We start from the raw sequence: 115,343 nt of genomic DNA on the forward strand, positions 1-115,343 counted from the left end.
GATCATAAGGTCAATCGGGTCGCCGGGCATAAGCCCGATCAGCACATAGGCCCCGAAGGAAACCAGCAGCATCACAAGGGCGGTTTGCCAAAGCCGGGTAAAGATAAAACGCCGCATGATGGTTTACTGATCCGTCCGATACCATTGTTCTGCCCAAAGCGAGCTTGGATACATATGCCCCGTGGGGCGAATACCCTTGAGCCATTTGGGGAAAATGAAACCCTGTTCCCCATGATATAGCGGCAGGGCGGGCAGGTCGGTCGCATAGATTTTTTGCAATTCATGCCATAGTGGCACGCGTTTGTTAAAATCCAGTTCCAGTTCGATCTGGTCGATCAGGGCATCAACCTTCGGGTTGCTATATCCGGTATAATTCTGCCCCTCGAAATGGTTTTCGGCGGTCGGGATCTGGTCGGATTTCAGAATGGTCAGCGGCAGATGTTCGGGGGCTGACAGCCAGCCAAATATCGCCAGCCCGTCAAATTTGCGTTGCGGCAGGGTTTCGCCAAACAAAACCCGGGCAGGCTGGTTCAGAATATCCACATCAATGCCCGCCTGTTTCCAGCGGTTCTGCAACACCTGCTGGATCAACTGCCCGGTGCTGCTTTCGGTTGCGCCATACAGGGTGAAATGCAAAGTGTCGCCCTTGTCATTTTTGCGCATGGCTGTGCCGGTGCGCATCCATCCGGCTTCATTTAACAGGGCATCGGCCTTTGCCGGGTCAAACGGATAATGCGCGACATCATCGGTAAAGACCGGATCATCGGGGTGAATGAAATCCAGCGCCGGGGTGTTTTTACCGGCAAACAGTTTTTGGCTGATTTCATCGCGGTCGATGGCATATAGCAGGGCCTGGCGCACCCTGCGGTCGCCCAGCGGGGCAAAGGCGCTGTTTACGTCCAGATGATAATAGGACAGGCCCTTTTTATAGATGATGTCGTATTTGTCGCCAAACCGCTTTTGAAAGGCGATGACCTTGTCAATCGAAAGGCCGATTTCGCCGGGCGTGTAGTCAATTTCACGGGCACGCAGCGAGGCCTCCAGCGCGGCGGTATTTTCAAAATTGCGCAACTGGATGGATGTGATTTGCGGTTTGTCGCCCCACCAATAGGGGTTGGCCTCCAGCATCACCGCGCTGGCAGTAATCACCTTTTTGACCAGATAGGGGCCAAACCACAGGCCCGGTGTATCGGGCGCGGTGACATAAAGGCTGCGTTTCTGATAGGTCGCCGGGTCCTGGTCATAGACCGGTTTTTCAAGGTGGGCAGGCAGAATTTCAACACCCAGAAAGGCATTATAGCTGTAATCAATGCGGTCCATCGTGACGGTAAAGTGATGGTCATCAATCATGTTGAAATCAACGATGCGGTTGTAAACTTCCTTGTTGGCAACCGCGACCTTTTCGTTTTTACCCACCTCGATGCTAAAGGCGACATCCTTTGTCGTCAACGGTGCGCCATCGCCCCATTTGGCATTTTCCGGCAGCGACAGGCTAAGTTGTACGCCTTCTTTGCCGTCCTTCAAGGGCACACGTTTTGCCAAGCCATTTTCAAAGGATGGCACGGTGTCGCACATCATGCAGGCAATTTTCCATTCATGGTTATAAACCATGATCGGACGGCGCACGAAACCCAGGATATAGGATTGCACGGCCGAGGATGAAAAGGCGGGATGCAGTGTTTCGGGATAGCCACTAATACCTATTTTAAGGGTTTCTTCGGCCTTGGTGAGGCTGGTAGAGGTGATGATCGTTACCCATGCCAGCAGCAATATCCCGAAAAATTTGCGCATTCATGCCTCCGTCTGGCGGGCGGACCCGCTGAATTTTCATTGGCTTTCAATGTGATTGAATTTGAAGTGCGGTGCAATGCCTGGATGTTGCCATGAAAAAAGGCCGCCGGAATGCGGCGACCTTGAAACATGTTTTATGCAATTCGCTGCTTAGTCGTGCTTGCCGCCATGTGCCTTGGACCATCCGATTGGATCGGCCAGGAAATCGCGCACGCCCTCAATGGCGTCCTTGCTGAAATATTCGCCTTCTTCTGCAACGGCGAGCACATCGTGCCAGGTGCATAGATAATGCAGGTCGATATCGTCCTTTTTCAGTTCTTCCAGTGCATTGGGGAAGACACCATAGAAGAACACGACAAAGGCATGTTTGCATTCGGCACCGGCTTCGCGGATGGCATTGACAAAGTTGACCTTCGATGCGCCATCGGTTGCCAAATCTTCGACCAGCAGAACACGCTGGTTTTCATGAATGTCGCCTTCAATACGCGCCTTGCGGCCAAAGCCTTTGGGCTTTTTGCGGACATACTGCATCGGCAGGTCGAGCGCCTCTGCCAGCCACGCAGAATAGGGAATACCTGCGGTTTCGCCACCCGCAACCGCGTCAAAGCGTTCATAACCGGCGTGATCCGAAATCTGGCGGGCGGCTAGGTCGATGACTTTGCGACGTGCACGCGGAAACGAAATCAGCTTGCGGCAGTCAATATAGGTGGGGCTGGCCCAGCCGGATGTCAGGATATAGGGTTCTTCCGGGCGAAAATTGACCGCATTAATATCCAGCAGGATACGGGCGACAGTTTTGGCGGCATATGAACAGTGCGACGCTGTTTTTGACTGATCTGACATGGCTGTAGTTCCTCTGGGCTCGGATGACGGCCCGTCTTAGCCGTTTCTGCGCAAAAGCGCAAAGAAAAGCCGCTGTCTAATTGGTCAGGATTGCCGATTTGTTGTTTCCGGGGGGCCGTCATGTCCTGTGTGGCGGGATGATACAAATACAGGTTATAATTGTAATGCGCCGACGACGCAGATGACTCGCCGATTGGCAAGTCAGGCAATTCGCGCTATCGGTTGATGATCCTGATCCCATTGAGAAAGAGGGCGAACCCATGACGAATGATGCCGGACTGGCCACGGATATTGCGGAGGGGATTGCCACTGTCACCATTTGTCAGCCAGAGCGTAAAAACGCACTGACCAAACCGATGTGGGCGGAACTTTCCCGCCTGATTGCCGATTTGGGCGTGCGGGATGATTTGCGCTGTGTGGTTATTCGCGGCGGGGCCGGGGCCGGGTTTGGCGCCGGGGCGGATATTCATGAATTTGTGCGCGAACGGCGCGGTTTTAACAAGGCGCGTGATTATGGCCTGTTGCATGCCGAGGCCCTGCAAAATATCCAGTCCTGCCAGCATCCGGTGATTGCCGCGATTGACGGGGTTTGTGTCGGGGCCTCAATGGTGCTGGCGGCGGCGTGCGATTTTCGCATTGCCGCCGATGATGCCCGTTTCATGATGCCACCGATGAAGCTGGGCGCAACCCTGGGATACCCGGAATTGCAAATTCTGCTTGATGTGCTGGGGCGGGCGACCCTGATGGAAGTTCTGTTTGAAGGGCAGATGTTTGATGCGGCCCGTGCCCTTAAGATCGGTTTTGTCAGCCAGGTCGTGGCGATAGAAGATTTTGAAAACGAAATTGAAAACGTTGCTGGCCGGATTGCCCGGGGTGCGCCGATCAGCCAGCGGATGCACAAAAAAATGATCAACCGCCTGGTCGAGGGCGGTACCATTTCACCGCGTGAATTTGATGATGGCTACCTTGCCTTTGACAGCGACGATTTCGAGGAAGGTTATTCCGCGTTCCTGGAAAAACGCAAACCGGTCTTCCAGGGACGCTAGGAATATCGCCGTTTAATCAGGTCAAAATGGCATGCCCGGCGTTAACGGAACGTCGGTAATGCCGTAATCCACACCCATTTTGTGCAGTTCGCTGGTAATTTGCGACCTATGATGGGTCTGGTGATTGAAAATCTGCAGATACAGCACCTGCAAGGGGACATCACGCACGATGCCGTCCACATCGGCGAGGGTGCGGATATTGTCCTGCCAGCCGATATTTTCAGGATCGGTCAGGGTTTCCAGATAGGCATCCATGTCTTCGCGCTGGCGGCGTAATTCGGCAAAATCATCGGCGATAATGATGGTCGGTGTGAAGGCACCCGGGTTGCCGCCCTTCAGCAGTGTGGTAATGCGCTGATCAATATACAGAATGTGATTAAGTGTGGCGTGGATGGAGCCAAAAAACATGCCGCGATCCGCCCGGCGGGCGTCATCGCCGATTTGGTCACATAAATCAAACAGGACGCGGTTTTGCCAGCGATTGTAGCGGGCCATTTCGCGCCCGCAGGCGTTAAAATCCATAAGTGGCATATGAGTGTTCCTGTTTTTAGGATTTGAAAGGGGTGTTTCAGGCGTCATCCCTGATCTTGTGGCATAGATCAAACAGAATTTGATTTTGTCAGCAATTATACGGTGCCATGACACGCCTGCTGCCATCAAAATCCAGTAATGCCATCTGCTATATCTTTCCCTGCTGTTCAGGCGGTCATTGCCGTATTTTCTGTTGCCTGTTTGGGCTTGGCAACCAGATGCGTCATCAGGTTGGCAAAAATGCCAAAGCCCAGCATACAGGTTGTCACCGGCCATAACCCGCTTTCAAAGTTATGTAACCAGCCCAGAAAAACCCCTGCCAGCGCCCCACAGGAAAACTGCATGGTGCCCATAAGGGCGGTGGCGGTGCCGCCAATATGCGGGAAATACTGCATGAAGGATGCGGTGGCGTTGGGCGCGGTCAGGCCAATGGCACCCACCGACACCATCACCAGCGGCACTACGACATAAAGCGATGGGGTAAAGAAATTGCAGGCGACAAACAGGGCCACTACCGCCACCAGTTGGACCACCACGCCAATGGCCAGAATTTGATGGCATTCCATGCGTTTAAGCAACGGGTTGTTGATGCGGTTGCAAAACACGATGGTCAGCACATTTGCCCCGAACAGATAGGGGAAATGGGCGGCATCAACGCCGAAATAATCGATATACATAAAGGGCGAGTCGGTGAGGAAGCTGAACATCACCGCACTGGCCCCGGTATGGGCCATCATGAAACCCACCGCATTGCGGGTGCGCAAAACTTCCAGATAGGTCCACCAGACACGCCGGGCCGGGCCCGCATAACGCGGACGCAGTCGGGTGGTTTCGGGCAGTTTCATCCAGATCACAACCAGCATGATGCTGCCATAAATCACCAGCAGGACAAAAATCGACCGCCAGCTTGAAAAGGTTAGCAGGGCCGCGCCCACTGTGGGGGCGACCAGTGGCGCAATCATCATGATCACCGCGATCAGGGCGAACATGCGGGCGGCCTCCTTGCCATCAAACAAATCGCGCACCGATGCCCCAACAATCACCAGGGCAAAACCCCCGCCAATGGCCTGGATAAAGCGCATGATGTTCAGGGCAAGCGGGCTTTGCACCGTGAGGATAATGGCGCTGGCAAATACGTAAATGGCAAGTCCGGTGAGCGCGACAGGGCGGCGCCCCACCCGGTCCGACATTGGCCCGCCGGTAAGCTGCCCCAGGGCAAAGCCGATCAGAAAGCAGCTGATGGAGACTTCGACATCATGTATAGGCGCGCCAAAATCCTTTGCCATCGCCGGAATGGCGGGCAGGTAAGTATCAATCGCAAAGGGAGCGATGGCGGTTAGCGCGGCCAGCAAAATGGCAAGCCGTTTGGTATTGAGCGCGGCAGCAGGGGTGGTCATGGGGCAGTCCGATCCCGGTTTGTCTTCACGGTGAATAGTGTTTTGCGGTTAAAGGTCGTGCTCGGGCGGACGGATTTTTTGCGCATGGTTTCCCTGCGCAAAATGATTTACGCCCGTCGGGTTTTCCCGATACGAACGCTTTGCCTGCCTGATATTGGATGAAACGATTCAATGATGTTTATTATCCATAAAAACCGGCGCGTTTCAAACAGGCATAATGATACAGCCCTGAATGGCTGCCATGCAATTTTACAAATAAAAAGGGGCATTCCGGTTTTGGAATGCCCCTTGAAGGTCAGCTCATATGGTGATGTTATACCTGTTCTCTATGAGTAAAACTTATTGAGAACTGCACTGATCGGTTTCGATCAGTGCAGGTTGGTATTAGTAATTCATCACCTTTTCCGGGCCCATGAGCAGGGTCGGAAGCCATGTGGAAATGGCGGGGATATAGGTGATGATGATCAGGAAGACCAGCAGGATCATCAGCCACGGGAAGGCGGCCTTGACCACCTTGAGCAGCGGCATCCCCGTTATGCCCGATGTGACAAACAGGTTAAGCCCCACTGGCGGCGTGATCATGCCGATTTCCATATTGACCACCATGATGATGCCAAGATGGATCGGGTCAATGCCCAGCTTCATGGCGATCGGGAACAGGATCGGTGCCATGATCATCAGGATGGCAGATGGTTCCATGAAGTTACCGGCAATCAGCAGGACGATATTGACGACAATCAGGAAGCCCCAGGCCGGAAGGCCCCAGCCGATAATGGTTTCGGCAATGGTGTGCGGGATGCGTTCGGTTGTCAGCACATGGGCAAACAGCATGGCATTGGCAATGATGAACATCAGCATGATGGTCACTTTGCCCGCCTCGAGCAGGACGTGACGGATGTCCTTGTCAAAGGGCAGCAGGACAATCGCTTTGCCCATCAGGCCGATATTGCGCGTGGCAATGGCACCAAAGCCGGTATTGCCGCCTTCAGGGATCCAGGGCTGCTCCTTGATCGGGCCCATGTCGCGATAAAACAGCACGGCAACAAGCATGGCATAGAAGGACGCTACGGCGGCAGCTTCGGTCGGGGTGAAGACCCCGCCATAAATGCCGCCCATGATTAGAACAACCAGGAGCAGGCCGCCAGAAGCCGAAAGCAGGCTGCCCCCCCATTTACCAAGGCTGGGGCGGTCCTGTTTGGGCAGTTTTTTGATTTTTGCGACAATGTAAATTGCCAGCATCAGCATGATGCCCACCATCAGGCCCGGAATAACGCCGCCCAGGAACATACGGCCGACCGAAACCTGTGTTGCGGCGGCATACACCACCATCACGATGGAGGGCGGGATCAGAATGCCAAGTGTCCCGGCATTACAGATCACACCGGCAGCAAAGCTTTGCGGATAGCCCGATTTGACCATGCCGGCAATGACGATGGAACCAATGGCGACAACCGTCGCCGGAGAGGAGCCGGAAACAGCCGCAAACAACATGCAGGCCAGAACCGATGCCATTGCCAGGCCACCGGGAAACCAGCCCACGGAATTGACGGCAAAATTGATCAGGCGGCGGGCGACGCCCCCGGTTGAGAGAAAGGTGGAGGCAAGAATGAAATAAGGAATGGCGAGAAGAGTGTAATGCTCCATCCCGCTGAAAAGTTTTTCTGCCAGTGTGGCGAGGCTGTCACTGCCAAAAAGCAGGATGGTTGCCAGCGATGACACACCCAGCGACAGCGCGATGGGGGCGCCAAACGCCATCATCGCAAAAAGCAGAACAAACAGGAATGCAATGGTCATGGGAAGCGATTCCTCTTTGCGGCTTAGGATGCAGAACGGTGTGAACCGCCCTGTGCATCGTCGTTGACATCGGCCTTGCCGCCAAGCTGGTCAATGGCTTCGCGGGCTTCATCGGCAAGGGTAAAGCCGACCTGTTTGCCGGTAATGATCCGCCATCCTACCTGGGCCAGACGAAACGCCAGCAGTGCGCCGCCAACCGGCATGATCAGATAAACCACCCACAGCATCACGGGGGAATCTTCGGCTTCCATTTCCAGCATGTGGTTAAAGGCCACCAGTTCCCAGCCGCCTTTGGTGATCCAGAAGCAGTAAAGTAGGCCGGATGCGACAATGATCAGGCCGATAACGCGCTGAAAGGTTGCCGGAAACAGTTTCACCAGCGCATCAACACCAATATGACTGCCAATCTTGACCCCGTAGGACATGCCAAACAGGATCAGCCAGGCAAACAGAAACTGGGTTGTTTCCAATGCCCATGTGATGCCGGAATTAAACACATACCGGGCAATGACATTGGCGAAGGTAAGTGTAGTCATAGCGGCGAGCAGGAGGGCAATGAAGCCCTCCTCCAGCCGGTTAACGACCGTCGAGATCATCGTAAACGGTCCCTTATCCAGAAAGATTTACAGGGAATTACTTGTTGCAGGCCGCAGCGGCATCAATCAGGTCCTGACCAATTTCGCCCGAGAACTGGTTCCAGACCGGCTTCATCGCTGTCTGCCAGTCCTTGAACTGTGCATCGGTCAGTTCGATCAGGTTGGTTTCACCGGAATCGATGACTTCCTGGCGCTGCTGTGCGGTCAGTTCCGCAGCCAGATCGTTGCCATATTTGGTAGCTTCCTGCATTGCCTGGGTCAGACCATCACGGATTTCCGGGTCCAGACCATCCCACCATTTGGTCGAGGTCACGACCATATAATCCAGCAGGCCGTGGTTGGATTCGGTGATGTAATCCTGCACTTCGTAGAATTTCTGCGAATAGATGTTCGACCAGGTGTTTTCCTGACCATCAACAACGCCGGTCTGAAGGGCCGAATAGGTTTCGGAGAAAGCCATTTTCTGCGGAACCGCATCGACAGCTTCAAACTGGGCCGCCAGAACGTCCGAGCTTTGAATACGGAACTTCAGGCCCTTGGCATCGGCCGGTTCGCGCAGCGGCTTGTTGGCCGAAAGCTGCTTGAGACCATTGTGCCAGTAGCCAACGCCGGTCAGGCCCTTGTCGGACATGGCGTTAAACAGGCTTTTGCCATTTTCGCTGTCCTGGAAGCAGGTCACGGCGTTCATGTCTTTAAACAGGAACGGAAGGTCGTAAATGCCGAGCTTTTTGGTCCATTTGCCAAATTTGGCCAGCGACGGTGCACCAAACTGTACGTCACCGCGCAGAATGGCCGGCAGAACCTTGTCGTCGTTAAAAAGCTGCGAGTTCGGATAAATTTCGACTTTAACCTTGTCGCCCAGGATTTCTTCTGCACGTTTTTTGAAATAATCGGCAGCTTTACCCTTTGGGGTGTTGGGGGCAACAACGTGCGAAAATTTGATAATTTCCTGCGCCGATGCGCTGTAAGCCATGCCGAGGCCAGCCAGCAGAGCGGTGCTTGCGATCAAGATTTTTTTGGTAACCGGACGCATACATATTCTCCCTAAAAGTCAAATGCGTTTTCCCAATTGTGCGCCCTTGATAAGGCGTCATTCTGTCCCGCCGTGGCAGGCGCTGCCCAAGTTAAGCAAATCCCGGGCCAGTTTGTTGTGCACGCTATAACCTTAAAGCATATCAGCTATTTGGCTTGCTTTCGGGTAATGGTGCAATGCAGTGTAAGTTGTTATTTTTGTTATGATTCCCGCACACAGAAAATAATATCTGTGTGGTTTTTCGCACATAATATCTGAATGTCAGAAGTCATCCTGAGACAGCATGTGGGAATTTTACGCGAAATACCATGAAAAAACGCGCTTGTTATTCGCGTCTAAGTTTTATTTACCGTGCTGGCCGGCGGTGTTTGGCAGGACAAATCGCCGGGGTGACATCGCACCAGCCGGAAACACTTTGGACCTTGTGAGGGAGAAGTCCGGTTATTCGGTATCGGTGCGATTGCGGAAATCGGCCGGGGAAATTTCGTATTTCGCCAGTTTGTCGTAAAAGGTTTTGCGCGGTACCGCCAGCGTTGCCACGGTGGCGGTTACATTGCCACCATGTTTGCGCAGGGCCTCGCAGATCAGGTTTTTCTCAAACGCTTCAACCTGGCGGGGCAGGGGCAATGTGGGGTCGGCGTTGCCGGTATTGTCCCCTGCCAGGCTTTCAAGGCCCAGAACACGCCTTTCGGCGGCATTGCGCAATTCGCGCACATTGCCGGGCCAGTCATAGCTGGTGAATTTTGCCAGTTCGTCGGGGCTCAGGGGCTCGAAACTGCGGCCAAAGCGGTCTTCCGCCTGTTTGAGGAAATGCTGAAACAAAAGCGGGATGTCGTCCTTGCGTTCGCGAAGGGGCGGGATGTGCAGTTGTACGACATTGAGGCGATAATACAGGTCTTCGCGAAATTCACCGCGTGAGGCAGCCTCGCGCAGATCCACCTTGGTGGCGGCAACAACGCGCAAATCAATCGGCTGCACCGTGTTGGAGCCAAGACGTTCCAGAGCGCGTTCCTGCAACACGCGCAAAAGCCTGATTTGCAGCGAAAGCGGCATGCTTTCGATTTCATCAAGAAAAACTGTGCCTTTATGGGCAAATTCAAATTTGCCAATCCGTTTGCGGTCCGCCCCGGTAAAGGCTCCGGCTTCATGGCCGAAAAGCTCCGATTCAATCAGGTTTTCGGGCACTGCTCCGCAATTAATGGCAACAAATGGTCCGGTCCGGCCCGACATATCATGCAGGGTGCGGGCGACAACTTCTTTGCCAGCGCCGGTTTCGCCATTGATCAGCACATGGGCATTGGTCGGCGCGATATTGCCAATCAGGCTGCGGAGCCGTTCCATCGCCGGGGTGCGGCCAATCAGGCCATTGCTGGCGGGCAGGTGGCGGGCCAGTTCGGCCTTTAGGGCGCGGTTTTCGCTTTGCAGGCGGCGATGCGCACAGGCGCGGCGCACAACATCGACGAAATAATCCGGCGCAAAGGGTTTTTCGATAAAGTCAAAGGCCCCACTGCGCATGGCCTTGACGGCAGTTGCCACATCGCCATGCCCCGTCACCAGAATAACCGGCATTTCCGCATCCAGTTCGATGGTGCGTTTCAAAAGCTCCATACCGGTCATTTTCGGCATGCGAATGTCGGTGACCAGAATACCCGGCCAGCCATTGGCAATGCGGTCGAGTGCCTTTTCCGGCTTTTCAAAGCATTCAACCGGGATATCCGCCAGTTCCAGCGTTTGCTGTGCGGCTTCCCGCACATCGGCATCATCATCGACAAACAGCACATGTTCGCAGGGGTGGGTCACTGCTTATCCTTTGGTCGCGGCACGGAAGGGGATCGGATGATCGTATTTCGTTGTTCATCGGGCTGGCCGTTGCTCATCACGGGGCGTTGGCGGGCATCAGCCTTTTGAAAAACGTCTTTATCGTCGGGTGTTTTAGCACCGGCTGCCTGCTGCGTCGAGCCATTGCGCCCCGAAGGGCCGGTGTTGGTTTTATCGGCGTTACGCAATTCGACAATAAAACACGCCCCGCCATCCGGGCCGGGTTGATTTTCGGCGCGAATGGTGCCGCCAAAACTGCGTAAAATGCCATAACAGATCGAAAGGCCCAGGCCCAAACCGTCGCCAAAGGGTTTGGTGGTGAAAAACGGGTCAAAAAGCTGGTGCATGGTCTGTTCGGAAATGCCGGACCCGTTATCGCGCACGGCCACTAGAACGCGGTCACTGTGGCAGGTGATGTCAAGGTCAATGCGGGCATCATCCTGATCGCGGCTGGCATCGGCAGCATTGGTCAGCAGATTGACAAAAACCTGTTCCAGCTGGGTTTCTTCGGCGATGACGAAATGTGTTGCTTCGGGCCGGGCAAAATGAATGACGGCAGTGCCGATGCGCCCGGTTTCGCGCACCAGGTCAACGGCCTTTTGAATGGCGTGGGCGAGGTTCACCGGGCCGCTGTCATATTCGGGGCGGCGGGCAAATGTTTTAAGATGGTTGGTGATGCGGCCCATGCGTTCGGTCAGCTCGGCAATTCGGCTTAGGTTGCGTTCTACCGGTTCGGTCTGGCCGCGGGCAAAAAACTGGCGCGCATTGTCGGCATAGCTGCGAATGGCGGTCAGGGGCTGGTTAATCTCGTGGGCAATCCCGGCGGACATTTGGCCCAATGCGGCCAGTTTACCGGCCTGGACCAGTTCGGCCTGGGCGGTGCGCAGGGCGTCTTCGGTGCGCTGGCGTTCGGCAATTTCGTCGGCCAGCCGCGCGTTGGTATCCATCAAGTCGGCGGTGCGCAGCTTCACCTGGTGTTCAAGTTCACGTTGCGACCAGTCACGGATTTCAAGCTGTTCCAGCATGGCACGGCGACGCTGCAACATGGTGAAGATGGACCCCATGATGATGATGTGAATGGCCCCGGCAATAAAGGCAACGGCCATAATCGACTGATCAAGCACGGTTTTGTCCGTGAGCAGGAAAATGCGCCATCCCTGACGGGGCAATGTGCTGCCGATGGTTAAATATCGCGTGATGGAGGGGGAAACCGGGTCGTTTTTCTGTTGTGTTTCGGTGGATGGTTCGGGGAAACCGGCAACGGAAGGGCGGATATTTTCTGTGTTGTGTTTTGCTGATGGAGCTGTTGCGCCGTCATCTTCTGGCCGGTCATCTTCGGGGATGGTATCGACGTTGATCGGGTTCTCGGGGGCGATGGCGGCAAGTTCGAGGGTGGACATGACACCGTCTTGCGGCCAGTCGCCTTTTGTTACCGGCATCGGTGTCAGGGGATAGTCGCCATATTTAAGCGACTTCATTACATCGCTGCGTTGATTGTCGGGCAGGCCGCGCAAATCGCGAAACCGCCATTCGGGGTGCGATGAAATAATGACAATGCCGTTTTCATCCTCGACCAGCACACTTTCGCCGCCGCGTGCCCAGCGTTTCACCAGGGTTTCAAGGTGGGTTTTGACCACCATCACCCCGGCAATCTCCCGGCCGTTAATCAGGACCGGGTGGGAAATATAATAACCCGGCACGTTTGAGGTGATGCCAAAGGCAAAATAATGCCCGGTATTGCCTGCCATTGCCTGCTTGAAATAGGGACGAAAACCAAAATTGCGCCCAATAAAGGAGGCGTCGCTGTTCCAGTTGCTTGCTGCAATTGTTGCGCCGGTTTTATCCATGAAATAGATATCCGACGCGCCGCTGTCCGCCGCCAGCTTTTCAAGATAGCGATTGACCTCGTTGGTATCGGCTGCAGTCGGGTGGGGCTTTTCTGCCAGCGCAATGATGCGGCGGTCTGATGCCAGGGTGATGGGCAGATATTCATGTTCCTTGATCGCCCCTTGCAGGTTGGAGCGATAAAGTTCCAGTTTATTGCGGCCTTCCTCTTCGAGCGTGACAAGACGGCTTTCGCGCCAGCCCTGCATGCTGATGAAAACTGTAACCGGCAGCAGTAACAGCATGCCCACCAGCACAAAACGTGCAGTACGGCGAACGGATCGTGACGTTTTTAGCATGCTGTCAGACGTTTCCCGGTTTGCAAGGCGGCTTTATGATCGATGGGGCGTTTTTCTTTGCGGTTCTTTATACGCCGCTATGGCCGTGATTTCATCCCTGTTTGATGACAGGCAGGGGGATTTCAGGGAAAGATTTTTTCCGGGGGCTGGTAATTGTTTTTGTCTGTTTTATAACAGGGGAACCGGCCCTGTTCTGGCGGCCTGGCAAGCATGCGGGTGATAATGACGGACAACACAATGACTGACACCGGCAAAAACCGGATCTGGGTGCTGGCCGATGACCGGGCGGGAAATGTCAATCAGGCCATCGGAGTTGCCGAGGCGATGGCCTGTCCGTTTGAACGGATTGATATTGCCTATGGCATTTCAGCCCGCCTGCCAAATTTTGTGCGCCGGGCCTCGCTGATGGGGGTTGCGCCGCGATCGCGTGACCGGCTGCATGCCCCCTGGCCGGACCTGGTGATTGCGGCGGGGCGACGTACCGCACCCGTGGCGCGATGGATCAAAAAGCAAAGCGGGGGTAAAAGCCGCCTGTGCCAGATCATGCGGCCCGATGGCGGCGAAGGCGATTTTGACCTGATCGCTGTTCCGGCCCATGATGGTGTTGCCCCGGCCAAAAATGTGCTGACCATTCCTGGCGCGCCGCATCGCATTAGCGAGGCGCGCCTGGTGCTGGAGGGGAATGCCTGGCGGCAGCGGTTTAAGGATATGCCCCAGCCGCGCATTGCCCTGATTATTGGCGGCAGCACGAAAAAGACGCAATTTACCGCCGAGATGGCCCGCGAGGTCACGCAAATGGCCCTTCATGCCGCCGGACAAAGTGGCGGATCCCTGTTGGTCACAACCAGCCGCCGGACCGGACAGGCGAATGAAAGCCTGATTGCCGATTATCTGGAACAGGCGGATATTCCGTTTCATTTGCACGGCTGGAACAGTACCGGGGAAAATCCCTATTTCGGGTATTTGGCGCTGGCCGATATTTTGATTGTCACGGGCGATTCCGTTTCCATGTGTTGCGAGGCCTGTGCCGCGCCGGGCGGAGTTTATATTTATGCACCCGATGGCATTGCCGCCCCGCGCCATTGCCGGTTGCATCAAACCCTGCTGGACCGGGGATATGCCCGTTTACTTGCCTATGGTGAAGTGGCGGGGAAGGCACAAATGCCCGACCAGATCGAGGCTTTTGCCCATCCCTCCCTGCAACCGGCACGTCTGGTAGCACAGCGGTGCCTGGCGCTGATTGGGGAGTAACCGGGTCTTAAATGACCAACAGTTTGGAATTAAATTCGCGGGCTTTGACGTTGCATCATTTCCGAACCGGCATAGGTTTACGGGTTGAAAGAGGCGGGCTTGAACCCGCATATCAACCAGCAAGGAGATGATGAATGTACAATGTAAAGGCGAATGGCGCGGAGATTCCGGCCCTGGGTTTTGGCACCTTCCGGATGCCTGGCGAGGATGTGTTGCGCATTGTACCACATGCCCTTGATATCGGTTTTCGACATATCGATACCGCACAGGTTTATGGCAATGAAGCCGAGGTCGGCACGGCGATTGACCAGTCATCGGTGGCGCGCGACGATATTTTCCTGACCACCAAGGTCTGGGTGGATAAATTTCGCCATGATGATTTTATTGCCTCGGTCGATGAAAGCCTGAAAAAGCTGAAAACCGATTATGTGGACCTGTTGCTGTTGCATTGGCCGAAACTGGAAGTGCCGCTGGCCGAGCAGATTGGCGCCCTGAACGAAGTGCACAAGGCTGGTAAGGTGCGCCATATCGGGGTCAGCAATTATAGCACCGCCTTGATGGCCGAGGCCGTTGAATTGAGTGACGCACCGATTGTCACCAACCAGATTGAAGTGCATCCCTATATTGACCAGACAAAGGTGCTTGAGGCTGCGCGCAAAACCGGCATGTCCATTACCGCCTATTATGCAATGGCGGATGGCAAAGTGTTTAAAGATGCCGTTTTACAGGACCTTGCCAGCAAATACGGCAAGTCGGTTGCGCAGATTGTGCTGCGTTGGGTGATCCAGCATGACGGTGTGATCGCGCTTTCCAAAACCGTTGGTGAAAAGCGGGCGCTGGAGAATTTCGACATTTTTGATTTCGAGATTTCAGCTGGCGACATGCAGGCGATTTCCGCCCTGGCCCAAAAAGACGGCCGTATCGTCAGCCCGGATGGGCTTGCCCCGGAATGGGATGACTAACAAGATGTGATGCCGGATGGCTCTCGCAAGCGTGTTATTGTCCGCGCTTGCGGGGGCCATCCGGCTGTTTTTACGATATCGGGATATTGCCTGATTTGAGCAGAATATCGCGAAATTCGCGAAAGGCCGGGGTGTTATATCCTGGTCGGCTGGCAAGGTGGGTATCGACCGACATCAGCGGATGAATTTTGACATCATCCGTGCTCCCCATAAGGTCAAGCACACTGCGCGGCATGATGCTGATCGCGGCCCCTGCCGCACTGCAGGCATACATGGCGTGATAAGACCCGACTTCCTGAATGGCGAGTTGCGCCTTGCGGCTGCCAAAGCCTGTCAACCATTCCTCGGCCAGCATGCGATAGGTGCAGCCCGGCGCAAAGGCGGCCAGCGCGTTGATGTCAATATCTTCGGCGTGGTCGATGTTGCGGTGGGTTTTGGGCAGCAGCACAACCAGTTCTTCGCGATAAACCGGAATTTTATCGATTTCGCGTTCACCCAGCCACCATTCCCCGGAGGGCACGGCGATCAGGGCGGTATCAAGTCGGTGTTCTTCCAGGGCGGAAACAAGTTGCCGGGTGGGGGAGGTTGTCAGTTCCAGTTTTACCTGGGGCCAGGCCTTGCTATAGGCGGCAAGCGGGCCGGGCAGGCGACTGGCAACCGTGCTTTCCATTGCGCCGATGCGCAGTGTGCCGACAGGTGTCGTGGGGTTAACGCTTTGTTGTGCTTCCTCGGCAAGGTTAAGGATGCGTTCAGCATAGTCCAGAAAGGTTCGCCCTTCCGGCGTCAGGACCATCCGTTTCTTTTCGCGCAAAAACAGGGATGCCCCAATTTCCGCTTCAAGGTGCTGAATGCGGGTGGTGACATTTGATGGCACGCGCCCCAGCAATTCCGCCGCACGAGTGATGCCCTGTTCCTGTGCCACTGTGCGAAACACCGAAAGTGTCGCGATATCCATTCTGACTTCTCCATTGCAGCTTTATTGCACTTGATATATTCCCATATCAGGAATGTAAATGTATTTTAATTCTTTATATGGGAATTAAATGTGCGAGGCGGATACGCCAGAGCATGCAAAAAGGCAGGAGAAGCTGTGATGTTGACCCAATTGGGCATGGATGTACCCCTGATTCAGGCCCCGATGGCGGGTGTTTCGACCCCCGCCCTGGCGGCGGCAGTGTGTAATGCGGGCGCGCTGGGCTCGATCGGTGTGGGGGCCACCGATGCAAACGGAGCGGCAAAAATGATGGCAGATTTAAAGGGGCAGACTGACAGGGCCTTTAATGTGAATGTTTTCGCCCATGCCGCCCCGGTGCCAGACCCGGCGCGCGAGAACGCGTGGCTTGATTTTTTAGCCCCCCATTTTGCGAAATTTGGTGCAACGCCACCAAAGTCGCTGCGTGTTGTTTATAAAAGCATCCTGGAGGATGACGATATGGTGCGCCTGCTGTTGGCAGAGCGCCCGGCGGTGGTGAGTTTTCATTTTGGCCTGCCGTCGCAGGATGTGATTTTGGTGTTAAAGCAGGCGGGAATCACGTTATTTGCCACTGCAACCAGCCCTGCCGAGGCACAGCAGATCGAACGTGCCGGAATTGACGCCATTATTGCCCAGGGGATTGAGGCGGGCGGTCATCGCGGCATGTTTGATCCCACCCTGCCCGATGATGGGCTTGGTACTTTTGCCCTGGTGCGGTTGCTGGTGCGCCAGTGTAAAACACCGGTGATTGCCGCCGGGGGCATTATGGATGGTGCGGGCATTGCGGCGGCCCTGAAACTGGGGGCAATGGCCGCACAATTGGGCACGGCCTTTATTTCCTGCCCCGAAAGTGCGGCCGATGATGCTTACCGTGCCGCGCTGATGGGGGACGGAGCCTATCATACCCGGTTAACATCGTTAATATCGGGCCGGCCGGCGCGGGCCTTGTCGAACCGTTTTACCGCGCTCGAAGATGAGGCCGAAGGGCAATCACTGCCTGATTATCCCATTGCCTATGACGCTGGCAAAGCCTTGCATGCTGCCGCCAAAGCAAAGGGCGAATTTGGCTTTGGCGCGCAATGGGCCGGGCAGGGGGCGCCGTTATCGCGCGCCATGCCAGCGGCGGAATTGGTAAAAACCCTAATGGCGGAAATGAAGCAGGCAGGGGTGTCGCCTTTGTAGGGCAGGGGCTATCGTGGCGCGTATCGTTGTCGCAACAGATCAAACGAAAGGGGCTGGTGAAATTGCCAGCCCCTTTCGCACATCAAACATTTATGTATCGGTTAAACGGCCTGTGAATGCCGTTTTTGCGAATGATCCAGGAAGGTATCAAACACCGCACAAACGGCCCGCACCAGCGGGCGGCCGATATCGGTGACGGTGATGGTGTTGCAGCAGACATTGACAATGCCATCAGCAGACATTTTGCGAATGGTATCAAGCTGGCTGGCAAAGCGGCTGACGGGGACGTTATGGTCACGGCAGACTTCATCCAGATCGACGGACAAATGGCACATCAATTCATTGATGATGTCGCGCCGGATACGGTCCTCGTCGGTGACGGCAATGCCCTTTTCAATTGCCATCAGGCCGTCTTCAACGTTGCGCTTCCAGCGACCCAGTGCCGGGTCATTTTGTGCATAGCCCTGCGGCAATGATGAAATGGCCGAAGGTCCCATGCCAATCAGGGCTTCGGCGCGATCCGTGGTGTAACCCTGGAAATTGCGGTGCAAATCCCCGGCCTGCATGGAAAGCGCCATTTCATCATCGGCACGGGCAAAATGGTCCAGCCCGATAGCAACATAGCCATGTTTGGCCAACCGGTTCTGAATCGCCTCATATTGGGCCCAGCGTTGGGCGGTGTCGGGCAGGGCCTCGGTCGGGATCAGGTTCTGGTGTTTTTTCATCCAGGGCACGTGGGCATAACCAAAAACCGATAAACGGTCGGGGTTTAGGGTAACGGTTTTATCAACCGTATCCATAACACCTTGCAGGGTCTGAAACGGCAGGCCATACATCAAATCGACATTGATGCCATTCATGCCGCGTTCGCGCAGGTTGGCAACAACATCCGCCACCAGGTCAAACGACTGCACCCGGTTGACCGCACGTTGCACGGTGTCGTTAAAATCCTGCACACCAATGCTGGAGCGCGTAAAGCCGCAATCGCGCATCGCATCCATAAAATCGGGTTTTGCGGTGCGCGGGTCCATTTCAATGGCAATTTCGGCATCGGGCAGGATGTTAAACCCCTGCCGGATGTCGTTCATGATATCGCGCAGGTCATCGGCCTTGAGGATGGTGGGGCTGCCACCGCCAAAATGGATATGCGCGACGGGATATTTTCCGGGCAGGGCGGATAGCACATTTTTGATTTCGGCACGCAGCACATCGACATAGCTGCCGACCGGGCTGTAATGCTTGGTGATTTTGGTGTTACACCCGCAAAACCAGCACATTTCCTCGCAATAGGGGACATGGAAATACAGCGACAATGGCTGTTTGGGGTCCAGTTCCGAAAGCCAGCGGCGATAAACAACGCCATTCACCGCCGGGCTGAAATGCGGCGCGGTCGGATAACTGGTATAGCGCGGTAGGCGCAAATCGTATTTCTGATGCAGGGCGGTGGAAATCATGGCAAATCTGGCCTCATCAATGTGATGACGCCTTTTTTGCATTATTCAAAATCCACCGCCTTGATATGCGTCAAGGTGGCGCTTATGCGTGACGAAAGGCCGAAATCAGGGCTGCGCGCAAGGCCGCCAGGCGTTCATTTGCTTCATCCTCGCTATAGGAAACGGCCTGTCCCACACCCCAAATCGGGCCGGGCCAGGCGGCATCGTCGGGGAAGCGCGCCACCACATGGCAATGCAGTTGTGGCACCATATTACCCAGCATCGCGACATTGGTTTTGCTGGCATTAAACAGGCGTTTGAGGATTTTGGAGGTTTCGGCACATTCAAACCCCAGTGTTTCGCGTTCCTGCGGGGTCAGATCATCATAATCGACCAGATCATTGCGGCGCGGCACCAAAATTAGCCACGGGTAACGGGCATCATTCATCAACAAAATGCGCGACAGCGGCCCTTCGGTGACAAGGTCGGTATCGGCAGCCAGTTTGGGATGCAGGCGAAAGGTGTCATTCATGGCAGGGCCCTTGTGTTGCGGAAACAAGTTTACGCTGCTTATAGCAATAAAGACGAACAATGTCGTGTTTGCGGCGCAGGGGCGCGATGATGTTACCGGTTTCACTCTTGCTTTTTCTGACTGGAACAGGGCGGTGCGATATAACGTTTGCACGATAACAGATTGTGATGCCTGTGCGCATTCCGAAGCATCATGGGGTCGGGTCCGTGATGGAGGATTTGGAGAATGGCTGAAAAGACAATTGCCCTAAATGGCGACAAACCCCGCGTAATTGTTGTGGGCGCGGGGTTTGGCGGGCTTGCCGTAACCCGTGAACTGGCGGGCAAGGATGTGGAAGTTATCCTGATCGACCGCAGCAATCATCACCTGTTCCAGCCCCTGTTATATCAGGTGGCAACGGCGGACCTGTCACCGGCTGAAATTGCCTGGCCGATCCGGGGTATTTTTAGCAATGTGGCCAATGTTTCGGTTTTTCTGGGCGAGGTCACGGGCATTGATCTGGCGGAAAAAAGCGTGATCGCCCGCGATTACCGGGTGGAATATGATTACCTTGTTTTGGCAACCGGGGCGGCGACATCCTATTTCGGGCATGATGACTGGGCCAAGGTGGCCCCGGGGCTTAAGAATATTGGCGAGGCCACGGAAATTCGCAAAAGGCTATTGCTGGCCTTTGAGCTGGCCGAGAATGCCGAAGATGATGAAACACGGCGCAAATTCATGAATTTTGTCGTGGTGGGCGGCGGGCCGACCGGGGTGGAGATGGCCGGTGCGATTGCCGAATTGGCAAAACAGGCACTCTCAAATGATTTTCGCCGCATTGACCCGCGTGATGCCCGCATTCTCCTGGTTGAGGCCGGACCAAGACTGTTAGGGGCCTTTCCCGCGGATTTGTCCGATTATACCCGTCAGTCATTGGAACGGCTGGGGGTGGAGGTGGTTTTAAACCAGCCGGTCAGTGACATTACCCCGGAGGGGGTGCAGATTGGCGATGATTTTATTGAAAGTGCCAATGTCATATGGGCCGCCGGTGTGAAGGTGGATCATATGGCAGATTGGACCGGCAGCAAAACCGACCGGGGCGGCCGGGTGGAAGTGGCAAAGGATCTTAGCCTGCCGGAACATTCCGAAGCATTTGTGATTGGTGATGCCGCCCATGTGCCCTGGCAGGATGGCCTTACCGTGCCGGGCATTGCCCCGGCGGCCAAGCAAATGGGCAAATATGCCGGACGGCGCATTCTGGATCATCTCAAGGGTAAAGATACCAAGCCGTTTTCTTATAAACATGCCGGAAACCTGGCTACAATTGGCCGCCATCGCGCGGTAATCGATTTCAATGGTTTCAAGTTAAAAGGTTTTATCGCCTGGTGGGTTTGGGGGCTGGCGCATATTTACTTTCTGATCGGTATTCGCGCCCCGGCACTGGTTTTGGTGCAATGGGCCTGGAGCTATATTTTCCGTAAAAAAGGCGCACGTTTGATCACCGGCCCGGTTGAGCCGGACCCGGAAAGGAATGCGCCCTAGGGCTCGCGCCTGCGCCATTCGCGGGTAAACAGCCAATGGATGCCAGCGTCTGGCGTACGGCTTCGTGCAGCGGCGTGTGAGGTTCAGCCCCCAGGAAGGCGACAAGCCGGTCGTTTTTCAGGCGTACGGGTTGCCGCCAAAGATATTTCATTTCGTCGATCTCGCGCAGGAATGGGACAAAGGGTGTTAACGGTTTGATCAGCAACCAGGGAAAGGAATGGACCGGGATTTGCTGCCTGCCGCATGCCGTGCGGATGGCGTTGACCATATCGGTACCGGTGGCATCCCAGTGGCCATTCATGTGAAAACGGGCAAAAGCAGGCAGGTTCTTTTCGTGGGCAAGAAGCTGGATCATTGTGGTGGCAACATCGGGCAGATATGCCCATTGATGGCCCACATGGCGTTTGCCGGGATAAAGGATGGAAGATACCGGCTTGCCCGGTTTAACAAGAGCTTGTGCAAACCAGTTGTTTTTGGCCCCTGGCCCAAAAAAATCACCGGCACGGACAATAAGGGCACGGGCGCCGCGGGTGCAGGCACGTTCCAAACGCTGTTCCAGTTCAACCCGGATGGCACCCTTGCGGGAAATGGGGTGTTGCGGGCTTTCTTCATCGATGTCGGGGAAAACGTCGGACCCGTAATTATAAACCGTGCCGGGTAAAACGATGCGTGCGCCATTGGCAATGGCCGCTGCAATGCTGTTATCGATCATGGGCAGGACGAGCTTGCCCCAGTTGCGATAGCCCGGCGGGTTAACGGTGTGAACAATCACATCGACGCCCCTGGCAGCATTTAAAATATCGCTGCTTTTCATGGCATCCCCGGCGATCCAGCTGATTGTGCCGGGTTCTTGTGTGGCGGGTTCGGGAATGGTGCGGGCAAAGGCGCGAACCCGCCAGCCTTGTGTGGCTAGTGCGTGGGTTACTGCATGGCCAATGCCGCCATTGCCACCGATGACGAGTGCCGTTCTAGGTCGGTTGTGCATGATCTTCCCTGTGTTGGTTATCTGTTTTTTGGTCAAGACCAACACAGGTTATTGCCAAATTATGATAAACAGTATTCTATAATTTCAGATATCATCTATACAAAAATGTATGGATTGTGAATGTGTTTGAGGGGCAAATGGTGGATCCGGACTGGGGGCTTTATCGAAGTTTTCTTGCCGTGATGGCGCAAGGTTCTTTATCGGCAGCAGCCCGCGAATTGGGCCTGACGCAGCCGACGGTCGGGCGGCATATTGATGAATTGCAGCATCATTTGAATGTTGTTTTGTTTACGCGCTCGTCTGGCGGATTGCAGCCAACCGATGCGGCGTTAAACCTGCGGCCCCATGCCGAAACCCTGAAGGCGGCGGCTGATATGCTGTTGCGGGCGGCAAGCGGGTTGGGAAATGACGTTCGCGGTACGGTGCGCATTACGGCAAGTGATGTGATCGGGGTGGAAGTTTTGCCCGGTATTTTAACATCCCTGCGAAATGATCATCCCGATATTGAAATTGAATTGGCCCTTAGCAACCGGGTGGAAGATTTGTTGCGCCGGGATGCCGATATTGCCATTCGCATGGTGCCACCCCGCCAGGACGCCCTGGTGGCAAAGCATATTGGCGCCATCGATTTGGGGATGTATGCCCATTGCGATTATTTGGCCCAAAAAGGTGTGCCTGAGGATTTTGAAGCACTGGCAGACCATGCCCTGATCGGTGTTGATCGCGATGCCCGTGATTTGCGTTTGTTGCATTCGCTGCCCTGGCCTTTGGCGAAACACCGGTTTTCATTTCGGTCCGACCAGCATTTATCGCATCTTGCCATGATCCGTGCGGGGTATGGCATTGGTATGTGCCAGGTGGGTGTGGCACTGCGTGAACCCGCGTTGCAAAGGGTATTGCCGGCATTTTCGCTTGAGCTTGATAGCTGGGTCACCATGCACGAGGATTTGCGCAATAATTTGCGCTGTCGAACGGTGTTTGATGCCCTGGTGTTGGGGATGAAAACATACTGGCGATCACAAAAGCCAGAGCATCTCGCCGTTTGAAAACCTGTTCACGGACTTAAAAGAAACCTTGCCGGACAGCCGGAATATACCCGGCTGTCCTTTGAAATTGTCTGGATTTACGCGGAAAAGCGTGGCAGCAGGAATTGAACCAGGCGATCCACTTCCGCCTCGGCGGTGGCAATGGAATGTTGGGTGCGATCATCGCCAAATTCGTCATATTCGATGGCGGCGCTGTGATGGTCGGTGATGCCGATATATTCCAGCGGGGTGAAAACGCCGCCTTCTACATGGTTAAGATGGCCCACCCGTTCGCCGGGATTATAGCCATAATCGCCGCGCGAGGATAAGACGATGGCGGTTTTATTGCCCGTGACCATCGGCCAGTAAGGAACACCATCACGCGCCCGATCAAACCCGAAGGTGCGGCCCACACGCACGATATTTTCAATCCAGGCCTTCATTTGGGCGGGCATGCCGAAATTATACATCGGCACCCCGGTAACGATGATATCGGCCTTTAACAGTTCGTCGATCAGTATGTCGCTTTCGCGCAAAACGTCGTGCATCCAGTCCTCGCGCGCCTCGGGTTTGGTAAAGGCGGCATGGATCCAGTCACCGGTGACCGGTTTTGGCGGGGTGGTGCCGACATCGCGATAGATGATGGTGTCATCTGGGCGGTGTTGCTGCCAGCGGGCAATAAAGCGGGCCGTTAACCTGCGGCTATGGGAGCCGTGTGCTGTGGTGTCGGATCGGCCTGGTCGCGCACTGCTGTCGATATGCAGAATGGTTGCCATTTGATGCTCCTGTGATGAAAAATTATCATCTGTTGTGTTGTTGGATATGTTAGTTTTGGAGGGATTTTTGGCATCTGGCAAAATCGAATATCTCAGTTAACAGATGAGTATGGTTCACCTATATGTCCCTGCCGCCCCTTGCGACATTGCGTGCCTTCGAGGCCGCCGCCCGGCATTTGAGTTTCAAGAAGGCGGCACATGAATTGCGGGTGACACCCACCGCGATCAGCCATCAGATCCGTTTGTTGGAGGAAACACTGGGTTTACGCCTGTTTGTGCGCAAACCCCGGCAGGTTGTGCTAACCCCGGCAGGACAGGAGCTTTTTCCCGTGTTGCGCGATGGTTTTACCGAATTTGGCCGCGTGATTGACCGGATCAAACAGCATAAAACCCAGCGACGCTTAACGGTTTCGGTCCTGCCATCCTTTGCAGCAAAGTGGCTGCTGCCGCGTCTTTCGCGGTTTCAGGCAGCACATCCCGATATTCATCTAAGCCTGCATACATCGGTCGAGGCGGTTGATTTGGGCGGCAATATTGCCGATGCCGCCATTCGCTACGGGCCGGGGCCCTATGCCGGGCTGGAAGTTCAGCGGCTGTTTCGCGAACATTTTGCCCCGATGGCAAGCCCGGCGTTGGGATTGCACACCGTGCGGGACCTGCACAACCTGCCTTTGCTGCATTTGAACTGGGCCCATCCCGACGATGTTACACCGACCTGGTCGCACTGGTTTAAACAGGCGGGCATGGATGATATTACCCTTAAGCCGGGCCTCGCCTTTAGTGATGACAGCCACGCGATTCAGGCGGCGATTGCCGGGCAGGGCGTTGTGTTGTGCAGTTTGGAAATGACCGCGCAGGAACGCCAAAGCGGCCTGTTATGCCAGCCTTTTGGGCCGCTGATTGAAGGGCATCATTATCATTTGGTGCATCGGGCTACGGGCACCAATAATAAGGTCGAGATTGAGGCCTTTGGGCGCTGGCTGGCGGATGAAGTGAGAATGGCCGGGCTTGAGGCATCGCAGAATTTGGAAAGCGACCCGGTAGGGTAAATTCGATATTGACGGCGCCGGGGCGAGGGGAAATCATTCAGGGGTTGTTCATCATCCCGGAAAGGGGACCGTGCCATGCCCCGGTTTTGTGCCAATCTGTCATTTCTGTTTGCCGATCTGCCTTTTGAAAAACGTTTTGCTGCTGCGGCGGCAGCGGGATTTTCGGGGGTGGAATATGTTGGCGCCTATGACATGCCAATGGCTGATATTAAACGCCATCTTGATGAAAACGAGTTGAAACAGGTTTTGTTCAATCTGCCGCCGGGGGATTGGGACGCCGGGGATCGTGGTCTGGCCTGCCGACCGGGCCGGGAGGAGGAATTTCGCGATTCCGTTTTCAAGGCGCTGGATTACGCCACCACGCTTGATTGCGATATGATCCATTGCATGGCGGGCAACATGGCAAAGGGCGAAGACCCTGGCGAACTGGCCCGGCTTTATTGTGATAATCTGCTTTATGCCGCAGACGAGGCAGCCAAGGCAGGCGTAACGGTTTTGATCGAGCCGATCAACGGCGTTGATATGCCGGGCTATCTTCTAAACTCTGTCGAGCAGGCGGCGGTTATCCTTGACCAATTGGATCATTCGTCCTTGGCTTTGCAGTTCGATATTTACCATGCCCAGCTTGTGGGGGGTGATATTGCATCCCGCCTTGCCAAGCATTTTGATAAAATTCGCCATGTGCAAATTGCCGGTGTGCCGGGCCGCCACGAACCGGACCGGGGTGAACTTAACTGTTCGTTCCTGTTTTATTTGCTGGACCGGCTGGGATATGACGGCTGGATTGGGTGCGAATATAAACCCCAAGGCACAACCGAAGAAGGATTGGGCTGGTTGTCACCCTGGCAGGGAACGGCATCCTGAAAATTTTGCCGTGTTCGTAAGTTAATGGCCCGGCCAGGGAGGGATTAACTCCCTGACCGGGCGTTTGTCAGGCGGCGCGCACACAGGTCAGGAAGGTATCGACTTGTGCTTTCAAATCGTCCGCCTTGGTCGTCAGGTCCCGTGCGACATCGCTCACCTGTCCGGCAGCTTGTTCGGTATTTCCGACCGAATTTCGGACTTCTATGATATTGGCGCTGACATCGTTGGTTCCGGTCGATGCCTGCTGGATATTGCGGGTGATTTCCTTGGTTGCGGCATCCTGTTCTTCCATTGCCGATGAAATGGCCACGGTGATTGCATTCATTTCGTCAATGGTTTTGGTGATCGACTGGATGGTGCTTACCGCCGTTCTGGTTTCGGTCTGGATACTTTCAATTTGCTGGCTGATCTCGCCGGTTGCCCGGGCTGTTTCATTGGCAAGTGCCTTTACCTCATTGGCCACAACCGCAAATCCCTTTCCTGCTTCACCCGCGCGCGCGGCCTCGATCGTGGCATTGAGCGCCAGCAGATTGGTTTGCTGGGCAATATTTGAAATCAGGCTGACCACTTCTCCCACCTTTTGGGCGGCGATCACCAGGTTTTGCATCTGATTGTTGGTTGTTTCGGCCTCTTCGACAGCACGTTGTGCGGTGGCGGAAGAATGCGAAATTTGTCGGCTGATTTCGTTAATCGAGGAAGAAAGTTCTTCGGTGGCGGTGGCAACGCTTTGCACATTGGCCGAAGCCTGTTCGGAAGCGGCAGCAACGGTAGCTGCGCGGTGGTTGGTATTGTTTGCCGTATCAAGCATCGATGTGGCTGTATTGCCCATTTGGGATGCCGAAGACACAACAGCGGTTAATACCTGGGCAATCACCGTGTCGAAATCCTGTGTGGCCTGTTCAATTTTTTTGGCTCGTTCCTCGCGTTCTTTGCTTTGCTCTATTTCACGGGCGGCGAGTTGATCTGCCTTGATCATGCTGTCCTTGAAGATTTCCAGGGCCGTTGCCATTTCGCCAATTTCGTCGCCCCGGTCCGTGTCGGGGATCTCAATGGTTTTGTCACCCGATGAAAGGACCCGCATGGTTTTTGTCATCCGGATAATCGGGGACGCGATGGCACCGCCAATGATGAAGGCCATGCTTGTGCCAACGGTAAGCGCAATCACAACGCAGCCGGCAATCATGGCATAGGCAAAGAAGACCGTGCTTTGATTTTGCGCCTGTCGGATATCAAGCAGCTTTGCCTCGGCCTGATGGATTTCGTTCATGGTCGCCCGGAATTTATCCAAATAGGCCTTGCCCTGAGCTTTGCCAACCAGATCGGATAGTCCGTCCATTGTTATAATGCCACTATCATTGCTGGTTTGATTGGTTGCAATATCGCGCCGGATATTGATCATCGGCTCGGTGACATTGGCTTGCCAATCTTTGAGGATTTTTTCTGCTTCTGTCAGGCGGGCGACTTGTGCCGGATTATCGGACACAATCTTTTTCAGGCTGTTTATTTGAGAATAAACGTTTTTCTCCCCTTCTTCATAGGGGGCCAGAAAATCGTCCTTTCCGGAGAGAAGATATCCGCGCATCCCGGTTTCCATATTGATTGCGGATGCCGTGACGCTCTCCACATCAATCAGGACCTTGTTGGTATGTTCGACCCAGTTGCTTGTCGAGAGCATCGAGCGAATGGCGAAGATGGAAACGCCTGCCAGTAACAGCAGAAATATCAAAGGACTTAGTATACCGACCAGTACTTTGAGTTTTAGCCTGACATTGTGTAATGACATGAGGGCCTCCTCTATAATTGCAGCCGAAATGTTGCAGAGCGAACATGGGAAATCGTTCTCGCGTGGTGCGAGGTTTTTGGCATACGCATGTAGAAAGCAGGGGTTATTCTACTATGGATTGAAATTAAATTTCAGATCCTATTTTTTCATGTATGATGAAATGATGGGTTCTTTGGTTCTGCTTTTGGCCTCGGGGCGGAAATTTTCAACCTGATATAACTTTGGTAAAAATGATTTCTAGTCAGCTAAGACTTTCAAAAAGACCTTCGCCTGATGAATGTGTTCTTGCTGGCAGAATTGATTGCAAATTATGAAACCAACCCTCCCGTATAGGTTTAGATCATAACGCTGATGGATATTGTGTGATAAATTCGTGAAGGATCTTCCCGGCAGGCGTGTGCCGGGGGCTATATGATCCGTTAAGGCAGGGGTGTTAAAAAATCAGAATGGCCCGAAAATCGTTCACGTTCGTCAGTGTCGGGCCGGTGACGATCAGGTCATCAAGCTTTTCAAAGGCGCTATAGGCATCGTTGCGATCCAGATGGTCGGCAAGGTCGATTTTTCTATCCCGGGCTTTTTGCCAGCTATGTTCATCCATAATCGCGCCTGCATTATCCTCGCTGCCATCAATGCCGTCGGTATCAATGGCAAGGGCGGCAAAGCCGGTTTCGTCGCGCAATTGCAGCAACAGCGACAGCATGAATTCGGCATTGCGACCGCCCCGGCCGCCATCGCCGCGCACGGTTACGGTTGTTTCCCCACCCGATAGCAGGATGCAGGGTTTTTGTGCCGGTTGGTCGTGCGTTGCCACCTGCCGGGCAATCCCGGCGTGCATAATGGCAATTTCGCGCGATTCCCCCTCGATGGCATCGCCGAGAATAACCGTATTCAGGCCCATATCCTGTGCTGTGCTGGCAGCGGCCATCAGGGAATCCTGCGGGCGCGACAGCATGACGACATCATTGTCGTTAAAACAATCGTGACCCGGCTTGACGGTTTCATGCTCAGGGTCCGCCAGCAGCTTATTCGCTGCCTCGGGCAGGGCAATGTCATAGCGTTTCAGGATGGCAAGGGCATCTTGTTGCGTTGTCGGGTCGGGAATAGTTGGGCCGGATGCAATAATGGCCGGGTCATCACCGGGCACGTCAGAAACCAGGTAAGTGATCATTTTGGCCCGGGACCCGGCCAGGGCCAGCCGCCCGCCCTTGATCGCGGAAAGATGTTTGCGCACGCAATTCATTTCGGAAATGGTGGCACCGCTTTTCAGCAGGGCCTTGCTGATCGCCTGTTTGTCCTCCAGGGTAATGCCCGGAGCGGGCAGGGCCAAAAGGGCCGACCCGCCCCCGGAAATCATGCAGACAATCAGGTCATCCGGCCCGGCATTTTGCGCCATTTCCAAAATGCGCCCGGCGGCCTTTTGCCCGGCTTCGTCCGGTACGGGGTGGGATGCCTCGACAATTTCGATATGCTCACATGGGGCGGCGTGACCATAACGCGTGACAACAAGGCCGCATAACCGGTTCGCAATATCCTTGCTGCCATTTTCCTTTATCCAGCATTCCTCGAAGCTGCGCGCCATATGTGCCGATGCCTTGCCCGCGCCAATGACGATGGTTTTCCCCTTGGGTTGTTCGGGCATATGACGCGGGATTTGCACAGCCGGGTCAGCGGCCACGAGCGCGGCAGTCATCAGCTTCTGCAAAATCTCGCGCGGTGATGCGGACAGGCTGTTGTGCTGCAAGGTCATGGGCGGGGCTCCGGTCTGTTTGTCTGTCCTGATCAGGTTGCTTGGGGCAAGGGGATTTGCAGATGTCGGCCATTGGCTTATCCGCTTGCTCAGTCTTTGGCTGCCTTCGGGTTACGTTCGGTAACATGATTGATGACGGCCCCCAGATGTTCATACATCGCCTGTTCGGCGCGGTCCGGGTCCCGGGCGGCGATGGCATCGATAATGGCGCGGTGATGGTTCTGGACCATGTTGTCAAATTGCGGTCCGGCAAAGATATGAAACCGGATTTCATCAAGGGCTGTGTGCAGCACATCGTGCAGCATTTTCATCAGGTGATAATAAATGATGCTGCCGCTGGCGCGTGCAATCATCATATGCAGGCGGTGGTCATCTTCGGTGCGGTATTTGGCAGCCCGGCGCGGGTCGTGCACCTGTTGAAAGGTGGCGCGCAATTCGGCCAGTTGTTCATCGGTGGCATTTTCCGCCGCCCGGCGGGCCGCCCAGGTTTCAAGGGTGCGGCGCAGTTCCATCAGGTCAGCCAGATTGGTAATCGACCCACGGACAAGGTCGGTCATCGCGACATCCATTTCAATGCCGGTGGAGGATAAAAGCTCCGTCCCGCCGCCTTGCACGGCCCGCAAATAACCGCGTGTTTTAAGTTTTTGCAAAGCCGCGCGCACCGACACCCGGCTGACATTCATGTCCTCGGCCAGCTGCCTTTCACCGGGCAGGCGTTCGCCAGGTAAATAATCCCCGGCGGCAAATCGGGCCAGCAGGGTATCGGCAACCCGGTCGGCAACGCGCTTTGGGCGCTCGTTTTCGCCTGAATGGGCGTTTGGGGCGGCAGGCTGGTCCGGCGTTGGCTGCATGGGAAACGGGTTCTCCGTCATCTGTCCACGGGGCATTCATGATTCATTGGTCATACCACTTTACGTCAAGTGGCGGCGAAAATGAATTGATTGCTGGCGTCATATCCAGTGACTTGCCAGAATTCCGACAAATTGCTAGGCATTTGATAAGAATTCCAGACGCTCTGGCGCGTTCATCTGCCAGGCGATTCATTTTCAAAAAAATTCAGGAGACACCGCGTGAGCCACCATCCCGCGCAACTGCTGTGCAGTGAAGATCCCGCCCCGTTTGAAATCATCAATGATGAGGGGGCGGGGCATGCGCTGTTTGTGTGTGATCATGCCTCGCGCGCCATTCCCAAATCGTTGGGCACGCTGGGCCTGCCCGAGGCAGAACGCAAACGCCATATCGGCTGGGATATTGGCGCGCGCAAGGTGACGGAAATTCTGGTCAAGCGGTTTGACTGCCCTGCAGTATTGTGCGGTTTTTCGCGTTTGGTGATTGATTGCAATCGCCAGCTTTGGGACCCGACAGGCATGCCCGAAATTGCCGATAAAACCGTTGTGCCGGGCAACCAGAATGTGTCGCCAACCGAACATATGAAGCGCATTCGTGAAATCTTTCTGCCCTATCACTGGGCGATTGAAGAACGTATTGCCCGGTTTCATGCCCATAAAATCGCGCCGGCCATCTTGGCAATTCACAGCTTTACCCCGGTTTTCCAGGGTTTTGAACGCCCGTGGGAAATTGGCATCCTGTGGGATCAGGATGGCCGTATTCCACTGCCACTTTTGGAAAATTTGCGTCGCCGGAACCCGGATCTGACCATTGGCGATAACGAACCCTATTCGGGCCGCCACATGGCCGACTACACCATTGATCACCATGCCGAAGCGGCCAATCTGCCGTGCGTCTCGGTTGAAATTCGTCAGGACCTGATTGATACTGATGATGGTTGTGAAAAATGGGCGGGTATTTTAGGGGATGCGCTGGAAAGCATCCTGGCGGACCCGAACCTCTATAAACTTCGGAGGGACTGAATTGCCCGCAATATCGCGCAAGGAACCGGCATTTTCGATTGGTATTGAAGAGGAATTCTGGCTGGTTGATCGCGAAACGCGCGATGTTGCCACCGACCCGGCAGCAGACTTTTTAAAGGATTGTAAGGCGGAACTGGGTGACCATGTTTCAAGCGAGTTCATGCGCTGCCAGGTCGAGATTGGCACCAAAGTTTGCCAAAATGCGGCCGATGCCCGCGATGAACTTACACATATGCGGTCGGTTTTGTGTGAGGTTGCCGGGCGCTATGATATGGCGCTTTTGGCGGCATCGACACATCCCTTTGCCCATTGGGACAGCCAGAAACACACCGAAGGCGAACGCTACAGCACCATTGCGCGCGATTTGCGCACAGTAGTGGAACGTTTGCTGATTTGCGGCATGCACGTTCATGTCGGGATCGAGGATGATGACCTGCGCATCGAACTGATGGCGCAGGCGGCTTATTTTTTACCACATCTATTGGCCTTAACCACATCATCGCCGTTTTGGCGCGGGCGTGATACCGGTTTGCAAACCTTTCGCCTGTCGGTGTTTGATAATTTGCCACGCACCGGCCTGCCGGAGGTTTTTGGCTCCTGGGCGGAATATCGCCGCCATGTTGATATGTTGATCAATGCCGGTGTGATCGAGGATGGCACCAAATTATGGTGGGATTTGCGCCCCAGCGACCGCTGGCCGACCCTTGAAATGCGCATTGCCGATGTCTGCACCAATCTGGAAGACGCGATTTGTGTGGCCTCTATCACGCGCTGTATTTTGCGCATGCTGTATCGTTTGCGCCACAATAATCAACGCTGGCGCATTTATGCCAATATGCTGATCCGGGAAAATCGCTGGCGGGCCTGCCGCTATGGCAGCACTGATAGCGATAATGGAGGGCTGATTGATTTTGGCCGGGGCGAAATTGTGCCCTATGCCGATTTGCTTGAAGAAATTCTGGAGCTTGTCCGCCCTGATGCCGAATATTTTGGCTGTGTTGCCGAAATTGAACATGCCCGCCGGATTTTGCAACGTGGCACCAGTTCCGAACGTCAGCGCAATATCTATAACGCGGCCATTGAACGCGGGGTAAGCCCGCGCGATGCTCTGATCGAGGTGACGGATTATCTGATTGCGGAAACCAGCCCTGTCAGGACAACGGCGATTTAGGCGTTTATTGGCGCTCTGAAGGCTTGTCATCATTTGGTGCTTTGGGTATCGTCGCGCCGCATTGAAATTTCGCGTTTCGGACATCCGCAACGCACCCGCATATCATCGGAGATCAGAGAATGACCGAAGTCGGAGGAATTGCAGCCGACCAGCTCGCATCCTATGTCGAGCGTATAGAGCGCCTTGAAGAAGAAAAGGCCAACCTGATGGCCGATATCAAGGAAGTTTACGGCGAAGCCAAAGCCCTTGGCTATGACGTGAAAATCCTGCGCCAGATTATCCGCCTGCGCAAAATGGAAGACCACGAACGCACCGAACAGGAAGAAATCCTGGAAGTGTATAAACGCGCGCTGGGAATGAGCTAACTCTCTGCTGCCATATCCTGACAGCGGGAACTGATAAAAGGGCGTGCTGATAACAGCAGGCCCTTTTTTTATGAATTGCCGGAGTATTGGACTATGACCCGATCCCGCCCTGAAATTACCGCCGAAGTGACCGAAGGCGTTTGCAGGCTTTTGCATCATCATAACATGGCCTGCATCACGGAATTGCGGTTGGGAAACGGGCGGCGGCTGGATGTTTTGGCCTTGGGGCCGAAGGGAGAACTGTGGGCGGTGGAGGTCAAATCATCGGTCGAGGATTTTCGTGTTGATGCCAAATGGCAAACATATCGCGATTATTGCGACCGGTTTTTCTTTGCCGTGCCAATGGAATTTCCCCGTGATTTGATCCCGGAGGAAGAAGGGCTGATTGTGGCCGACAGGTTTGAAGCCGCGATTGTCAGACCGGCCGAAGATTTCAAGCTGAATGCGGCACGCCGCAAAAAGCTTCTGATTGATTTTGGCCGGTTATCCGCCGGGCGGTTACGCGGTGACGACAAGACGGATATGCTGATTTCCTGATACTGGATATTTCCGCAAGACAGAAGAAAACGCCGCAGCAAAAGGGATGCTGCGGCGTTCTCGTGATCAGGGCGGGTGTTATTCCGCCGCCTGCAGATGCTCTGGTGGATTATGGAACTGGTTGCGCAGTTCCTCTTCACGCTGTTTGACCTTGGCAAGATTGGCATCTTTGATGTGGCCATAGCCGCGAATTTGCTCCGGCAGGGCCAGAAGCGCCCCGGCAATGCGGATATTGTCGTGGTTTAACCCTGCCAGCACTTCATCGACCAGGTCTTCATAGTGCGTGATCAGGGCGCGTTCGGTTTTGCGTTCATGGGTTTTGCCAAACGGGTCCAGAGCGGTGCCGCGCAGGAACTTGAATTTTGCCAAAACGCCAAAGGCCGACATCATCCACGGGCCGTACACCTGTTTTTTCAGGGTGCCGCTTTCGGCATCCCGGCTGGCAAGGGCGGGCGGGGCGAGGTGGAATTTGATTTTGTAATTCCCGGTGAAGTTCTTGCGCAGTTTTGCCTTAAACGCCGGATCGGTATATAGCCGGGCGACTTCGTATTCGTCCTTATAGGCCAGCAATTTGAAGTAATATTTTGCCACAGCCCTGGCGAGGTGATCCTGCCCGTCACCCAGTTTCTTTTCAGCCTGGGCAACCTTTTGTACCAGTGCCTCAAAGCGGTTGGCATAGGCTGCGTTCTGATACCCGGTCAGGAATTTTTTGCGTTTTTCCACCATGTCATCAAGGGTTGTGGCAATCGGATGGGCCTGCTTTTCCTCTGGCCCGACCACATCAATGACTTTTTGCGGATCATGGGCAAACAGGCGGCCCCAATAGAAGGACTGCTTGTTCATATCAATCGCGACACCGTTAAGCTCGATGGCCTGCATCAGGGCTTCTTCGGTAATCGGGATCAGGCCGCGCTGCCATGCCACACCCAGCATGAACAGGTTAGTGGCAATTGAATCGCCCATCAGGCGGGTGGCAACATCGCTGCCTTCTACAAAGTTTACGGCATCGTGGCCACAGGCATCCAGAATGGCCTTTTTATGCTCGTTGCTTTTCAGCTCGAAATCCGGGTTGCGGGTAAAGGCACCGGTGATGGTTTCGTGGGTATTGATCACCGCCTGGGTGAAGTTGCGGCGCATTTTTGCCAGCCCCTCGAAGCTGGCCGCGACCAGCAGGTCACAGCCCAGCACCACATTGGCTTCACCCGCCGGAATGCGCGCAGCGTGCAGTTTTTCCTGACGGTCGGCAAAACGGATATGGCTGACAACGGCCCCGCCTTTTTGCGCCAGGCCTGCCATATCCAGCCCGACAATCCCTTTGCCCTCAATATGGGCGGCCATGCCCAAAAGGGCACCAATGGTAACAACGCCGGTACCGCCCACGCCGGTAACAAGAACCGACCACGGTTCGGTGAGCGCGGGCAGGGTTGGTTTGGGGAGAGAAGCAAAAACGGCATCGCCGTGATTATCCCCCTTGGCGGCGGCTTCGGGCTTGCGCAGGGCGCCGCCTTCGATGGTGATAAAGCTGGGGCAGAAACCATTTAGGCAGGAAAAGTCCTTGTTACAGGCCGATTGGTCAATGGCGCGTTTGCGGCCAAATTCGGTTTCGACCGGCACAACGGCAAGGCAGTTGGATTTTTCGCCACAATCGCCACAGCCTTCGCAGACCAGATCATTGATGAAAACCCGTTTGGGCGGGTCCACCATTAGTTTGCGTTTCCGACGGCGGCGTTTTTCCGCGGCACAGGTCTGGTCAAAAATCAGGATCGACGTGCCGGGAACTTCGCGCAGTTCCTTTTGGGTTTCATCCAGCGTATCGCGGTGGCGAATATCGACATTGGGGGCAAAATGGGCATCAATCGGGTATTTGTCCGGCTCGTCGGACAGGACGATAATCCGGGTCACACCTTCATCGGCCATCTGGCGGGTAATTTGCGGCACGCTTAACGGGCCATCCACAGGCTGGCCGCCCGTCATGGCAACGGCATCGTTAAACAGGATTTTATAGGTGATATTCACCCCCGATGCGACCGCAGCGCGGATTGCAAGCGAACCGGAATGGTAATAGGTACCATCACCCAAATTCTGGAAAACGTGCTTTGTGGTGGTAAAGGGGGCCTGACCAATCCAGGTGACACCTTCGCCGCCCATATGGGTGAAGGTTTCGGTGGAACGGTCCATCCAGTTGACCATGTAATGGCAGCCAATGCCGGCCATGGCGCGGCTGCCTTCGGGAACCTTGGTGGAGCTGTTATGCGGGCAGCCGGGGCAGAACCAGGGAATGCGCGCCACATCCGGGCGCGGTTCGGCGATTTCCTTTTCCTTTTGTGCCAGCCATTCAATGCGTTCGTGGATGTCATTGCTGTCAAAGAAACGGTTGATGCGTGCCGCCAGGACCTGGGCGATGCGGGCCGGTGTCAGTTCATCCATCGAGGGCAAAATCCATTCGCCCTTTTCATCGAATTTGCCAATCACCGTCGGGCGCACATCTTCACGCCAGTTATAAAGCTGTTCCTTGACCTGGTTTTCCATCACCGCGCGTTTTTCTTCAACAACGATGATTTCTTCCAGTCCCTTGGCAAATTCGCGCACGTCATCACGGTTTAGCGGCCAGCTCATGCCGACCTTGAGCACGCGAATTCCAATATCGGCGGCATCCTGTTCGGAAATGCCAAGGTCATCAAAGGCCTGCATGACATCAAGATACGCCTTACCCGTGGTGATAATGCCCAGGCGCGGGGTCGGGCTGTCAATCACAATACGGTTCAGCTTGTTGGCACGCGCATAGGCCAGGGCGGCGTAAAGCTTGTATTTCATCAGGCGGTGTTCCTGTTCCTTTGGCGTGTCGGGCCAACGGATGTGAACACCCCCTTCGGGCATGGAAAAATCGGGCATAACCGGGCTGACCCGGTCTGGTGCCACGTCAACTGCGGCAGAACTTTCGACCGTTTCGGCAATGGTTTTCATCGCCACCCAGCAGCCGGAATAGCGGCTCATGGCCCAGCCATGCAGGCCGAAATCGATAATATCCTGCACGCCTGACGGGTTTAAAACCGGGATTTGCGCATCGATAAAGGCATATTCGGTTTGGTGGGGTAGGGTGGATGATTTGCACGAATGGTCGTCCCCGGCCAGAACAAGCACACCGCCATTGCGCGATGTGCCCGCATAATTGGCATGTTTGAAAACATCACCAGAGCGGTCCACCCCCGGTCCTTTGCCATACCACATGCCAAAAACGCCGTCATATTTGGCATCAGGATACATATTAACCTGCTGGCTTCCCCACACCACGGTGGCGGCAAGGTCTTCATTCACCCCGGCCTGAAATTCGATCTGTTGTTTGGTCAGGAATTTTTTGGCGCGCCATAATTGCTGGTCAAGGCCACCCAGCGGGGAGCCACGATAGCCCGATATGCAGCCCGCCGTGTTCAGGCCCGCGCGCGCATCCATTTGGCGCTGCATCAGGGGCAGGCGTACAAGGGCCTGAATGCCTGTCAGGTAAATGCGGCCTTCTTCCAGGGTATATTTGTCGTCCAGGGTAACTGCTGCCAACTTAGCCATGCTGATGACCTCTCTGGTCTTTGTCTCTTGCGGGGAAGCCTCTTGGGTTTTCGCATTTTTATTATTTAATATGGGTCGTAAGGCGGTGCTGCGAAATGCCCGTTATTTTGACTATAATGGTAATGAATGCTGACCTTTTTTCAATCACTGTCGCAGTGCATTCATCAAAACGCCCGATTGCACGGGTTGACGTAACGTCAACTTGTTATTTGCTTATTCCGGTACCGATTTACGCGCAATTATATTGCGCTTCTTGTGCGTTGCGAAGTTGTTGAGCAGTGCGAGTCCGCCTTTGTATTTGACCATTGCGACCGTATCATCCGGCTATATCCGTTTATTTTTCTCAAAGGAGCTTTGAAATGGACCAACGCCTTAGTCTGGTAACACTCGGTGTGCGCGATCTTGCGGTTGCCCGGACGTTTTACGAACATGGGCTTGGCTGGAAAGCAACCAGCGCCGTGGAAGGCAAGGTCGTCTTTTATCAAATGAATGGCATGATTATCAGCTTGTTTGGCCGGGATGATTTGGCGAAAGATGGAAATTTTGCCGATGAGGGCGCCTGTTTTTCGGGCATTACACTAGCATATAATGCCCGCAACGAGGCCGAGGTTGATGCGGTGATGGCTCAGGCGGAAAGGGCAGGTGCGGTTATTCAAAAACCGGCAGAGAAGGTTTTCTGGGGCGGGTATTCTGGCTATTTTCGGGACCTGGATGGTCATCCCTGGGAAGTTGCCCATAACCCGTTCTGGAACATCACCGAAGACGGACAGATGGTGATACCGCAAGAGTGACTGCCCCAAAACGGGCCAGTGGGACGATGATCGAAGATGGCCTGCCACATTCCGACGGGGGAGGTTATTTTTTAGTTCGTAAATGGGTTAGATAATAAAGCAACCCACCTGCAAGCAAGCCCCAGAACGCACCGGAAATGCCATAGAATGACAACCCGGCTGCCGTGACAAGAAAGGTAACGGCAGCGGCCTCGCGGCTGTTTTCATCGCGAAAGGCTGCCAGGGCTGAATTGGAAAAAGCACCGATCAGTGCAAGGCCTGCAACCGCTTCGATCAGGATGGACGGGGCGAGGCTGACAAGGGCCGTGATGATCCCGGCCAACAGGCCAAACAAAACATAAAACATGCCGGCAAAAATGGCGGCCCAATATCGTTTTTTCGGGTCGGGATGGGCATCTTCGCCGGCGCACATTGCCGCGGTAATGGCAGCAAGGTTCATCGCATGACCGCCAAAGGGCGCGGAAAGAAGTGAAAATATGCCGGTTGCGGCAAAAAGTGGGCCGGGGGCGGTATGATAATCATGTGCGCGCAAGACGGCCGTGCCGGGAATGTTTTGTGAGGCCATTGTGACAATGAAAAGAGGCAGAGCAATGCCGACCAGCCCGGCCAGGGTGAATTCCGGCATGACAAATTCGACCGGTGGCACAAACGAAAGATCAAGGTTGTTAACCGCGCCATCCGGAAATGTGACACCAAAGATTAGAACCAGGATGAACGCCCCAAGTGCTGCCGGAACGGCAAGAATGCGGTTCAACCGCCCGACCACCAGCCACGTAATAAAAATGGGCAGGCCCAATAGCGGATTGAAGGCAATCGCTTTGATGGGGGCAAGGCAAAGACCCAGCAACACACCTGCCAGCATGGCATTGGCGAGCGGACCCGGAATGGCGGCAACCACCTTGCCCAGCGGTTTCCAGATGCCACAAATGAAAATCAGTATGGCGCAAATAATAAAGGCTCCAACCGCCACCGGAAAGCCGCCCTCGATGGTCCCGGATGTTGCCAGCAAGGCCGCCCCCGGTGTGGACCAGGCAATGCTGATGGGCATGCGCGTTTTAAGCGACAGGACAATGGCACACAGGCCCATTGAAACCGATACCGCCATCAGGCCCGATGCCGCCTCGAACGGGGTGGCCCCTACGGCAGCAAGGCCCTGGAGAACGACGGCAAAGGCACTGGCCGTGCCGACAAAGGCGGCAAGGAACCCCATAAAAAAGGTTTGGGCGGACATGTCTCGCAGCATCGCTCTGCTCCGGCAGATGGGAATAACCGCGAGACGTTAGCCAATATTCTGTTTTCAATCCAGAAAACTGTTTCCAGGCCGTCTTGTATTTTAAAATTGTGGCGGGTTCTTTTCAGGACGACGCCAAGCGTATGTTGGCAGGGTCATAGGAAAAAATGTCGGCGTTATTCTGTTGTGACAGAATTTCGCGGGCTTTTTCCTCGGTCGTGTCAGTGTCGCAGCGCACCACCAGCAACAGACCACCGGTTTCCAGTTTTTGCTGGATTTTGTCTGAATTTTGCGTGCCAAACAGCTTTGTCATCACACCGCCAAGGGCGGCACCGGCACCACTTGCGCCCACGATGGCGGCGATTGTGGCGGCCATTGGTCCGCCAGCGGCAATCATGACGCCCGCAGCGGTAAAAGCGGCCACATACATCGGGGTGCCAATCAGCGCGCCTTGTGCATCGCCGGTGGGGTCGGGCGATGTATAGGCGATTTTGGGTGTCGAGGGGTCTTTTTCAAGGTCGTCGGTTTTTTGGTAAAACTGCCCGAGTTTTTCGTTGATCGTATGCTCATTGGCGATCAGGCTCATGTCATCCTGACGGAAGCCGGCTTCTTGCAGGGCCAAAACGGTGTTGTGCATATGATCGGCATTGTCAAAAACACCGATGATCTGGCGGCTGTTTTTTTCCTGTTCGTCAGACATCGACCGCTCCTGCTTTGGTTTCGCTGTTATTTTGCCCCTTTGGGTTGAATAACATCTAACGAAACAGGTGCCTTAAAGTTCCAATATTTCGCAAAAACAGCGCACAACCCCGAAGGTTATGCGCTGTTGAATGATCGTGCTGGTTTAGTAACCCAAATAGGGATCGGGCAGCATCATCGTGATTTGATAGGCAAAATAGATGTTTGCGGCAAAGGCAATAACGGCAACCGGCAAGATGACTTTGATCTCGCCGAAAACCGCCGGGATGACCGACCAGATTTTTTCGCCAAGTTTTTCCTTGCGGTAATAATCGTAGTTTGCCAGCAGGAATGTGAAAATTGCCGGCGGCAGCCAATAAGCAATAGACGGTATAAACAGGCGTCCGGCTGCTGCCTCAATCGTCATCAAAAGCATGCTGTAAATGCTTGATATCGCGATGATGAAAAGGCCTTTGGCCCACATCCCCTTGCAAAAATAGTAAATACTGCCAAAAAAGAGCGCCAGAAAGTTCCGCGATACACGGAATTTTTCACCAAAGCTCAGGGCCTTGTATTTGTCGGTTTTCCGCATGGCATCATAGGAAAGCTTGTCGGCCTCCAGATAGTCCAGCATTTCAAACCGTCGCTGCCAGGACGGGCTGTAATCTTTCCCCGTATTTACGGTTGTCGCGTTTTCAGTCATTGGGAAAATCCCCTTCTGCTCGTTTGCTTGCTTTTGCTCGTTCGTGTGAAGCTGCCTTTTTCGGCTTATGCTTCAATGATTTGGCCCATAGTTGTTTTATTTTTGGACTGTTTTTCAATTACCGATCAAAGGTGGCAGGAATTTGACAAGCTACATTTTGAGTTATGCTTTTTGTAGTCTCTTATGGATAGGTGGTGTCTGTTTGAGGTCTAAAGGAGAAAAATTCTTAGAATGTAGTCTCTTTAATGGCGTGTTGTCTTTGGGTATAAAATTTTGGTAAGTGGTGTGCTAGTTTAGTGTAAGTGTAAAGAAATATTTTCCTCTTATGTATGGGGCTTTACGTTAAGTATTATGATTTTTGTTGATTTTAATAATTAATCTTAAATTGTACCTTTTCTTCTTTTTTGTCTAAGCCGGTAGCAATAAATTCTAATGATTTTCTTGATGTGATCCACGTGCCGGTTGCGCCGTCACCATTTGAACATGTTATTTCCCAGTTGCCGGAAGATAATATTTGGAAGGAAATGATGTTTCCTGTGCAGGTTGATCCATTTTTTGTTCTTTGAAATGAAAAGGTAACTTGTGTGACAGATTGGCGAATTCCTGTTGTCTTGAAATGCGAGCCTATATCACTCCAGCTTCCGGATATTTCTGGTTTTCCGTACGGAAAACCAGAGGTTTGGTTTACCGTTCCTGTGGGAATATACATATTTTTCAACAATAGGGAGTTGTCGGTAGTTAAGTATTTAAATTTAGATACGATGCTTTTCGCGTTATCTGTGAGCCTCGAGCAAGCGCTAATGCGGACTGCCACATTAGTATATGTTTTTGAATCATCTGAAATTGACTTTAATCTTTTGGAGAAGAATCCAGCTATACAATTTCCGTTCTGTCCGATCCAACCTTCAGCCGTCGGAGTAAAATATTTTACATTAGTGAAATTTTTGAAGGGGATTCTATTGATCTTTGCTAAAGAATAAAATTCATTTCCATCTTTGATGCTTTTAGAAATTTCTGGCGGTAGAGGGCTGCTTTTTCTATAAATTATCTCAACATTAGAAGTGCCCCATTGGATTTTTTCCCATCCAAGTCCCTCGGGATAAGAACTGCGGCGCGTTATGTAATCGTTTTCAGGGCGAAGAAATAGAAAGAAGTTAAATCTGCTTTGGTCTGGCTCAAACCTTTTCCCTTCGTTCATGTTGAGCAAGGTTGTATGATTATGAATATCTATGTCATTATGACTGCATCCGATGACTGCCAATGAAAATATAATTGTACAAAAGAGAAGGCGCGGTTTCACGATATAGATCCTGTTTAAGGTTTAGTGCTAGAAAAAAAATATACTAAAGCATAAAAAAATAAAAAGTCCCGCAATTTCTGCGGGACAATTTTTACTAAGCGATTTATTATCGTTCGGTGATTTTGAACTCGATGCGCCGGTTTCGGCGATAGGCGATCTCATCATCCCGGTTGTCAAGCGGTTGATATTCGCCAAATCCGGCGGCGACCAGCCGGTTGGGCGGAACACCCTGTTCGATCAGGAACTTGACCACCGAAATGGCACGCGCGGCAGACAATTCCCAGTTCGATTTGAACTCGTTATTGCGAATGGGCACCTTGTCGGTATGGCCATCAACCCGCATCACCCAGTCAATATCACTGGGAATTTCGGCAGCGATTTGCTTAAGGGTATCAGCCAGCTTGGTAAGCTGCACCTTGCCTTCGTCACCAATATCTGCCGAGCCGGAGGCAAACAGAACCTCGGACTGGAAGACAAAACGGTCGCCCACGACACGGATATTCTGCCGGTCGCCCAGGACCTGGCGCAAACGACCAAAGAATTCCGAGCGATAGCGTTGCAACTCCGCCACCTTGGAGGCGAGAGCCGCATTTAGGCGCTGGCCGAGATTGACGATTTGCGCGGCCTGATCCTTGTTTTTGGACTCGGAGATTTCCAGGGCATCTTGCAGTTTTGCCAGCTGTTGGCGAATGGCAATAAGTTGCTGGTTCAAGGCTTCGACTTGCGCACGGGCCGATTCACTGATGTCTTTCTGGTCATCAAGCTCGCTTGCCCGCTGGGCCAGCAGTTTTGAAAGCTGTTCGATGCGCTCTTCCTGGCTTTGTTCTTTGGCATCCGCGGTTTCCTGCACCTTTGCCAGTTCGGATTTTTTGTCTTCCAGGGCGGCGAGGGCGGCGAGAAGTTTTTTCTCCTGTTCCTCGGCGGAAGCCTGAGCCGAGGAGAGCTTTTCTGCCAGCGATGAGACACGGTTTTTCAACGCATCGCGATCATCGCTGGTGGTTGAAAGCTCGGTCGTGAGCTGGGTCAGTTCAAGCTGCATTTCCTGGTTATTATTGCGTTCCAGGGCCAAAAGGTTGGTCAGTTCATTGACCTGGGATGTCAAATCGCTCAGCGCCTTGTCACGGCCCGACAGGGCCGCGCCAAGATAAACCTGGGCAACAACAAAGATCATCAGCAAAAAGATGATCACCATCAGCAGCGTGGCGAGCGCATCGACAAAACCCGGCCACGTATTGACATCGCGATTACGACGGCGAGACAAGCCTGACATGAGGTTAACCCTCCTCGGCAATCGCGGCGATGGTCCGGGCCAGAAGTTTTATTTCACTGCGAATTTCCTGGGTCTGTTGCTGGCGACCCATCGAAAGCTCGTCGGCAACCCGGCCTAACTGATTGTCAAGCGAGCGGATATGCGCACGGGTATTGTCATCAATGCCAAAGCTGCCGCCCCGCATGGAATCGGAAAGCTGATCGAGCACGGGTTTAAGGTGCATCTGACTTTCCGCCAGTTTGACCATCAATTGCTGTTCGGCTTTCATCTGGTCGGTCAGGGTAGAAAGCTTGTCGGCAAGATCGATCAGGGTATTGTGCGACTTGATCTGAGAGGATTCAGATCGCTGGATCGAGTTTTGCAGGCCTTCCATATTGTCGGCCATCTGTTCGATCAGGGCGGAAAGGTAGGCCGGAACCGACTGTTCGCCGTCCGAAAGCGGACCACCCGATGAAACGCGGGTGAAGCTTGACATCCATTCTTCAAGTTCATTGAAAAAACGGTTTTGTGCCTGGCCTGCCTGCATATCAAGAAGACCCAGGGCGAGGGACCCGGCCAGACCAAACAGCGAGGATGAAAAGGCCGTGCCCATGCCATTGAGCGGCTTTGCCAGACCTTCCTTAAGCTGGCCGAACCAGAGTTCCATGTTGCTGCCGCCACCGACATTGACATTGCCAATCACATCGGCAACCGAGTTCACGGTTTGCAGCAGGCCCCAAAAAGTCCCCAGCAGGCCCAAAAACACCAGCAGACTGACCAGATAGCGCGAAAGTTCGCGGCTTTCATCCAGGCGGGAGCGAATGGAATCGAGGATGGTGCTGGTCGCAAGGGTGGAAAGCTGCGGCCGGTCGCGGCGCTGTTCCTGCATCATCCGCGCCATCGGTGCCAGAAGCTTTGGCGTATCCTGCGAGCTTAGCCCCGGGCGGTTGCGGCGGAAATCCTCGATCCAGGAAACTTCGGGGTTCAGGCTAAATGCCATGCGGAAGGTATAAACCACCCCAATGATGAAGACGCCAATGATCAGACCGTTCAACACGGCACTTGCCAGAAAGGCTTCTGACAGCGTTGGATATAACAGGGCTGCGATGGCGACGATAACGGCGGTGAAAATACCCATCCGGGTCAGATAGGCGCCCGGTTTGGTGATTGCCGGAGTATTTGCCGCGCCGTTGGACGCATTGTTGCTCATGACAGATAAATCCTAGCGTTGAACGGTTTTAATATCGACGCGATCGGCCGGGCCAGAGGGGACATTGGCACCCAGCGCACGGACATCGATCCGGGTGGAGCGAACGCCGCCATCGATCAGATAGGAGCGAACCTGCAAGGCACGCGAAAGCGACAGGCGGCGCGCCTTGCTGGCATTTTGCGATTCACCGGCGGCATAAGCCTGCAACTGAACCCGCAAATCGCCATTTTTGGCAAGGTTGCCTATCACCTTATCAAGGCTTTTTTTTGCACTTGCGTCCAGCTCGAAACTGTCGCCGGCAAAGGGCAGGCTATAGTCGTCGCCTGTCGGTGCAGGGCCGGATTTTTTTGCCGGGGCGGATGCGGGATCCGACGCCGGAGCCGATGCGGTTTCGCGCGCCGGAATTTGCGGTTTCACCCGGGGTTCGGGCGCGGGGTCGTTTTTCTGAACGGTTTTTTTCGAGACAGGCGGTTTTGGCATGGTGCCAGATTGTTGATCCGGCATTTTTTGCGGCGGTGTGGTGGTGTCCGGTGCCGGGGAAGGGGCCGGCTTCACCGAATTATCCTGTGTCAGCGGCTGGGGCGTTGTGGCCGTGCCGGTGGCAGGCTTTGTGGGTGCCGGTGACGTTGAAGGTTTTTCAGCTTTGGGCAGTGGTGCCTTGTCTACCGCGGGGGCGGGCATTTTGTTTTTTGGTGCTTCGCGCGGTGTCTCCGTATCGGGTTTCGCGATCTCGGGCGCGGCGGGCACGGCAGGTTTTGCATTATTTTGGGCAAGTAAGGGGCCTTGCGCCGGTAGCGTTGTTGCAGGATTCTGCGCTACGGCTTCTTGCGGGCTTTTGGCAGATGATGTGCTGCTATCTGCTGTCGCAGGCGTCGTTGCCGGGCGATTTCGCGGCAGACCATCAACATTATGGGATTGGGGGGGAACCAGATGAATGATCTGCTTTGCGCCGTCATCGTCAAGGTCCTGCTTGTTCAGGCTGCCCCCGAGATTGCCGCGACTGAAAAATGGTTGTGACGCCGGGGGTGTATCCAGGCGTTCTACCGCAGGCCGGGCCGGATAGGAAACCGGCGGGCGCAGTTGAATGCGTTCACGTTCCTGTGGTGGGTTCAGAGTGATGGCGGAGCGTTGCGGCGTTGCATTTTCAGTTGGCACAATGCCGGCACCATCAATAACCACGGTGCCAAACCCGTCAGACTGACGATCGCCGTTGCCGTTTGACGTATCGAATCGCGACGTAGCGGATGGCGGATTTAGCAGAAGTTGTGGTGCCATAAAACGCGATTTTGGGGCCGCCTGGGGATAGATCACAAGCTGACGGTCAATTTCGATGCGCGGGGCATTATTATCTGGTGACGAGAACCCTTTGCCCGGGGCGGTTCGATCATCAAGCTGGTCAAGAACGCCAAGGTCCACCTGAACATTATTGCCCGGCATGACCGGGGAAAACGACCCGGCTGTTGCGCCCTGACTGGTCGCCAACAATGTTCCGAGCGCCGCCGCAAAGGCAATCGCCGAAATCCTAGTATTCCCCTTCATCTATTCGCAGGCCCCTTGTTATCCTGTTTCGCGACCGAACACATTGAATATGCTTTTTGTGACGATCTTACGGCACGGCCCGTGCCACCCCTGTTCCGCCGCAGTTTTTCTTCCCCGACGGTCCCTTCGCACCATAACTTACCACAGTGTTGCCGACAACCGGTTTGACCTGAACACAAAAAAGGCATCCACAATAATTTGTGAATGCCTTTAATGATTTCTTCCAAAGGGTTTACGGCTTAGGCCGAGGTCGCCTTTTTCAGAGTTTTTGCCAAAACAGGTTGGATATAGTCGTTCGCGGCAACAACGCTGCCGGTACCCAGCATATTGGTTCCGCCATTGATATCGCGAACATAGCCACCGGCCTCGGAAATGAGGATCAGACCCGCGGCAATATCCCACTGGTTAAGGTGGGTTTCCCAGTAACCGTCGTAACGGCCAGCCGCGACATAGGCGAGGTCAAGCGATGCGGCACCAAAACGGCGCACGCCCGAGCAACGGTCCATGACGGTATGCAGCTGTTTTTCAAAGGCGGCATGGTCGCCACGGCCCATATGCGGGACGCCACAGGCCAAGACACATTCGTTCAAACGGCGACGGCCCGAAACACGCAGGCGGCGGTTATCCAGATACGCCCCGACACCTTTTTCGGCCCAGAAGAATTCATCCTTGGCAACGTCATAGATAATGCCAGCGATGATTTCGTCACCCTTTTGCAGGGCGACCGAAATGGCGAAATGCGGGATGCCATGCAGGAAGTTGGTGGTGCCATCAAGCGGGTCGATGATCCAGCGGTGTTCCGGATCGCTCCCCTTGATCTCGCCACCTTCCTCGAGAAGGAAACCATAACCGGGGCGGGCCCGTTCAAGTTCTTCGCGCAGGCGTTTTTCGGCACGATGATCGGCGGCAGAAACGAAATCCCCCGGACCTTTCATGGATACCTGAAGGTTTTCGACTTCACCGAAGTCGCGCTTAAGTCCATAGGCCGCCTTTTCGACGGCCTTGAACATGACATTGATATTGGCTGAACGACGGGCGGCGCCACGCACGGCTCATCTCCCGGTATTTGAGAAGTAAAAAAGGAATGCGGCGTTAGTCTTTGGCGCGCTCGACATAGGTGCTTTCGCTGGTATTCACGACAATGCGCGTACCAGATTCGATGTGCGGCGGCACCAGAACACGAACGCCGTTTTCAAGAACGGCCGGCTTGTAGGAGGAAGACTGGGTCTGCCCCTTTACCACCGCGTCGGCTTCGACGATCTGGAAAACGGCATGTTCCGGCAAGCTAACGCTAAGGGCTTCGCCTTCGAAGGATTCAACGGTCACAACCATGCCATCCTGCAAGAAGACAGCGGGTTCACCGATCAGTTCTTTGTTGACTGTGATCTGCTCGAAGGTTTCGCTGTCCATCAGCGTCACCATGTCGTCTTCGGCGAACAGATAGGTATATTCATGCTGGTCGAGGCGTACACGCTCGACAGTTTCCGAGGCACGGAAACGTTCGTTCAGCTTGGTGCCGTTGCGGATGTCTTTAAGTTCAACCTGGTTGAACGCACCGCCTTTACCCGGCTTCACTGCGTTACATTTTACTGCGCGCCACAGGCTGCCATTATGTTCAATAATGTTACCCGGACGGATTTCGTTGCCGTTGATTTTCATGGCACCAACCGTTCTTTCAGATCACAGATTCACAATGTGGAAAAAAGTGGCGTCTACCTATCAGTTCGCGCGGTTTCCCGCAAGCCTCTTCGTGGAATACAAACGCATGCCGCCCTTTGTTTGCGTGCATGGCTGGCCGGAAGAACCTTTAAAACAGGCAGCCTACGGCAAGTCCCAACGACAGGATGCCGGTGGGAAAGCGAGTTGCAATATCGCGGAAAAGGAGAAGGGCGTTATTCTTCGCTGGCGGCGGCTATTGCAGCACGAATGGCCTTTGCCCCGGCAACAGGCCCGTCAGGATGGTTCCAGACCGCGCCGCTAATGGCGACAAAATCGGCACCGGCCTGAACCAGCGGCGCCAGGTTATCGGCATTGATGCCGCCAATGGCAACACAGGGAACCGTGGTAAAGGTTGTCCAGATCTCAATGATTTCCGGTTCAACCCAGGTGCGCGGGTCTTTGGTGGTTGTCGGGAAGAACGCGCCAAAGGCCACGTAATCGGCACCTTTTTCGCCCAGTTCCATTGCCCGGTGGCGGGAATCATAGCAGGAAACGCCAACAATATGCTCTTCGCCCATGATTTTGCGGGCTTGGTCATAGCTGCCGTCATCTTCGCCAATATGCACGCCGTCACAGCCGGTTTTATGTGCAAGGTCCGGGCGGTCATTCAGGATCAGGGGAATATCGCGCTCGCTGCAAATCGGCAGCAGCTTTTTAACCGCCGCAACAATGCCGTTATCATCAATGTCTTTCAGGCGAAGCTGCACACAGTCCACCGCTCCGGTATCGAGAACATCCGCCAGCAGGGCCGGGAATGTCTCGAGATCGATTTTGGCGGGGGTTAGCAGGTAAAGGCCGGTTTGCGCGTCGCTATTCACAGTGATCTGTCCTGATGGAAATGCTGTGCCCTGTTTACCCTGCAAGGCGCCGATTGGCAATCATTGCTGTTCCAGATGGGCCAATAGGCGCTTTTCGCACTCGGCAGCAGGCAGGTAGTGGTCGTTCATATCAAACAGGGAAGCGGCGGGAAGCATATCAGCCGATGATTCCGTGTCGGACGAGGGGGCAATGTTACACCAGATGTGGCAACCGTTTTGCGAAGCAATGCTTTGCAGGGCGTTAAATGAAGCTGAGGGAATAGCACCAACCAGCACATGGGCGATGCCACATTCCAGCGCCATTAAGGCCTGCCCGGTATGGTTACGGCAATCCAGAACACCAAAGATGCGGGCACCGGGATAATCGGTCCGTAGTTCTGTCAGCATATCGGCAAACCATTGCGCGCCCATGATCTGCCCTGCATTAACAGGACCATGCAGGAAAAAGGTATTTTCCGCCAGGGCCTCGCAGGCGATGGCGGCACCTTTAAAGCTGTGAATACGGATATGGGGCGGGTTTTGTTGCATGTCGTGTGATGCCGGGAGCCTTGGAAAACGGGATTTTCCCGTAATATAGCAGGCGAGGCCAAATAAAAAGGGCGACCCGAAGGCCGCCCTTGAAAATCAGGCGGAAAATCAGGCATCAAACCGGATTAAAGGAACTTCGCCATCGCAACGGCGGTGTCCGACATACGGTTCGAGAAGCCCCATTCGTTGTCATACCAGGACAGGATACGAACGAAGTTGCCGTCCATAACCTGGGTCTGGGTGGCATCGAAGGTCGAGCTGTTCTGGTTGTGGTTGAAGTCAATCGAAACCAGCGGCGCGTCGTTAACGCCCAGAACACCCTTCAGGCGGCCATCGGCGGCTTCTTTGATTGCGGCGTTGATTTCGTCAACGCTGGTGTCGCGGCCAGCAACGAAGGTCAGGTCAACCATCGAGACATTCGGGGTCGGAACGCGAATGGCGGTACCGTCAAGCTTGCCCTTGAGTTCCGGCAGAACCAGGCCAACAGCCTTGGCCGCCCCAGTCGAGGTCGGGATCATGGAAAGCGAGGCCGCACGGGCGCGACGCAGATCCTTGTGCAGGCTGTCCACGGTGTTCTGGTCACCGGTGAAGGCGTGAACTGTGGTCATGAAGCCTTTGGTGATGCCAACGGTTTTGTTCAGAACATCGGCCACCGGAGCCAGGCAGTTGGTGGTGCAGGATGCGTTGGAAACAATCACGTCATCGGCGGTCAGGCTGTCGCTGTTTACACCATAGACAACGGTTTTGATGTCGCCCTTTGCCGGGGCCGAGATCAGAACACGTTTGGCACCTGCGGTCAGGTGTTTGCCTGCGCCTGCTTCGTCAAGGAAGATGCCGGTGCATTCAAATGCGATATCAACATTAAGCTCGCCCCACGGCAGGTTCGCCGGATCACGTTCGGAGCAAACCTTGATGGTTTTGCCATCGACAACCAGATCATTGCCTTCGGCTTTGACGTCATTGGCAAGGGTGCCATGAACGGAATCGTATTTCAGCAGGTGGGCATTGGTTTTGACGTCGCCCAGGTCGTTGATGGCAACAACTTCAACGTCGGTGCGGCCACTTTCGATAATGGAGCGCAGAACCAGACGGCCAATACGGCCAAAACCATTAATCGCAACACGAATAGCCATTAATTCCTCCAGATACATACTGATTGTGACCGGATGGTCCGAGCCCAACGAAGGGGACAATCAAAAAGGCCGGACCGGCATATTACCGATCCGGCCCGGAAATTAAACCAGTTCCTTGGCCGTTTTGACCAGAGCCTCGGCAGTGATGCCAAAATGTTCGTAAAGTTCCGGTGCCGGAGCCGACGCGCCAAAGCCGTGCAGGCCAATGACCTTGCCATTGTCGCCAACATATTTTTCCCAGCCAAAGACCGAGAGGGCTTCAATTGCGATGCGCGGTGCAGTGCCCAGAACGCTTTTGCGATATTCCGGCGACTGTGCGTCAAACAGTTCCCAGCAGGGCAGGGAAACAACCGCCGCTGAAATGCCTTCGGCCTTCAGTTTTGCCTGGGCATCGACAGCAATTTCAACTTCCGAGCCGGTTGCGATCAGCGTCACCTGGGTTTCGCCTTCGGCTTCGGAAATGATGTAACCGCCGCGTGCGACAAGGTTGTCATCGCGATATTCGGTGCGCAGAACCGGCAAATTCTGACGGCTGAGCGCCAGAACGGTCGGGCCGCTTTCATTGGTAATCGCCATGGCCCAGGCTTCGGCGGTTTCAACCGCATCGGCCGGACGGATCATGGTGACATTCGGCATGGCACGCAGGGATGCCACATGTTCGACCGGCTGGTGGGTCGGGCCATCTTCGCCAAGACCGATAGAATCGTGGGTCATGACATAAACGACACGCTGTCCCATCAGCGCAGACAGGCGAATGGCCGGGCGGCAATAGTCGGTAAAGACCAGGAAGGTACCGCCATAAGGCAGAACGCCACCATGCAGGGCCAGACCATTCATGGCAGCCGCCATGCCGTGTTCGCGGATACCGTAATAGATGTAACGGCCATCATAGCCGCTCTGGACCGAAATCGGTTCCTGAACAGCAGTTTTGGTGTTGTTCGAGCCGGTGAGGTCGGCCGAACCGCCAATCATTTCCGGGATCGCCTGGGTCAGAACTTCCAGCACGTTCTGCGACGATTTACGGGTTGCGACCTTGGGCAGTTCTTCGGTGATCTGCTTTTTGTAGGCATTGAAGGCATCAACCCAGTTTTCCGGCAGCTTGCCTTCGATGCGGCGTTCAAATTCGGCGCGAACATCGGCATCCTGTGCCTCGAAACGCTGGCCCCAAGCCGAAAATTCATCCGCACCACGGGCGCCGTTGGCGCGCCATGCGTCCAGCACATCCTGCGGGACTTCAAACGGACCATAGGACCAGTCGAGCTTTTCGCGTGCTGCGGCCAGTTCATCCGCCCCCAGCGGGGCACCATGCGTGGCCGAGGTGCCGCCTTTGGTCGGCGCGCCAAAACCGATCACGGTTTTGCAGGCGATCATGGACGGGGTGCCGGTGGTTTTGGCCTTGGCAATGGCCGCTTCGATGGCTTCCGGGTCATGGCCGTCAATTTGCTGAACGTCCCAGCCTGCGGCTTCAAAGCGTTTTTTGTGATCTTCCGAGGTCGAAAGGGTGGTCGGACCATCGATCGAAATGCCGTTATCGTCAAACAGCACGATCAGCTTGGAAAGCTGCATGTGACCCGCCATCGAAATGGCTTCCTGGGAAATACCTTCCATCAGGCAGCCGTCACCGGCAACGACATAGGTGTAATGGTCCACCAGGTCGTTATTGAAAGCGGCATTCATGATGCGCTCGCCAAGGGCAAAACCGACCGAGGTGGCAATGCCCTGGCCCAGCGGGCCGGTGGTGGTTTCAATACCGGCGCCATGACCAAATTCCGGGTGGCCGGCGGTGCGTGCGCCGAGCTGGCGGAAATTTTTGATCTGGTCGAGATCGAAATCTTCGTAACCGTTCAGATAGAGCAGCGAATAAAGCAGCATGGATCCGTGACCGGCAGACAGAATGAAACGGTCGCGGTCGGGCCAGTTCGGATGTTTCGGATCGAATTTCAGAAACTTGGTAAACAGAACAGTCGCGACATCGGCCATGCCCATCGGCATGCCCGGATGGCCGGATTTGGCTTTTTCCACGGCGTCGGCGGAAAGAAAGCGGATGGCATTTGCCATGCGGCTATGTTCTACGGGTTTCGTCATTGAATGCGCTTCCTGGGGGTTCGCTATCTGGCGTTGATTACTATGGCTTAAAAAGCAAAGAAGTCGGGCGGAACATGCCCCCGCTGTCGGGATACGTCAACCGATTCTGTCTAAAAACTGCCCTGATTGCTTAGATTATGGTTAATCCTTAGATGCTAGAATTAGGTCAGGATCGGGTTTGGTCAAGCGGTAGAGCGGAACAGTTGACGCCCTGCTTTGTCACAACCTATCTTGTGAACCGATGATGAAGGATCAGGAAGGACGATATGTCACGTCTGCAAAATGCCGGTGAACGTCTTGAAAATGCCCTTGCTGCGTTAGAAGCGGCGGTGGAGTCGCGCTTGGCCCGTTCGGAAGCAGCACTTCAGTCCGGTGCCAGCGAAAATGCGGCAGCCCAGGCCCGGTCCGAAGAAATGCGTGCCCAGCTTGATGCCCTGAAACGCGATTATGACACCTTGGCGGAAACGACCGAAACTGTTTCCCGGCGTCTTGATGGGGCGGTGGGCCAGTTGCGGCTGGTCCTGAATGACGAAACAGAACAGAAGCAGGCATAATTTCATGGCACAGGTATCAGTCCGTATTAATGGTCGCAGTTACGATGTTGCCTGCGAGGATGGCCAGGAAGAACGCCTGGGCCAGCTTGCGGCCTATGTTAATGAGCGGGTCGGCGAAATCGCCAATATGGTTGGGCAGATCGGCGAACAGCGCCTTTTGGTGATGACCAGCCTTTTGATTGCCGACGAATTAAGCGATATGCACGACAAGCTGGCATCGGCATCCAAGGTGGCTTTGCCTGCCGGTGCGGTTGGCCCGGATGAGGCCGATCGTATGGCGCAAAGCATGGAAAATCTGGCCGGACGTATCGAGGCTATTGCACAAAGGCTCTCGGCTGACTAAGTTCGCATTGGATGCCGCCCGCGATGCGCCCTGCGGGGCGATCAAGGGTGGATCCAAAAGGGGGCTGCCCTGTGCGTCAGGCTCGCTAATTCCCGGGGCCGATGCTCATTTCTCTAGGGAGCTGTCCCTGGCGGGACCGTGGTCTCGTTATACGGCGCCCACCTGCACCTGCAGGTCACGAGGAATTACCATATAGCCAACGGCAGTGGTGGCTCCCGCTTTCCTTTATGGAAAGCGGGACCTTGTTTTATGGGGCTGCATTCTGGCAGGAAATGACATGTTGTTGCATGGGGAGAGGCCTGCCCCGTGGACGGTTAAGTATCGCCGCGTTTTGGTCATGCGGTAAATTGACAATAACGGAATTTGTAATGCGGCTTTTACATTTGGGCGATGTGTTGGGACAATCCGGGCGCAAGGCTGCGCTGGAGGCATTGCCCATGTTGCGCGATCGCCTGATGGTCGATGTGGCGGTAGTGAATGTTGAAAATTCCGCACATGGATTTGGTGTTACTGCAAAAATCTGCCGCGAATTTTACGCTGCCGGTGCCGATGTGTTGACAACGGGCAACCATGTTTGGGATCAGCGCGAAATCATTACCTATATCGACGAAGATAAAAACCTGCTGCGCCCGTGGAATTTCCCCGATGGCACACCCGGGCAGGGCGATTGTGTTTTTACCGCAAAATCGGGCAAAAAAGTTGCCGTGATCAATATGATGGGCCGCCTGTATATGGACCCGTTATCCTGCCCGTTTCAGGGGGCAAACAAATTGTTTGGCAAATACCGGCTGGGCAAAAATGTTGATGCGGTCCTGATTGATTTTCATGCCGAAACCACGTCGGAAAAAATGGCATTCGGGCACCATTGTGATGGTCGGGCATCGCTGGTTTTGGGCACGCACACTCATGTGCCAACGGCTGATGCCCAGATTTTGCCCAAGGGCACGGCCTATCAGACCGATGTTGGCATGTGCGGCGACTTCAATTCGGTGATCGGCATGAAGCAGGAAAATTCGGTGGCAAAGTTTCTGACCAAAATGCCAGCGGGCCGTTTTGAACCCGCCGAAGGCCCCGCCACGGTGTGTGGGGTTTATGTGGAAACCGATGATGCCACCGGCCTTGCCAAACGGATCGAACCGGTACGGATTGGCGGGCGTTTGCGCGGAAGCTGGCCGAACGCCTGATTTTCAGGTTGTTTATTATTCCCTGTATTATTTGATGTCGGGGCAGGAAAACGGGCTGGTGCGCAAGGATACACCAGCCCGTTTTTGCCGTGGTTCAACCAGGCCAGCATCGCGGGGTCGGGGGAAGAACTTTGATGCTGTTATGGCTGTTTTACGGTCTGAAAAGAACATAAGGCAGACTGTATTGTGGGTGATAGCCCAGTCCTCCAAAAAGATTGCACAATCCTGTAAATCGGCGAAATTTCCCTGTTGTTTTGTACAATCACATCCTAAGTCTCGTTTTCAGGATAATGACCAATTGGCGGCGATTTTGGGCATTTTGACGAATAAGGGATAGGCGATGACGGCAAATGGTCTGGATAAATTTGCAAATCTGATTAAACAAAACTGCACCAGCGAGAGGCGCTGCGAGACCGCGATACCCGGCGTTGTGCTGTTGCGGGCTGACAAACCGATGGAGCCGGTAAATGTGATTTATCAGCCGTCGGTTTGTATTCTCGCCAGTGGTGAAAAAAGGGTCATGATGGGGGACGCGGTATATGTCTATCGTCCCGGCCAGTATCTGACCGTGTCGCTGGATGTGCCGGTCATGGGGCAGATCACCGTTGCCAGCCCCGAAATCCCGTATTTGTGTCTGCGGCTGGAACTGAATACCAAAATCATGGCCGAAATCCTGATGGCGGCACACGAGAACAGCATTTTATCCACCTCACGGCAGATGGGGGCGGCGATCCAGGTTAGTGATGGCGATGATGCCATGATCAATGCCGCGACGCGGATGCTGGAATTGCTGGAAACGCCGAACGATATTCCCATGATTGCGCCGCTTATCGAACGCGAGATTTTGTATCGCTTGCTCAGCGGACCGCAAGGGCTTCGCCTGCAGCAACTGGCAATGGCCGATAGCAAATTAAACCAGGTTTCCCGTGCGATTGAATGGATCAAGAAAAACTTTCGCGAACCATTCAGCGTGGATGTTTTGGCCCGCGAAGCCAATATGAGTGCATCTGCCCTGCATCAGCATTTTAAGGCCGTTACGTCCATGAGCCCGCTGCAATATCAGAAACAGATGCGTTTGCAGGAGGCGCGATCCCTGATCCTTACGCATGCGATGGATGCGGCAAGTGCCGGGTATCATGTGGGATATGACAGTCCGTCGCAATTTTCGCGGGAATATCGTCGCATGTATGGCGCACCGCCACGGCGTGATGTCGAACAACTGCGACTCTCGGCAGGGGCCGGGATGATTGAAGTTGCGTGATTTCTATTAAAGAGTGAATATTTTTCACATTATCCCTCATAGGGATTGTTTTTCAGGTGTGGGAAACAGGATTTTTGCCCGAAAATGACGGTTTTGAGTGCTGCAGCAGCGTCTTGATCCTGGCGTTACAAGAAACAATGGCTTTCTGAAAAGTTTAGCCTTGACTAACTTTTAAAGTCCGCACAACAATTAGGGATAAATTTTGGCCGGGTTTCGCCCTGTATACGGGGAAACGGCGATTTTTAAAATTGGAATTAGTATAAATATTAGGTGGGTTGCCACCTTCGGAGATGGCATATGGCCGATACGGGTGAAGTGAAACGTAAACCGGGGGACTGGCGATATGAGGCTGAGCAACCCTCGCTGGTCGAGGTGTTTCGCTCGATTGCAGTGTCGCCCGATGCGGGTTTTTTTCGTAAATTTCTGACATTTGCCGGGCCGGGCTATCTGGTGGCGGTGGGATACATGGACCCGGGCAACTGGGCGACGTCGCTGGCGGGCGGGTCGCAGTTTGGTTATGCGCTTTTGTGTGTGGCACTTCTGTCCAATATCATGGCGGTGGTTTTGCAGTCCTTGTGCGCGCGCCTTGCCATTGCCACCGGGCGTGACCTTGCCCAGGCCTGCCGCGATGCCTTTCCTGCCTGGATGTCCTGGCCGTTATGGCTGTTTGCCGAACTGGCAATTTGCGCCACTGACCTTGCCGAAGTCATTGGCACCGCGATTGCACTGAATCTGTTGTTCAATATTCCGCTTGAATTGGGGGTGCTGATTACGGCAGCCGACGTGCTGGTGATTTTGTGGTTGCAAAGCCGTGGTTTTCGTTGGGTCGAAGGCTTTATCATTGCGCTGCTGGGTGTGATTTCAATTTGCTTTGCCGTGCAAATTGCGATGGCCGACCCGGACTGGTATGGCGTGATTACCGGTTTCGCCCCGACAACCGATGTCTTGACCAATCAGCATATGCTGTATCTTGCGCTGGGCATTATCGGCGCAACCGTGATGCCCCATAACCTGTATTTGCATTCAGGGATTGTCCAGACCCGCGATTACGAACGCACGGTTAAAGGCAAACGCGAAGCCCTGCGATTTGCAACACTGGATTCGACCGTTGCCCTGACATTTGCGCTGGTGATTAATGCCTCGATTCTGATCTTGGCAGCGGCCACCTTTCATGTTTCCGGGCAGACAAATGTGGATGATATTGGCGTTGCCCACGAACTTTTGGCACCGTTGTTAGGCGCCTCGATTGCGCCCATTCTGTTTGGTATCGCGCTTCTGTGTTGCGGGCTGAGTTCGACTGTGACGGCCACAATGGCCGGCCAGATCGTGATGGAAGGTTTCATCAAAATGACGATACCTTCCTGGTTGCGACGCCTGGTAACGCGCGTTGTGGCCATCATTCCCGCCATTACCGTCACGATCATTTACGGGCAGGCCGAAACGGCAAAATTGCTGATCCTGTCACAGGTGGTGCTGAGTTTTCAGCTGCCCTTTGCCGTGGTGCCGCTGGTGATGTTTACCGCATCGCGCGAAAAGATGAAGGAACTGTGTGCCCCGCGCTGGTTGACATTTGTGTCCACGATCATCGCGCTGATCATTATCGCGCTGAATGTGAAGCTGCTTTACGATATTTCGATGGGCGCGGTTTAACACGGGTCCTGGTGGCCGAACACCAGGCGTAATTAGTTAACGGGGCCGGAAAGAACTTCACATCAATGTGAGGGCGCTTTCCGGCCTTTTTATATGTCCGGTCTTGAATGCAGGGCAGGGGCGCGGTACCAATTTTCGCCTTGGCCGCGATTTTCTTTTGATGATTAATAATTCGCAATTACGTCGTGCGCCGGGATGGTTATAGTACCATCAGCATTATAAAGTTTGTTGTTGCCATGCGTGGACAACCGGTGCGGTTGGCCGGGCAGGGCGTTCTAAATGTGCCGATCGTCACCACAGCAGAAGATGTTGCCATGACTGACCGCCCCGAAGACCGCAGTGCCAAAGGCAAACGCCGAACCCTGATTGCAATGGGCTGTGCCGTTGCCGTGATGGTGGGTTTGGTGATTTATTCCCCGACCCTGTATCGCATGTTTTGCGCCGTCACCGGCGTGGGCGGCACGGTTCGGCAAATATCGGTACCCAATAAAACGGCCGATAATGCGGCTTCGCCGGAGCAGGGTGCTGATGCGACAAATGCAGTCGCAAATGCCGGTGATATGGTCGAGGTGTATTTTGATGCCAATGTCGCCAAGGGCCTGCCGTGGGAATTTTACCCCGAAGAACGCAAGGTTTCGGCCAAGCTGGGTGAACCGGTGAAGGTGTATTACTACGCCAAAAATACGTCGGACGAGACCATTGTTGCCCGCGCCGTTTTTAACGTTACGCCCTATAAATCCGCCCAGTATTTTTTCAAGATCGAATGTTTCTGCTTTACCAACGAAAAGCTGGCACCCGGTGAAAGTGCCCGGATGCCGCTGGTTTTGTATGTCGATGATCAGATCCACAAAGATCCGAACACTTCAGAGGTCAAAGACATTACCCTGTCTTATACCTTCTATCGGCAATCGGACCTGTCTGAGCAGGAAATTGCCAATACCCGCGAGTTAAAGGCGGGATCTGACCAGATCGATGAAGAACTGTCCAAATCGGAAAAGATTGATCTCGAAAACGATGTGCGCCGTCACTAAGGCCGCCGTCAGGGAATAAAGAATAGGGGAGCCTTATGAAACCTCGGAATATCCGTTTACGTCGATATCTGGTAGCGGCGGCCTTTGCGGTTGGTGTTGGTGGCATCGTTAGTGGCGGTGGCACGGGCTTTTTGCCGCCACAGGCGGCGGCGCATAGCTATACGTTGGGCACAATCATGATTGGTCATTTTTGGGCTCCGCCGGTGGCGCAGGGTGCCAAGGGGGCGGCGGTTTATGGCCCGTTCCTGAATGCCGGAACCCAAGCTGTGACCCTGGAGGGAGCCAGCACCGCCATTGCCGACAAGGTGCGCTTCCGGATTGAAAAGGATGGCGTGGAAAGCTGGGTGGATCACATCACGCTGCCGCCCAATAAGCCGGTTGGCCTTGCCGCGTGGCGCGAACATATCTGGTTGTCGGGGTTAAAAAAACCGCTGGAAGAGGGTGGATCATTTGACCTGACGCTGGATTTTGGTGACGCTGGCCACAAAACGATCAAGATTGTCATTGAATCGGAAAGCGGCCATTAAAGGTAAAAGGCTCTAGGGCTTTTAATGCCCTATTTGGGGGACATAACAAAAAGGCCCGCAACCGGGATGGTTGCGGGCCTTTTGCGTTAAACAAAGCGTGTATTACGATGCTGCGCGGTCGTGAGCCTTGTTGCGCAGGTCGTCGAGGATGGCATTGATGCGGTTGTTCAAAACGTGAATTTTCTGAGCGGCATCCTGCGAGGTTTGCAGAACTTCGCCAGAGAGTTCACCGGTTTTGCCGGTTTCATCCGCCACATCACTGATCGATGTCGAAACCATCCGGGTCCGTTCGGCAGCATTGCGAACGTTGCGGGTGATTTCGTTGGTGGCTGCACCCTGTTCCTCGACGGCAGCCGAAATGGTGGTGGCAATTTCATTGATGCTTTCAATGATGCTGCCAATGGTCTCGATGGCGGAAACAGATTCACCGGTCGATTTCTGAATGCCGGAAATTTGGCCGGCAATCTCGTCGGTGGCTTTTTCCGTCTGGTTGGCGAGGTTTTTGACCTCGGCGGCAACCACGGCAAAGCCTTTACCGGCGTCACCGGCACGGGCGGCCTCGATGGTGGCATTCAGGGCCAGAAGGTTGGTTTGCTCTGCAATATCGGTAATCAGGGCAATAACCTCGCCAATGCGATTGGCCGACTGCGACAGGCTGTTGACCAGATCGTTGGTTTCACGCGCCTTGTTGGCCGCTTCGTTGGAAATGCGGGTCGATTCTGCCATCTGGCGGTTGATTTCCGCATTCGATGCCGCCAGCTGTTCGGTTGCAGCGGCCACGGTTTCCACATTGTTGGTGGCTTCGCGTGCCGATGTTGCAACATCTTCGCTTTGGTTCGAGACCTTTTCGGCGCTATGCGTCATCTGGCCTGAAACGCCCTGAAGCTGTTCAGCCAGGGCCGCGATTTCGCCAACGGCACTTTCGACTTCACCCTGCAGGGTGTCTGCCAGGCCCAGCAGTTCGTCGCGCAGGGCTTCGTTGCGTTCACGATTAAGGCGCTCTGCCTCTGCCTGCATTTCACGAACCTTAAGGGCATTGTCCTTAAAGACCTCGACCGCACGGCCCATCGCGGAAATTTCGTCGTTCCCCTTGGCCGGTACGGTAACGTCAAGATTGCCATCGGCAAGCTGGATCATGGTTTGTTGCAGTCCGCCAAGGCGGCGCAGCAGGTTGCCACGGACATAAATCACGTAAATTGCCAATGACAGCAAAACAGCGATTGCCGCTACGATATATAGAATAAGCGAGCTTTGTTTTTGCAGTTCGCGTGCTTCTGACGCCGCAGTATCAACATCCTGTTGCAGCGACTCGACGACCTGGTCCACGCTCGCACCCATTGCCCCTGCAAATTCGCCAGCCTGTGTGACAAGTTTTTGGGATTCAATTGCCGCCTTCAATTCGCGGCTTTGCAGGTCAGGAAGGCTATCGGGTCCGACAGAAAGCTTTTCCATTTTGCCAATCAGGTCTTCATAAAACTTGATCAGCTTGGGGTTGCCCAAATCCTTGAGCATGTTTTTGGCATCGCTGTAGCTGCCGCGTGCCCGGACACCGACAATCGACAGGCGGGTTAAATCCCGCTCTGAGGCGGCGCCAATAATAATATTGGAAACCTGGTTGCCAATATTGGTCAGCGCGACCAGCGGTGCGCGCTTGGAAACGCTGTCATGATATTTGAACAGGGATGCGATCAGGTCTTCACGCGGTTGACGGGTCTGGGCCAGAGGGCTTTGGCGCAGTTCCTGAACCATTTCCGAAATTTGACCCAACTGGTTTGATGTCACCGTCATCAGGGGTTTCAGCGTGCTGACAAAGCGCTCTGACATGTTTTGAAAATCTTTAAGCTTCTCGGATTTTTCATCGCCGATCTTAAAGCGTTTCTGTGTCAGGTCGTGCAGCGTGGCCAGAGTGTCCTGAAGTTTGGCACTGTTGGTTTCAATCTCGTCAAGAGTTGCGGACTGTATGCCTGACCCACGCAGTTCTTCGATTTGTTTTTTCAAAGAGATGATGCGTGTGTCGAGTTCAGCTTTGACGCTTTCTTCTTCTTTTGGGGTGGATGCTGCCGCTATGCGCGGTGCAATTGCCACGATTTCAGCACTTTCCGTGGCGAGTTGCTGGGCGCTGAACATGGGTGGCAGTTTTTGTTCAGTGATGCTGTCTAGCTGCGAGCCAAACCGCCCGAATGCGAGCGCCCCGACCGTTGCAGCAATCACAGCCATCAATCCAACCAGTGCAAAGGAAACGAGCAGTTTGCCTCGAACTCCCATGCCACTGTTTTGCACGGATTTTCGCTGGTTCCGGCTTCCCGTATTCTGTTGCATAAAGTCTTAACCCTGTGTTCTGCGGCTGGCTTATAAAAACCCTGTCCCTTGTACGGGAAATTCAGTAAGGACTATGCCGTTTTCACAACACCACGCCGTGCAGACGCAGATATGCGGCTGCTAGAATGTCAAAAATGTTTCAGGTATTTTCAGGCCAGAATGTTGGCTCCCCAGCTGGCCCACCCCCGAATTGGTTTATTTATTTATAACATACTACCAAAGTTCAAGTAATTGGTTTGTTTTATATACAGGCGTATGGATCAGTTATTCTGATACCGGTTTTTCTTATGCCTCTGGAATTGTATGGATGACCTAAAGTTGCGAATTTGAGTTGCCGGGCTCGCGCCGAAAAAATGCCCCCGCCTTTTTGGGGCGGGGGCATCGGTATTGACATGGTGAGCCTGTTTTAGGTCAGGCGTGGATTTGGGCTGTTTTCTGTCCCGTCAGGCCTTCGCACGATCATGGGCCTGTTTGCGCAGGTCTTCCAGAATTGTCCCAATACGCTCGCGCAGGTTTTCAACTTTTTGCGACGCGGTTTGTGCCGTTTGCAGAACCTGATCGGAGAGTTCGCCGGTTTTGGTCGTTTCACTGGCAACTTCGTTGATGGAGCTTGAAACGGCACGGGTTCGATCAGCCGCACCGCGCACATTGCGGGTGATTTCGTTGGTGGCCGATCCCTGCTGCTCGATCGCGGCCGAAATCGTGGTGGCAATTTCATTGATGTTTTCAATGATGCTGCCAATGGTTTCGATTGCCGAAACGGATTCACCGGTCGATTTTTGAATGCCGGTAATCTGTCCGGCAATTTCATCGGTGGCTTTTTCCGTTTGATTGGCAAGGTTTTTAACCTCGGCGGCAACGACGGCAAAGCCTTTGCCGGCATCACCCGCGCGGGCCGCCTCGATGGTGGCATTCAGGGCCAAAAGGTTGGTTTGTTCGGCAATGTCGGTAATCAGGGCGATGACTTCGCCAATGCGATTGGCCGACAGCGACAGGCTGTTGACCAGTTCGTTGGTTTCACGCGCCTTTTGGGCCGCATCATTTGAAATCCGGGTTGATTCTGCCATTTGCCGATTAATCTCGGCATTCGACGCCGAAAGTTCCTCTGTGGCGGCGGCAACAGTTTCGACATTGCTGGTGGCTTCCTGGGCAGAGGAAGCGACATCCTCGCTTTGTGTGGAAACAAGGTCCGCACTCTGGCTCATTTGCCCGGAAACGCCCTGAAGCTGTTCGGCAAGGGCGGCAATTTCGCCGACCGCGCTTTCCACTTCACCTTGCAGGGTATCAGCAAGGGTTAGCAATTCGTCGCGCAGGCTTTCGTTGCGCTCCCGGTTGAGGCGTTCTTCCTCGGCCTGCATTTCGCGTACTTTAACCGCGTTATCCTTGAAGACCTCGACCGCCCGGCCCATTGCGGTAATTTCGTCATTGCCGCGCACGGGGACAGGCACATCAAGGTTGCCACTGGCCAGCGTGACCATTGTTTTTTGCAATCCATCAAGGCGACGCAGCAGGCTGCCGCGCACATAGATCACATAAATGGCAAGTGACAGCAGAATGGCGACGATGCCGACAATATAAAGTACAGTCGAGCTTTGTTTCTGCAAGGTTTCCGCACTGGATGCGGATGCGTCCACTTTATCTTGCAGCGTGCTGACCAGCGTTGCGACATTGTCCCGCAGCGCATTGGCCGCAGTTGCGCTTTCGGCAACAAATTTTTGTGCGGTTTGCGTGGCCTCCAGCTCTTTGCTTCGAAGGGTCGGAATGCTTCCGTCCCCGATCGACAGGCTTTCCATATTGTCGATAAGCTTATTATAGAAAGTCTGGAGTTTTTTGTTGTCCATGCCGGCAATCAGATTGCGGGCATCGGCATAATTGCCACGGACACGGACTGCCGCGATTGAAAGACGGACGGGCTGGGTTTCGGTGCTGGATGATACAATCAGGTTGGTCGCAGCGGCACCCTGGCGTTCGATATTGAGGATCGGCGCGCGTGTTTGCACGGCATCGTGCAGTTTGTAGTATTCCTTGAGCAAGTCTTCCTTGCTCATTTCCATCACATTGACCGGATCGGCGCGCAGTCTTTTAACCGTTGCATCGGCTTGGGAAATGTCGTTTTGCGTGTAAGACAGTAACGGCTTGAGCGTGTCGTTATAGCGTTTGCTGAGTTCAAGAAATTTTTCGGTTTTGTCCGTTTTTTCCGAAGAAACCGAAAAACGGGCCTGGGTTGCCTCGTGAAGCGATGTCAGCATCTGTTCGAGCTGTTCACGATTGGCGTCAATCTGCTCCAGAATCTCGGGTTCGAGACCTGCCTCGCGTAACTGATTGATCTTGTCTTTCATCCCGATCAGGCGCTGATCAAGTTCGTCTTTGACGCCCTGTTCTTCTTCCGGGCTGGTTGCCGCGACAATACGCGGGGCAATTGCAACAATTTCGGCACTTTCCGTTGCAAGCTGCTGTGCGGCAAACATGGGCGGTAATTTTTCTTCGGTGATGTCGGCAAGTGTTATGCCAAACCGCCCGAAGGCAAATACGCCGACAATAACGGCTGCAACAGCCATAAGCCCCACAAGGGCAAAGGAAATCAGTAGTTTACCTTTTACACCCAGTCCCGAAGCGGGCTTCTTGGTTGTGCTGACTGGCCGTTTCGGGTTCCCTGTTTTTTTTCCCATTCTGTCCTACCTTTTTGTTGTACCGATGTTCGTTCTCACCGGTTTTAAGAGGCACGGACCTTTGTAAAGGTTTCCGCTTAGTCGCCCTTCCCCTTGTTTGATAACCCTTTTTGGTGGCTCAAACCCGATAGCATTGTTTTATTATGTTTATCGCTTTCGCAATATTGTTGCATTCTGTCGTGCTCTGCAATAGGCAAGCCGGTTTTGGCAAATAAAAAGCAAGTTGTCTCCTGATGCTTCAATAACGGGCCGGATCTGATTGATTATAAATTTGATCGTTCGTCCGTGATTTCCAGGGGGATGGCGCAAATTGGCGGTTTGCGATGTGAATATGTGCGCGACCGCTGGACCTTGGCGCACAAACACGTTATAGGAGCGTGCGTTGCGTTCGCCTGCAGGGTGCCATTGGTCGTCTGGCGGCTGCGAATGCAAGACAGTTTCTCACAAAGTCGGGCCGGTACGGATACGATATGTATCTGGTTTCGGTCTGATCGGGGCCCGGGCGGCACCAGATCGATAACGTCATTCAAGAATACAGGTTTCAGGTTATGGCCGGTCATTCCCAGTTTAAAAACATCATGCACCGCAAGGGCGCGCAGGATAAAAAGCGCGCCAAGATCTTTACCAAGCTTGCCCGTGAAATCACGGTTTCGGCAAAGATCAGTGACGATATCAACAGTAACCCGCGTTTGCGTGCCGCTATTGCCGCAGCGCGCGGGCAGAACATGCCCAAGGACAATATCGACCGCGCCATTAAAAAGGCACTGGGTGCTGGCGAGGGCGAAAACTTTGAAGAAGTCCGTTATGAAGGTTATGGCACCGCGGGTGTTGCCGTCATCGTTGAAGCCCTGACCGATAACCGTAACCGTACGGCTTCCGAAGTGCGCGCTGCCTTTACCAAACATGGTGGCAACCTCGGTGAAACCGGTTCGGTTGGTTTTATGTTCAACCGTATCGGTGAAATCGTGTATCCGGCGGACAAAGGCGACGCGGATACCATTTTTGAAGCCGCCCTTGAAGCCGGTGCCGCCAATGTGGAATCCGACGAGGAAAACCACGTTATTGAAACCGAGATCGAGGATCTGAACGCGGTTCGTGAAGCCCTGACCGAAACCTTTGGCGACCCGGAAAGTGCCAAACTGGTGTTCCGTCCGGCGACCACGGCTGAGATTTCGGTTGATCAGGCACAAAGCATCATGAAACTTGTTGATGTGCTTGAAGACAATGATGACGTCCAGAATGTCTGGACCAATGTCGAGTGGACGGACGAAATCGTCGCAGCTCTCGATAACTGATCTTGCTTACGCCCGTCATTTTGCTTTGAATGACGGGCGTATTTTATCTGGGCTATTGGCCCATTTGCTGAAAAATAACAACAGGTGATTGTTACGTGGTCAGGGTTCTTGGCATCGATCCCGGTCTTCAGCGCACCGGATGGGGCGTGATCGACCTTCATGACAATCATATGCGCCATGTTGCCAATGGTGTGGTCAGTTCTACGCAATCACTTTCGCTGGCCGAACGGCTGGTGCAGCTTTTTTCCGGCTTGACCGACATTATCAATGAATGGTCGCCTGATGAGGCTGCGGTTGAAGAAACATTCGTCAATAAAAACCCGGTTTCAACGCTTAAACTGGGGCAGGCCCGTGGGGCGGCCCTGCTGGCACCGGCGCGGCTGGGCATTCCGGTTACGGAATATACACCGAATGCTGTTAAAAAGACGGTGGTCGGGGCAGGGCATGCCGCCAAACAGCAGGTTGAAATGATGGTTTCAACCCTGTTGCCGGGCTGTAAAATTGCCGGTCCCGATGCGGCGGATGCGCTGGCGGTGGCAATTTGCCATGCCCAGCATGCAGGAACCCGTGCCATGATGAACCGCTATCATAATCAGAATGGGGGCGCGACGCGATGATTGCCAAATTGCGCGGCATTGTCGATTTTATCGGCGAAGATCACGTTATCATTGATGTTAACGGTGTTGGCTATCTTGTTTTTGCCTCGCGCCGCACACTCTCCATGATGCCTCCTGTGGGGGGGGATGCCGGTTTGATCATCGAAACCCATGTCCGTGAAGATCACATTCATCTTTATGGTTTTGCCGATCACGCGGAAAAACAGTGGTTTGCCCTTTTGACAACCGTTCAGGGGGTTGGGGCCAAGGTGGGCCTTGCCATTTTATCGGTTCTGTCCCCGACCGACCTTTTGCGCGCGCTGGCTTCCCAGGACACAACCGCCCTGTGCCGGGCGCCCGGCGTAGGGGCAAAGGTGGCAACACGTATTGTTGGCGAGTTAAAAGACAAGGCTGCCAAGCTAAACCTTGGCCCGGTCGCCGCACCGGTGGTGGCACCTGCACCTGTTGCGGAAAAGGCCGAGGGGAAAGCAAAACCGTCGCGTAAAAAAGCAGCGCCTGCCGAAGCTGCGGCCCCCGAAGCCCCGGTGATTGATGATGGTGCGATCATGGCCGATGCCGTTTCCGCGCTGGTGAATTTGGGCTATGGCCGCTCCGAGGCGTTTGGTGCTGTGGGCAAGGCCGCGCAGAATGCGGGCGAGAACCGAAATCTTGATACGCTGATCCGTTTGGGCCTAAAGGAGCTTAGCGCGTGAACGAGGAAAACGACCGCCTGCTCAGTGGCGAACGCAATGCCGAAGACCGCCAGGAAGGGTCTTTGCGTCCGCGCAGGCTGGATGATTTTACCGGCCAGAAAGAAGTACGTGAAAATCTGGATGTTTTTATTCAGGCGGCCCGTGGTCGTGAAGAGGCAATGGACCATGTGCTGTTTTTCGGGCCCCCAGGGCTGGGCAAAACCACATTGTCGCAAATCGTTGCCAGCGAACTGGGTGTGGGTTTTCGTGCCACATCCGGCCCGGTGATTGCCAAGGCGGGGGATCTTGCTGCCCTTTTGACCAATTTGCAGCCACGTGATGTGCTGTTTATTGACGAAATCCATCGTCTGAACCCGGCAGTTGAAGAAATCCTGTATCCGGCGATGGAGGATTTTCAGCTTGACCTGATCATTGGCGAGGGGCCAGCGGCACGTTCCGTGCGGATTGATTTGCCGCCTTTTACCTTGGTCGGCGCAACAACCCGGTCCGGGCTTTTGACAACCCCCTTGCGGGATCGTTTTGGCATCCCGTTGCGTTTGCGGTTTTACGAGCCGGAAGAACTGGTGGATATTGTTGCGCGCGGGGCAAAATTGCTTAATTTTGACATGACCCGCGATGGCGCAATGGAAATTGCCCGCCGGTCAAGGGGAACGCCGCGCATTGCCGGGCGTTTGTTGCGGCGGGTAAGAGACTTTGCCGTGGTTGCAGGGAAGTCGCCAGTGAATGCCTTTATCGCCGATGCCGCCCTGACCCGGCTGGAGGTGGACAATCTGGGCCTTGATAGCCAGGACCGGCGCTATCTGACCTGTATTGCCAGCAATTATGGCGGCGGGCCGGTGGGCGTTGATACGCTGGCGGCAGCCCTGTCGGAAGAACGCGATACGATCGAAGATGTGATTGAACCCTATTTGTTGCAGCAGGGTCTTATTCAGCGAACGCCACGCGGTCGGATGCTTGGCGTTAAGGGGTTTAATCATCTTGGATTAACGCCGCCCCGCAGTCAGGCGGGGGTTCCCATGTCGGACCTGTTTGAAAGCGAAGCCCTGAAAAATGCAAATGACGAAGGTGACGCATGAGCGACGCGCTTTTGGGAACCCTTGACGGAAAACGCCACATCTACCCGTTTTGCGTGTTTTACGAGGATACCGATGCCGGTGGAATTGTATATCATGCGCAATACCTTGCCTTTGCCGAGCGTGGCCGGACGTCAATGGTGAATTTATTGGGTTTTTCCAATAGAAACATTGCCGAACGCCACAAAGTTGCCATAGCGGTTCGACATTGTACCGTCGATTTCCGTCGGGCTGCGCGGCTTGAGGACCGGTTGACTGTGGAAAGTCGATTGATCCGAATGGGCGGTGCGTCACTGGGGTTCGAGCAAAAAATCATGCGTGATGGCGAGGAACTGGTCGTAATCGATATCGTTCTGGCCTGCATGTCGCTTGAAACCTTCAAGGCGCAACGCCTGCCGGATGAATTAAGAAATGTGTTCAGTGACTATCTGGATGTGAACGAGGGCTAAAGAAACGATGGAAAATCAGGTTGTCGATGCCGTGTCGCTTGGCCAGTCGGTGATGGCGCATGACATGTCGATGTGGGGGCTGTTTGTCCAGGCCGGTCTGGTCGTCAAAGTGATCATGATCGGTCTTTTGCTGTCATCCGTCTGGGTGTGGGCAATTGTCTTTGAAAAAACCTTCCGTCTGCGCAAATTGCGTGCCCAAGCCAATCAGTTTGAAGAGGCCTTTTGGTCGGGTGGGTCGCTTGAGGACCTGTATGACCGCATTGCTGATCGGCCCAAAGACCCGATGGCCGCGATATTTGTCTCCGCCATGCGCGAATGGCGTCGCTCCAATGCGCGCGGTGTGCATGGCGAAACCATGCGGGCACGCCTGCAACAGCGCCTAGAACGGGCAATGGAAGTCACCCTGGGCCGGGAAATGGACCGTGTTGAAAAATACATGACCTTTTTGGCATCGGTTGGGTCAACGGCGCCATTTGTGGGGCTGTTTGGCACGGTTTGGGGCATTATGGCGTCGTTCCAGTCTATCGCGGCGTCCAAAAATACGTCGCTGGCGGTGGTGGCCCCAGGGATTGCCGAGGCCCTGTTTGCAACGGCTATTGGCCTTGTGGCTGCTATTCCTGCTGTTGTGGCCTATAATAAAATTTCAAGCGACCTGAATCGCTATGGCAACCGGCTGGAAGCCTTTGTCGATGAATTCAGTTCGATCCTTTCCCGCCAGCTTGATGAAAAACGGGATTAATTTATGGGCGCACAACTAGCTTCTGGAAATTCCGGCGGCGGACGTCGCCGTGGGCGCAGGGGGCGCGGTGGTCGTCGCGCCATGAGCGATATCAACGTTACCCCGATGGTTGACGTGATGCTGGTGCTCCTCGTGATTTTTATGGTCACGGCACCGCTGATCACGGCCGGGGTTGATGTTGATCTGCCCAAAGCCAGCGCCACCCAGATGACCGGGCAGGACGAACCCCTGGTGGTGTCCCTGACCAAGGATGGCGATGTTTATTTAATGGACAGTGAAGTAAACCGGGACGACCTGGTTGCCAAATTGCGCGCCATTACCGAGAACAAGCAGGATACCCGGATCTTTGTGAAGGGTGACAAGGCGGTTGATTACGGCCAGGTCATGGATTTGATGGGGCGCATCAACGAAGCAGGTTTTAGCAAGGTCGCTCTGATTGCAGACCTGCCGGAAAAGGGCAAATAAGCGGTCATGCTGCGGAATGTGCTGATTTCATTGGCGGTGCATGTGGCGATCATTTTGATTGCTTATTTCGGCTTGCCTGATTTGTTTAAACCGGACCCGATAGAGATGCAGTCGGTATCGGTGGACGTTGTTACGGTGGATGAATTTGCGGCCGCCCAGAAAAAGGCGCCGCCATTGCCCAAGCCTGATACCAAACCGGCGGCCAAGCCGGAACAAAAGGAAAAGCCGACACCCGCGCCCGAGCCAAAACCCCAGCCGAAGCCGGAACCCAAACCCGAGCCAAAACCGGAGCCAAAGCCCGTTCCCAAACCGGAACCCAAGCCTGAGCCAAAACCGGAACCGAAGCCTGAACCAAAGCCGAAACCTGAGGCCAAAAAGGCCCCGGAGGCAGCGCCCGTGCCTGAAAGTGATGCGGGTGAGTTAAAGCCCAAGCCGGAAGAAAAGAAACCGGAGCCGAAGCCCGAACCAAAGCCGGAAAAGAAACCGGAACCGGCAAAAAAGCCTGAGCCCAAGCCGGAACCGAAACCGGAGCCAAAGCCTGTTCCGAAACCGGAAAAGAAACCCGAGCCGAAGCCTGAACCCAAGGCCAAGGAAGAGCCGAAGCGAACCCTTGCCGATATTTTAAAAGACGTTCGCAAGACAGAGGCAAAATCTGAGCCGGTACCGGAGCAGCCAGATCAGAAACCGGCAAAGGAAGCTTCAAGTGAGCAGACGGCAACGCGCCTGTCGGATCGGCTGACCATGAGCGAGCTTGATGCGCTCAGGCGTCAGATTGCGCAGTGCTGGAACCCGCCCGTGGGCTCCAAGGATGCCGATTTTGTGGTTTATCTGAATATTCAGGTTAATCCGGATCGCACGGTGCGCAGCGCGCAAATTGCCAATCGCAATGAAATTGGTAATGATCCGTCAAAGCGGACAGTTGCCGAAAGTGCATTGCGTGCTGTTTTGAACCCGGCCTGCAGCCCGCTGAAGCTGCCAGCGAATAAATATGACCTGTGGAACACAGTTGTCATGACCTTTAACATGCGGGAGATGTTGGGTTTATAGGGTATGTTCGGGAAATATTTGGGAAATTGTGACGATTTTACCGCATTTTTGCCGGAATGATTGCCGATTTTTGTCTTTTAACGTCGGCTCTGCTTTCAAAACGCGGTCGCGATACAGGCAAGCCGTTGAAGACAGACAGGAATCGGACGATAACGGGTGGCACTTTTGGAAAATGCTGCATAGCGAAATCTGTATGAAATGATGTGCTAAAATCGCATTGCTGACCTCCGAAAGTGCCGCTGGATAAAAAACAATTGTAGCGCAAATTCACGTTCAGTTTTGACACGCGTGAATTGACGGGTTAACGAGCTATCCTTTTGAAAACGCGTGGAGAAAAGCGAGGCAGGATGACAAGCAAGACCAAGGCTTTTAAACGACACTGGCGTGTACGCGGGCTAGCTGGCCTGTGTGCCCTTGCCGTTGCTGTTGGCTTGAGCATTGTTGCAGCCGCCCCGGCGCGTGCTGAACTGCGTGTTGATATTACACGCGGTGAAGTAAAGCCGATGCCCATTGCCGTGACACGTTTTGCAGGCGAGGGTGTTTCGGAAACCGATGTCGGGCAGAATATTACAAATGTGATCAACAGTGATCTGGCGCGCTCGGGTCTTTTCAAAACGATTGATGAAAAGGCCTTTATCCAGAGCGTCAGTTCGCTGGCGGTCAATCCCAACTTTGCCGAGTGGCGTACAATTGGCGCCCAGGCCCTGGTTAATGGCCGGGTCCTGACCGAGGCAAACGGGTTACTGCGAGTGGAATTTCGTTTGTGGGACGTTTTGGCCGAAAACCAGATGGCCGGTGTTGCGTATCGCACGCAGCCGGGTAACTGGCGGCGGATCGCCCACAAAATTGCCGACGAGATCTATAAACGCATCACCGGTGAGTCCGGGTATTTCGATACCCGCATCGTTTATGTATCCGAATCGGGACCGGCGACACGCCGGATCAAGCGACTGGCGATCATGGATCAGGATGGTGCAAACCACCGTTTCCTGACCGATGGCAAGTTTCTTGTTCTCAGCCCACGGTTTTCGCCGACCGCCCAGGAAGTGGTTTACATGTCGTATTTCAACGACAAACCACGGGTTTATGTTCTTGATATCGACACCGGAGAGCTGGAATTGCTTGGTGATTTCCCGGGGATGACATTTGCCCCGAGATTTTCACCGGATGGCAATTCGGTGATCATGAGCCAGGCGCTGGACGGCAATAGCGAGATTTATTCGCTGGATTTGCGCACCCGCGAAAAGCGCCAGTTGACGCGGCACCCCGCGGTTGATACATCGCCTTCCTATTCGCCCGATGGATCGCGTATCGTTTTCAACTCGGACCGTAGTGGCGCACAACAACTTTACGTGATGAATGCAGATGGTAGTGGCGTGCAACGGATCAGTTTTGGGGGTGGACTTTATTCAACCCCGGTCTGGTCTCCGCGTGGCGACCTGATCGCCTTCACGAAGACGCAGGGAGGTCAGTTCTATATTGGTGTCATGCGGCCAGATGGCAGTGGTGAACGGCTGCTGGCCAACGGGTACCTCGTTGAGGCCCCGACATGGGCACCAAACGGTCGGGTTTTGATGTTTGATCGCCAAATCCCGTCTAAGGATGGAACCAAGGACCGATACCGCCTGTTTTCGATTGATCTTACCGGTTATAACGAGCGCGAGATCGTTACACCGGCAGATGGGTCGGATCCGGCATGGTCGCCCTTGATTCCCTGATTTCTCAATTGTATAGTCATCGCGAAACACCGTATGCGATTCGTTTTTAAACGAGCATGTGATGGTGTCGCGAGACATGGTAAAAAACCAACTCGGGCGAATGCGTCCGGTGTTAAGGGGAAAACTTAAATGAAACTTCGGATTCTGAGTGTTTTTGCTGCCGCCGCTCTTTTGGCCGCTTGTGAAACTGCACCGGACAGCTCGGCGACTTCGCAGGGCGAAGGTGTCTCTACTGTTAACCAGCCCGCAGATACCACCACTTCCAGCACGCTTTCCGAAAGCAGCCCGGAATGGTTTGCGGTTAATGTTGGCGATCGCGTTTTCTTTGACTACGACCAGTATGATCTGTCGGCTGAAGCCCGTCGTACCCTGGAACTCCAGGCTGCATGGCTGAAGAAATACCCGCAGTACACTGTTCTGGTTGAAGGCCATACCGACGAACGCGGTACACGCGAATACAACCTTGCACTGGGTGAACGCCGTGCAAACTCTGCCAAGGATTATTTGATTGCTCTGGGCGTTGATCCGTCCCGCATCGAAACCATTTCCTACGGCAAGGAACGCCCGGTTGCTCTGGGCCATGACCAGGAAAGCTGGGCCAAGAACCGTCGCGCTGTAACGGTTGTCCGTTAATCGCGCGCTGGTTTGAAAAACCGGTTTGATTTCAGGCGCCTGTCCCGGTTTCGGGGCAGGCGCCTTATTTTTGCCGTTTGACAGCGCAACGATTTTTGTTTGAAATCTGTCGCATGTTATTGAAGTTGATCAAAAAGGACCGGGAAATGATCCGACCAGAACCCGCCAAGATCCAATGCTTTCCCATGCTCTCCCGGTATAGGGCTCATGCTGCGCGGCCTGTTGCGCTGCAAAAACGTTCATCGCTTCTGACCCGGATGGGCAGTTTGGTGATTTTGGGTTTTCTGACCTTTGGCATGGCTTCTCCGGCGCTGGCGCAGGATGCCTCAATGACCCGGCAGGTCGAACAACTTCGCAAGGACCTGGATCTGTTGCAGCGATATGTATATCGCGAAGGGCCGCCTGCTGATGGGGGCGGAGCCAGCGGGGCCACAAACAATGCAACCCCTGCCGCCGCACGCCAACAGGTACAGATCGATAATTTACAAGCCCAGATTACCCAGCTTACCGGCCAGATCGAAGAGCAGGGATACAAGGTTCGGCAAATGTCGGACCGCCTTGACCGGCTGATTTCGGATGTTGATTTCCGCCTGAGCCAGCTAGAAGGCAAAGCAGGCGGGGCTTCCAGTGGCATGTCTGGTGGAACGTCCCCTGCCGGGAACGACGGTTCAGATGCCGGGGCTGCTTCCGGTGCTGCGGCGGGTGCGGCTGCAGGTGCTGCCAGTGGTGGCTCGGGTAATGCTGGTGCCGCCGGCAATCTGGGGGGGGCGGCTAGCGGAGAACCGCTTGATAAAAACGGCACCCGCCTGTTTGGCGTTATCCGCAACGAGGGCGAGGCCCCCAATATTCCGTCCGGTCCGCAGGGCGATACGAACGCGGCAGGCGCAGGAGCAGGGGCCGCTGCCGGAGCCTCGGCATCTGCAACAGCGGGGGATGGTGTCTTGCCCGCCGGTTCACCGCAGGATCAGTATCGTTATGCCTTTGGTCTTTTGCGCCAGCAGAAATTTCCCGAGGCCGAAGCCGCCTTGCGCGCCTTTGTCAAGGCCCATCCCAAAGATCCGCTGGCGGGTAATGCCCAATATTGGTTGGGTGAAACCTTTTATGTCCGCGGCAATTATGATCAGGCGTCGCTGGCCTTTACCGAAGGTTTCCAGAATTATCCTGACAGCTCGAAGGCGGCAGACAATCTTTTGAAACTGGGCATGTCGCTTGCCAATCTTGGTAAAACCGATGATGCCTGCCTGACCTATGATCATCTTTTGACCAATTTCAAGAACGCATCGGGCGTTATTCTGGATCGGGCACGTCAGGAAAAGAAAAACCGCAATTGTAAATAAAAGGCGATTGGTAACATCATGAGCAGTCACCAATCCGGTCATGCGGCGTCCAGCGGGGTTCCTCTGGACGCCGCTTTCTTTTCCGCCCTGATGGCGCCGTTTGAACCGTTCGAGGATGAACCGCGTGTGCTGGTTGCGGTATCGGGTGGGGCGGATAGCATGGCGCTTGCCATCCTGGCACAGCATTGGTGTGCGAAGCGGGCGGGAAAGGTGCTGGCCGTTACGGTCGATCATGGCTTGCGGGCCGAAGCCGCTGACGAGGCCCGCTGGGTCGCGGCTCAATTGGCGCAATATGGCATCGAACATGTCACGTTGCGCTGGAATGGCGCAAAATCGGGCGCGGCCATACAGGAAATGGCACGGGCGGCACGCTATCGGTTGATTGACCATCTGGCGCAGGAGCGCGGTATTTTGCATGTTCTGGTGGCGCATCATTTGAATGACCAGCTTGAAACCGTTGCCATGCGCCAGAACCATGACAGCGGCCCTGTTGGGCGGGCTGGTATGTCGGCCCGGCGGATATTGCCCCATTGCCGTGTGTTGCGGCCGCTTTTGTCAGTGCCGCGCCGCGATATTGAGGCCACTTTGCGTGCCATAAAACCTGATAACAAAAGCCTGGTTGCGGTCAGCCCCGGAGAAGGGGCAGGGCAGCCCTGGATTACCGATCCGTCAAACAGCAATCGCACCTTTGAACGTGTTCGCATTCGCCAGCATTTGCAAATGTCCGGCGGTGAGGGGGGCGGGCATCATGACCGGAAGCGCGATCAAGGCGATTGCAGGAATGATCTTGCCCGGCTGGCACATGCACGAAGGGATGTGGAAGGTGAAACCGGGCGTTTTTTGGCGCGCTGTGTTGCCCTGGATGCCGATGGCGTTGCCCGGATAGATGGTGCGGCCTTGATGGATGCTGCCTGCCATGTGGGTGATTCTGTACCCACAGTTACACGCGACGCCATTTTGTATGGCATGGGGCATATTTTGCGTGTGGTGGGGGGCGGTAAATATGCCCCGGCGCGGGACTCGGTTGCGCGATGTTTGGATTTGGTCTGCCAAAAGCAGGTTGCGCGGCATAGTTTGGGCGGATGTGTGATCCATCGGCGCGAAAATCATATTCTGGTTTATCGCGAATTTGGCCGGATGAACCACAAAGCGTGCCCGGTGGCCGTCAATGCTGTGACCCATTGGGATGAGCGGTTCCAGCTTTGGCTTGAAATCCCTGAAAACGGGGGATTGCCGGAATATCGCGGTGCGTTTTCCATTGTGCCACTTGGTGCGTGTGACCCGTTTCACAAGCGCGTTTTTCGCCAAAGGCTGGCACGAACCGTGCCGTTTTGGGCCAATCGACCCCGTTTGGCATTGGCCTCGTTGCCGTTTTTGTGTTGGCTAGATCAGCCTTTATCTGTCGCTGGTCTTGAGATTCATGCGCTTTCCGACGTATTATCCGCCGCCGGTTGCCCGACAGATCATTTGGAGCTGTTTCGGGCAATCAGAGTGACGTGGCGGTTTGCACCACCGGCCCCTTTGTGGGAAGGTGGTTTTAAATTCGTCGCAAATCCGTGACTTCGTACTTGCGCCAGACCTGCCTGTTATTATCTGATGGGTCAGGTCATGTCGCGGGGTGCCTGCCGCGTAGTGGCGGAAATTGTTCGCGACCAGTAGCTTGGAAAGAATATGGGAAAAAATCTCGCACTGTGGGTCATCATAGCCATTCTTTTGGTGGCTTTGTTTAACCTGTTCCAGTCGCCATCCGGACGGTCGGGCCAGTCACAGCTGGCATTTTCGGACTTTCTGTCGGATGTTGATTCCGGACAGATTTCTGAAGTGACCATTCAGGGCAAAAATCTTACGGCGCAGACGCGCGACGGTCGCACCGTCAATGTCTATACACCGAATTACCCTGACCTGGTTCAGAAGCTCAATGAAAAGGGCGTGCGCATTGTTGCCAAGCCCGAAGAATCGCTGTCGCCGCTGATGAGTGCGCTGATCAGCTGGTTCCCGATGCTTTTGATTATCGGTGTCTGGATTTTCTTCATGCGCCAGATGCAGGGCGGTGGCGGCAAGGCAATGGGTTTTGGTAAGTCAAAGGCAAAGCTTTTGACCGAAAAATCCGGCCGTGTGACCTTTGAAGATGTTGCCGGTATCGAAGAAGCCAAAAGCGAGCTTGAAGAGGTCGTCGACTTCCTGCGCGATCCGCAGAAGTTCCAGCGTCTTGGTGGTAAAATTCCGAAAGGCATGTTGCTTGTCGGTCCTCCGGGGACCGGTAAAACCCTGTTGGCCCGTGCGATTGCCGGTGAAGCCAATGTGCCGTTTTTCACCATTTCGGGTTCCGACTTTGTTGAAATGTTTGTCGGTGTTGGTGCCTCGCGTGTTCGTGACATGTTTGAACAGGGCAAAAAGAACGCGCCCTGCATCATCTTCATCGACGAAATCGACGCCGTTGGTCGCCATCGTGGTGCCGGCCTTGGTGGTGGTAATGACGAACGCGAACAGACGCTCAACCAGCTTCTGGTCGAAATGGATGGTTTTGAAGCCAATGAAGGTGTGATCCTTGTTGCGGCGACCAACCGTCCTGACGTTCTGGACCCCGCCTTGCTGCGTCCGGGCCGTTTTGACCGTCAGGTAGTTGTGCCGAACCCGGATCTGGAAGGCCGTGCGCATATTCTTGGTGTGCATGCCCGCAAGATCCCGCTGGGACCGGATGTTGAACTGCGCACGGTTGCACGTGGTACGCCGGGCTTTTCCGGTGCCGACCTTGCCAACCTGGTGAACGAGGCTGCTTTGGCCGCGGCGCGCCTTGGTAAGCGCGTTGTGACCATGTCAGATTTTGAAAACGCCAAGGACAAGGTCATGATGGGGGCTGAACGCCGCTCCATGATCATGACTGATGACGAAAAGAAACTGACGGCCTATCACGAAGCTGGTCATGCGCTTGTGGCCCTGCATACGCCGGCATCTGATCCGATTCACAAGGCCACCATCATTCCGCGTGGTCGTGCGCTGGGTATGGTGATGCGCCTGCCTGAACGTGACCAGATTTCCAAATCCTATGAACAGCTGATTTCCGATCTGGCTGTTGCCATGGGGGGCCGCGTTGCCGAGGAATTGATCTTTGGTAAGGATAAGGTCACAACCGGGGCGTCTTCCGACATCAATATGGTGACGCAATATGCGCGCAAGATGGTGACGGAATGGGGCTTCTCGGAAAAGCTGGGTAATGTCAAATATGTTGATAACCAGGAAGAAGTATTCCTGGGGCATTCGGTCGCCCAGCATAAAAATGTTTCGGAAAAAACGGCACAACTGATTGATGAGGAAGTGCGTCGTTTCTCCGACGAGGCGCTGGCATTTGCCCGTCGTGTTCTGACCGAATATATTGACGACCTTCACATCCTTGCCAAGGGCCTGCTGGAATATGAAACCCTGAGCGGTAAAGAAATCGAAGCCCTGTTACGGGGTGAAGAAATCAACCGTCCGGGTCATACCGGTGGTTCAGGTACCGATAGTGGTACGCCGGGCCGTCGTTCCGCTGTTCCGACAACGGGCACACGCAAGGAAAATCCGGGCGAAAGCGGGGGTGATCTTTCACCCGAGCCGCAGCCGGGAAGCTAACAAGAGAGATTGCTGACCTATGGACAAGATCGAAGGATCGGTCCTGCGAAGCCCCGCCGACGTGCGGGGCTTTGCTGATTTTGATGGACCGTTATATTACGTGCCGACCGGTTTTATTGACCGGTCGGATGATCCGCAAACGTTGCCGTTGGCAGGTGGGCGCCGGGGGTTTTCCGCCTTGGAGATTATCCGACGTCTGGATGATGGTGGCGCGCAAAGCATGATTTTGCCGTTGCTGGCCCTTGAGGGCTGGGTGCAGAATTCTGGCAGGGTCGATGAAATCAATGCCGTTCTGGACCGTTTGAGCGGTAACCGTCGTGCTTTTGCCAATCAGGACATGGAAAGCACCCATGTCATGGGCATCGTTAATGTCACACCAGACAGTTTTTCGGATGGTGGCGACCATGACAGTGCGCAAAAGGCAATTGCGCATGGTCGTGCCTTGGCCACGGCTGGCGCGTCCATTCTTGATGTGGGCGGGGAATCTACTCGTCCGGGGGCTGCGCCGGTGTCGATTGACGAAGAAATCGCCCGTGTGGTTCCCGTGATCCAGGCATTGTCGGCTGACGGTCATTGTGTGTCGGTCGATACGCGACATGGGGCGGTGATGAAGGCGGCCATGCAGGCCGGGGCACATATCATCAATGATGTGACCGCCCTGGAAGGGGACGAGGAATCCCTCGAATTTATCAGCCAGTCTGATGACATACCGGTGATTCTGATGCATATGCAGGGCGAACCGGGCACCATGCAGGACAATCCGAAATATGATTGTGCCGTGCTTGATGTGTATGACTATCTGCTGGATCGTATCGAAAGCTGCGAACGTGCCGGGATCAGCCGGGACCGGATTTGTGTTGATCCGGGCATCGGCTTTGGCAAGTCATTGTCGCATAATCTGGAGTTGCTTTCGCGCTTGTCGATCTTTCATGGTTTGGGCTGCCCGCTTTTGCTCGGCGCATCGCGCAAATCCTTTATTGGCAAGATCGATCCGGCCGCGACCCCCAAGCAGCGTTTGGGCGGCTCATTGACGGCGGCCCTGAATGGCTGGCGCCAGGGCGCCCAAATTTTGCGGGTGCATGATGTTGACGAAACCGTACAGGCGTTGAGTGTTGCCTCGGCAATTGGCGCAGTTTGATGTGGACTGGGCGAATTGTTTAGTAAGTGAAATGACAAGGCCTGCCATCGCTGATTACTTTTCAAGATGATCTATGACGCCCGGTCCGAAATGGCCGGGTGTTTTTCATTCCATGGATTTGCAGTCTATGATTGTGGCTAATCGATTAATCAGCTTTATTGGGGTGGGTGAAAAATTATCTGGGCAATTTGGTGTGATTTAAAGTAAGAACACGCGCGATACGCGTGTGTTACAAATCTGTCAATTTCTGACAGTTGGGGCTTCTTGCTTGCCATTGTGGCTCTTTGACTTCATATGTCTAAAATCGGATAAGCAATGTACTCGTGTGCCTTTTTATATCAGCGGGATATTCTTTCGCCGGTAGGATCAAATTCGTGCCTGAATGCACATTGACAGATTCATAGTAACATATTGTAAACTATAGTTGTGCTGTCAGGCGGGTCGGAGCGGGAAAAGATGGCTGCGTGTATTTTTGTGGTCGAAGACAACGAGGACCTCAACCGTGATCTCTGTGAATATTTGGAGATCTGCGGTTTTGATGTTGTCGGGTGTGAAAGCGGCCAGGAATATTATCACGCGATTGAAAAGCTCACACCGCAAGCGGTTATTTTCGACGTGATGTTACCAGATGCTGACGGGTTTGATCTGGCCCGTTTTACCCGTAATAAACTGGATTGCGGGATTATGATGCTGACATCGCTGTCAGGCATGGACCAGCATTTGGCGGGATATCAGGCAGGGGCGGATGTGTATCTGACCAAAGACAGCCCGCTTTCCGTTATCGAGGCCGCTTTGCGCCCGTTATTGCGTCGGGTTGCGACACCTGACACGGATGATGTTGTTGAAAACACGTCCGATCAACCCACCGATTTCTGGACTCTTGATCGTCTTAACTGGACACTGACGGCCCCGGAAGGCAGGTCGGCCACGTTAACTGCGGGTGAGCGTACAATCATTAGCGTATTGATCGAGGCCAATGGCGGCTGGTTGACGCGCCCTGATATTGTTCGGGCCTTGGGAAAGGCGGATACGGCGGAAAATTGCCGTAACCTGGATACCGCCATTCGCCGGGTTCGGCAAAAAATCGCCAAAGATACCGGCGAGGAACTGCCGGTACGCACGGCATATGGTCGTGGTTATGCCTTTACGTCAGCTGCTATTATTGTTGGGGACGAGCCCGGAACTGACGAAACTCCAGGCCCGGTAAAAATACGTTCAAATGCCTGATTGATCGGGCGGTTTACTATCATCGCAAGTTTTGCGTGGTTGCTGCTTTGCCGAGCCAATGAGGAGTAAAGGGCGCTAAATGTGTGTCCGCGCTTTGGGGGCAAATATTATGCGTTACAGCGGAACCTCCAGCGGCAGGGTAATGCGAATACGAAATTCGTTGCCCTGACGTGGCACAATATCGGTTTTGCCGCCATGTGCCATGATGATGCGCTGGGTAATATGCAGGCCCAGGCCCGTATCGCGGCGGGGTACCAGCTTTTCAACGTCGATTTTCTTTTCGTAGTATCGCTCGGGGCTGCTGCGATCTTCTATCGGTTTTGGATCGGCCGATAGCGATTTACGAAGGCTCGTAAGGCTGCTGTCTTGGAGGTTTTTCGTGCCGGGATGCGAGATGTCGATGATCAGGGTAAGGCCATATTCTTCATGCGCTTCAAGCAAAATGGTCTCGCCGGGGTGATGGCGGCGGGCATTTTCGATCACATTGGTCAAAGCTAGGCCCAATAGGGTCTCGTCGGCATATAATACGCTGTTGGCACTGCTGGCATAGGTCAGGTGCACCTTGGCATGGTCGCGTTGTGCCATTGTCGCAAATTCCAGCAAAAAGGATTTTGCCGGTACCAGTTTGCGGGCCAGGGCAAATTGTGGAGCATTCAGGTTATCTTTCCCCAGAAATACGTCAACCAGCCGGGCCAGTTTGGCAGACTGGTCCTGGATGCGTCTTAGGCGGTCTGTAACCGGACGCGGCACTTCCTGATTGCCATTTGCGGCGGCTTCCTTATGCAGGCGTAATGATACCATTTCGGCGGCGCGCTGGATAACGGCAAGAGGAGTGCGAAATTCGTGCGACAGCATCGAGACCAGTTTACGTTGTTCTTCAACAAGCTTTTCCGTGCTTTCGGCAATGTTTGATGCCCGCAACCTGTCACGGTCGATTGCGGTAATGCGCAATGCCATCAGCACACTCATCAGGATCAGATGGGCGGCGAGCGCAATCGGATAGGCGGCTATCGTAAAGTTGTTGATTGGCAAAATATTGTTGATAGCCAGATAATAGATCATCAGTGCCACAGTGGGCACCGTCATGACGGTCAGATAAATCCAGTGAACGATAAAACGCGGGTTGCGAATAATGCGGCGGATCAGAAAGCTGATATAAATCGTCATGATACCAGCATGAGAGAACTGGCACACGCTGGCAAAAATTGTGTAGAGCGGCGTTGTCGCTGTGACCGAAAGCAGCAAAATGATCGCTGAATAGCTGTAAAAGATCCGTTTGCATAGTCGGCATTCAGACCCGATATCAAGGATGCTGACCCATAACAGGCTTGCCGCCGATATATTGATTGCGGTTCCCGCACCCACAAAAAGGTCGTTGGCATAAGGCCATTCGGGGGCGAAAACGGTGAGGAACAGTCCGTTAACGCTGGAGGATAGAAGGCCAAACGCCATAAGACAGGTGCCATATAATGTGACCGCACTGTCATGAATGAAAACACCAATGACCATATAAATGAATGACATCATAAGAATGACGCCAATAAACAGCCCGTTGCCGGCAAGTTCGGTTGACCAGCGGCTGATCAGCACATCATTTGACAACAGGGATGCCCGGAGGAACTGCGTACTATTGGAATGCGTGCGGATATAAAGCGTGTAGTTACCGGGATCGAGCGCGGGAAATGCGGCGATATGATCCGGCGAAAGCACGGGACGCTGACTGGAAGGAACATGATCGCCGAGCAATATTGTCCATAATGGAGCCTCGTCGCCTTTGCGCGTCAGATAAAGGTTGATGGTGTTCAGAAAAATAGGCGCGATATCGATATAACGTGTGCTGTTTGTCGGCTGCGAGGCGACAAGATCGATCCGGTACCAGATGGCATCACTGGTATAGCCAAAGGCCGGAACACCTTTATGTGCCCGGAAGGCGCTGTTGGGCAGCGCGCGAATATCACTCAGGTTTTTTTGCCCGCTGGGATCACGATAGCTGGCAACGTGGCCGGTAAATAGAATGTCGCCATCGGTATTTTGTGAAATATCGATGGCCGGGGCCAGTTCTGCCTGTGCGAGGCCCGAATATCCCGCAACGGCAAAAAATGCTGTCAAAAGGTAAAAGACAGCCCGCATTCTGGTAGGTATCTGCGATAGCAGGATGTTGAAAACGGCCAGACAGGGCATCAACATGGTTATTCTGCCCCTGTCTGGTGTGCGACACGGCTGGAATTAAGACGATGCGTATTGCGATGACGGATATTATGGATCGTCGCATCCCGGTCGAGGGGCAGTCTGAATACCACGGTGGTGCCGCCTTTTTCCGCGACAGATAGGGTTATCGAGCCACTATGTGCTTCAAGAATACGATTGGCGATATGCAGGCCAAGACCGACGCCGCGTGTACCATCGGATGTTTTGCCACGATAAAAAGCCATTGAAACCTGCGAGAGATCATCGTCGCTCATACCCGGTCCATGATCGACAACCCGGATATAGGCGTAGCCATCCCCCCGATGGTTGCAGTCAATCAAAATGGGCGAATTAGGCGCATATTTGCGGGCATTTTCGATGACATTGCCAATCGCGAGCTTCAACAGGGTCGGATCGGCGTTAACGGCAGTATCAGCATCGCCATGCAGGGAAATGTCAATCTGCTTGCCTTCCTGATCCAGGGCTTCAACAAGGTCGGACAGAAATTCCAGCAGCGTGAAATACCTGCGGTTAAGGTTGAATGCGCCGCGATCAAGGGTGTCTTTGGTCAGAAACACATCCACCAGCGCCGAAAGCTGACCGGCATGGTTGCGAATACGGGCCATACGGTCTGAAATCCCTTTGCCCGCATGGCCAAGATGTAACGAAATCAGTTCGGCTGATCGTTGGATAATGGCAAGCGGGGTACGAAATTCATGGCCCAGCATGGTAATGAATTCGCGCTGTTCCTCTGCCAATTGATGGGTGCGATGGCGGCGACCCTGGGCCGCCGCACGGGCCTTTTCCAGATAACTTGTCCGATAGGCCATCGCAATGCCCATCATAACAAGGTGGAACATGGTCGCGACGGGATAAACCGTTTGTGTGAACGTGCTATGGGGCGCAATACCGACTATGGCCAGGATATAGATAAGTGCCGCCAATGTAGGGATGCCCATTGTGAACAGATAGAACAAAAATATCCCGCGCGGATTTTGCAAAAAACGATATATCAGCCAGCCAAACATGGAGATGAGCACGAACAGATGGAAGGTCAGAAAATATCGGCCGAAATCGGTATAATAAGGGGTGCAGGTTATTGTCACCATGCAGGCGGCAATGATGCAATAAGCGCGGTAAAACTTGTATATCTTGCGGCTTATCTGCCTGATATCGATAATTTTGACCCAGAGAATCACACTTGTTGCAACTGACAGAGCAGACCCGCTGCCGGTAATCAGGTCATTTATCGGTGTCCAGAGAGGCTGAAGCAGCAACAGGCCAAGCCCGGACATTCCGACCCCCAGCAAGGCAAAGGACAAGACATAGGCTCCATACCAGAACAGGATCATATCCCGTATCAGGATCCCGCCCGTCAGATAGACGCCGCCAATTACAAACAGCGATGCCACAATGACGCTTGAAATAATCAGCATCCGTCCGCCGCGTGTCATCAGTGTCGCATCATTGAGAAGGCGGGCGGAAAATGCACTGGTGCTGGTTGTCTCGACACGAAACAGAATACGGTAATGTCCCGTCGTCAGGTAAGGCAGCCGTGCGGTGAGATTGCGGTTTCTAATTGTGTCAGATGAGAAGGGAACATTATCGCCCATCTCATTGCGCCAAATGAATGTGTCCGCGTTGACATCGAGAATGGCAACATTGACCCGGTCAAGAAAGGGGGGTGAAATTTCAAGAAAAAGGCGTTTACCCTGTTCATCAATGGGCTGTTTACTTGTGGCTCCGGTGATACGAATGTCGGCGCGATACCAGACTGAAGCATGCGTGTAACCCGGGCCAGGGGTATTCAAGAGAGGTTGGAAATCACCTATCGGGCGGATTGCGACTTCACGAAATGACAATTTATGGTCCGGATCGATCAGGCGAAAAACATGATCGTCAAGCGACAGGTCAAATTCCGAACTGGTGGATGGTTGGCTAAAATTGATGGATTTCACGAACGACAGTTGGGCATTCGCCGTTGCTGGCGACAAGAACAGGGCGAAGATGGCAGGCAACAGAGTCGCGCCAACAGCCCGGATGAAATTTTCGCTTATCGCGTGCCAAATATGGCGTAACATCCTGCATCCCAAGGCAATAGGGTGACTTTGCCATGATATTTTCGCCGCCAACATCAATATGTGTGTTCCCCCAATTCTCCCCCACCTATGTGTTAGCGTTAAAAGTGGCGTGATGCCATTGCTTTGTTAAGAGGGTTCTCAGGGTTTTTGGGCGGTATTGTAGGGTTTTTGCTGTTTTCGTTGGCACGGCTATAGGTATAAGTCGGTGGCAATATGGTCTGACTTTGTTATAACCGGTGAGTTGACCGCGACGATTTTGAGTTTGAAGAAAGAATCCAGTAGATGAGCCGCAAATATTTTGGGACCGACGGAATCCGTGGCACTGCCAATAATGCACCGATGACGGCCGAAGTCGCCCTTAAGGTTGGTATGGCAACCGGGCGCTATTTTACCCGCGGCAATCATCGCCATCGTGTTGTGATCGGCAAGGATACGCGCCTTTCAGGTTACATGCTTGAACCCGCACTTGTGGCTGGATTTACCTCGATGGGCATGGATGTCATCCTGGTGGGACCGATGCCGACCCCCGCAGTTGCCATGCTGACCAAATCGATGCGGGCCGATATTGGTGTCATGATTTCGGCATCCCATAACCCGTTTGAAGATAACGGCATCAAACTGTTCGGGCCGGATGGCTTTAAACTTTCCGACGCGGTTGAGAGCGAAATCGAAACCCTGATGGACAGTGATTTGTCGTCCATGCTGGTGCCTGCCAAGAACCTTGGACGGGCAAAGCGGATTGAAGATGCACCGGGGCGCTATATTGAGGCGGTGAAATCATCCCTGCCGGGCCATGTCACGCTTGAAGGTTTGCGCATCGTGCTGGATTGCGCCAATGGGGCCGCTTACAGCGTCGCACCGATGGTCTTGCGCGAACTGGGGGCCGAAGTTATTGAAATCGGCACCAAGCCAAATGGTTTTAACATCAACGCGGAATGTGGTTCGACTTACACCAAACCAATGTGCGAGATGGTGGTCGAGCGTCGCGCCGATGTGGGCATTGCGCTGGATGGCGATGCCGACCGCGTGCAGATGTGTGATGAAAAAGGCCGCCTGATTGATGGCGACCAGTTGATGGGCCTGGTGACAACGCATTGGCACAAAAACGGTCAGTTGCGCGGCAATGCCCTTGTGGCAACCGTGATGTCCAATCTGGGCCTTGAACGTTACCTTGAAAAACAAGGGTTGCGTTTGATCCGCACAAAGGTTGGCGATCGTTATGTGGTGGAGCAGATGCGCGCACTTGATTGTAACGTTGGCGGGGAACAATCCGGCCATATCGTTTTGTCCGATTTTGCATCAACAGGTGATGGACTGCTGGCATCACTGCAGGTGCTGGCTGTTCTGGCCGGCCATGAAGGACCGGTGTCGCAAATGACCCATGTGTTTGACCCACTGCCGCAAATTCTTAAAAACGTGCGTTATACTGCGGGAACCGACCCGTTGAGCGACGATAGTGTAATCGAGGCGATATCGGCTGCCGAAAAGTCCTTTAATGGGGACGGTCGTGTTCTGATCCGCAAATCGGGCACGGAACCGCTGATCCGGGTTATGGCGGAAGGCGATGATGCAACCCATGTAGAACGGGTTGTTGATGGTATTGTTGAGTGCATTAAGGCGGCAAGCGCGTCCTGACGGGACGGTTAGTGCGTGTTGCGCCCGAAATGAGATAACAGGAGACGCCCGATGAAGGGACGCGTGTTGATTATGGCCGGATCAGACAGTTCCGGCGGAGCAGGTATCCAGGCCGATATCAAGACGGTTACGGTTCTGGGTGGTTATGCGGCAACGGCGATTACCGCGCTGACCGCACAAAACACGCAGGGCGTTTTTGGGGTGCTTGGCATTGACCCGGCCTTCATAACGCAGCAGGCCGAACTTATGATCGACGATATCGGTGTGGATTGCCTGAAAACCGGCATGTTGCATTCGGTTCCGGTCATTCGGGCGGTGGTGGATATTCTGGATGGCAAGGCAGCAGGTGTGCCTGTTGTCATTGACCCGGTGATGATTTCGCAAAGTGGTTCGCGCCTGTTGGAAGAAGATGCGGTTGAAAGTGTGATTAAGCTTCTGGTGCCGCGTGCCACGGTGTTAACGCCGAACATCCCGGAGGCAGAGGTGCTGACCGGGATGCGCATTACCAGCGAAGACGACATGATTGCCGCCGCCGAAAAAATTGGCGCAATGGGGGCAAAGGCCGTGTTGCTGAAGGGGGGGCATTCCCAGGGCGACAAGATTGTCGATATTTTGTGGGATCGTGAACACGGTGTTTCCGGGTTTGAAGACACCCGTATTCCATCAGACAATAACCACGGCACGGGCTGTACCCTCGCCAGTGCGATTGCCACGGGGATTGCCCAGGGCTTGAACCTGGAGGATGCGGTGGCCCGCGCGCGGGACTATGTTCGCAAAGCCATTCGCACCGCACCGGACTTTGGCAAGGGCAATGGCCCGCTTAATCATGCCCATCCGGTGACGGGCGAATAAGCGGTTTTTTCAAGGGTCTTAACCATGTCAGAGCCATCAAGCCCGCCTGGTACATCGTTTGTTGATCAGGCACGTAACAATGCCTGGTCCAATTTTCGGTTGTTGGCCTGTTGCCAGAAACTTGATGACGCGGCGTTAACGGCAAAAAGAACGTCATTTTTTCCGGGCATCTTGCAAACCCTTAATCATATCCTGATCGTTGACTGGTTTTATATCGATGCCCTGCTGGCCCAGGGGCGCGGGACCGACTGCTTTGCCAATGAAAACCCTTTTTCTGACATCACGGCACTGGCGGCCGCGCAAAAAACCAGCGACCAGACATTACTGACGTTTTGCCAGAACCTGACAGTTGAAGGCGCCCAAAAACGGGTGACACTTGATCGCGGGAATGGTGTTTTGGCCCGGGAAACGGCAGGGGCGGTTTTGTCGCATTTATTTGTGCATCAAACCCATCATCGCGGGCAGGTGCATGCCATGCTGGCAGGAACATCGCAAAAACCGCCGCAGCTTGATGAATATTACCTCGATTGTGATGCCGAATTTCGCGGCACTGATTTTCAGGAACTGGGATGGGACGGTAAATGAGACATCAAACACGCGGGCGCATGGTACGCCGGGGCGTTGCCGTTGCAATTATCGCCGGTCTGGCATTTTCCACCCTGAATGGCCCGCGTGAATGGCTGGCGAACTTGATTTGGCCGGAAGGGCCTGCCCCGTGGGAAAAGGTAACGGCGGTTTATTTCCCCGATAAAAACGATAAAACAGCCTTCCGGTTTGCGGGCGAGGATCTTGGCAGCTTAGATCAATGCCGCGATGCGGTTATGGAGCTTGCCGCAACCAACAATGACCCTGAGCTGAAAAACGGCAGCTATGATTGTGCCGTTGGCTATTATGCTGACGATGATCACACCGGGCATTACCGGCTGACGCTGTCGCAGTAAGGTTACGGCATCTATAATACGTACCATAACAGAACTGGCAGGCTGACGGCGGCAAGGAAGGTGGATGAAATGACCACACCGGCCACTTCTTCGGGTTCATTGTCGTAAAGCTGGGCAAACAGATAGCAGAATACAGCAACCGGCATTGAACATTGTAAAATCACAACACCGCGGGCCATGCCTTCAAGCCCCATAAGGCTGGCAATGGCAAGGCCTACACCAAATCCCATCGCCAGACGGACAATTGACAGGCCAATACTGCGCACCAGGCTGACCGGTTTTAGCCGGGCCAGCGATACCCCCAATGTAAACAGCATTAACGGGATGGTCAGTTGACCGATTAGATCGGTTGTATTGTAAAGCCAGGCGGGTACGGGCGTTTCGGTTGTCAGAAATAAAATTGCCAAAATCGTTGCCGGGATGATGGGCATTTTTACCAGGGATCGCAGCGAAAATGTCCCGGCAACAAAGGCCACGCCAACCGTAAATTGCAATACAATCATGGCGGTAAAAAACGCAACCGCCAGGGCAAGCCCGTCATTGCCAAAGGCCAACAGGCACAGTGGCAGGCCGACATTGCCAATATTGGGCCAGGTAAGAGATTGCAGATAGGTGCGCGGCGATAGCCCCAGCAGTTTCAGGACGATCCAGCCAATGATCGCAAAGGCGACCGTTGCAATGACGGCGGCAGTGCCCATCGATATCAGGGCATTGGCACCGATTTTAACCGTGGCAAGCGCGGCGAAGGTCAGGCACGGGGTGCCAAAAAAAGTAACCAGCGAGGTGACAAGGGAGGTGTCAAAATGCTTTCCGGCCCGCGACCAGAAATATCCCAGCCCTGTGGTAATAAAAACCGGGGCGAGCACGGCAAAAATATTGGAAAACATTCATGGTCCCTCTGACAAAAACGCCAGTATAGGGTCTTGCCACGTTCGCAAGGCTGCCGACAAGTTAATAATGGTAATACCAGTTATAACAATCATGGGTGGTATCACGAAATGTTGTCATTCTGGTCGGGCAGATATGGTGCTAGATTTTGGGTAATCTGCTGCTTGCGGTTTGGGTGGTGTTGTCTGATAAACCGGCCTTGAGACTTTTGCGCATTTGTCGCATCCTGAACGGGTTGTGTGTATTTGCGCCAAAGGGCAAAGATATTTTTTAGGTAATTTCAGATAATTAACGCAGTTCATAATGCCATGACCGATTATTCATTTGTCCGCCGACACCTGATTGATCCCGCGCCGAAATGGCGGGATTTGCGCCATGCCCTGCCAGCGATATTTCTGGATCGTGACGGTGTGATTAACCAGGAAGTGCATTATCTGTCCAAGCCGGAGGATTTGGTGCTTATTCCCGGTGTTGGCGAGGCGATTGCCCGTATTAATGCCGCCAGGGTCCCGGTTATTGTTGTGACCAATCAGTCCGGTGTTGCGCGGGGCTACCTTAACGAAGATGACCTGCTTGTTTTGCATGAACGCATGACGCAGCTTCTGGCGGCAAAAGAGGCCAGCGTGCAGGGTATCTATTATTCGCCGTTCCACCCCGACGGGCAGGGCGCGTATAAAAAGGAAAGTATTTGCCGGAAGCCAGGGCCCGGCATGATTTTGGCCGCCTGCGAGGATTTTGCCATTGATCGCGCCGAAAGTGTGCTGATTGGGGACAAGATCGTCGATCTTGACGCCGGGCGGGCGGCAGGTTTGAAAACGGTTTTGGTGCGCACGGGGCATGGGGCGCAGCAGGTCGATATGCCCGGCGCAAACAATGCCGATTTTATTGCCGATGATCTGCCCGCGGCGGTGGACCGTCTTTTTGAAACAGGTGTAATTGTCGCTTAATATGCGGGCTGTCAGGCTTTTTTACTGGGCGCACCAGTGACGCCATATGTCGCGATAGGCCTGTTCAAAATCATCGGCAATCTGGCGATGATCCATCATACTGGCCTTTAACACGCGATCGCGCAGGGTCCGGCGGATGATGGAAAGGGCCTCGACATCGCGGCCCAGCAAAACAGCCTTTTCGACATAACCATTATGGGTTTCTGCCGCCAGGGCATCAAGGCCGACATCGGCCAGAATACCCAGTCCGCAGCGGGCTGATGGCATAGTGCCCGCCAGGGTGACAAAAGGTACCCCATGCCACAGCATGTCACAGCCCGCCATGATGTTATTGGCGGGGAAGGGATCAAGGCCGATATCGATCTGGTCGTAAATCGCGGTATTCCGTATTTTGTCGGGGTCTATGCCCTGGCAGGTAATGCGATCGGCATGCAGGCCGGCCTGGCGGGCACGATCCAGGAAGTTGTGGCGGACAAATTCGTCATGCAGCCCGTCAGCCTGAATGATCAGGCGGCTATCGCGGGCCTTGTTCATAATGCGCGCCCAACAGTTCAACACCGCATCGCTGATACGCGGCAGGGTGCCGGTAAAACCGAATGTCACGTAGCTATTCAGCATGGCGGGCAAGGGGCCGATGGCGGGGCTGTCCTCCGGCGGGGTATAGGCAAAACCGGCATGGGGCAGGCGATGGAGCGTTTCGCTGCAAATGCGGTTTTCCGGGGCGTCGGGTGCTGTCATGTCGGCATGACCAAAAATATAATCTATGTGCGTAATCCCGGTGGAGGCGTTGTGGAATGTCACCTGTATCGGGGCCGGGCGATAGGCAAAAACCTCTATCGGATGGTCGCGGGTGAAACCCGAAAGATCGACCAGAATATCAATGCGGTCCTTGCGAATGCGCTCGGCGATGCGCTCTGCATTTTGCCCGGCGACATCGCGCCAGCTATCGGCAACAATTTGCCATTGGCGGGTAATGTCGTCATGGCGGGTGACGGCGGAATAGATGAACAGTTCGATTTCGTTGCGATTATGGTGGCGTGCCATGCCCATCAGGCGGGCATGAAGCGGATGATCGCGAAAATCGGGCGAGATCCAGCCTATGCGCAGGCGACGGTCCGGCATTTTGTTATTGGCAAAGCGCGGTGGTTCAACCAGCGGGGGCAAATGGGACCGTGCCCATTGCCGGGCCTGTTTTAAATATTCCGGGCCGTCAAATTGCGGCAAATATAACAGGGCCGATAACAGCCGGGCATGAAAATCGGATCGGGCCGGGTTTTTCTCGACCAGGGCGGCCAGGCGGGCAACCCCATGTGCCGTATCACCACTGCGGATCAGAATATCGGCTGACAGGGCTTCGATATCGGCCAGGTTTGGGGCTTGGGTGCGTGCGGTGTCCAGAACATCATGTGCTTGCTGATACCGTCCCGCAGCAATAAGCGCCATTGCCAGATTGACAAGCGATGGAACGTGATCGGCATGGATGCTTAGCGCGCGGGAAAACAGGTTCCGCGCGGCATCGACATAGCCAAGGCGCAGCAAAACGCCGCCAACCTGGTTGATTTTGTCGGCATCAAGCTTGGCGGCCTCGGCGGCATTTTCAAAGGCCATCAGGGCGGCCTGTTCCTGCCCCAGTGCATTGAGCGCCTCGCCAAACAACACAAACGCTTCAAAATTGCCGTTATGGAGGTTCAGCATCCGGCCCAGAAGGTCGATGGTTTGCCCATAATTGCCACGCGCTTTTTCCAATCGGGCAAGGTGGAACAGCGCAGTGGGGAAATCCCCATGATAGCTTAGCGCAAGGCGAAATTCGTCAATCGCACGTTCGATATCGCCACAGGCTTCAAGGGCGATGGCATAATTGCACCGCGCCGCCGGGTTGGCCCCCATGCGGGAAATGCAGCTTTCAAACAGTTCCAGGGCTTCGCGGTGCTGTCCCTGCTGGGTTAATACAGTGGCCAGCAGGTGTTCTGCCTCGGTATGAGTAGGCGCAATATCAAGAACACGACGATAAAGCTTTTCCGCTTCCTGTGGGCGGTTTCCTTCGTGGGCAGCCAGTCCGCGTCGCAATAAGGTTGAAAGCTCGGCTGTCATGCAATGCCTTGTCCTAGTGGTCTTGTTTTATAATGACCTACCTTGCCTGCTATTGCCATCTTCTTGCGGGGGGATGGTGCGATAAACCAGGTCATTATCGATATGTCGCGGCAATTTAGGATCCGACAGGCGGGGTTGCAAGATTGCGTCAATTTACGGGGCGTAAAAACGGGCTTGGGGAAGCATGTGTTTTGATGACAGGCAAACCCGCTGAGCGTGATATTGATTTAACGCCATGTGCAGGAAAGGGTGCAGAACGGTAGATAAAAAAACCCCGACCACATTACAGGTCGGGGTAAGAATGGGAGTGGGAGAATCGCCTGGCGGCGATAATCAGTCATTAAAATATTCTTTACTTGGCAAGGTGTCTCCTATTCATTCGCAGTATAGCAAGGGTCTTTGGAGTAGGCGTCTCAAATGAACACAACCCTATTGGTCAGTACAGTTTTCATGTTGGAAGCCCCATGAGCTGTTATTGCGTGGTCGTCTAGGGTATAAAAAATACGCGCATGGCAGGTTTGTCGTAATTTTCGGGCAAAAAACTGTAAATGTGCGCCAAGTCTGTGCTAAAACCCGAGTTTAAAATATTACGCATAAAGAGAGGTTCGACCCATGCCGGAATATCGGTCCCGTACAACCACCCACGGTCGCAATATGGCCGGTGCGCGCGGTCTTTGGCGCGCCACAGGCATGAAGGATGAGGATTTCGATAAGCCGATTATTGCGGTGGTCAACAGCTTTACCCAGTTTGTGCCCGGTCACGTCCATCTGAAAGACCTTGGCCAGATGGTTGCCCGCGAGATCGAGGCCGCTGGCGGGGTTGCAAAGGAATTCAACACCATTGCGGTGGATGACGGGATTGCGATGGGCCATGACGGCATGCTTTACAGTCTGCCGTCGCGCGAAATTATCGCGGATTCGGTCGAATATATGGTCAATGCCCATTGTGCCGATGCGATGGTTTGCATTTCCAACTGCGATAAAATCACCCCCGGTATGTTGATGGCAGCCATGCGCCTTAATGTCCCGTGTGTGTTTGTTTCTGGTGGCCCGATGGAGGCCGGTAAAGTTACGATCGAAGGCAAGGAACGCCACCTTGACCTGGTCGATGCGATGGTCGAAGCCGCCGATCCCAAAATTTCCGATGAACAGGTGGCCGTTGTTGAACGTTCCGCCTGTCCGACCTGTGGCTCGTGCTCTGGCATGTTTACCGCCAATTCGATGAACTGCCTGGCCGAGGCGCTGGGGCTGGCATTGCCGGGCAATGGTTCGGTGCTGGCAACCCATGCGGCACGCAAGGAACTGTTCCTGGAAGCCGCCCGCACGTCCGTTCGTTTGGCGCGGCGCTATTACGAGGAAGACGACATCACAGCGACCCCGCGCGGCATTGCCACCTTTGAGGCGTTTGAAAATGCAATGGCGCTGGATATTGCAATGGGCGGCTCAACCAATACGGTTTTGCATTTGCTGGCAATCGCGCGTGAAGCCGAACTTGATTTCACCATGAGCGATATGGATCGTTTGTCGCGTCAAATTCCGCATCTGTCCAAGGTGGCCCCCTCGCATCCGCTCTATCACATGGAAGATGTCCATCGTGCGGGCGGCATTATGCGTATTCTCGGCGAACTGGAACGCGGTGGATTGCTGCATACCGATGTTGCCACGGTGCACGCCAAAACAATGGGTGATGCCCTGGCAAAGTGGGACATTAGACGGACCCAGGACGAAAAAGTTCACAAATTTTATCGGGCCATGCCCGGCGGTATTCCGACGCAGACAGCGTTTAGCCAGGAACGCTACTGGGATGACCTGGACCTGGACGAAAAAGAAGGCTGCATTCGCGACGTTGAACATGCTTATAGCCAGGATGGTGGTTTGGCGGTTTTGTTTGGCAATATTGCCAGCAATGGCTGTATCGTTAAGACCGCCGGTGTTGATTCCAGCATCCTGAAATTCAGCGGCCCGGCTGTGGTGTGCGAAAGCCAGGACGAAGCCGTTGCCAAGATTCTGGGCGGCGAGGTCAAGGAAGGCAATGTTGTCGTCATTCGCTATGAAGGCCCCAAAGGCGGTCCGGGTATGCAGGAAATGCTGTATCCGACCAGCTATCTGAAATCGATGGGGCTGGGCAAGGCATGTGCGTTAATTACCGATGGTCGTTTCTCGGGCGGGACGTCGGGCCTTTCTATCGGCCATGTCTCGCCAGAGGCCGCAGCCGGGGGGGATATTGCGCTGGTTCAGCCCGGTGATATGATTGAAATCGACATTCCCAACCGCACCATCCACATTGCGATTGACGATGCCGAAATGGCTGCCCGTCGCGAAGCAATGGAAGCAAAGGGTGCGGCGGCCTGGAAGCCGGAAAAACCGCGCAAACGCCGCGTGACCACGGCTCTGCGCGCCTATGCCGCGTTGGCAACCAGTGCCGATAAGGGTGCTGTGCGTGATGTGACCCAGGTTGAATTCTGATCCATCCGGTTTTGATCGCACTGTTATGAAGCCACCCGCAATTGTCGGGTGGCTTTTTTGATGGCGAAAAGGGCAATCACAAATACTGCGTAATGCTGTTTTTGATTTCTCCGGACAGCGCTTTTCATGCCATGATTTGACGTTGAAAAGGATTAAGTGGTTTTTCAGGTCAGGCGGGGAAAGGTCATGGAATTTTCAATGCTCATGGGGGCAATGCTGGCTGCTGCCATTTATGTCTTAACGCCAGGGCCGGCCTTTCTGGCGATGCTGGGGCTTGGTGCGGCCCAGGGGCGCGCGGCCAGTGCGGGTTTTCTGTTTGGTCATCTGGCAGGGGACTTGATGTGGGCCGGATTGGCGCTGGTGGCGATTATTGGTTCGCGCGTGATGGACCCGGTTGTTTTTCACGCCTTGGCGATGATTTGCGGTGTTTATCTGTTCTGGCTGGGCTTTCGTGCTCTTACGGCAAGGCGCAAACCTCAAGGTGAACTTGATATTGCCATTCGCCATCCGTGGCGGCGGGGACTGATATTTGGCATCACCAATCCCAAGGGGTATCCGGTTGCCGTGGCCATGTTTACCGCCCTTTTGGCCAAAAACGCCGATATGCTGGACTGGAGCAGCATGGCCGGTTTGCTGGCGGCATCTTTGGTCGGGTTTGTTCTGGCGGATCTGATATTGATCTGGCTTGTGGGGCTTGGTTTTTTACGCCGCTTTTATGTGCGCCATCAAATTTGGATCGTGCGGGCGACCGGGCTGATTTTCATTGGTTTTGCCATCCAGGCAATTGTCAATGCTCTGCCGGGTCTATGGACGTGGCGTAAAAGCTGAAATTATTTGTCGTTCAGTTGGTTGGCTTGCGAAAACACCCTCGCCATTGATGACGAGGGTGTGATGAAGGCGTTTGGCTGATTATGCGAGAATCTTTTCCAGCGGCTGATACTCGTACCCCAATTCACGGGCGACGGCCTCATAGGTGATTTGGCCATTATGGACATTCAAACCGGCTGCCAAATGCGGGTCATCCTGGCATGCCTTTTTCCAGCCCTTGTCGGCCAGGGCCAGCATGAAGGGCAGGGTGGCATTGTTGAGCGCAAAGGTTGAGGTGCGGGCAACCGCACCAGGCATGTTGGCAACACAGTAATGCACAACATCATCGACAATATAAATCGGATCGGCATGGGTGGTTGCCTTTGATGTTTCAAAGCAACCGCCCTGGTCGATGGCGACATCAACAATGACGGAACCCGGTTTCATTTTTGAAAGCTGTTCACGGCGAATAAGTTTTGGTGCGGCGGCACCGGGGATGAGGACGGCCCCGACAACCAGGTCGGCTTCATAAACCAGGCTTTCGGTATCGTCGATGGTGGCATATTGCGTTTTGATGGCCGGGCCAAAAAGGTCGTCAATATAAGTTAGACGTTTGACGTTTTTATCCAGGATGGTGACGTTCGCCCCCATGCCTGCCGCAATGCGCGCGGCATTGGTGCCGACAACGCCACCGCCAATCACAACGACCTTGGCAGGCGACACACCTGGGACACCGCCCAGAAGCATGCCACGGCCACCAGCAGCCTTTTGCAGGGCAGCCGCACCAACCTGGGGCGCCATGCGTCCGGCAACTTCCGACATCGGGGCCAGCAACGGCAGGCCACCATTGCGGTCGGTTACGGTTTCATAGGCAATGGCTGTGACACCGGATTTCACAAGACCTTCGGTCTGGGCGGGGTCCGGTGCCAGGTGCAAATAGGTGAACAAAAGCTGGCCTTCGCGCAGCTGTTCATATTCAACTTTTTGCGGTTCCTTTACCTTTACCACCATTTCGGCGGTGGCAAAAATTTCGGCGGCACTATCGACAATCGAAGCGCCAGCAGCTTGATAATCCGCGTCGGTACAGCCAATACCGTCCCCGGCGCTGGTTTCAATGATCACTTTGTGACCATGGGCAACAGCTTCGCGGACAGAGGATGGCGTCAGACCGACGCGATATTCATGGTTTTTGATTTCTTTTGGTACACCGATCAACATGGTGTGACCTCCCGGATTTTGGGGTTATGGATGGGGTTTTTCCCCGGCTTTTAGTTATCTTTGAACAATACCTCAAATTTTTCGCAATTTCTCTTCAATCCAAGCCGTTATAGGTGATATTGTTGGTATAATATTTTAACAAACTGCCCATTTTTCAGGGAAATATGCGAATGGAAATAGATGCGCGCGACCGGATGATACTTCGACTGCTGCAGCAGGATGGCCGTATCAGCAATGCTGATCTGGCAGAAAAGGTCAATTTGTCGGCCTCTGCTTGTCTGCGTCGTGTTCGCCTGCTTGAAGAAGCCGGTTTCATCGACCGCTATGCCATGCTGTTAAATCCCAAGCGCATTGGCAAACCCGGCAATGCTTTTGTCAATATTTCCATCGCGCGCCAAACCCGCCAGGCCCTGGAGGATTTTGAACGTGAAATCCAGTCCGTGCCGGAAGTGGTGGAATGTTATCTTTTGGCCGGGCAAAGCGATTATTTGGTGCATGTGGTTTACAGCAACACATCAGATTATGAACGCATCCATAGCGAAGTTCTCACCCAGCTTCCCGGTGTTGAGCGGGTGCAAACCGTCATTACCCTGCGAGAGGTCAAACGTACCACAGAACTGCCAGTGTGAAAACAGCACGTCCGGTTTGTTGGGCTGCTTGCCATCTTTCACTACGGTTGTTGCAGGCTTTATAAATTTTGCTGGCGCCGTTTTTTTATTGCTGACCATAAGTCATTTTTTGCCAATTGGGTGATGGTCTAACATTTTGATTTAATTTGAATAATTATATCATTTTAGCAAAAGTCGTATTTGTTTGGGTGTGTTACAGGACTGTGCGACTTGTTGAAGCAGGCGGACAAATAGGGATTAAGCCTGAACCGTTGTTTGACTCTGGCTGTCAATGCGGGCAATAATTCGCCGGGGAGAAGACCGGGGAAGAATAAAATATGGAAAATGAATGTCTCGTTCGCGCGCGCAGCCATGAACAAAAGCTGCGTCGCAGAAACGACATTATAGACGCCGCAGAGGCGCTTTTTCTGGAAAGCGAGGGGCAACTTCCGTCTGCTGCGGAGGTTGCAAAAAAGGCCAACCTGGCCAAAGGCACGTTATACCTTTACTTTTCCAGCAAAGAGGCCCTGTTTCTGGAAGTGCTTCGTCGCTTTTTCAAGGGATGGAGCGAGAACAATCTGGAAATCATCGAACAGGAAGCAATGCGTCTTCCGGCTGATCGTGATCCGCTTCGGGTGGCCCGTCAGTTTGTTGATTATCTGGTCAAAAGATCACGTTTTTTGTATCTGGCGTCACTTTCGCACGGTGTCCTTGAACAAGGGGCCGATGATGAAAGCGTGCTGATTCACAAACGGTATGTTGCGGCAATGGTGAAGCGGACGGCCGATGCGCTTTCCGAGATTTATGCCATTACCGAACAGCAGGCCCGTAATCTGATGGCAAATTCCTTCGCGCTTATTTTGGGGTTATGGCAAATGTCCCAGGTGCCGGACAGGGTTGTGGTGTTGATGCGCCAAAACGCGCTGGAAGACATGATCATCGATTTTGCCCAGTCTGCCGAAATGGCTGTAATTGAATTCTGGCGCGCTGAAATGGCGGTCATGAAGACAGATAGCAGTCCCAGACCAGAAGTGGTGCCATCACTATAGATGGTGAGATGACGGCCATTAGTCAGGCCACCCGTTTGATGATCGGATGAAAAAAGGGGATGGTTTCAACCCGTAAACCATCCCCTTTTTTGGTGTTTTCGGTTTCATTGTGAAAAATGAACATGAAACATGGCTTGGAATGGCAAAACAGCCCCGCATCGATGCGGGGCTGTTGCGTTGCGTATCAGCTAACGTCTGTGACGGTTTTTGGTCGATCAGCCAGGAATGCCGGTATCTTCCTGCACTTGCCTTGTTCTTTGCCGTTCTGACCGCATCACCAGAATACTGGCAATAATGATCAGGATGGAAATGGCAACGATGATCAGGGTTGCCAGCGCGTTGATTTCCGGTGAGACCCCCAACCGGACCGACGAAAACACTTTCATCGGCAGGGTTGTGGACCCCGGACCGGCAACGAAGCTGGAAATCACCAGGTCATCAAGGGACAGGGTAAAGGACAAAAGCCAGCCTGCCATCAGGGCGGGCAGGATCATGGGCAGGGTGATCAGGAAAAAGATCTTGGTGGGCTTTGCCCCCAGATCCATTGCCGCTTCCTCGATCGAGGTGTCCATACCAGCAAGGCGTGATTGCACCACCACGGCAACATAGGCCGCGCAGAATGTGGTGTGGGCAATGACGATGGTGGTCATGCCGCGCCCGGCGGGCCAGCCGACCAGCTGTTCCATTGTCACAAAAAGCAGCAGCAGCGACAGGCCGGTAATCACATCGGGCATCACCAGCGGGGCGGCGATCATGCCCGAAAACAGGGTGCGGCCGCGAAAGCGCCCGAACCGCGACATCACAAGACCCGCCGGGGTGCCAATGGCCAGGGCCAGCGTTGCGGACATAAGGCCAATGCGCAGGCTGTTCCATGCTGCATCGATCATGGCGTCGTCCCGAAACAGTTCGACATACCATTTGGTTGAGAAACCGGCCCAGACCGTAACCAGTTTGCCCTCGTTAAAGGAATAAATGATTACCAGCATGATGGGCACATACAGAAAGGCGAAGCCAAAACACAGTGCCGACATCAGAAAGATGGAGCGTTTTCCGTTCATTTGCCTGGCTCCTCGGTTTTGCCCTGAATATGCTGAAAATACATGATCGGTACGACCAGAAAGATCAGCATCGCAATGGCCACAGAAGAAGCAATGGGCCAGTCACGGTTAGAGAAGAATTCGTTCCAGAGCGTTCGCCCGATCATCAATGTGTTGGGGCCACCCAGCAATTCCGGAATGACAAATTCACCAACGGCAGGAATGAAAACCAAAAGCGAGCCCGCCAGAATGCCGGGCATCGATAGCGGTAGGGTGATTTTGACAAAAGCCTTCCAGGGCTTGCAGCCAAGATCGAGTGCCGCTTCGAGCAGGCTGACATCCATTTTTTCCAGTGTGGAATATAGCGGCAGGATCATGAAGGGCAGATAAGTGTATACAATGCCGATATAGACCGCGACTTCTGTTTGCCGAATGATCAATGGTTCGGAAATGATATGCAGCCCCATCAGGGCGGCGTTGATCAGTCCTTCGCGGTCGAGAATGCCGATCCAGGCATAGACGCGGATCAGGAAACTGGTCCAGAAAGGCAAAATCACCAGCATCAGCAACAGGTTGCGCGTGGAGCCCTTGGCCCGCGCAATGCCGTAAGCCATTGGATAGCCGATCAAAAGCGTAATCACGGTCGAGATGGCGGCGATACGGATCGAATTGAGATAAGCCGAAAAATACAGACTGTCAGAGAGTAAAAACAGGTAATTGCCAAAATTGATGGCGATATTGACGCCTTCATCGACCCATTGAAACAGGGCGCTATAGGGCGGCTGGGCATATTGCGCCGTGGCAAAACTGATTTTGAGGACAATCAGAAACGGGACGAGGAAAAACAGAAAAAGCCACAGATAGGGCAGGCCGATAACCAGAATTCGGCCATGCCGGATCATCCAGCGGTCAAAACGTTGTTTGAGGGTAGGTTTGATTTCGCTCATTGGTTCAGCACCGAGGCGGACCCCGTCTCCCACGTCACCCAAACCTGATCGTCCCACGTATAGCGCGGTTCATTATGGCGATGGGTGTTGGGTTCGCTGACACGAATGCGTTTCCCGGTCTCAAGGCGGACGTGATAGGTCGATAATCCGCCCAGATAGCCAATTTCCTCGACCTTGCCGGCAAAACAGTTACGTTCGGCATTTTCGGGTTTTTCAGTACACAGGCGCAGGCGTTCCGGGCGGAGCGCGACCCATAGGGTGGTGCCTTCATGTCCCTGAACCGCGTGGTCGATATAAATTTCGCCGCCAATATCGTCAGACTGGATGATGGCGTATTTTTCGTCATCATCAATCAGGGTGCCTTCGATCAGGTTGACCTGACCCAGGAAGTTGGCGGTAAAGCGGGAATTGGGATATTCATACAGCTCGAACGGTGTGCCGATTTGCTTGATTACCCCTTCATTCATCACCGCGATGCGCGATGCCATGGTCATGGCTTCTTCCTGGTCGTGTGTGACCATGACAAAGGTGGTGCCAAGTTTTTCCTGAATATTGACCAGTTCAAACTGGGTTTGTTCGCGCAGTTTTTTATCAAGCGCGCCCAGCGGTTCATCCAGCAGCAATACCTTGGGCTGTTTGACAAGGGAACGGGCCAGGGCAACACGCTGGCGCTGACCACCTGAAAGCTGGTGTGGTTTGCGGGTGGCAAATTTGCTCATTTGCACCAGGGCGAGCATGTCGGCAACCCGCTCTTTGATTTCGGACTTGGAATATCCATCCTGATGCAGGCCAAAGGCGACATTCTTTTCCACGCTCATATGCGGGAAAAGGGCATAGGACTGGAACATCATGTTGGTTGGGCGTTCATAGGGCGGTACATTCGCCATATCGACACCGTCGATAAAGATTTTGCCCTCTGTCGGGTCTTCAAACCCGGCTAGCATGCGCAACAATGTCGTTTTGCCACAGCCCGATCCGCCAAGCAGGGCGAAAAGCTCGTGGCGGTAAATATCGAGCGATACGTCATCAACAGCGTAGAAATCGCCAAATTTTTTGGTGACTTTTTCAAACCGGATAAACGGTACTGCGTCCGGATTATTCCACGGTTGGCTGGTTTGTACACATGATTGTGCGTCTTGCTGATTGGCCCCCTGCGACACCAGAATTCTCCCGTCCGATGTTGTGATACTGTTCGTGTTTTTCTGCTTAACAGGATGAAGCATTTGCGCAATCTGTAAAGAGGGGTGTGCGATATTTTGAACATCATGCGCCATTTTATGGCGATAATGCTGGCAAAATGAGCGCTCCTGTTCAGAAAATGAGCAATTTTTTCTTCATCATTTCGCGGTTTAAGACCGCCGGATTGCAGGATGCAACCGCGATTTTAGCGTCGTGATGCGAGTCATAAATGAAACAAGGCGCGGGGGATGCCGCGCCTTGTGTTTTTATGCTCTGATCTCAAGCAGGCTTATTGGCCGGTTTTGAGCTTGGTCCACAAACGGGTGCGTTCGCGCAGCAATTTGGGTCCAGGTTCGATCTTGGCGCGCAGCTTTGCCTTTACCTCGTCAGACGGATAAATGCCGGGATTGTTTTTGATGGCATCATCAATATAGGGCATGGCCGCAAGGTTCGGGCCAGCATAGGTGACATAATTGGTGATCGAGGCGCTGACCTTTGGATCAAGGATATAGTTGATGAATTTGTGCGCCAGGTCGGGATGCGGGGCATCAGCCGGGATCAGCATGGTATCAAACCAGATCAGCGTGCCTTCCTTGGGAATCACGTAATTGATTTTAATCCCGTCTCCGGCTTCTTCCGCGCGGTCACGCGCGATGAAAATATCGCCCGAAAAACCGACAGAGGCGCAGACATTGCCATTGGCAAGGTCGTTAATGTACTGGGAGCTGTTGAAATAGGTGATGTAGGGACGGATTTTCTCAAGCTGGGTCATCGCCGCCTGGATAGATTCCTTGCTTTGCGGTTTGTCCCCATTGCCGAGATAGAAATTCACCGGATCCACCATTTCGCCCGGATCATCAAGCAGCGTCAGGCCGCATTTTGACAGCTTTGACGCATATTTTGGGTCAAAAATAAGGGCCCAGCTGTCGGTCGGGGCGTCATCGCCCAGAATTTCCTTAACTTTGTCAACGTTATAGCCATAGCCGTTGGTGCCCCACATATAGGGGACGGCATAGGCATTGTCGGGGTCATATTTGGCGGTTTGTTTCAGAATGGCCGGGTCAAGGTTGCCGTAATTCGGCAGCTTGGATTTGTCGAGCTTCTGGAAAATATTTGCCTGAATCAAACGCTGCGCATCGGCCAGAGTTGGAACCACGATGTCATAACCGGAATGACCTGCCAGCAATTTGGCTTCAACAACCTGGTTGCTATCATAAACGTCGTAATTGACCTTGACGCCATATTCCTTTTCAAAATTGGCGATGGTGTCTTCGGCGATATAGTCCGACCAGTTATAGACGTTTAAAACATCCTCGGCGGATGCAATGGTCGTGTGGGCTGAAACTGTCGCAACCAGCGCAATCAGGCTGGTGGTGCATTTTTTCAGTGATGACATGTCGCTGTGCCTCCCTCGTTGACAGCGTTAAGACAAGCAACCGGGGCAATGTGCTCCGACAGGCTTTATCTATCCTTTAAACCGTTCGGGGATTTGTCAAACACAAGATATCGGGTGCGTGACGATTTTCTGCTTTGACTGATCCCCGAACGAGGAATTATCGCATTATTGGCCGGTTTTCAGTTTGGTCCACAAACGGGTCCTTACTCGTAAAACCTTGGCATCCGGTTCCACCTTGGAGCGTAGGCGCTCCTTGACTTCATCTGACGGATAGATGCTGGGATTGTTTTTGATACGGTCTTCGATCATGTCCATTGCGGCCAGGTTCGGCCCTGCATATTCGACATAGTTGGTAATGGCCGCACTGACATCGCCGCGCAGAATATAGTTGATGAATTTATGCGCAAGGTCCGGGTGCGGGGCATCGGCCGGGATCATCATGGTGTCAAACCAGATCAGTGTACCTTCCTTGGGGATGGCATATTTGATCTCGTTGCCGTTATTGGCTTCGGCCGCACGGGATGCCGCCATGTAAATATCGCCAGACCAGCCAATCGCGGCACAGATATTTCCGTTCGCGAGATCGTTGATATATTGCGAACTGTGGAAATAGGTAATGTAGGGGCGAACCTTTTCCAGTTCTGCCATCGCCGCTTCGACGGATTTGATGCTTTGTGGCTCATCTGCCGTGCCAAGATAGGCACTGACCAGCGGGACAATTTCGCTGGGGTCATCGAGCATCGTCATGCCGCATTTGCTGACTTCTTTGGCATATTTCGGGTCAAATATCAGCGACCAGCTATCTACCGGGGCATCGTCGCCGAGGACTTCCTTGATCTTGGCGACGTTATAGCCAATGCCGTTTGTCCCCCAAAGATAAGGCACGGCATAGGCATTGTCGGGGTCGTATTTGGCGGTCTGTTTTAAAATCGTCGGATCAAGATTACCGTAATTGGTAAGTTTGGATTTATCGAGCTTGAGAAACAGCCCGGCTTTGATCAAACGTTCAGCATCGGCCAGTGTGGGAACGACAACGTCATAGCCGGAATTTCCGGCCAGCATTTTGGCTTCCACCATCTGGGTGCTGTCATACATGTCATAATTGACTTTTACGCCAAATTCCTTCTCGAAATTGGCAATGGTGTCTTCGGCAATGTAGTCTGACCAGTTGTAGACATTCAAAACTTCCTCGGCCGACACATTGGCGTGAAATCCGGCAAAAGCAGTGACAAATGCGATCAGGCTGATGGTTTTATTATATGTTTTCATTGTGCGGTGCCTCCCTTGTGGCAACGTCATTTATCATGGGGACCTCCCTATTTCCGCCCATGCCTGCGATAATCCTGAAACGTTTCCGCGCTTTGTCAAATACAAGATGACGTTTTTGCCGGTCTTTTGAATTTTGTAGTGATTGTGACGTCTTTCATGCAAAAAAATTGCGCCGGAACGGTATATTCCGGCGCAATCGGTTATGAGTGGGGATTTTGGCAAAATCCCGACGTTGAAAGATCAGACGTTCAGTAACAGATGTTCACGTTCCCAGGCGCTGATGACAGTCTGGTAGGTATCCCATTCCGCTTCCTTGACCGCCAGGACCGCAGCCGAAAATTCATCGCCCAGCAAATCTTTGAGCGGGCGTGAACGGCTGAATTTTGCCAGGGCCTCGTGAATGTGGCGGGGCAGGGAATGCGCACGGTCATAACCTGAACCCTCGATCGGTGTTGTCGGATCAATTTCTTCCTGAATGCCCAACAAGCCGCAGGCCAGGGATGCCGCAATCGCGAGATAGGGGTTGGCGTCCGCCCCAGGAATGCGGTTTTCAATGCGGCGCGCACTGGGCGGGCCGTTGGGCTGGCGTAAACCAACCGTGCGGTTATCCAGTGCCCAGTGCATGTTGATCGGGGCATCCGACCAGGGCTGCAAACGGCGATAGCTGTTCATATTCGGCGCCAGAAGCGGCATCGCGGCGGGCAGATACCGCTGCAGTCCGCCAATGTAATTCAGGAACAGCTTTGAATTTTCACCATCGTCATCGGAAAACAGGTTTTTGCCGGTTTTGATGTCGATCAGGCTTTGGTGGATGTGCATGGCGCTGCCGGGCAGATTGCCCATCGGTTTTGCCATGAAGGTACCATAGACCCCGTGTTTGAGGGCGGTTTCACGCAGGGTCCGCTTGAACAGGAAGGACTGGTCCGCCAGTTCCAGCGGGTCGCCGTGGTTAAAGTTCATTTCCAGCTGGGCCGGGCCCGATTCGTGGCTCATGGTATCGGCATCGATATTCATGGCCTCGCAATAATCGTACAGGTCCTCGATCAGCGGGTCGAATTCGTTAATGGCATCAATGCCAAAGGCGTTTGAGGCACGTTCCGGCCGGCCGGATCGGCCAACCGGCGGTTCTAACGGGTTGTCCGGGTCGGTGTTTTTGGCGACCAGGTAAAATTCAAGTTCCGGGGCAATGATCGGGCGCATGCCCAGGTTTTCAAACTGTTTGAGAACACGTTTAAGAACATTGCGCGGGGAAATTGACACTTCCTCGCCCGAAAAATGGTAACAATCACAAATAATCTGGGCGGTTGGCTCTTCATACCAGGGCACAACGCGGATGGTTTCGGCGTCTGGAACCATCACCACGTCTTTTTCCGCAGGGTCCAGAAAAGCGTCGGTTTCTTCGGGGTAGCCCCCAGTGACAGTCAGGCAGAAAATTGCCTCGGGAATGGCGAGGCTTTTGTTTTCAACCCCGCGCAAAAATTTTTGCGTTGGCAAAACCTTGCCGCGTGCCACCCCTGACATGTCAGGCACAATACATTCAACTTCTTCAATTTTTCGTTCGGATAGCCACGTTTTGAGATCCGTACTCATCAATAAGTCGGGCGCTTTCACGCCAGTCCTTCATAATTGCAGTTTATTGCGTTTTTACCGGTTTTTCCCAGCTTCCTTTACAATAAACTGTGTTTAAGTTGATAGATGGTCGAATATATTTCGGATTTTTTGTGTTTTTTCCGAATTTACTGCGAACATCTCACGATATAGCCGAAGATGGCCCCACACTACATCTGGCGGGCGGGGCCTTGTTCAGGCTATAGTCGCTGCCAGATTATAAGTTCAGCGGTTGGACGCTGGTCAAGGAGGTAAAGTAATGAAAATCGAACATCCCTATCTTATGTTTCTTGGTGATGCCCCGGACGAGCTGGCGGCAAAGACCGCAATCGGCATTAAACAGTGGCGCCCGGAATGGTGCAAAGGCCAGCTTCGCCTTGAAAACTGCAATGCGGATCTGGGTCTGCCGGACATGACAATTGCCGAGGCCCGCGAAGCCGGGGTTAAAACCCTGGTTCTGGGTGTCGCCAACCGGGGTGGTATTATTGGCCCGGTCTGGATGGAAACGCTGCTTGAGGCCATTGATGCCGGCATGGACATCGCCAATGGCCTGCATACCAAGCTGTCGACGATTCCCGAACTGGCCGAAGCCGCAGCTGCCAAAGGCGTGTCGCTGTTTGACGTGCGCCATTTTGACGGCAAGCTGCCGGTTGGCAGTGGTGAAAAGCGCAGCGGTAAGCGTGTTCTTGCGGTGGGTACCGATTGCTCGGTCGGTAAAATGTATACCGCCCTTGCCATTGAAGCCGAAATGAAAAAACGCGGTATCAAATCCACCTTCCGCGCGACTGGCCAGACCGGTATTTTCATCGCTGGCGAAGGCATTTCGGTTGATGCCGTGATTTCGGATTTCATTTCTGGTGCGGTTGAAACCATTGCACCGGCCAATGATGCGGACCATTGGGACGTGGTCGAAGGGCAGGGCAGCCTGTTCCATGCGTCTTATGCCGGTGTGTCGCTGGGTCTTTTGCATGGGTCGCAGGCCGATGCCATTGTCGTTTGCCATGAGCCGACCCGCACACATATGCGCGGCCTGCCGGGTTATTCGCTGCCGGATCTGAAGACGACTCTGGAAGTGAACCTGATGCACGCCCGCCTGACCAACCCCGATTGCGTGGTTGCCGGGTTTGCCATCAATACCAAGGCGCTGGATGAAGCTGCTGCAAGCAAGCTGATGGCTGATATCTCCGCAGAGTTTGGTCTGCCGTGTGTGGATCCGGTGCGCAACGGCGTTGCGCCGATTGTCGATAAATTGCAGGAGATCTGATGTGCCGAAACTAAGCGTCACATCCGAAATCTGGCCGTTACGGACAGCCTTTAAAATTTCGCGCGGGGCCAAAACCCAGGCCGAAGTGGTGGTTGTGACCCTGAGTGATGGCGAATTTAGCGGGCGTGGGGAATGTGTTCCCTATGCCCGGTACGGCGAATCCATCGATCAGGTGATCGCGGACATCAAAGCCCAGGCTGATGCCCTGGAACACGGGATGACCCGGGCGCAATTGCAGGATGCCATGAAGGCCGGGGCGGCACGCAATGCCGTTGACTGTGCCTATTGGGACCTGGAAGCAAAGCGGTTTGGCCGTCGTGTCTGGGATTTGCCGGGGCTTGAGGCGCCGGCACCCGAAGGGCTGGTTACGGCAGAAACCCTGAGCCTTGATACGCCCGATGCCATGCGTGAAGCGGCAAAAAAGGCGTCTTCCGTACCGCTTTTGAAGCTGAAGCTGAACGGCGAAAATGTTGTCGAATCGGTGCGGGCGGTGCGCGAAGGTGCGCCGGAATCGCGTTTGATCGTTGATGCCAACGAAGCCTGGTCGATTGAACTTCTGCGCGATATTGGCGCGGAGCTGGATGCGCTGGGTGTTGAAATGATCGAACAGCCGCTTCCGGCGGGCAGCGATGACGGGCTGGTTGATATTGACTGCCCTGTTTTGCTGTGTGCCGATGAATCGGTCCATACCGTAGCCGACATTCCGCGTCTGGCCCGGCTTTATGACATGATCAACATCAAGATCGACAAAACCGGTGGCTTGACCGGCGCGCTTGAGCTGGCAGATGCCGCCCTTGATGCCGGAATGCAATTGATGGTCGGCTGCATGGTTGGTACCTCGCTTGCGATGGCACCGGCTATGGTGGTTGCCGCCCGGGCCCGTATTGTTGACCTTGATGGGCCATTATGGATGGCAAAGGATCGTGATAATGGCATTGCCTTTGATAAAGGTGTGATGTCCTTGCCCCCGGCAGATTTGTGGGGATAGATCGGTCAGGTTGCTAAAACTTTTGTATGATCCGTATTGGATAAAGGGACAGTCTTCGGATTGTCCCTTTATTTTTTGTCATAAAGACTGGCAGATCTTTTATTTACACGGTGTTTTATAGTCATAAAAAACCATAAAAGGGGCATGAGGGGTGGTTTTATTGCGTGATTGCACCTCCTTTGGATAGTTGTTATTTTGGTTGTATGGCGCGAGTATAAGTTTTGTTTCCTGGGGCGTGCGATGCTCCTGATTGAATTTAGGTGACGGAGCCCTGCGTGCCATCCTCGAACTCTCCTTTAGCGTCATTTCTGAGGGAAAGGTTGCGATGTGAGATTCGCGACTTCGTCGTGCCGTTTTTTCACAATGAAGCCCTCAGGTTGCGCCGTGGCGAGATTCTCCGCCAGACGGGCCGGATTGCAGCTGGTTTTGTCCTGCTTTATTTGATTGTTGCCCTGGTTTGGGATGGTTCCTATGCGGACCTGTTAAACGCCAATTGGCAAAATATTATCCGGGCTTTGGTGGCGTTGATTGCATTTTGGGCCATGCTGGATGGTCGTCTTGGTGCGCGTTTGCGGCGCAAGGTGCCGTTATTGCCATTTGGCCTGCTAATGTTGTCTGTGGGTGTGTTGTTTGCGCTGTCGCTGGCCGATGCTGCTACCTCCAGCCATATGGTCATGACACATGGGCTGCTCATGTTGGCAATGGGCATGCTGTTATCAGCCATGCCCCTTACTTTGCTCGAAGTTTGTGTTTTTATTGCCATTCCGGCGGGGCTCGATGTTACCGGTTTGCTGCCCGATGCCAGTGGGGTGACGACTGCCGGTGTTATGTCGATGCGCGTGCTGTTTCTCGTCATGACGGTGACAGCCGCACTGTCGGCCTTGTTGCAGCTTTATCGCACCATCATCAACATTCAACAAATCGCGCAGGACCCGTTAACGGGTGCCTATAGCCGTGGTTTCGGATCGGAAATGCTGTTTCTCGGGTTCGAGACGGCGCGCCGCAGTTGTCGGCCCTTTTCGGTGGCCTTTGTTGACCTGGACAATTTCAAACAGGTGAATGACGCATTTGGCCATGATCAGGGCGACCGTATTCTGGCCTGCAGTGGTAAAAGCCTGATTGCCGGGTTGCGACGTGGTGACGTTGTTGTGCGGTGGGGCGGCGAGGAATTTCTGGTTTTGTTGCCCGGTCTGACCAGTGCTCAGGCACGCGAAGTGATGCGGCGTGTCGTTGGAAAGGGGCTGACGGATTTGCCTGATGGCTATCGTCAGTATTGTAGTGTCGGGATCGCCGAACGTATCGAGGACAAGCAGGAAGAACCGCATTCCCTTGTCGATCTTGCCGACCAGCGCATGTACGATATCAAACGCGATCAGGGGACAGATGGTGTCGGGTATCTTCTGTCAGGCCGGCGGGATAAAGGTTCCGCGTCAAGTGATAGGGATGGCAGCGGGGCGACCATCATCATACATCCTGCCTGCGATGCGCCGCTGTCTGCCAAACCGATAGGTTCCTGACTGGGGCCGGATTTTTCCTTGGCCTTTTGCGATTTGGTCGAGATTTGTGCAGGTGTGATTTGCATCTTGCCTGCCAATGGCAACTTTTTCTCCAGTTATAAAATTGATTTTTCGGCATTGAACCGCATGTTCGGCGCGAACGTGCCGCGCGAACGTGCCGCGCGAATATCCGGCGTTTTGAGCACCCTGTATGGGCGAGATGCTGTCAACATGGCAAATGAACGCTGCTTTGGCCTGCCTGATGCCAGGCAGGGGCATGGTGGTTCTGGATTTGTGTCATGGCATCGATTTTGTTGTGCTTCAGAGCAAGGCTTCGTTTCTGCGAATCCGAGAGTTAAATTTTCGTTTTCGGGCGTGTAATGCGCCGGATTCGAAAAAACAGCCGCCTTTATGCGCTGGATTCGGGGTCGATTCCCGCAAGATTTTGGTGCTGATTTACGCGCCGCTGCCAAATTATGGGGCACAGGCCGATGCGAAAAGTGTCAGTCTCGTGAATTTTTGATCAAAAAAGCGGCATATTTTCTAATGATAAAAAAATAGACAGAAACATGTTGCAACGCGAGGTCAATCTGGCTATTGTCTATTTGTGCGCTGCGGTAGGACGCAGTGCATTCCGGCGAGCGACTAGTTCGCTCGTTTCTTGGACGTTTCCTCCCTAGACTTGGGCCGCTGTCATAGGCGGCCTTTTTTTTGCCTGGAATCTGGGATTTCACGACAAATTTGAACGATTAACCGGAAAGTCGTTATCAGGGAGAGGCGCTGGTTTGGTTGATGTGATATGGTGCGACGCAGCGTAAGTGGCGTAAAAATCATCCTTTTTGTGAGTCTGTTTTCATCAGCCCCTGTTGCAGGGCACAATTTTCCACCGTCGCGGGATTTACGCCCGCGACGCTGAAAAATCATCCATCAGGTACAAGTACGATAAGCCGCTTTAAGCGATTAGCCCAGGGTTTGGGTGCTGGCTTCCTTGCCCGGTTCCTGTTCGGGAATTGTGCCATCCCCATCGCCCAGCCAGCGTTGCATGATGACGCTGTCAACCCAGCGGCCCAGTTTGTAACCTGCTGATTGTAATGTTCCGGCAACACGAAATCCCAGTCGGGCGTGCAGCCCTATCGAGGCCACATTGGCAGAATCGCCGATAATGGCGACCATCTGGCGATAACCAAGGGCTGTGCAGCGCGTGATCAGTTCGGTCAGAAGGGCGCGCCCGGCACCTTTGCCGACAATTTCCGGGGCGATATAGATGGTATCTTCGACAGTGTAACGATAGGCCGGGCGCGGACGATAGGACCCGGCATAGGCAAAACCTTCGACATTGCCGTCAATCTCCGCCACCAGATAGGGCAGGCCGCGTTCGCGCACATGCTGCCAGCGCGCCGTCAGCTCGGCAATTTCCGGGGCGCGTTCTTCAAACGAGGCCAGGCCATGCAATACATGGTGGCCGTAAATTTCGGTGATGCGGGCAAAGTCTTCGGGCTGGGCATCACGAATTAACAGGTTGTCCAGTTTCTGTTCGGAAGGGGCGGCGGTCATTCCAGGGGGCTCCCGTCAAACTGATGGAATTGTTCGATAAGACTGCTCATCTGATCGCGCAGGCTGTTGAAACCATCATGAGGTGTAAGGGTTTCTTCCTCCATGTAAAGAGCGCGGTTGATTTCAATTTGCAGAGTATGAACATTTTGCCCGGGTTGCCCGTAATGGCGCGTGCAATAACCGCCCGCATAGGGGTCGTTATAGGCGGGGTTATAGCCCATATCACGAAAACATCTTCCGACATGATTGGTTAAGGTTGGATGGCAGGACCGGCCATAACAGTCCCCCAAAACCAGATCGACAGGATTTTGCGACGAATCCGTCGAATCGCCCGGCATCGAGTGGCAATCAATCAGAATGCAATAACCAAACTGGTTGCGCGTCATGTCGATCAGCTTTTGCAACGCCTGATGATAGGGGGTGTAATAGGTGTCAATGCGCTGCAGGGCTTCGGCCACGGGCAGGCGGGCTTTGTAAATTTCCACACCGCCACTTACCACACGGGGGATCGAGCCCAGCCCTGATAGCGCACGCATGGAATGAATGTCGGCATTCTCGGGCAGATCGCCCTCAAACATGCGCGGGTCCAGTTCCAGTGCACCGCGATTCACATCAACATAAGCGCGGGGAAAATTTGCGCATAATAGGGGGGCACCGGCCTTGGGGGCGGTGGCAAACAGGCGGTCCACAAAGGCATCCTCTGATGCGCGCAGGGCAAAGGCATCGATTCGTGCCCGCGTAATCAGATCATCGGGATAAACACGCCCTGAATGCGGTGAGGCAAAAACCACCGGCAGCGTTTGGCGTTGGGGTAAAAACACGGTTGCCGGTGTGCTGGCACTTTGTTCAGGTGGCATCAGGTTCATATGGCTTTCATCGCACAGGCTGTTTGGGCACCTCATGCGGTGCGGTTACGTGTTACATTCTCATATCATGAAGATTTTTTTGCAAAAAGCCAAATGGGGGGTTGCACCTTTGTCTGCCTTGGGCTAAATACCGCTGCGCCGCAGGGAACAACGTCGAACGACTTGGATGACATGTTTTTTGTGGCAAATGGAAGATGGCAAGATGGGCCTATAGCTCAGTTGGTTAGAGCGTTCGCTTGACATGCGAGAGGTCACAAGTTCGAGTCTTGTTAGGCCCACCATCTTCGCACATATAAGGGCCTATAGCTCAGTTGGTTAGAGCGTTCGCTTGACATGCGAGAGGTCACAAGTTCGAGTCTTGTTAGGCCCACCATTCCAACCCCGCCCGCTGGCGGGGTTTTGTGCATCCGGGCCATTTCCATTCGGTTTTCCTACTTATATATCGCTGTTTTTGCACATGTTTTGCGAAATTCGCGAATTGAATTTTTTCCATCTTGAATGCGCGCTGATTGTGTGTTGAATGCGTTCAATACTATTCGCTTTCCCGGTGAAGGAGCATGCAAATGGGGGTGCCTTTTGAAACGGTGTTGGGGCTTGTCGCCGGGTCTTTGACCACGCTTGCCTTCCTGCCGCAGGTTGTGCGCACCTGGCGCACCCGCTCGACGGCCGATATTTCACTGGGCATGTTTCTGGTGCTCTGCACGGGCATTGCACTGTGGTTCGTCTACGGGCTGATCAACGGCGACTGGCCCGTCATCATCGCCAACGGTCTGACTTTCTTGCTCGCTTCCATCATTCTGGGTTTCAAAATCCGGCACGGATAGTTGTTTGGTGCCTGATTGCCAATTCGGTCGTGCAGGGCATACTTTTATCCGGGGTTTGGGCTGTTCAAGAGCTTTTGGGGATTACAGCAGACGCCTGATGTTAACGGTTTCAGTAATCTCTGACATTCGGTTCCTCACCACCTTCAAAAGCATAGGCGTAAACATCTTTGAAGAACTGGCGGGCTGTTTCCTCGTTGCGGGCTGAGCAAGCGGTTGAATCATAAAAATCTTTTTCTCCTAACCAGCCATTTTCCAGATAGTTTAAAAATTCTGAACGAATTCTGTTGGTTTTTTCGACCGTCATTTTGTCACAAAAATGTGGAACCCTGTCACTTAATGCTGCATTAACATTGAACAAACCTAGTAGAGTCTCGAGTTCACTCGACATTTCTTTTTTCTCTTTTTTAGGCATTTTTGTCTCCCATGGAGCTAGGTAAATATCGCGCCATTATAGTGCCCGTCGGAACAGTGGTCAGGAAAGAACATATTAATCGCGGCTTCGCAGGGTGTGGCCTCCATTAACCGGGGTTTGGACTTGTTTTGGGCATCTTCAGGTTGCTTGTATTGTCTGACATTATCGGTTTCAGTAATCTGCTACATCCGGTTCCTCACCATCTTCAAAAGCATAGGCGTAAACATCTCTGAAAAACTGGCGAGCGGTTTTCTCGTCACGGGCGCTACAGGCTGTAAATCGGCGAAATTCGGCGGCACCTAAGAGATTCTCTTTGAGCCGCAGTTTGAATTCTTGACGCAAAGCCTCTTTTTCCGATGCTGGAAGGGGGGTTAGATGTTTTGCTACTTTATGTGACATTGCGACATTGACATTGAAATGAGCAAGTAGGTTCTTGAGGCGACCTTCAATTTCAGGAGATATATTCATACTGCTCACCTATGTATCCGGGTAAATATGGCGCCAATAAAGTGCCCGCCGGAACCGTGGCTGGGGAGGAGCACACTAATCGCGCACTTGTAGGGTATGGCCTTTCTTAATCGGGGTTTTTGCTTGTTTTCGGGCATATATGGAATGCTGGAGATACTGACGCTTTATCGATTCCAATAATCTCTTACATCTGGTTCCTCGCCGCCTTCAAAAGCGTAGGCGTAAACATCCTTGAAGAATTGGCGGGCTGTTTCTTCGTTGCAGGCGCTACAGGCTGTAAATCGGCGAAATTCGTCGGCAGCTAACCGGTTTTCTTTTAGTTGTAATTCAAATTCCTGACGTAAAGCTTCTTTGTCCGATGCTGAATAGGGGGCAAGATATTCAGCTAGTTCATCTGACATCGCGACATTGACGTTAAAATGGCCCAGTAAATCTTTAAGGTCGTTTTGCGGGTTCGGATATATATTCATCTCGTTTAACTATCGCCAAAGATCGGCAACAATGACCTTTTCCAATCGCTATGCTGCGTCGGCTATATTGTCGATAACAGATTTCGGGGGGCAGTTTATGGATTTCTTCGGTTTACGGTAGCGGCATGATATTCCCGGCTTAAGTAATCTCCTACATCTGGTTCCTCGCCGCCTTCAAAAGCGTAGGCGTAAACGTCTCTGAAAAACTGGCGGGCTTCTTCTTCATGTGTGCTACAGGCTGTGGCGCTGTAAAACTCTGCGGCACCTAAACGGTTTTCTTTTAATTTCAATTCAAATTCCTGACGTATAGCCTCCTTTCTTGATGCAGGAAAGGGGGCAAGATATTTTGTCACTTTATGCGACATTGCAACATTGACGTTAAAATGACCTAGTAAATCTTCAAGATCTTTTTGCGGTCTCGGAGCTAAATTCATGATGTTCACCTACGGGTCCGGGGACATATGACGCCAATAAGGTTCCCGGTGGAACAGTGGATGTGGATAAACACACTATACGAGATCGCAGACATGGTTTCTGTTAACCCGTAGATTGGCTTGTCTGAGGGTTTTTCGAAGTGCTGGAGATGTTGACGCTTTATCGGTTCCAGTAATCTCTTACATCTGGTTCCTCACCGCCTTCAAAAGCGTAGGCGTAAACATCCTTGAAGAATTGGCGAGCTGTTTTCTCGTCACGGGCGCTACAGGCTGTAAATCGGCGAAACTCGGTGGCACCTAACCGGTGTTCTTTTAGTTGCAACTCAAATTCTTGACGTACAGCCTCTCTCCTTGAAGCTGGAAAGGGGGCCAGATATTTTTCTATTTCATCTGACATCGCGACATTGACGTCAAAATGTCCTAGTAAATCTTTCAGATCTCCTTGCGCTTTTGGAGATATATTCATGACGTTCACCTATGTGTCCGGGTAAATATCGCGCCATTAAAGTTTCTGTCGAAACAGTGGTTGTGGAGAAACACACCAATTGTGGGTTCGCAGGACATGGCCGCCATTAATCCCGGTTTTGTTTTTGGGCATCTACGGATTGCTGGAACTGTCTGACGCTATCGATTCCAGTAATCTGCCACATCCGTTTCCTCGCCGTCTTCAAAAGCGTAGGCGTGAACGTCCTTGAAGAACTGGCGGGCTGTTTCTTCGTTGCGGGCGCTACAGGCTGTAAATCGGCGAAACTCGGCAGCACCTAGAAGATTCTCTTTTAACCGCAGTTCAAATTCCTGACGTAACGCCTCCTTGTCAGATGCTGAAAAGGGGGCAAGATATTTTGCCACTTTATGCGACATCGCGACATTGACGTTGAAATGATATAGTAGATCTTTGAGTTTGCCTTGCGCTTCTGGAGCTATGTTCATGATTTTCACCTATGGATCCGGGGACATATGACGCCAATAAAGTTCCCGGTGGAACAGTGGATGTGGATAAACACACTATACGGGATCGCAGACATGATTTCTGTTAACCCGGAGATTGGATTGTCCGAGGGTTTTTCCGAGTGCTGAAGATGCTGACGCTTTATCGGTTCCAATAATCTCTTACATCTGGTTCCTCGCCGCCTTCAAAAGCGTAGGCGTAAACGTCCTTGAAGAATTGGCGGGCTGTTTCCTCGTCACGGGCGCGACAGGCTGTAAATCGGCGAAACTCGGCAGCACCTAAAAGATTTTCTTTGAGCCGCAGCTCAAATTCCTGGCGTATAGCCTGTTTATCTGCTGTTGGAAAAGGAGCAAGATAGTCCTCTACTTCATCTGACATCGCAACATTGACGTTAAAATGAGCAAGCAGAGTTGCAAGGCGATCTTCAATTTTTGGAGATATATGCATGATGCTCACCTATGGATCCGGGTACATTGTTTTAAGTTGGGGTATGCCATTGGCATCTTTTTCAAAGACTGCCACGATTTTGGTGTTATTATCGAATACAGTTTCTGCAAAGGGTGTTCCTGTATGAATTCTTGGATTGTTTTTCCCGCCGATAATTGAATATCCTTTCACACGCGCCTGAAAATCCGGACCAAAGACATCTGACATTTTTAAATTATCGATCAAAATCTTTTTATCAAAAGGCTTGTTTAAAAATGCTCTGTATTTGGGAACTTTTATAACCGCCTCATAGGCTCGGACATAATCGGCCGGGGTGTTGAATTTGGTGGCGTGTTCGCCCACGACGTGTTGAACCTTTTTCCAGTTGATCTGAAGCCGGCCTTTGCCCGGAGCGTTGATATATACGATCTTTGGCTCCGTGCCATGAATTTTGGGGTCATAGACAACACCGTATTTTTTGAGGAATTTGTCATAATCCACGGTTGTCCCCGTCATCATGTCGAAGCCTTTATAGGCCCGGTCCCAGAGCATCTCATCCGTCACATCGCCCTCATGGCGCTGCGGGCCGTGTCCCTGGCGGGCAAGCTCGTCGAGTTTTTCGTTCCAGTAACGTGTGCGGCGGAACAGTTTTATTATTTCATCTTTGAAGCCCTTTGCGCCTTCGACAATGCTTTCATTCAGTTTTCGGCCAAGCGGTCCGATCTGTTCGATGATCGGTTGCAGCATGTCCATAAACTGTTTGATGGCGGCGACGGTCCTGCCAGCGCCCTGGACGAGCAGGGTG

At 53.7% G+C, this 115,343-nt stretch carries 104 protein-coding genes, 2 tRNA genes and 1 other RNA gene (2 of these 107 running past the window's edge); 52 read left to right on the top strand and 55 right to left on the bottom strand.

All coding sequences use genetic code 11. The features are described from left to right. From LF95_RS05160 to LF95_RS05170, 3 genes are all read right to left on the bottom strand, one after another. Positions 1 to 117 carry the start of an ABC transporter permease gene (locus LF95_RS05160; RefSeq protein WP_073953973.1) on the bottom strand. Its footprint begins 837 nt before the window's first position, so only the first 117 of its 954 coding nucleotides appear in the window; it begins with the start codon at positions 115 to 117; its stop codon lies beyond the left edge, outside the window. A 6-nt stretch (positions 118 to 123) separates the two neighbouring features. Then, on the bottom strand, positions 124 to 1,791 hold the full coding sequence (locus tag LF95_RS05165; protein WP_073953974.1) for a peptide ABC transporter substrate-binding protein: 1,668 nt from the start codon (positions 1,789 to 1,791) through the stop codon (positions 124 to 126). Between the two features lie 150 nt (positions 1,792 to 1,941). After that, positions 1,942 to 2,634: an orotate phosphoribosyltransferase gene (locus LF95_RS05170; RefSeq protein WP_073953975.1), complete on the bottom strand. Its 693-nt coding sequence runs from the start codon at positions 2,632 to 2,634 to the stop codon at positions 1,942 to 1,944. 260 nt (positions 2,635 to 2,894) lie between these two features. Between LF95_RS05170 and LF95_RS05175 the strand changes: the two genes are divergently transcribed. After that, positions 2,895 to 3,680: an enoyl-CoA hydratase/isomerase family protein gene (locus LF95_RS05175; protein ID WP_073953976.1), complete on the top strand. Its 786-nt coding sequence runs from the start codon at positions 2,895 to 2,897 to the stop codon at positions 3,678 to 3,680. A 21-nt stretch (positions 3,681 to 3,701) separates the two neighbouring features. On the opposite strand, the gene LF95_RS05180 is transcribed toward LF95_RS05175, so the two are convergent. From LF95_RS05180 to LF95_RS05210, 7 genes are all read right to left on the bottom strand, one after another. Beyond that, entirely contained in the window at positions 3,702 to 4,211 is a 510-nt protein-coding gene (locus LF95_RS05180) for a DinB family protein (RefSeq protein ID WP_083607511.1), read from the bottom strand. A 167-nt stretch (positions 4,212 to 4,378) separates the two neighbouring features. Next, the gene (locus LF95_RS05185; RefSeq protein WP_073953977.1) at positions 4,379 to 5,608 is read right to left on the bottom strand and encodes a multidrug effflux MFS transporter; all 1,230 of its coding nucleotides are present in this window, start codon (positions 5,606 to 5,608) and stop codon (positions 4,379 to 4,381) included. Positions 5,609 to 5,992: 384 nt separating this feature from the next. Then, positions 5,993 to 7,402: a TRAP transporter large permease gene (locus LF95_RS05190; protein ID WP_073953978.1), complete on the bottom strand. Its 1,410-nt coding sequence runs from the start codon at positions 7,400 to 7,402 to the stop codon at positions 5,993 to 5,995. 23 nt (positions 7,403 to 7,425) lie between these two features. After that, positions 7,426 to 7,998 (bottom strand): TRAP transporter small permease, encoded by a 573-nt coding sequence (locus LF95_RS05195; protein WP_073953979.1) that lies wholly within the window; start codon positions 7,996 to 7,998, stop codon positions 7,426 to 7,428. Positions 7,999 to 8,035: 37 nt separating this feature from the next. Continuing rightward, positions 8,036 to 9,031 carry a TRAP transporter substrate-binding protein gene (locus LF95_RS05200; RefSeq protein WP_073953980.1) on the bottom strand — a complete coding sequence of 332 codons (996 nt, stop codon included), beginning with the start codon at positions 9,029 to 9,031 and terminating at the stop codon, positions 8,036 to 8,038. Between the two features lie 441 nt (positions 9,032 to 9,472). Continuing rightward, positions 9,473 to 10,831: a sigma-54-dependent transcriptional regulator gene (locus tag LF95_RS05205; RefSeq protein WP_073953981.1), complete on the bottom strand. Its 1,359-nt coding sequence runs from the start codon at positions 10,829 to 10,831 to the stop codon at positions 9,473 to 9,475. After that, on the bottom strand, positions 10,828 to 13,032 hold the full coding sequence (locus tag LF95_RS05210) for a sensor histidine kinase (RefSeq protein ID WP_073953982.1): 2,205 nt from the start codon (positions 13,030 to 13,032) through the stop codon (positions 10,828 to 10,830). The genes LF95_RS05205 and LF95_RS05210 overlap by 4 nt, the downstream gene beginning before the upstream one ends. Before the next feature lie 237 nt (positions 13,033 to 13,269). Here LF95_RS05210 and LF95_RS05215 point away from each other — a divergent pair, with 237 nt between their 5' ends. Both LF95_RS05215 and LF95_RS05220 read left to right on the top strand, forming a co-directional pair. Next, positions 13,270 to 14,283, top strand: a complete 1,014-nt coding sequence (locus LF95_RS05215) for a mitochondrial fission ELM1 family protein (RefSeq protein ID WP_073953983.1) — start codon at positions 13,270 to 13,272, stop codon at positions 14,281 to 14,283. Between the two features lie 134 nt (positions 14,284 to 14,417). Beyond that, positions 14,418 to 15,245, top strand: coding sequence for an aldo/keto reductase (locus LF95_RS05220; protein WP_073953984.1), 828 nt, complete (start codon positions 14,418 to 14,420; stop codon positions 15,243 to 15,245). 70 nt (positions 15,246 to 15,315) lie between these two features. Here the strand turns inward: LF95_RS05220 and LF95_RS05225 are convergent, their stop codons facing one another. After that, positions 15,316 to 16,200 (bottom strand): LysR family transcriptional regulator, encoded by an 885-nt coding sequence (locus LF95_RS05225; RefSeq protein WP_073953985.1) that lies wholly within the window; start codon positions 16,198 to 16,200, stop codon positions 15,316 to 15,318. A gap of 138 nt (positions 16,201 to 16,338) precedes the next feature. Between LF95_RS05225 and LF95_RS05230 the strand changes: the two genes are divergently transcribed. Continuing rightward, on the top strand, positions 16,339 to 17,400 hold the full coding sequence (locus LF95_RS05230; protein WP_073953986.1) for an NAD(P)H-dependent flavin oxidoreductase: 1,062 nt from the start codon (positions 16,339 to 16,341) through the stop codon (positions 17,398 to 17,400). Between the two features lie 101 nt (positions 17,401 to 17,501). Here LF95_RS05230 and hemN read toward each other — a convergent pair whose 3' ends face one another. Together hemN and LF95_RS05240 are read right to left on the bottom strand one after the other, a co-directional pair. After that, complete coding sequence (gene hemN, locus LF95_RS05235; RefSeq protein WP_083607512.1) at positions 17,502 to 18,896, bottom strand: oxygen-independent coproporphyrinogen III oxidase; 1,395 nt, start codon at positions 18,894 to 18,896, stop codon at positions 17,502 to 17,504. A gap of 40 nt (positions 18,897 to 18,936) precedes the next feature. After that, positions 18,937 to 19,365, bottom strand: a complete 429-nt coding sequence (locus tag LF95_RS05240) for an HIT domain-containing protein (protein WP_073953987.1) — start codon at positions 19,363 to 19,365, stop codon at positions 18,937 to 18,939. Positions 19,366 to 19,590: 225 nt separating this feature from the next. Here LF95_RS05240 and LF95_RS05245 point away from each other — a divergent pair, with 225 nt between their 5' ends. Next, complete coding sequence (locus LF95_RS05245) at positions 19,591 to 20,886, top strand: NAD(P)/FAD-dependent oxidoreductase (RefSeq protein ID WP_073953988.1); 1,296 nt, start codon at positions 19,591 to 19,593, stop codon at positions 20,884 to 20,886. Here the strand turns inward: LF95_RS05245 and LF95_RS05250 are convergent. After that, the gene (locus LF95_RS05250; RefSeq protein ID WP_073953989.1) at positions 20,843 to 21,871 is read right to left on the bottom strand and encodes an NAD-dependent epimerase/dehydratase family protein; all 1,029 of its coding nucleotides are present in this window, start codon (positions 21,869 to 21,871) and stop codon (positions 20,843 to 20,845) included. The genes LF95_RS05245 and LF95_RS05250 overlap by 44 nt on opposite strands. A 137-nt stretch (positions 21,872 to 22,008) precedes the next feature. Here LF95_RS05250 and LF95_RS05255 point away from each other — a divergent pair, with 137 nt between their 5' ends. Further along, a complete protein-coding gene (locus LF95_RS05255; protein ID WP_073954860.1) occupies positions 22,009 to 22,917 on the top strand; it encodes a LysR family transcriptional regulator in 909 nt (302 codons plus the stop codon). Between the two features lie 77 nt (positions 22,918 to 22,994). On the opposite strand, the gene LF95_RS05260 is transcribed toward LF95_RS05255, so the two are convergent. Next, positions 22,995 to 23,672: an FMN-dependent NADH-azoreductase gene (locus tag LF95_RS05260; RefSeq protein ID WP_073953990.1), complete on the bottom strand. Its 678-nt coding sequence runs from the start codon at positions 23,670 to 23,672 to the stop codon at positions 22,995 to 22,997. A gap of 122 nt (positions 23,673 to 23,794) precedes the next feature. On the opposite strand from LF95_RS05260, the gene gcvA reads away from it, so the two are divergent. Further along, complete coding sequence (gcvA, locus tag LF95_RS05265) at positions 23,795 to 24,721, top strand: transcriptional regulator GcvA (RefSeq protein WP_073953991.1); 927 nt, start codon at positions 23,795 to 23,797, stop codon at positions 24,719 to 24,721. Positions 24,722 to 24,796: 75 nt separating this feature from the next. Next, positions 24,797 to 25,585 (top strand): 2-oxo-tetronate isomerase, encoded by a 789-nt coding sequence (gene otnI, locus LF95_RS05270; protein ID WP_073953992.1) that lies wholly within the window; start codon positions 24,797 to 24,799, stop codon positions 25,583 to 25,585. 67 nt (positions 25,586 to 25,652) lie between these two features. Here otnI and LF95_RS05275 read toward each other — a convergent pair whose 3' ends face one another. The 3 genes from LF95_RS05275 to LF95_RS05285 all read right to left on the bottom strand — a co-directional run bounded on the left by LF95_RS05275 (position 25,653) and on the right by LF95_RS05285 (position 30,002). Further along, positions 25,653 to 27,368: a methyl-accepting chemotaxis protein gene (locus LF95_RS05275; protein ID WP_073953993.1), complete on the bottom strand. Its 1,716-nt coding sequence runs from the start codon at positions 27,366 to 27,368 to the stop codon at positions 25,653 to 25,655. 433 nt (positions 27,369 to 27,801) lie between these two features. Further along, positions 27,802 to 29,115, bottom strand: coding sequence for a glycerate kinase type-2 family protein (locus tag LF95_RS05280; protein ID WP_073953994.1), 1,314 nt, complete (start codon positions 29,113 to 29,115; stop codon positions 27,802 to 27,804). An 89-nt stretch (positions 29,116 to 29,204) separates the two neighbouring features. Beyond that, positions 29,205 to 30,002: a FadR/GntR family transcriptional regulator gene (locus LF95_RS05285; RefSeq protein WP_252509662.1), complete on the bottom strand. Its 798-nt coding sequence runs from the start codon at positions 30,000 to 30,002 to the stop codon at positions 29,205 to 29,207. 183 nt (positions 30,003 to 30,185) lie between these two features. On the opposite strand from LF95_RS05285, the gene LF95_RS05290 reads away from it, so the two are divergent. The 4 genes from LF95_RS05290 to LF95_RS05305 all read left to right on the top strand — a co-directional run bounded on the left by LF95_RS05290 (position 30,186) and on the right by LF95_RS05305 (position 33,059). Then, a complete protein-coding gene (locus LF95_RS05290; protein ID WP_073953996.1) occupies positions 30,186 to 30,986 on the top strand; it encodes an N-formylglutamate amidohydrolase in 801 nt (266 codons plus the stop codon). Between the two features lie 10 nt (positions 30,987 to 30,996). Beyond that, positions 30,997 to 32,157 carry a carboxylate-amine ligase gene (locus LF95_RS05295; protein WP_073954861.1) on the top strand — a complete coding sequence of 387 codons (1,161 nt, stop codon included), beginning with the start codon at positions 30,997 to 30,999 and terminating at the stop codon, positions 32,155 to 32,157. A gap of 119 nt (positions 32,158 to 32,276) precedes the next feature. After that, complete coding sequence (locus LF95_RS05300; protein ID WP_007090950.1) at positions 32,277 to 32,522, top strand: DUF2312 domain-containing protein; 246 nt, start codon at positions 32,277 to 32,279, stop codon at positions 32,520 to 32,522. A 93-nt stretch (positions 32,523 to 32,615) separates the two neighbouring features. Further along, positions 32,616 to 33,059 (top strand): MmcB family DNA repair protein, encoded by a 444-nt coding sequence (locus LF95_RS05305; protein WP_073953997.1) that lies wholly within the window; start codon positions 32,616 to 32,618, stop codon positions 33,057 to 33,059. Between the two features lie 78 nt (positions 33,060 to 33,137). Here the strand turns inward: LF95_RS05305 and LF95_RS05310 are convergent, their stop codons facing one another. Next, positions 33,138 to 36,620, bottom strand: a complete 3,483-nt coding sequence (locus tag LF95_RS05310) for an indolepyruvate ferredoxin oxidoreductase family protein (protein ID WP_073953998.1) — start codon at positions 36,618 to 36,620, stop codon at positions 33,138 to 33,140. A 359-nt stretch (positions 36,621 to 36,979) separates the two neighbouring features. On the opposite strand from LF95_RS05310, the gene LF95_RS05315 reads away from it, so the two are divergent. Then, positions 36,980 to 37,411 carry a VOC family protein gene (locus LF95_RS05315; protein WP_073953999.1) on the top strand — a complete coding sequence of 144 codons (432 nt, stop codon included), beginning with the start codon at positions 36,980 to 36,982 and terminating at the stop codon, positions 37,409 to 37,411. 64 nt (positions 37,412 to 37,475) lie between these two features. Here LF95_RS05315 and LF95_RS05320 read toward each other — a convergent pair whose 3' ends face one another. From LF95_RS05320 to tkt, 13 genes are all read right to left on the bottom strand, one after another. Further along, positions 37,476 to 38,654 (bottom strand): benzoate/H(+) symporter BenE family transporter, encoded by a 1,179-nt coding sequence (locus LF95_RS05320; protein ID WP_073954000.1) that lies wholly within the window; start codon positions 38,652 to 38,654, stop codon positions 37,476 to 37,478. A 112-nt stretch (positions 38,655 to 38,766) separates the two neighbouring features. Then, positions 38,767 to 39,342 carry a hypothetical protein gene (locus LF95_RS05325; RefSeq protein WP_073954001.1) on the bottom strand — a complete coding sequence of 192 codons (576 nt, stop codon included), beginning with the start codon at positions 39,340 to 39,342 and terminating at the stop codon, positions 38,767 to 38,769. 144 nt (positions 39,343 to 39,486) lie between these two features. Next, positions 39,487 to 40,023 (bottom strand): DUF2628 domain-containing protein, encoded by a 537-nt coding sequence (locus tag LF95_RS05330; protein WP_073954002.1) that lies wholly within the window; start codon positions 40,021 to 40,023, stop codon positions 39,487 to 39,489. 367 nt (positions 40,024 to 40,390) lie between these two features. Further along, positions 40,391 to 41,323 (bottom strand): hypothetical protein, encoded by a 933-nt coding sequence (locus tag LF95_RS22750; protein ID WP_143181944.1) that lies wholly within the window; start codon positions 41,321 to 41,323, stop codon positions 40,391 to 40,393. 106 nt (positions 41,324 to 41,429) lie between these two features. After that, entirely contained in the window at positions 41,430 to 42,593 is a 1,164-nt protein-coding gene (locus LF95_RS05340; protein WP_073954004.1) for a peptidoglycan -binding protein, read from the bottom strand. Between the two features lie 4 nt (positions 42,594 to 42,597). Beyond that, on the bottom strand, positions 42,598 to 43,782 hold the full coding sequence (locus LF95_RS05345; protein ID WP_073954005.1) for a flagellar motor protein MotA: 1,185 nt from the start codon (positions 43,780 to 43,782) through the stop codon (positions 42,598 to 42,600). Between the two features lie 12 nt (positions 43,783 to 43,794). Next, complete coding sequence (locus LF95_RS05350; protein WP_073954006.1) at positions 43,795 to 45,321, bottom strand: OmpA family protein; 1,527 nt, start codon at positions 45,319 to 45,321, stop codon at positions 43,795 to 43,797. 239 nt (positions 45,322 to 45,560) lie between these two features. Beyond that, positions 45,561 to 46,370, bottom strand: a complete 810-nt coding sequence (locus LF95_RS05355; protein WP_252509663.1) for an inositol monophosphatase family protein — start codon at positions 46,368 to 46,370, stop codon at positions 45,561 to 45,563. 43 nt (positions 46,371 to 46,413) lie between these two features. Further along, the gene (gene efp / locus LF95_RS05360) at positions 46,414 to 46,980 is read right to left on the bottom strand and encodes an elongation factor P (RefSeq protein WP_073954007.1); all 567 of its coding nucleotides are present in this window, start codon (positions 46,978 to 46,980) and stop codon (positions 46,414 to 46,416) included. Positions 46,981 to 47,213: 233 nt separating this feature from the next. Further along, positions 47,214 to 47,858, bottom strand: a complete 645-nt coding sequence (gene thiE, locus LF95_RS05365; RefSeq protein ID WP_073954008.1) for a thiamine phosphate synthase — start codon at positions 47,856 to 47,858, stop codon at positions 47,214 to 47,216. Between the two features lie 60 nt (positions 47,859 to 47,918). Beyond that, on the bottom strand, positions 47,919 to 48,386 hold the full coding sequence (locus LF95_RS05370) for a hypothetical protein (protein WP_073954009.1): 468 nt from the start codon (positions 48,384 to 48,386) through the stop codon (positions 47,919 to 47,921). Between the two features lie 125 nt (positions 48,387 to 48,511). Beyond that, positions 48,512 to 49,519: a type I glyceraldehyde-3-phosphate dehydrogenase gene (gene gap, locus LF95_RS05375; RefSeq protein ID WP_073954863.1), complete on the bottom strand. Its 1,008-nt coding sequence runs from the start codon at positions 49,517 to 49,519 to the stop codon at positions 48,512 to 48,514. 102 nt (positions 49,520 to 49,621) lie between these two features. Beyond that, complete coding sequence (tkt, locus tag LF95_RS05380) at positions 49,622 to 51,631, bottom strand: transketolase (RefSeq protein WP_256359948.1); 2,010 nt, start codon at positions 51,629 to 51,631, stop codon at positions 49,622 to 49,624. A 239-nt stretch (positions 51,632 to 51,870) separates the two neighbouring features. Here tkt and LF95_RS05385 point away from each other — a divergent pair, with 239 nt between their 5' ends. The 8 genes from LF95_RS05385 (at position 51,871) to LF95_RS05420 (ending at position 58,154) form a co-directional block, all read left to right on the top strand. Further along, complete coding sequence (locus LF95_RS05385) at positions 51,871 to 52,158, top strand: DUF4164 family protein (RefSeq protein WP_073954011.1); 288 nt, start codon at positions 51,871 to 51,873, stop codon at positions 52,156 to 52,158. Between the two features lie 4 nt (positions 52,159 to 52,162). Further along, positions 52,163 to 52,501: a cell division protein ZapA gene (locus tag LF95_RS05390; RefSeq protein WP_073954012.1), complete on the top strand. Its 339-nt coding sequence runs from the start codon at positions 52,163 to 52,165 to the stop codon at positions 52,499 to 52,501. A 58-nt stretch (positions 52,502 to 52,559) separates the two neighbouring features. Then, a non-coding RNA gene (gene ssrS / locus LF95_RS05395) (6S RNA) lies at positions 52,560 to 52,720 on the top strand. Between the two features lie 149 nt (positions 52,721 to 52,869). Continuing rightward, a complete protein-coding gene (locus LF95_RS05400; RefSeq protein ID WP_073954013.1) occupies positions 52,870 to 53,685 on the top strand; it encodes a TIGR00282 family metallophosphoesterase in 816 nt (271 codons plus the stop codon). Between the two features lie 340 nt (positions 53,686 to 54,025). Beyond that, positions 54,026 to 54,946, top strand: a complete 921-nt coding sequence (locus tag LF95_RS05405; RefSeq protein ID WP_073954014.1) for an AraC family transcriptional regulator — start codon at positions 54,026 to 54,028, stop codon at positions 54,944 to 54,946. A 297-nt stretch (positions 54,947 to 55,243) separates the two neighbouring features. Beyond that, positions 55,244 to 56,596 carry an Nramp family divalent metal transporter gene (locus LF95_RS05410; protein ID WP_073954015.1) on the top strand — a complete coding sequence of 451 codons (1,353 nt, stop codon included), beginning with the start codon at positions 55,244 to 55,246 and terminating at the stop codon, positions 56,594 to 56,596. Between the two features lie 236 nt (positions 56,597 to 56,832). Next, the gene (locus tag LF95_RS05415) at positions 56,833 to 57,627 is read left to right on the top strand and encodes a cytochrome c oxidase assembly protein (protein ID WP_215905651.1); all 795 of its coding nucleotides are present in this window, start codon (positions 56,833 to 56,835) and stop codon (positions 57,625 to 57,627) included. A gap of 35 nt (positions 57,628 to 57,662) precedes the next feature. After that, on the top strand, positions 57,663 to 58,154 hold the full coding sequence (locus tag LF95_RS05420; RefSeq protein ID WP_073954016.1) for a copper chaperone PCu(A)C: 492 nt from the start codon (positions 57,663 to 57,665) through the stop codon (positions 58,152 to 58,154). Between the two features lie 102 nt (positions 58,155 to 58,256). Here the strand turns inward: LF95_RS05420 and LF95_RS05425 are convergent, their stop codons facing one another. Both LF95_RS05425 and LF95_RS05430 read right to left on the bottom strand, forming a co-directional pair. Beyond that, positions 58,257 to 60,371: a methyl-accepting chemotaxis protein gene (locus LF95_RS05425; RefSeq protein WP_252509664.1), complete on the bottom strand. Its 2,115-nt coding sequence runs from the start codon at positions 60,369 to 60,371 to the stop codon at positions 58,257 to 58,259. Between the two features lie 545 nt (positions 60,372 to 60,916). Further along, the gene (locus tag LF95_RS05430; RefSeq protein WP_073954018.1) at positions 60,917 to 63,142 is read right to left on the bottom strand and encodes a methyl-accepting chemotaxis protein; all 2,226 of its coding nucleotides are present in this window, start codon (positions 63,140 to 63,142) and stop codon (positions 60,917 to 60,919) included. A gap of 548 nt (positions 63,143 to 63,690) precedes the next feature. Here LF95_RS05430 and LF95_RS05435 point away from each other — a divergent pair. The 15 genes from LF95_RS05435 to LF95_RS05505 all read left to right on the top strand — a co-directional run bounded on the left by LF95_RS05435 (position 63,691) and on the right by LF95_RS05505 (position 79,181). Then, positions 63,691 to 64,437: a YebC/PmpR family DNA-binding transcriptional regulator gene (locus tag LF95_RS05435; RefSeq protein WP_073954019.1), complete on the top strand. Its 747-nt coding sequence runs from the start codon at positions 63,691 to 63,693 to the stop codon at positions 64,435 to 64,437. Positions 64,438 to 64,532: 95 nt separating this feature from the next. Further along, complete coding sequence (ruvC, locus tag LF95_RS05440) at positions 64,533 to 65,054, top strand: crossover junction endodeoxyribonuclease RuvC (protein ID WP_073954020.1); 522 nt, start codon at positions 64,533 to 64,535, stop codon at positions 65,052 to 65,054. Beyond that, entirely contained in the window at positions 65,051 to 65,746 is a 696-nt protein-coding gene (gene ruvA / locus LF95_RS05445) for a Holliday junction branch migration protein RuvA (RefSeq protein WP_073954021.1), read from the top strand. Before ruvC ends, ruvA begins: the two co-directional genes overlap by 4 nt. Then, on the top strand, positions 65,743 to 66,822 hold the full coding sequence (ruvB, locus tag LF95_RS05450; protein ID WP_073954022.1) for a Holliday junction branch migration DNA helicase RuvB: 1,080 nt from the start codon (positions 65,743 to 65,745) through the stop codon (positions 66,820 to 66,822). The genes ruvA and ruvB overlap by 4 nt, the downstream gene beginning before the upstream one ends. Continuing rightward, positions 66,819 to 67,268 carry a YbgC/FadM family acyl-CoA thioesterase gene (locus LF95_RS05455; protein ID WP_073954023.1) on the top strand — a complete coding sequence of 150 codons (450 nt, stop codon included), beginning with the start codon at positions 66,819 to 66,821 and terminating at the stop codon, positions 67,266 to 67,268. Before ruvB ends, LF95_RS05455 begins: the two co-directional genes overlap by 4 nt. A gap of 7 nt (positions 67,269 to 67,275) precedes the next feature. Next, on the top strand, positions 67,276 to 68,007 hold the full coding sequence (tolQ, locus tag LF95_RS05460) for a protein TolQ (protein ID WP_073954024.1): 732 nt from the start codon (positions 67,276 to 67,278) through the stop codon (positions 68,005 to 68,007). Positions 68,008 to 68,010: 3 nt separating this feature from the next. Then, a complete protein-coding gene (tolR, locus tag LF95_RS05465) occupies positions 68,011 to 68,472 on the top strand; it encodes a protein TolR (RefSeq protein ID WP_073954025.1) in 462 nt (153 codons plus the stop codon). A 6-nt stretch (positions 68,473 to 68,478) separates the two neighbouring features. After that, positions 68,479 to 69,519, top strand: a complete 1,041-nt coding sequence (locus LF95_RS05470; protein WP_073954026.1) for an energy transducer TonB — start codon at positions 68,479 to 68,481, stop codon at positions 69,517 to 69,519. A 347-nt stretch (positions 69,520 to 69,866) separates the two neighbouring features. Next, entirely contained in the window at positions 69,867 to 71,237 is a 1,371-nt protein-coding gene (tolB, locus tag LF95_RS05475) for a Tol-Pal system beta propeller repeat protein TolB (protein WP_073954027.1), read from the top strand. Positions 71,238 to 71,366: 129 nt separating this feature from the next. After that, on the top strand, positions 71,367 to 71,870 hold the full coding sequence (gene pal / locus LF95_RS05480) for a peptidoglycan-associated lipoprotein Pal (RefSeq protein WP_073954028.1): 504 nt from the start codon (positions 71,367 to 71,369) through the stop codon (positions 71,868 to 71,870). A 269-nt stretch (positions 71,871 to 72,139) separates the two neighbouring features. After that, a complete protein-coding gene (gene ybgF / locus LF95_RS05485) occupies positions 72,140 to 73,207 on the top strand; it encodes a tol-pal system protein YbgF (protein WP_252509665.1) in 1,068 nt (355 codons plus the stop codon). Between the two features lie 18 nt (positions 73,208 to 73,225). Next, the gene (gene tilS / locus LF95_RS05490; RefSeq protein WP_073954029.1) at positions 73,226 to 74,767 is read left to right on the top strand and encodes a tRNA lysidine(34) synthetase TilS; all 1,542 of its coding nucleotides are present in this window, start codon (positions 73,226 to 73,228) and stop codon (positions 74,765 to 74,767) included. 111 nt (positions 74,768 to 74,878) lie between these two features. Next, positions 74,879 to 76,816 carry an ATP-dependent zinc metalloprotease FtsH gene (gene ftsH, locus LF95_RS05495; protein ID WP_073954030.1) on the top strand — a complete coding sequence of 646 codons (1,938 nt, stop codon included), beginning with the start codon at positions 74,879 to 74,881 and terminating at the stop codon, positions 76,814 to 76,816. 19 nt (positions 76,817 to 76,835) lie between these two features. Continuing rightward, positions 76,836 to 77,954, top strand: a complete 1,119-nt coding sequence (folP, locus tag LF95_RS05500) for a dihydropteroate synthase (RefSeq protein WP_073954031.1) — start codon at positions 76,836 to 76,838, stop codon at positions 77,952 to 77,954. Positions 77,955 to 78,410: 456 nt separating this feature from the next. Continuing rightward, complete coding sequence (locus tag LF95_RS05505) at positions 78,411 to 79,181, top strand: response regulator transcription factor (protein ID WP_083607514.1); 771 nt, start codon at positions 78,411 to 78,413, stop codon at positions 79,179 to 79,181. A gap of 114 nt (positions 79,182 to 79,295) precedes the next feature. Here the strand turns inward: LF95_RS05505 and LF95_RS05510 are convergent, their stop codons facing one another. Next, the gene (locus tag LF95_RS05510; RefSeq protein ID WP_073954033.1) at positions 79,296 to 81,368 is read right to left on the bottom strand and encodes a sensor histidine kinase; all 2,073 of its coding nucleotides are present in this window, start codon (positions 81,366 to 81,368) and stop codon (positions 79,296 to 79,298) included. A gap of 2 nt (positions 81,369 to 81,370) precedes the next feature. Further along, positions 81,371 to 83,449, bottom strand: coding sequence for a sensor histidine kinase (locus tag LF95_RS05515; RefSeq protein ID WP_073954034.1), 2,079 nt, complete (start codon positions 83,447 to 83,449; stop codon positions 81,371 to 81,373). 282 nt (positions 83,450 to 83,731) lie between these two features. Here LF95_RS05515 and glmM point away from each other — a divergent pair, with 282 nt between their 5' ends. The 4 genes from glmM to LF95_RS05535 are packed head-to-tail and all read left to right on the top strand — an operon-like array spanning position 83,732 to position 86,877. Next, positions 83,732 to 85,084 (top strand): phosphoglucosamine mutase, encoded by a 1,353-nt coding sequence (gene glmM / locus LF95_RS05520; RefSeq protein ID WP_073954035.1) that lies wholly within the window; start codon positions 83,732 to 83,734, stop codon positions 85,082 to 85,084. 51 nt (positions 85,085 to 85,135) lie between these two features. Then, positions 85,136 to 85,936 carry a bifunctional hydroxymethylpyrimidine kinase/phosphomethylpyrimidine kinase gene (gene thiD, locus LF95_RS05525; RefSeq protein WP_073954036.1) on the top strand — a complete coding sequence of 267 codons (801 nt, stop codon included), beginning with the start codon at positions 85,136 to 85,138 and terminating at the stop codon, positions 85,934 to 85,936. A gap of 24 nt (positions 85,937 to 85,960) precedes the next feature. Next, positions 85,961 to 86,521 (top strand): DinB family protein, encoded by a 561-nt coding sequence (locus tag LF95_RS05530; protein ID WP_073954037.1) that lies wholly within the window; start codon positions 85,961 to 85,963, stop codon positions 86,519 to 86,521. Then, complete coding sequence (locus LF95_RS05535; protein WP_073954038.1) at positions 86,518 to 86,877, top strand: hypothetical protein; 360 nt, start codon at positions 86,518 to 86,520, stop codon at positions 86,875 to 86,877. The genes LF95_RS05530 and LF95_RS05535 overlap by 4 nt, the downstream gene beginning before the upstream one ends. Before the next feature lie 11 nt (positions 86,878 to 86,888). On the opposite strand, the gene LF95_RS05540 is transcribed toward LF95_RS05535, so the two are convergent. Beyond that, entirely contained in the window at positions 86,889 to 87,764 is an 876-nt protein-coding gene (locus LF95_RS05540) for an AEC family transporter (protein ID WP_073954039.1), read from the bottom strand. A gap of 309 nt (positions 87,765 to 88,073) precedes the next feature. Here LF95_RS05540 and LF95_RS05545 point away from each other — a divergent pair, with 309 nt between their 5' ends. Then, entirely contained in the window at positions 88,074 to 88,712 is a 639-nt protein-coding gene (locus tag LF95_RS05545) for a D-glycero-alpha-D-manno-heptose-1,7-bisphosphate 7-phosphatase (RefSeq protein ID WP_083607516.1), read from the top strand. Between the two features lie 21 nt (positions 88,713 to 88,733). On the opposite strand, the gene LF95_RS05550 is transcribed toward LF95_RS05545, so the two are convergent. Continuing rightward, the gene (locus LF95_RS05550) at positions 88,734 to 90,803 is read right to left on the bottom strand and encodes an O-linked N-acetylglucosamine transferase, SPINDLY family protein (RefSeq protein ID WP_073954040.1); all 2,070 of its coding nucleotides are present in this window, start codon (positions 90,801 to 90,803) and stop codon (positions 88,734 to 88,736) included. A 612-nt stretch (positions 90,804 to 91,415) separates the two neighbouring features. On the opposite strand from LF95_RS05550, the gene ilvD reads away from it, so the two are divergent. Then, complete coding sequence (gene ilvD / locus LF95_RS05555; RefSeq protein WP_073954041.1) at positions 91,416 to 93,269, top strand: dihydroxy-acid dehydratase; 1,854 nt, start codon at positions 91,416 to 91,418, stop codon at positions 93,267 to 93,269. Between the two features lie 186 nt (positions 93,270 to 93,455). Further along, the gene (locus LF95_RS05560) at positions 93,456 to 94,097 is read left to right on the top strand and encodes a LysE family translocator (protein ID WP_073954042.1); all 642 of its coding nucleotides are present in this window, start codon (positions 93,456 to 93,458) and stop codon (positions 94,095 to 94,097) included. 81 nt (positions 94,098 to 94,178) lie between these two features. Here the strand turns inward: LF95_RS05560 and ald are convergent, their stop codons facing one another. Next, positions 94,179 to 95,294: an alanine dehydrogenase gene (gene ald, locus LF95_RS05565; RefSeq protein WP_073954043.1), complete on the bottom strand. Its 1,116-nt coding sequence runs from the start codon at positions 95,292 to 95,294 to the stop codon at positions 94,179 to 94,181. A gap of 170 nt (positions 95,295 to 95,464) precedes the next feature. On the opposite strand from ald, the gene LF95_RS05570 reads away from it, so the two are divergent. Beyond that, entirely contained in the window at positions 95,465 to 95,923 is a 459-nt protein-coding gene (locus LF95_RS05570; RefSeq protein WP_073954044.1) for an Lrp/AsnC family transcriptional regulator, read from the top strand. Between the two features lie 317 nt (positions 95,924 to 96,240). Beyond that, positions 96,241 to 96,951, top strand: a complete 711-nt coding sequence (locus LF95_RS05575; protein ID WP_083607517.1) for a TetR/AcrR family transcriptional regulator — start codon at positions 96,241 to 96,243, stop codon at positions 96,949 to 96,951. Positions 96,952 to 97,166: 215 nt separating this feature from the next. Here the strand turns inward: LF95_RS05575 and LF95_RS05580 are convergent, their stop codons facing one another. From LF95_RS05580 to LF95_RS05605, 6 genes are all read right to left on the bottom strand, one after another. Continuing rightward, on the bottom strand, positions 97,167 to 98,009 hold the full coding sequence (locus tag LF95_RS05580; RefSeq protein ID WP_073954045.1) for an ABC transporter permease subunit: 843 nt from the start codon (positions 98,007 to 98,009) through the stop codon (positions 97,167 to 97,169). Beyond that, the gene (locus LF95_RS05585) at positions 98,006 to 98,935 is read right to left on the bottom strand and encodes an ABC transporter permease subunit (protein ID WP_073954046.1); all 930 of its coding nucleotides are present in this window, start codon (positions 98,933 to 98,935) and stop codon (positions 98,006 to 98,008) included. The genes LF95_RS05580 and LF95_RS05585 overlap by 4 nt, the downstream gene beginning before the upstream one ends. Then, positions 98,932 to 100,095: an ABC transporter ATP-binding protein gene (locus tag LF95_RS05590; RefSeq protein WP_371440815.1), complete on the bottom strand. Its 1,164-nt coding sequence runs from the start codon at positions 100,093 to 100,095 to the stop codon at positions 98,932 to 98,934. The genes LF95_RS05585 and LF95_RS05590 overlap by 4 nt, the downstream gene beginning before the upstream one ends. 308 nt (positions 100,096 to 100,403) lie before the next feature. Further along, the gene (locus LF95_RS05595) at positions 100,404 to 101,510 is read right to left on the bottom strand and encodes a polyamine ABC transporter substrate-binding protein (RefSeq protein WP_073954047.1); all 1,107 of its coding nucleotides are present in this window, start codon (positions 101,508 to 101,510) and stop codon (positions 100,404 to 100,406) included. 165 nt (positions 101,511 to 101,675) lie between these two features. After that, the gene (locus tag LF95_RS05600; protein ID WP_073954048.1) at positions 101,676 to 102,779 is read right to left on the bottom strand and encodes a polyamine ABC transporter substrate-binding protein; all 1,104 of its coding nucleotides are present in this window, start codon (positions 102,777 to 102,779) and stop codon (positions 101,676 to 101,678) included. 240 nt (positions 102,780 to 103,019) lie between these two features. Then, entirely contained in the window at positions 103,020 to 104,369 is a 1,350-nt protein-coding gene (locus LF95_RS05605; protein WP_073954049.1) for a glutamine synthetase family protein, read from the bottom strand. 277 nt (positions 104,370 to 104,646) lie between these two features. Here LF95_RS05605 and dgcN point away from each other — a divergent pair, with 277 nt between their 5' ends. The 4 genes from dgcN to LF95_RS05625 all read left to right on the top strand — a co-directional run bounded on the left by dgcN (position 104,647) and on the right by LF95_RS05625 (position 108,658). Beyond that, positions 104,647 to 105,651: an N-acetyltransferase DgcN gene (dgcN, locus tag LF95_RS05610; protein ID WP_073954050.1), complete on the top strand. Its 1,005-nt coding sequence runs from the start codon at positions 104,647 to 104,649 to the stop codon at positions 105,649 to 105,651. 1 nt (position 105,652) lies between these two features. Next, positions 105,653 to 106,639, top strand: a complete 987-nt coding sequence (dgcA, locus tag LF95_RS05615; protein WP_073954051.1) for an N-acetyl-D-Glu racemase DgcA — start codon at positions 105,653 to 105,655, stop codon at positions 106,637 to 106,639. Between the two features lie 347 nt (positions 106,640 to 106,986). Further along, positions 106,987 to 108,156 (top strand): GGDEF domain-containing protein, encoded by a 1,170-nt coding sequence (locus LF95_RS05620; protein ID WP_083607519.1) that lies wholly within the window; start codon positions 106,987 to 106,989, stop codon positions 108,154 to 108,156. Between the two features lie 190 nt (positions 108,157 to 108,346). After that, on the top strand, positions 108,347 to 108,658 hold the full coding sequence (locus tag LF95_RS05625; RefSeq protein WP_073954053.1) for a hypothetical protein: 312 nt from the start codon (positions 108,347 to 108,349) through the stop codon (positions 108,656 to 108,658). A gap of 437 nt (positions 108,659 to 109,095) precedes the next feature. On the opposite strand, the gene LF95_RS05630 is transcribed toward LF95_RS05625, so the two are convergent. Both LF95_RS05630 and LF95_RS05635 read right to left on the bottom strand, forming a co-directional pair. Beyond that, the gene (locus LF95_RS05630) at positions 109,096 to 109,689 is read right to left on the bottom strand and encodes a GNAT family N-acetyltransferase (RefSeq protein WP_073954054.1); all 594 of its coding nucleotides are present in this window, start codon (positions 109,687 to 109,689) and stop codon (positions 109,096 to 109,098) included. Next, entirely contained in the window at positions 109,686 to 110,555 is an 870-nt protein-coding gene (locus LF95_RS05635) for an N-formylglutamate amidohydrolase (protein WP_073954055.1), read from the bottom strand. The genes LF95_RS05630 and LF95_RS05635 overlap by 4 nt, the downstream gene beginning before the upstream one ends. Positions 110,556 to 110,759: 204 nt before the next feature. Here LF95_RS05635 and LF95_RS05645 point away from each other — a divergent pair. The 3 genes from LF95_RS05645 to LF95_RS05655 all read left to right on the top strand — a co-directional run bounded on the left by LF95_RS05645 (position 110,760) and on the right by LF95_RS05655 (position 111,379). Beyond that, positions 110,760 to 110,836, top strand: a tRNA-Val gene (locus LF95_RS05645). Between the two features lie 15 nt (positions 110,837 to 110,851). Next, positions 110,852 to 110,928, top strand: a tRNA-Val gene (locus LF95_RS05650). A 190-nt stretch (positions 110,929 to 111,118) separates the two neighbouring features. Continuing rightward, the gene (locus LF95_RS05655) at positions 111,119 to 111,379 is read left to right on the top strand and encodes a SemiSWEET transporter (protein ID WP_073954057.1); all 261 of its coding nucleotides are present in this window, start codon (positions 111,119 to 111,121) and stop codon (positions 111,377 to 111,379) included. A 109-nt stretch (positions 111,380 to 111,488) separates the two neighbouring features. Here LF95_RS05655 and LF95_RS22755 read toward each other — a convergent pair whose 3' ends face one another. From LF95_RS22755 to LF95_RS05695, 8 genes are all read right to left on the bottom strand, one after another. Continuing rightward, on the bottom strand, positions 111,489 to 111,791 hold the full coding sequence (locus LF95_RS22755; RefSeq protein ID WP_143181945.1) for a hypothetical protein: 303 nt from the start codon (positions 111,789 to 111,791) through the stop codon (positions 111,489 to 111,491). 171 nt (positions 111,792 to 111,962) lie between these two features. Beyond that, positions 111,963 to 112,268: a hypothetical protein gene (locus tag LF95_RS05665; protein ID WP_143181946.1), complete on the bottom strand. Its 306-nt coding sequence runs from the start codon at positions 112,266 to 112,268 to the stop codon at positions 111,963 to 111,965. Positions 112,269 to 112,423: 155 nt separating this feature from the next. Further along, positions 112,424 to 112,729, bottom strand: coding sequence for a hypothetical protein (locus tag LF95_RS05670; protein WP_073954060.1), 306 nt, complete (start codon positions 112,727 to 112,729; stop codon positions 112,424 to 112,426). Positions 112,730 to 112,824: 95 nt separating this feature from the next. After that, complete coding sequence (locus LF95_RS05675; protein WP_143181947.1) at positions 112,825 to 113,163, bottom strand: hypothetical protein; 339 nt, start codon at positions 113,161 to 113,163, stop codon at positions 112,825 to 112,827. Positions 113,164 to 113,323: 160 nt separating this feature from the next. Further along, positions 113,324 to 113,629: a hypothetical protein gene (locus LF95_RS05680; protein WP_143181948.1), complete on the bottom strand. Its 306-nt coding sequence runs from the start codon at positions 113,627 to 113,629 to the stop codon at positions 113,324 to 113,326. A gap of 158 nt (positions 113,630 to 113,787) precedes the next feature. Then, complete coding sequence (locus LF95_RS05685; protein WP_143181949.1) at positions 113,788 to 114,093, bottom strand: hypothetical protein; 306 nt, start codon at positions 114,091 to 114,093, stop codon at positions 113,788 to 113,790. 160 nt (positions 114,094 to 114,253) lie between these two features. Further along, on the bottom strand, positions 114,254 to 114,568 hold the full coding sequence (locus LF95_RS05690; protein WP_073954064.1) for a hypothetical protein: 315 nt from the start codon (positions 114,566 to 114,568) through the stop codon (positions 114,254 to 114,256). Further along, positions 114,569 to 115,343, bottom strand: partial view of a hypothetical protein gene (locus LF95_RS05695; protein ID WP_073954065.1) — the 3' portion only. The gene runs 824 nt beyond the window's last position; 775 of the gene's 1,599 nt are visible here — the last part of the coding sequence; its start codon lies off the right edge, out of view; it ends in the stop codon at positions 114,569 to 114,571.

The sequence above is a fragment of the Thalassospira sp. TSL5-1 genome, assembly GCF_001907695.1.
Taxonomy (GTDB): Bacteria; Pseudomonadota; Alphaproteobacteria; order Rhodospirillales; family Thalassospiraceae; genus Thalassospira.

Excerpts from the sequence above, each read along its gene's own strand:
- LF95_RS05680 (WP_143181948.1), bottom strand. The coding sequence starts at position 113,629 with ATGAATATATCTCCAAAAGCGCAAGGAGATCTGAAAGATTTACTAGGA.
- LF95_RS05285 (WP_252509662.1), bottom strand. The coding sequence starts at position 30,002 with ATGCCCCGTGGACAGATGACGGAGAACCCGTTTCCCATGCAGCCAACG.
- LF95_RS05685 (WP_143181949.1), bottom strand. The coding sequence starts at position 114,093 with ATGAACATAGCTCCAGAAGCGCAAGGCAAACTCAAAGATCTACTATAT.
- LF95_RS05350 (WP_073954006.1), bottom strand. The coding sequence starts at position 45,321 with ATGAAGGGGAATACTAGGATTTCGGCGATTGCCTTTGCGGCGGCGCTC.
- LF95_RS05240 (WP_073953987.1), bottom strand. The coding sequence starts at position 19,365 with ATGAATGACACCTTTCGCCTGCATCCCAAACTGGCTGCCGATACCGAC.
- LF95_RS05585 (WP_073954046.1), bottom strand. The coding sequence starts at position 98,935 with ATGAGCGAAATCAAACCTACCCTCAAACAACGTTTTGACCGCTGGATG.
- LF95_RS05260 (WP_073953990.1), bottom strand. The coding sequence starts at position 23,672 with ATGGCAACCATTCTGCATATCGACAGCAGTGCGCGACCAGGCCGATCC.
- LF95_RS05405 (WP_073954014.1), top strand. The coding sequence starts at position 54,026 with ATGACGGCAAATGGTCTGGATAAATTTGCAAATCTGATTAAACAAAAC.
- LF95_RS05210 (WP_073953982.1), bottom strand. The coding sequence starts at position 13,032 with ATGCTAAAAACGTCACGATCCGTTCGCCGTACTGCACGTTTTGTGCTG.
- LF95_RS05505 (WP_083607514.1), top strand. The coding sequence starts at position 78,411 with ATGGCTGCGTGTATTTTTGTGGTCGAAGACAACGAGGACCTCAACCGT.
- LF95_RS05425 (WP_252509664.1), bottom strand. The coding sequence starts at position 60,371 with ATGGCTGTGATTGCTGCAACGGTCGGGGCGCTCGCATTCGGGCGGTTT.
- LF95_RS05540 (WP_073954039.1), bottom strand. The coding sequence starts at position 87,764 with ATGTTTTCCAATATTTTTGCCGTGCTCGCCCCGGTTTTTATTACCACA.
- hemN (WP_083607512.1), bottom strand. The coding sequence starts at position 18,896 with ATGCAAAAAAGGCGTCATCACATTGATGAGGCCAGATTTGCCATGATT.
- LF95_RS05275 (WP_073953993.1), bottom strand. The coding sequence starts at position 27,368 with ATGTCATTACACAATGTCAGGCTAAAACTCAAAGTACTGGTCGGTATA.
- folP (WP_073954031.1), top strand. The coding sequence starts at position 76,836 with ATGGACAAGATCGAAGGATCGGTCCTGCGAAGCCCCGCCGACGTGCGG.
- LF95_RS05605 (WP_073954049.1), bottom strand. The coding sequence starts at position 104,369 with ATGAGTACGGATCTCAAAACGTGGCTATCCGAACGAAAAATTGAAGAA.
- LF95_RS05400 (WP_073954013.1), top strand. The coding sequence starts at position 52,870 with ATGCGGCTTTTACATTTGGGCGATGTGTTGGGACAATCCGGGCGCAAG.
- LF95_RS05510 (WP_073954033.1), bottom strand. The coding sequence starts at position 81,368 with ATGTTGATGCCCTGTCTGGCCGTTTTCAACATCCTGCTATCGCAGATA.
- LF95_RS05595 (WP_073954047.1), bottom strand. The coding sequence starts at position 101,510 with ATGTCATCACTGAAAAAATGCACCACCAGCCTGATTGCGCTGGTTGCG.
- LF95_RS05390 (WP_073954012.1), top strand. The coding sequence starts at position 52,163 with ATGGCACAGGTATCAGTCCGTATTAATGGTCGCAGTTACGATGTTGCC.
- LF95_RS05220 (WP_073953984.1), top strand. The coding sequence starts at position 14,418 with ATGTACAATGTAAAGGCGAATGGCGCGGAGATTCCGGCCCTGGGTTTT.
- LF95_RS05340 (WP_073954004.1), bottom strand. The coding sequence starts at position 42,593 with ATGTCAGGCTTGTCTCGCCGTCGTAATCGCGATGTCAATACGTGGCCG.
- ftsH (WP_073954030.1), top strand. The coding sequence starts at position 74,879 with ATGGGAAAAAATCTCGCACTGTGGGTCATCATAGCCATTCTTTTGGTG.
- LF95_RS05255 (WP_073954860.1), top strand. The coding sequence starts at position 22,009 with ATGGTGGATCCGGACTGGGGGCTTTATCGAAGTTTTCTTGCCGTGATG.
- LF95_RS05545 (WP_083607516.1), top strand. The coding sequence starts at position 88,074 with ATGACCGATTATTCATTTGTCCGCCGACACCTGATTGATCCCGCGCCG.
- LF95_RS22755 (WP_143181945.1), bottom strand. The coding sequence starts at position 111,791 with ATGCCTAAAAAAGAGAAAAAAGAAATGTCGAGTGAACTCGAGACTCTA.
- LF95_RS05675 (WP_143181947.1), bottom strand. The coding sequence starts at position 113,163 with ATGAATTTAGCTCCGAGACCGCAAAAAGATCTTGAAGATTTACTAGGT.
- LF95_RS05570 (WP_073954044.1), top strand. The coding sequence starts at position 95,465 with ATGGAAATAGATGCGCGCGACCGGATGATACTTCGACTGCTGCAGCAG.
- LF95_RS05385 (WP_073954011.1), top strand. The coding sequence starts at position 51,871 with ATGTCACGTCTGCAAAATGCCGGTGAACGTCTTGAAAATGCCCTTGCT.
- LF95_RS05330 (WP_073954002.1), bottom strand. The coding sequence starts at position 40,023 with ATGACTGAAAACGCGACAACCGTAAATACGGGGAAAGATTACAGCCCG.
- gap (WP_073954863.1), bottom strand. The coding sequence starts at position 49,519 with ATGGCTATTCGTGTTGCGATTAATGGTTTTGGCCGTATTGGCCGTCTG.
- LF95_RS05180 (WP_083607511.1), bottom strand. The coding sequence starts at position 4,211 with ATGCCACTTATGGATTTTAACGCCTGCGGGCGCGAAATGGCCCGCTAC.
- tolR (WP_073954025.1), top strand. The coding sequence starts at position 68,011 with ATGGGCGCACAACTAGCTTCTGGAAATTCCGGCGGCGGACGTCGCCGT.
- LF95_RS05370 (WP_073954009.1), bottom strand. The coding sequence starts at position 48,386 with ATGCAACAAAACCCGCCCCATATCCGTATTCACAGCTTTAAAGGTGCC.
- efp (WP_073954007.1), bottom strand. The coding sequence starts at position 46,980 with ATGAAAATCAACGGCAACGAAATCCGTCCGGGTAACATTATTGAACAT.
- LF95_RS05225 (WP_073953985.1), bottom strand. The coding sequence starts at position 16,200 with ATGGATATCGCGACACTTTCGGTGTTTCGCACAGTGGCACAGGAACAG.
- LF95_RS05535 (WP_073954038.1), top strand. The coding sequence starts at position 86,518 with ATGAGACATCAAACACGCGGGCGCATGGTACGCCGGGGCGTTGCCGTT.
- LF95_RS05250 (WP_073953989.1), bottom strand. The coding sequence starts at position 21,871 with ATGCACAACCGACCTAGAACGGCACTCGTCATCGGTGGCAATGGCGGC.
- LF95_RS05530 (WP_073954037.1), top strand. The coding sequence starts at position 85,961 with ATGTCAGAGCCATCAAGCCCGCCTGGTACATCGTTTGTTGATCAGGCA.
- LF95_RS05455 (WP_073954023.1), top strand. The coding sequence starts at position 66,819 with ATGAGCGACGCGCTTTTGGGAACCCTTGACGGAAAACGCCACATCTAC.
- LF95_RS05165 (WP_073953974.1), bottom strand. The coding sequence starts at position 1,791 with ATGCGCAAATTTTTCGGGATATTGCTGCTGGCATGGGTAACGATCATC.
- LF95_RS05310 (WP_073953998.1), bottom strand. The coding sequence starts at position 36,620 with ATGGCTAAGTTGGCAGCAGTTACCCTGGACGACAAATATACCCTGGAA.
- LF95_RS05515 (WP_073954034.1), bottom strand. The coding sequence starts at position 83,449 with ATGTTACGCCATATTTGGCACGCGATAAGCGAAAATTTCATCCGGGCT.
- LF95_RS05175 (WP_073953976.1), top strand. The coding sequence starts at position 2,895 with ATGACGAATGATGCCGGACTGGCCACGGATATTGCGGAGGGGATTGCC.
- LF95_RS05195 (WP_073953979.1), bottom strand. The coding sequence starts at position 7,998 with ATGATCTCGACGGTCGTTAACCGGCTGGAGGAGGGCTTCATTGCCCTC.
- dgcN (WP_073954050.1), top strand. The coding sequence starts at position 104,647 with ATGAAAATCGAACATCCCTATCTTATGTTTCTTGGTGATGCCCCGGAC.
- LF95_RS05580 (WP_073954045.1), bottom strand. The coding sequence starts at position 98,009 with ATGAACGGAAAACGCTCCATCTTTCTGATGTCGGCACTGTGTTTTGGC.
- LF95_RS05280 (WP_073953994.1), bottom strand. The coding sequence starts at position 29,115 with ATGACCTTGCAGCACAACAGCCTGTCCGCATCACCGCGCGAGATTTTG.
- glmM (WP_073954035.1), top strand. The coding sequence starts at position 83,732 with ATGAGCCGCAAATATTTTGGGACCGACGGAATCCGTGGCACTGCCAAT.
- LF95_RS05305 (WP_073953997.1), top strand. The coding sequence starts at position 32,616 with ATGACCCGATCCCGCCCTGAAATTACCGCCGAAGTGACCGAAGGCGTT.
- LF95_RS05625 (WP_073954053.1), top strand. The coding sequence starts at position 108,347 with ATGGGCGAGATGCTGTCAACATGGCAAATGAACGCTGCTTTGGCCTGC.
- LF95_RS05170 (WP_073953975.1), bottom strand. The coding sequence starts at position 2,634 with ATGTCAGATCAGTCAAAAACAGCGTCGCACTGTTCATATGCCGCCAAA.
- LF95_RS05635 (WP_073954055.1), bottom strand. The coding sequence starts at position 110,555 with ATGAACCTGATGCCACCTGAACAAAGTGCCAGCACACCGGCAACCGTG.
- LF95_RS05200 (WP_073953980.1), bottom strand. The coding sequence starts at position 9,031 with ATGCGTCCGGTTACCAAAAAAATCTTGATCGCAAGCACCGCTCTGCTG.
- ruvA (WP_073954021.1), top strand. The coding sequence starts at position 65,051 with ATGATTGCCAAATTGCGCGGCATTGTCGATTTTATCGGCGAAGATCAC.
- LF95_RS05190 (WP_073953978.1), bottom strand. The coding sequence starts at position 7,402 with ATGACCATTGCATTCCTGTTTGTTCTGCTTTTTGCGATGATGGCGTTT.
- LF95_RS05655 (WP_073954057.1), top strand. The coding sequence starts at position 111,119 with ATGGGGGTGCCTTTTGAAACGGTGTTGGGGCTTGTCGCCGGGTCTTTG.
- ilvD (WP_073954041.1), top strand. The coding sequence starts at position 91,416 with ATGCCGGAATATCGGTCCCGTACAACCACCCACGGTCGCAATATGGCC.
- LF95_RS05300 (WP_007090950.1), top strand. The coding sequence starts at position 32,277 with ATGACCGAAGTCGGAGGAATTGCAGCCGACCAGCTCGCATCCTATGTC.
- LF95_RS05550 (WP_073954040.1), bottom strand. The coding sequence starts at position 90,803 with ATGACAGCCGAGCTTTCAACCTTATTGCGACGCGGACTGGCTGCCCAC.
- tolB (WP_073954027.1), top strand. The coding sequence starts at position 69,867 with ATGACAAGCAAGACCAAGGCTTTTAAACGACACTGGCGTGTACGCGGG.
- LF95_RS05345 (WP_073954005.1), bottom strand. The coding sequence starts at position 43,782 with ATGAGCAACAATGCGTCCAACGGCGCGGCAAATACTCCGGCAATCACC.
- LF95_RS05420 (WP_073954016.1), top strand. The coding sequence starts at position 57,663 with ATGAAACCTCGGAATATCCGTTTACGTCGATATCTGGTAGCGGCGGCC.
- LF95_RS05315 (WP_073953999.1), top strand. The coding sequence starts at position 36,980 with ATGGACCAACGCCTTAGTCTGGTAACACTCGGTGTGCGCGATCTTGCG.
- tolQ (WP_073954024.1), top strand. The coding sequence starts at position 67,276 with ATGGAAAATCAGGTTGTCGATGCCGTGTCGCTTGGCCAGTCGGTGATG.
- LF95_RS05320 (WP_073954000.1), bottom strand. The coding sequence starts at position 38,654 with ATGCTGCGAGACATGTCCGCCCAAACCTTTTTTATGGGGTTCCTTGCC.
- LF95_RS05230 (WP_073953986.1), top strand. The coding sequence starts at position 16,339 with ATGTTGACCCAATTGGGCATGGATGTACCCCTGATTCAGGCCCCGATG.
- LF95_RS05215 (WP_073953983.1), top strand. The coding sequence starts at position 13,270 with ATGACTGACACCGGCAAAAACCGGATCTGGGTGCTGGCCGATGACCGG.
- LF95_RS05670 (WP_073954060.1), bottom strand. The coding sequence starts at position 112,729 with ATGAATATATATCCGAACCCGCAAAACGACCTTAAAGATTTACTGGGC.
- LF95_RS05630 (WP_073954054.1), bottom strand. The coding sequence starts at position 109,689 with ATGACCGCCGCCCCTTCCGAACAGAAACTGGACAACCTGTTAATTCGT.
- LF95_RS05575 (WP_083607517.1), top strand. The coding sequence starts at position 96,241 with ATGGAAAATGAATGTCTCGTTCGCGCGCGCAGCCATGAACAAAAGCTG.
- LF95_RS05410 (WP_073954015.1), top strand. The coding sequence starts at position 55,244 with ATGGCCGATACGGGTGAAGTGAAACGTAAACCGGGGGACTGGCGATAT.
- LF95_RS05560 (WP_073954042.1), top strand. The coding sequence starts at position 93,456 with ATGGAATTTTCAATGCTCATGGGGGCAATGCTGGCTGCTGCCATTTAT.
- gcvA (WP_073953991.1), top strand. The coding sequence starts at position 23,795 with ATGTCCCTGCCGCCCCTTGCGACATTGCGTGCCTTCGAGGCCGCCGCC.
- ald (WP_073954043.1), bottom strand. The coding sequence starts at position 95,294 with ATGTTGATCGGTGTACCAAAAGAAATCAAAAACCATGAATATCGCGTC.
- LF95_RS05325 (WP_073954001.1), bottom strand. The coding sequence starts at position 39,342 with ATGTCTGACGAACAGGAAAAAAACAGCCGCCAGATCATCGGTGTTTTT.
- LF95_RS05430 (WP_073954018.1), bottom strand. The coding sequence starts at position 63,142 with ATGGGAAAAAAAACAGGGAACCCGAAACGGCCAGTCAGCACAACCAAG.
- tilS (WP_073954029.1), top strand. The coding sequence starts at position 73,226 with ATGAGCAGTCACCAATCCGGTCATGCGGCGTCCAGCGGGGTTCCTCTG.
- LF95_RS05600 (WP_073954048.1), bottom strand. The coding sequence starts at position 102,779 with ATGAAAACATATAATAAAACCATCAGCCTGATCGCATTTGTCACTGCT.
- pal (WP_073954028.1), top strand. The coding sequence starts at position 71,367 with ATGAAACTTCGGATTCTGAGTGTTTTTGCTGCCGCCGCTCTTTTGGCC.
- otnI (WP_073953992.1), top strand. The coding sequence starts at position 24,797 with ATGCCCCGGTTTTGTGCCAATCTGTCATTTCTGTTTGCCGATCTGCCT.
- LF95_RS05415 (WP_215905651.1), top strand. The coding sequence starts at position 56,833 with ATGCGTGGACAACCGGTGCGGTTGGCCGGGCAGGGCGTTCTAAATGTG.
- LF95_RS05245 (WP_073953988.1), top strand. The coding sequence starts at position 19,591 with ATGGCTGAAAAGACAATTGCCCTAAATGGCGACAAACCCCGCGTAATT.
- LF95_RS05470 (WP_073954026.1), top strand. The coding sequence starts at position 68,479 with ATGCTGCGGAATGTGCTGATTTCATTGGCGGTGCATGTGGCGATCATT.
- LF95_RS05185 (WP_073953977.1), bottom strand. The coding sequence starts at position 5,608 with ATGACCACCCCTGCTGCCGCGCTCAATACCAAACGGCTTGCCATTTTG.
- LF95_RS05435 (WP_073954019.1), top strand. The coding sequence starts at position 63,691 with ATGGCCGGTCATTCCCAGTTTAAAAACATCATGCACCGCAAGGGCGCG.
- thiD (WP_073954036.1), top strand. The coding sequence starts at position 85,136 with ATGAAGGGACGCGTGTTGATTATGGCCGGATCAGACAGTTCCGGCGGA.